Here is a 115343-nt window from a genome sequence, read left to right as displayed (position 1 = left end):
CCATCTCGAACCCGCGCTGCGCCTGGCGGATCAGGCCGAGGTAGGCGTTGTTCACCAGGATGTGGAGGTAGGGCAGCTTGAACTGCGCACCCACGGCCAACTCCTCGATCATGAACTGGAAGTCGTAGTCGCCCGAAAGCGCCACCACCTTGCGCGTCGGGTCCGCGGCGACCACACCCAGCGCGGCCGGAATGGTCCAGCCGAGCGGGCCGGCCTGGCCGCAATTGATCCAGTGGCGCGGCTTGTAGACATGCAGGAACTGCGCGGCGGCGATCTGCGACAGGCCGATGGTGCTGACGTAGCAGGCGTCGCGGCCAAAGGCGTTGTTCATGCATTGGTACACGCGCTGCGGCTTCATCGGCACCGAGTCGAAGTGCGTCTTGCGCAGCATCGTGCGCTTACGCTCCAGGCAGTCGGCGGCCCATGCAGTACGGTCCGGCAGTTGGCCGGCGGCCTTGCGCGCCTTGGCAACCTCGACGAACAGCTCTAGCGCGGCCCCGGCATCGGAGGTGATGCCGAAGTCCGGCGAGAACACCCGGCCGATCTGGGTCGGTTCGATATCCACGTGCACGAAGATGCGGTCCTTGGTGTAGACGTCGACCGAGCCGGTGTGGCGGTTGGCCCAGCGGTTGCCGATACCGAGCACGAAGTCAGAGGCCAGCATGTTGGCGTTGCCATAGCGATGGCTGGTCTGCAGCCCGCACATGCCGGCCATCAGCGGATGGTCATCGGGGATCGAACCCCAGCCCATCAAGGTGGGGATCACCGGCACGCCAACGGTTTCGGCGAACTCCAACAGCAAGGCTTCGGCTCCGGCGTTGTAGATACCGCCACCGGCGACGATCAGCGGGCGCTCGGCGGCGCAGAGCATGTCGATGGCTTTCTCGACCTGTTTGCGCGTGGCGGCCGGCTTGTAAACGGAGAGCGGTTCGTAGGTGTCGACGTCGAATTCGATCTCGGCCATCTGCACGTCGAACGGCAGGTCGATGAGTACCGGGCCGGGACGACCGGAGCGCATGACGTGGAACGCCTGCTGGAATACGCGCGGCACCAGTGCCGGCTCACGCACGGTCACGGCCCACTTGGTGACCGGCTTGGCGATGGATTCGATGTCCACAGCCTGAAAGTCTTCCTTGTAGAGGCGAGCACGTGGCGCCTGGCCGGTGATGCAGAGGATCGGTATCGAGTCGGCCCAGGCCGAGTAGAGGCCGGTGATCATGTCGGTACCGGCCGGGCCCGAGGTGCCGATGCACACGCCGATGTTGCCGGCCTTGGTGCGGGTGTATCCCTCGGCCATGTGCGAAGCGCCTTCGACGTGGCGAGCCAGAATGTGACGGATGCTGCCGTCGGCACGCATGGCGGAATACAGCGGATTGATCGCGGCGCCGGGGATGCCGAAGGCGGTATCAATCCCTTCCTTGCGTAACACCGCTACGGCGGCATCGATTGCTCTCATTCGGGCCATGGGTCGTTTCCTCTTCGGTAACTCGATAGTTTTTATACGTGGCTCAAGCATGAAGGGCTGGCCGGAACGAGGGAATTGGCCGAAACTTCAGTTCTGTCGATATCAGGAGTATCGAATGGATCGCTATACAACCTTGCACAGCTTTGTGCTGGTCGCTGAAAACGGCAGCTTCGCCGCTGCGGCGCTGAAGGAGGGCGTGACGCCGGTGGTCATGGGGCGCCGGCTCGATGCGCTGGAGCGGCACCTGGGCGTCAAGTTGATGCACCGCTCGACGCGCGGGCTGGCGCTGACCGACCTGGGCGAGCAATACCTTGAGCGTGCCCGCGGTTTGCTCAAGGACTTCGATGAAGCGGACGCCAGCATTAGCCACGACCGCACTTCGGTACGTGGGCACTTGGTAGTCTCGGCGCCGGCGGCGTTCGGCCGGCGGCATATCGGCCCGCACGCGCCGGCCTTTCAGGCGCGCTACCCGGACCTGCAGCTGTCGTTCAACTTCACCGACAGCGTGGTCGATCTGGTGCGGCACGGTTACGACATGGGCATCCGCATCGGCGAGGTGACCGATCCCAACTATGTCGCCATCAAGCTGTTTCCCAACCGCCGTGTGGTCTGTGGCTCGCCTGACTACTTCGAGCGCCAGGGCGTACCGCGCACGCTGGAAGATCTGGCGCGACACAATTGTCTGGCGTTCAACCTGCAAGGCGGACAGCAGCGCGGCTGGACCTTTTTGCGTGACGGCAAACAGGTGGCGGTGCGGGTGGCGGGGAATCTCGACTGCAATGACGGTGAGCTCTTGTTTGGTTGGGTCAAACAAGGACTGGGGATTGGTTGGCGCTCGACCTGGGAGATTCAGGCCGAGCTCAAGCGCGGTGAACTGGTCACGGTGCTCGACGAATTCGCCTTGCCGGCCTACGACATTCAAGCGGTGTACCCGCAGCAGCGCTATCTGCCGGCCAAGGTCCGCTTCTTCATCGATTACCTGAAGCAGATTTACAACGCGCCGGGTTACTGGGAGGTCCGCTGAGTCGAACCACGCCGGTCTGCGTCTGGTCGTAGGGTGGATGTCGCGAAGCACATCCACGCGCTGCGGCCGTCAAACCATTGCAGCCTATCGTCAAGAGGTGCCCAGTGGATCAACTGAAAATCGCCACCTTCAACATCAACGGAATCCGTGCCCGTCGGAGCAACCTGCTCGAATGGCTGGAGCGCGAACAGCCGGACGTGGTGTGCTTGCAGGAGCTCAAAGCGCAGGACGCCGACTTCCCCATTGATGACATTCGTGCCGCCGGTTACGGCGCTATCTGGCAGGGGCAGAAATCGTGGAATGGAGTGGCGATCCTGGCCAAGGGCGACGACCCGCTGGAGATCCGCCGAGGTTTGCCGGGCGATCCGGACGATACCCACAGTCGTTATCTCGAAGCCGCCGCCCATGGGGTGATCGTCGCCTGCCTCTATTTGCCCAACGGTAATCCGCAGCCGGGACCGAAGTTCGACTACAAGCTGAGCTGGTTCGAGCGCTTCATCGAGCATGCGGCTGGGTTGTTCGCTAACGGGCACCCGGTGGTGCTGGCGGGCGACTACAACGTGGTGCCCACCGACGAGGACATCTACAATCCGCGCTCCTGGGCCAAGGATGCGTTGCTGCAACCGGAAAGCCGTGAGTGCTTCCAGCGCCTGCTGGATCAGGGCTGGACCGATGCGTTGCGCGCCAAGTACCCGGACGAACGCCTCTATACCTTCTGGGACTATTTCCGCCAGCACTGGCAGAAGAATTCAGGGCTGCGCATCGATCACCTGCTGCTGAGTGCCGACCTGGCGCCACGGCTGGTCGACGCCGGGGTGGATCGCTGGGTGCGTGACCAGGAACATGCCAGCGACCATGCGCCGACCTGGATAACCCTTCGCGCAGAAGTCGGGCAGGATAAACAACCGCCCACCCGCCGCAAGGCCAAGGGCACGGCCAAGTAATGCACAGGTGTCGGACTCTGGGTTCGGCGCCATTCCCTTCCACTGGAGCCGCTAGCCATATGCAACGCCCGCGTCGTGCTCCCGTCTGGATAGCGGCCTTCGCCGTCTTGCTGCATCTGTGCTCGATGCCGCTGATGGCTGCCCATATGCGGGCCATGGCTATGGCCGGTGGGCATGATGCGATGGGCCAGTCGGGCCAGCACCATGTGGTGAAGGTAGACCAGCATCACGGTCATGCCAGCGAGCCCGCGCCGGCGCAGAGTCATCATCAGGGTATGCCTTGCTGCTGTGCCGCGGGGTCGGCCTCGCTGGCAGCTATTCCAGCCGGCTCGCCAGTATTGCTTCATCCTCGGCTGGTGCCGCTCGGCAACTTGCCTTCGGTCATCGCATCGCTGTTATCGCCGCGATATCGCTGGCCGAGCCTGAACCCCCGGGCCTCTCCTTTCGCTTGATCGATCAAGTCTTGTTTGTCCGGTAGCCGCGGGTGGTTGCGTTCGCGCCGCTGTTGGTTGCTGGCCCTTGCTGCAGGCCTGTTTTCCGGCCGGCAGCGCGAAAATACGGCCCCGCCTTTGTAGGCGCGAGCTTGCTCGCGATCTGATCCATTGCTGCGCTATTGATCGCAGCAAACTGGCTCTTACAGAGAAGCTGCTGCCGTTTCGATCGAGTAAGTAGTCATGACTTCAAGTACCGCTGGCGCCCACCATGAGGCGCCACTCCTGGCTTCCCGAACACAGCACCCACTGCTGGCGTTATTGATTCGTTTGCATCTGTACGTCGGGCTGCTGGTCGGCCCGTTCATCTTCGTTGCTGCCTTGAGCGGCCTGGTCTATGCGTTGACACCGCAGCTAGAGGACCGGCTGTACGCCGAGCAGCTCTACAGCGACAGCACCGGTTCGCCGCAGCCACTGGCTCGGCTGATCGAGGCGGCCCAGACCTATATCGGCGAAGCGGCGACCCTGTCGGCGGTACGTCCGGCACCGCAACCGGGCACGACTACGCGCGTAATGTTTCAGGCGCCAAGCCTTGGCGCGTCGGAAAGTCGCGCCATATTCATCGACCCGGTTACAGCTGAGATTCGGGGCGACCTGCTCGTCTACGGCACGAGTGGCGTGCTGCCGTTGCGCACATGGCTCGATCAGTTTCACCGCAGCCTGCTGTTGGGCGAGCCAGGGCGGTTGTACAGCGAGCTGGCAGCGTCCTGGCTGTGGGTCGCAGCACTGGGTGGCTTTGCGTTGTGGTACATCCGGCGGCGGCACAGCGGAGGTCCGGTGCGCTCAAAAGGGCTGCGACGTTGGCACGCCTCGCTCGGTTTGTGCCTGCTGGCCGGGCTGCTGTTCTTCTCCGCGACCGGGCTGACCTGGTCGCGCTGGGCCGGCGGCAACATCGGTGTTGCGCGAGCCGCATTGGGCATGTCGACCCCGAGTGTCTCGACCGCACTGGATGGCGAAACGCCCGCACCTGCGGGCGAACATGCACACCACACCGGAATGGCCATGTCGGCGCCCCGAGTGGCAGCACCGGAGATGTTTGATCAAGTCCTTAGCGCGGCCAGAGCGAGCGGAATAGACGCTGGCAAGGTCGAGATCGTCCCGGCTGCCGGACCAGATCGCGCCTGGACGGTGACTGAAATCGACCGCAGCTGGCCCACTCAGGTCGATGCCGTCGCGGTCGACCCGCGCACGCTGCGCATTACCGATCGCACGGATTTTTCCACCTTCCCGCTGGCAGCCAAACTGACACGCTGGGGCATCGATGCGCACATGGGCTCGCTGTTCGGCCTCGCCAACCAGCTGTTGCTTGCTGCGACAGCGCTGGGATTGGCGGTTCTGGTGGGCGTTGGCTATCTGATGTGGTGGCGGCGTCGCAGGCTGCACCGGGCGGGCCGCCAGGGCATGGTCGATGTGCTGCGACAGCTTTCGCCCCGAGCCAAATGGGCAACCGGTGCGGTCGCGCTGGGTGTTGGCTACTGCCTGCCGGTACTGGGTGGCAGCCTGCTGTTGTTCCTTGTTGGGGACGTGCTGCTGGCGCTCCCGAGGGGTGCCAGGTCCGGCGAGGTTCGGCGCACCGAAGAAGCCTGACCGGATGCTGATAGTTCGACCCTGAACCTCCGATGAGCCGACTGTCGGCAGGAACACCGCGTCTGAGTTGCTACAGTAGTATCGGAGCAACTGTTCAGAGGCCGCTCTGGGAAGGCGCGGCTATCTGACGCTGTTGGTATTCACACGGCAAAGCATGGCTGCCGTGGTAGAGGAGGGAGACCATGTCTGATGATCTGAAGCCGAACCATATCGATCGCTTTACGGTAATCGACGATCCGGTATCGATCCTACTTCGGCTAGAGGCCGCTAACCTTTCGGTCAGCGAAATGCTCACCGAAGCGCTTCATGCGGTGCGCATGCATCTGGGTATGGAGGTAGCGTTCATCAGCGAGTTTCGCGGTGGAAGCCGTGTGTTCCGCTACCTTGATGGCAACTTCGTGCCACTGCAACTCACCATCGGCGGCTCAGATCCGCTGGAAGACAGTTACTGTCAGCGTGTTTTGGACGGTCGCCTGCCCGAGTTGATCCAGGACGCGGCGCTCCTGCCCGAAGCCCTAGCCATGCCAGTGACCAAGGCCCTGCCGGTTGGCGCGCATCTCAGCGTGCCGCTGCGTTTCAGCGATGGTCGCCTTTACGGGACCTTCTGCTGTTTCAGCACGACCGCTGACGGCACCCTCAACGAGCGTGATCTCAATACGTTGAGGTTGTTTGCCGCTTTTGCCGGGCGGTTGCTCGAACGGCATGCGCTCAGCGAGATGCGCTGCGCTGAAATCCATAGCCGCATCCAGTCAGTGCTGGAGGGACGGGCGTACTCGGTGATCTATCAACCGATCATTCATCTGCTCGAAAACCGGATCGTTGGTTACGAAGCTTTGGCGCGTTTCAGTGCAACGCCGGCACGAACCCCCGATCTGTGGTTCGCCGAGGCGGCATCGGTCGGCCTGCAAGCGGAACTGGAAATCGCCTTGATCGAGGAGGCGCTCAAGGGGCTCACTTTTCTGCCGGAACAGACCTACATGTCCCTGAACGTTTCGCCGGCTACGGTGCTAACTGGGGGTCTCGCTGCAACGCTTGCGCGTCAGCCGCTGGACCGGTTGATCCTTGAAATAACCGAGCATGTGTCCATCGGCGATTACGAGACTGTCGCTAATGTCCTCGAACCACTTCGAGAGCAGGGCCTGAGACTGGCAGTGGACGATGCGGGAGCGGGTTTTGCCAGCTTTCGCCACATTCTCAAGCTCAAGCCGGACGTAATAAAGCTCGACGGTAGCCTGATCCGCGACATCGACAGGGACATCGAGTGCCGGGCGCTGGCGGCCGCATTGATTCGCTTCGCGGAGGAAACGGGCAGCAAGGTCGTGGCCGAGTGCATCGAGACTGAAGCGGAGTTGGCGGTACTGCGCGAGCTCAAGGTCAACAAGGCGCAGGGCTTCTTGCTCGGTCGCCCAGCCCCCATTACCGGTCCGGTTTCTGCGGCGGTCGATGGATCATTCGTCGCTCGCTGAGCCGGTCAGTCAACTTACCAGGACTCGCTTTGCCAACCGCTAGCACCTGGTACGCACGGTGCGCCGACAGCTGTGTAAACGAGCAATGGCGGCGCTGATCTACGCCCGATGAGGCTCAAAGGCTTTAGTGCCGGGTAAACCGACGGCGGAGCGACGTAACCAGAGACCGATCATCCGGAATACTCAGCAAGACGTCCGAAACAAACCACACTGGCGACAAGTCTTAACCGTGCAGCGGGGGCCAAGCGTTAACCTCGTTGCGGATAAGGTCATCTACTCAAGCCGTCGAAGCGAAACGCCTAATTCACCGGAGGTGTGAATGCTGCAGAACGTTCGGTTGGGCCCTGAAGTTTTCGAAAACAGGGGTGACGCGGCCTTCATGCTGCGGGACATAGAAGCAGCGGGCCACTCGGTGGGCGACATGCTCTGTGAGGCGCTGCGCTCGGTGCGTTCGCATCTGGGGATGGATGTCGCGTTCGTTGCCGAGATGGTGCAGGGCTTGCGGGTGTTTCGTCATGTGAGCGGTCGGGACGACCCGCCACCGATATGTGTCGGAGGCTCTGATCCTCTCTCCGACAGTTACTGCCAGCGGGTCGTTGACGGCCGATTGCCGCAGTTGATCCCGGACACCAGCAAGCTGCCCGAAGCGGTGGCCCTGCCAATCACTGCCATCCTCGGCATCGGCTCCTATATCGGCGTGCCGATCCGCTTCAGCGATGGCCGGCTATACGGCACCTTCTGTTGCTTCAGTTCCAAGCCTGACGGCACGTTGAACGAGCGTGACCTGGACACCCTGCGGTTGTTCGCCGATTTCGCCGGCCGGCTGCTCGAAACGCAGGCTAGCGAGCAACGAGAGCAGGAGGAGCGGCTCGCACGGATCAATGGCGTACTGAGTGAGCAGGCCTACAACGTGGTGTACCAGCCTATCTTCAACGTACTACGGAACAGCGTGGTCGGCTACGAAGCGCTGGCGCGTTTCTCTGGCGAACCGCAACGTACCCCCGATCTCTGGTTTGACGAGGCCGAGCAAGTCGGTCTGCAGTGCGAGCTTGAGATGGCGTTGGTTAAGGAAGCATTGAAGGGGCTGGGTAACATTCGCGCAGACTGCTACCTGTCCATCAACGTCTCGCCGGAAACCATTCTGGCCGGCGCAGTCGGAACAGTGTTGCAAGGCCAGCCGCTGGACCGACTGATGCTCGAGGTGACCGAGCATGCTTCGGTTCGTGACTATGACCAGATTGCCGAAGCGCTCGCGCCGATGCGAGCCAAAGGCCTGTTATTGGCTGTTGACGATGCAGGTGCTGGCTATGCGAGCTTTCGCCACATCCTCAAGCTCAGGCCGGACGTGATCAAACTCGACGGCAGCCTGATCCGTAACATCGACAGCAACCGCGACTGCCGAGCACTCGCCTCGGCACTGATTCGTTTCGGCCAGGAAACTGAGTGCAAGATCGTCGCCGAGTGCGTCGAGACCGAGGCCGAACTGGCCATTCTGCGGGAACTGCAGGTCAGTAAGGCGCAGGGCTATCTGCTTGGCTGCCCGCTGCCGTTGGGTGGCGGGCAAATGATCTAGACGAGCCGTGGCGGGTAGCTGCAGCCTGTCTGGCTGCAACTATCAGTGAGTCAGGTTCTAAGGGCTCAGTTACCCCGGTAGGTCGAGAAACCGTATGGGCTGAGCAACAACGGAATGTGGTAGTGCGGCACCGTGCCGTCCACTTCGAAGATCACCGGGACTTCCGGGAAAAAGCTCGTGGCGTCGTGCGCCTCGAACCAGTCACCCGTCTTGAACGTGACACGGTAGGTGCCTTTTTCCAGCGGTTTGTCTTCTGGGTACAGCGCGGTAATGCGGCCCTGCTGGTTGGTCACTCCATCATTCAGGGCAGTCCACTGCTTACCGTTCTGCTTTTCCAGCGTGACTTTCACATCAGGCGAGGGCAAGCCATCGTTGAGGTTGAGCACATGCACGCTGAGCGGGTTGTCGGCAGCCATGGCAAGGCTGGAAAGGCTGGCAAGAACGAGGCTGGCGCAAAGGGTTTTCAAAGAGTTCATGGTTGTTCTCCGATCAGGATTTGGAAGGCATTAGTTGAGCGATCGCCTGGGTGGCGCAGGCTTCGTCGGTTTCGGCGCCGCCGGCACCGGCTACGCCGATTGCACCAATCACCTCGTCGCCGACCCGCAGCGGAACGCCGCCGCCAAGCAGCAGCAGTTCATCGAAGGTGTTGAGATTGACGGCGTCCGGGTTGTGACGCGCACGCTCACCGAACAGACGGGTCGGCGTCTTGCTCGACAGCGCGGTGTAGGCCTTGCGCTGTGCTGCGATGGTGTTGTGCGGACCGACATTGTCATCACGCTGCAGCGCGACGAGGTTGCCGCCGCGATCGACCACTGCCACAGCGGCAGTACGGCCGTCGGCATGGCAGGCGGCCATGGTCGAGTCGAGCAGGGCGTTGGCCAGTTGCAGCGACACGTTCTGCTGGCTGACAGGTTGCGGTGTGGCGGCCAGAGCCTGGGCACTGGCAAGCGCCAGGCCGAGCAGCGACAGGGGAACAATGCGCATCGGTTTTTCCTCAATGGGCTCCGTGGAGCAGGTGGCGCCATCCTGTGCTGGCGGCCCCGTCAAACCCATTGCCGGCGGATTACGTATTTGTAATGGGATAAACGCTCTGGCCGGCCTAGCCTATGCGCCTCGTCCGGGAGGTACAGATGCGCATACTGGTGGTGGAAGACGAATTCAAGACAGCCGATTACCTGCGCAAGGGCTTGAGCGAATCCGGCTATCTGGTGGAGGTCGCGCTCAATGGTCTGGACGGCCAGCACCTGATTCAGGAGAGCGAGTTCGACCTGATCATCCTCGACGTCATGCTGCCCGGCATCGACGGCTGGCAGCTGTTGCAAATCGTGCGGCGCAAGGCGCAGACGCCGGTCCTTTTCCTCACCGCACGCGATGCCGTGGAGGATCGGGTCAAGGGCCTCGAACTCGGCGCTGATGACTACCTGGTGAAGCCGTTTTCCTATGCCGAGCTGCTGGCGCGGGTGCGCACCTTGTTGCGTCGCGGGCCGCCGCGCGAGGTCGAGCATTTCAGGGTGGCAGATCTGGAGCTGGACCTGCTACGCCGTCGCGTCAGCCGCAACGGCGAGCGGCTGACGCTGACCAACAAGGAATTCGCGCTGCTGCACCTGCTGCTCAGCCGTGAAGGCGAGGTGCTGTCGCGAGCGCAGATCGCTTCGCAGGTCTGGCAGATGAATTTCGACAGCGACACCAATGTCGTCGACGTCGCGATACGCCGGCTACGGGCGAAGGTGGACGACCCTTACCAGCCCAAGCTGATCCATACCGTACGGGGCATGGGCTACCTGTTGGAAGTGCCGGAATGAAGCTGCTGCCACGCTCGCTGAGCCTGCGTCTGGCGTTGATGTTTGCGCTGGTCGGCACGGCGCTGCTGGGGGCCATCGGTTTTTATCTGTACCAGTCACTGGAGCGCGAGATCGCCTGGCGCGACGATCAGGCCCTGCTTGGGCGATTGGAGCGAATGCGTGCTCTGCTCGATGACAGCGATAGCATCGAAGCGTTGCGTCAGCGGCCTCAGCTCTACGCCAATATGCTCGGTAACCGGGACAATTTGCTCTGGGTGCTGGGAGAAGGCGGCCGAGCGCTGATCGAGATCAATCCGGTGCAGTTGGCGATCCCGCAGCTGCCTCTCGAGGCGCAGCCGCAACTCGATGACCTTGGCGCCAAGGCGCGCCTGGCCTGGGTGCACATTGAGCGGGCGGAGGGCGGCCTGACGCTGATTGCCGGCAAATTGCTGGCCGAGCGTCAGCAGATGCTTGCGGCGTACCGCCTGAAACTCTGGTTCGCGCTGGCTGCCGGCGCGCTGCTGGCTTTTCTGTTGGGCTGGCTGGTGAGCGAGCGGGGGCTGCGACCAGTGCGTCAGCTGACCCGCCGCGCATTGGCTATCGACGTCCAGCACCTGCACCTGCGAATCGACGATTGCGCCGAGTTCAGTGAGCTCCGGGCCTTGAGCGATGCACTGAACCAGATGCTCGCGCGGCTGGAGGCGGGCTTCACCCAGCTGTCGCGGTTCTCCGAAGATTTGGCGCACGAGATGCGCACCCCGCTCAGCAACCTGATGGGCCAGACCCAACAGGCGCTGCGCCGGGTTCGTTCGCTGGAGGATTACCAGAGCCTACTGGCGTCAAATCAGGAGGAGTACGAGCGTCTGGCGCGCATGATCAACAACATGTTGTTTTTAGCCCGCACAGAGCAGGTCGATGTTTCAATTCACCGGCAGGACATCGACCTGGCCGAAACCGTGGAACAGCTCGGTGATTATTTCGAGGGCGTTGCCGAAGAGCACCAGATGTGGGTAGTGAACGAGGCGAACGGCAGCCTGCACGCCGATCCGGATCTGCTGCGCAGGGCGCTGGCCAACCTCATCGCCAATGCGCTGCGCTATGGCGCGACGGGAACGGGGGTCTGCGTGAGCTGCGAGCGTACGGCTGACAACGTGGTGATCACTGTAGAAAACAGCGGCGAGCCGATTGCAGCCGAACACCTGCCGCGGTTGTTCGACCGCTTTTATCGCTGCGATCCGTCCCGTGCCGAGCCGGGCGACTCCGGCGGGCTGGGGCTGGCAATCGTACGATCGATCATGCAGTTGCATGGCGGTGAGGTGCGGGTGACAAGCGACGCATCAGGCACCTGCTTCAGCCTGTCCTTTCCTCGTTGAGCGCGGCTTCCACCGGGCGGCTCGGCTGAACCTTTGTCGAAACGGCACAGTCGACTCAACAGGTTGGCCGTGTTTGTTCCGGCCTGTTCACAAGCCATTAGGAGGACTTTTCATGGATACCCAAGACACCATTTCCGTACTCAATGATCTCATCGAAACCTGCAAGGACGGTGAGAAGGGTTTTCGCGAATGCGCGGAGGACCTGAAGAATCCGCAGCTCAAGACCACCATGAACGAGCGTGCCCAGGGTTGCGCGACTGCAGCCGCCGAGCTGCAGCAGTTGGTACGCGCCATGGGCGGCGATCCGGAAACCTCCACCAGTACTGCCGGTGATATGCACCGTCGTTGGGTCGACCTCAAGACCAAGATCACCGGCAACGATGATCAATCCATTCTCAACGAGTGTGAGCGTGGCGAGGACGTCGCCCTCAAAAGTTACCGCAAAGCGCTGGAAAAAGACCTGCCCATGGATGCGCGTTCAGTCGTGGAGCGCCAGATGCAGGGTGTACAGCGCAACCATGATCAGGTTAAAGCACTGCGCGACGCCGAGCGCGCCCGTAGCTGATCGATCGATATAGTGAGTGAAGAACGCCGGTCCTAGTGCCGGCTTTTTTTGTCGCGCACGGAACACCAGTCACGTGAGCTAGTGCTTCACGCCAGCACAGCTTCCGCCGTGCTGATGAACGGTTCGTACTGGTAGAGCTGCTCAGCGGACATCGGCCGGCTGAAGTGATAACCCTGCGCGATGTCGCAACCGGCCAGCTTCAGGTAAACAAGCTGATCACGCGTTTCGACCCCCTCGGCCACCACGGTCAAACCCAGACGTTTCGCCAGGGTGATGGTGGAGGAGACGATGGGGTTGTCGTCGTAGCTGTTGGACAGCGGGGCGATCAGCGCACGGTCTATCTTCAGCGTGCTGAGCGGCATCGAGTGCAGGTGGGCGAAGCCCGCATAGCCTCTGCCAAAGTCGTCAAGGCTGATGTGCAGCCCGGCTACCCGCAGCCGTTCGAGATGCTCGACCGCCATTCCTTCATCATCCAATACCACCGTTTCGGTAATCTCCAGCTCGAATTGCCAGGCTTCGATCCCACGCTGCGCCAGCTCGCTTAGCAGGCGCTCGCTGAAATCCGCCTGGCGCAGCTGCATCGCCGAGACGTTGACCGCCAACCGTGAACGGCGCCCTTGCGCCCGCCAGTGCTTGAGCTCTTCGAGTGCCAGGCGAATCACTTCCCAGCCGAGCGCAACGATGAAGCCGCTGCGCTCGGCCAGCGAGATGAAGCGATCCGGGTAGAGCAGGCCGAACTGCGGGTGTTCCCAGCGCACCAGCGCTTCGTAGCCGGTGACCTGCATCGAATCCAGCTGGATCTGCGGTTGGTAATGCAGGACGAACTGTCGTTCGCTGAGCGCCGCGACCAGCGACTGCTCCAGTGAGAACTCGTTGATGTCCGACAGGTTCAGCGAGGGGTCGAAGAATCGATACTGACCACGGCCGCACTGCTTGGCCGAATACATCGCCGCGTCAGCGCAGCGGATCAAACCGTCGACCTCCTGACCGTCCCGAGGGCAGATGCTGACACCGATGCTCGGGCTGGTGTTGACCTCATGTTCATCGAGGGCATAGACAGCGGTGAGCTTGTTCACCAGATCGCGCACCCAGGTATCAATCTGTTCTTCGCTGCGGTCACCCGCGAGCAGTACGACGAATTCATCACCGCCAAAGCGCGCCGCCTGGTCGCCCGGCTCCAGCGCGCGGCTGATCCGCCCCGCCACGGCCTGCAGCAGCAGATCTCCGACCTTGTGCCCCAGCGAATCGTTGATCGATTTGAATCGATCCATGTCGATGAAGAGTATCGCCATCAGACGACGCTGGCTGCGCTGGCGAGCCAGGGTTTCAGCGCAGATATCCATGAACTGCCGGCGATTGTGCAGGCCGCTCAGGTGGTCGGTAGCGGCTGCATGGGTGCTGCGCCGATGCTCGTCCTCCAACCGGCTGATCAACTCCTGGTTTATTCGATGCGCCTGCTCAAGTGCGCAAAACGCCTCATGGCGTTTGTGCAGCAGCCGGATCGTCCAGAACATTCCGCCGAGGATAACCAGCGTCATGCCCAGGTTGATCCAGAGCTGACGGCTGAAGCTGCGCTGTTGCGCATCGAGGATCTCATTCACCTGCTGGCTGACGACCACGCTGAAACCGCTGTCACGAACGCGGCGGTAAAGGCTTTGATATTCGTCCCCAGCGCCATACTGAGTGACCCTGCCTGCATCCTTCCCTGCGGGCAGTCCGGGCGTCAGACGTTTGCCCGTTATGACAATTCCGTCGTTGCTCAGGTACAGCCGCTCCTCGTCGGTGCTATCCAGCAAATGCAGCAGCCCGGTATCGCCAAGTTCACTGTTGTGCAGCAGCGCGGAGAGGTAGCCGACGTCCAGCTCCACCAGCAAGATGCGCTCAAGCTCCAGCGAGCGGGGGTTCGCCAGTGGCAACAGAAACGGCAGCCGCCCGTTCGTCGCCACTGGCTCCTGTTGCGAGTCGGTACGTCGGGGCAGGTAGGGTTTGTTGCCGTATTGCGCGGTGTGGGCACGGAATTCCCCGAGCCATTGCTCCGGCAGTGGCAGAGTGTCGGTCGAGTGGGTGGAGGCGAGTGGTTGGCCGTTCAGGTCGTAGAGGCTTGCATGCTCAAGCATCGGGTCAGTGGCCAGCAGCTGAGTGATGCCTTGGCTATCAGGCGTCTGGTCATGCGCAGCGCCGAATGAGAGCGAGCCGACTATCTGTGCATGGTCGACGAGTTGCCGCAGATGCTCCGCCGCCATACTGGCCAAACTGAGATGCTCGGCGGCCTTGGCTTGCAACGCCCCCTTTCTAGAGGACTGCTCCTGATGCCAGCAAAGTCCCCACAAGAAAACCAGCGTCACGATACAGAGCGAAAGCAACAGGAGCTGAGGAAACTTGGGAGATGACAGAAACCGTCGAATCACGGTAGGGCACTCGATTGCGTGGTGATATCAAAATATCATCACTGCATGTCATGAAGATGACGGTATGCGGAGGCACATCGGCGGCCGTTGCTTGCTCCGCGAGTCGCTGACAGAAACACTTTCCGCATACCTCCCGCCCTCACTCTGGCAACAGCAGCGAGCTGCTAAGCTGACTTACCGTTTTTTCAGAACCCGCTGCCCATGAATTCCTTCATTTCTCCATCGAGTGACGAAATCGCCGCCCAGCGCGCCGAATTGGCGCGGCTGGTCTTTGATGCTGTCAGCAGCGATGGCATGCACCCGACCGCCATTGAACCGCTGCATCTGATCCGTTGCGCAAAACCCGGCGAGATGACCTACGGACTGCAAAAGCCGGCGCTGTGCGTCATCGTGCAGGGCGGAAAGGAAGTGCGCCTGGCGGACGAACTGTATCGCTACGACCCACTGCACTATCTGGTGGTGTCCGTGACGTTGCCCGTGTCGGGCTGTGTCATTCGGGCGTCCAGCGATGAGCCTTACCTCTGCATCCGTCTGGACATCGATCCGTCGTTGATTGCCGGGCTGGTCGCTGAGGCCAACCTGCAGCCAGGGCCGAAAGAAACCGCGGGGCGCGGCCTCTATCTGGACCGTATCGACGCGCCGCTGCTGGATGCCACGCTGCGCCTGGTGCGCCTGCTGAAAGACCCTCGGGACATACCGGTGCTTGCGCCACTGGCGTTACGGGAGATTTTTTACCGGTTGCTCCGTGGGCCGCAGGGCCATCATCTTCAGGCGGTAGCGTTGCAAGGCAGCCAGTCGCACCGGGTCAACGATGCTATCGAATGGCTCAACCGCAACTACGTCGAACCGCTGCGCATCGAGGAGCTGGCGCGACGAGTCAACCTCAGCAGCTCCAGCCTGCACCACCGTTTCAAGGCGCTGACCGCCATGAGCCCGCTGCAGTACCAGAAGCAGCTTCGCCTGCAGGAAGCCCGCCGCTTGCTGATGGCTGAAGGCTTGGACGTGTCGGCGGCGGGCTATCGGGTCGGTTATGAAAGTCCTTCGCAATTCAGCCGGGAATACAGCCGCTTGTTCGGCGCCTCCCCGGTCAAGGACCTGGCCCGCCTGCGCAGCAGTGCGTGATTTCAGCGCACCGAGTCGTGGCCTTGGGTGGGCTTGATCTCGAAAGCAATCGACCAGTTGTAGAGCGGGTAGGGCTTGCCCACCAGCGCGGCGATGTTTGCTTCGTCCGGCATGCCTTCGTCGGGCAGGTATTGGTAGTGGGCGTCCGCTACGGTCGGGTCGCTGTCATGCAGTTCACCGGCGCCGCCTGTCGCATGGCTGGCGTAGCGGATCGTCGGGACGCCCACCAGATCGCGGCCAACCACCAGGCGCAACACGGTATCAGCGGCGGCTTCGATGTTTTCCACCGGTACCTTGCCCTTGTCATCGGTGATGACGAAACCGTAGTTCTCGATCATTTGCGCCTTGTGCCCAAGATAGGGCTCGCTGAAGGCCAGCGGCGGATGAGGCACGTGGAAGTCCATCAGGATTTCACGGCCTTCGACCGTCGCGTGCAGAGGTGATAACGGTTGCCAGCCGCGCTGCTCGACCACCACTTGATGGAACACCTTGCCGAGCATCTGGCCGAACCAGCGGTAGCCATTGGCCGACAGATGCGTGCCTTTGTCGACGTAGGGATAGACGGGGCCGGCCAGGTACCAGTTGGGCTCTTCCTTCGCCAGTTCCCATTGTGCGAGGCCGATGTCCAGGCTGCCGTCGACGACTGAAGTCTTGGCGTCGGTCTGGTAGCTGATGAACGCGGGCATCCGCTCCTGGCCGATGGCCTTGGCCGTGTCCTCGTTCAGGTCGTTGCGCAATTGACGCAGCCTCTTCTTGTAGGTGGCCTTGTCGTTGACGCCGCCTTGTACCTCGGCATAGTCGTATTCACCTTGCAGCCAGAACAGTGCGCTGAGGTTGTAGCTGGCGTCATCGGCCTGCGCGACCTGCCGGGCCTGATCCACCGCTTGAGGCACGCGCTTGTATTCGTGAGTGCCGCCGACCTTGGACAGCTGAGCAATGGAGCGGCCCGACGTCGCAGCGTTGCTGGCGACGAGCAAATGCTGCGGGTCGGCCTCGATGCCTTTGCTGTCGAGGTAGAGCCGCCGGGCCATGTTCAAGGCGCCAACCTCCACCGACTCGCCTTCTTCCTGGGCCTTTTCTTCCAGCTTCGCGACGCCCTCGGCATCGAGCAGAACCTTCGGGTCGCGTTTGAGCTGCACCACCGCCTGGAGCGGCTTGAACGCGGCGCCGCCGACCGGGACGAAGCGATCGCCGCTAAAGGTGGCCGAGCGTGTCGAGTCGCCCAGCATGAGGTTGTCATAGCCTGGCTGCTTCGATAGCGCAGGCCAGCCCTCGGCAGCCGATGCCAGCGACTGGCCGAAGGTGATGACGTGGTTGTACTTCGCGTCGAGGGCCGGTGCCTGATGCTCGGGTTGCTCGATCATTTCCTGGCTCCATTGCTTGTTCCGCGCATCGCGCGCCGCGATGGCCGATTCCTCGGCATGGGCTAACAATGCAGCGTTCGATAGCAGGAGGCCGGTGAAGGCGGCATAAACGATCGGGTTTCTATGGGGCAGGATGGCTTGGCGGAACTGATTGGAAGCAAAGGGCATCGATCGGGTCCTGATGATTGAAGCGCAAACGAGCGCGATGCAAGGGAAGACGGGAGGTTGCGGCGTACCGTAAAGGCAGGGCAGGCGTTTCGACGACCTGGAAGGCGCTTAGTTCTAACCGACTGCGCGCCGAGCGCGAGCAGTAAGGAGAGTGCGTGCCGCCAGCTTGCTGCCGGTGTGCAGAGTTCAAGATATTTGCGGCGGGAAAACCAGACGAGAAGCGAAGTGCGCTAAAGATCGCTATAGCGCACTTCGCGAACACGCTCGCTCCTGCATCAAGCAGGCTGCCGTTGACCGGGCAACGGCGTTCATCAACACCTTGCGCCAAGGCTGAACGATCAGGCCTCGATGACTTCGACTGCGCTCTTGAGCGCCGCAGCCAGCTCTTCCAGCCGATAGGGTTTGGCCAACACCTGCACACCTTCGGCTTCGGCCGATTGTTTGATCGCTTCGGCGTAACCACTGGTGAGCAGCACTGGCACGCCGAATTGGCGCGCCCGGATTTCGCGGGCCAGGTCCAGGCCGTTCATGCCGCCGGGCATCATCACATCCGAGAACACCACATCGATCTCGCGCTCGTTGGCGAGGGCACCCAGCGCTGCCGCGGCGCTGGCGGCGTAGGTCACTTCGTAGCCGAGGTGTTCGAGCATCTCGCCGACCAGCGCCGCGACCTCGTCATCGTCATCCACCAGCAGTACGTTGCCGGCCGAACGCCGGACGGGTTCGTCCACTGGCGGCTGATCTTTGATCGGGCTCGGCAGGTTCACCGAGCGCGGCAGCAGCATCACTATGCTGGTGCCCTGGCCGTATTCGGAATCGATCCAGACCGTGCCGCCGGATTGACGTGCGAAACCATAGACCTGCGCCAATCCAAGGCCCGAACCCTTGCCAATTTCCTTGGTGGTGAAAAACGGGTCGAAGACCCGGTTGCGAACGTCATCTGGTATGCCGACGCCCGAATCGATGACCGCCAGGCGGACAAAATCGCCCCTGCGACCGAGCACTTGCTGATCGGGCGCGTTGCAGGCCTGCAGAAGAATCGAGCCGCCCTCAGGCATGGCGTCACGTGCGTTGACCGCGAGGTTGAGAATGACCAGCTCCAGCTCTCCTGGATCGACTTCCACGGGCCAGAGATCGGGCGCGAATTCTTCCCTGACGTGCACATCGCCGCGCAGGCTGCGGTCGAGTAGCTCGCGCATCTGGCTGATCCGCTGAGCCAGGTCGACAGCCTCGGGCGCCAGGGATTGACGGCGGGAAAAGGCCAGCAATTGGCGGGTCAGCGCGGAGCCACGCTGGGCGGCTTGGCGCATGCCGTCCATGAGGCGCTTGCGGCGCTCCATGTCGTCGCGGCGGTCGAGCATGTCGAGCCCGCCGGAGATGACCATCAACAGGTTGTTGAAGTCATGTGCGATGCCGCCGGTAAGCTGGCCGATGGCTTCGATCTTCTGCGTTTGCCGCAGGGTTTCTTCGATGTGCGCGCGCTCGACTATCTGCGTGCGCAATTCGAGGTTGGTGCGTTCCAGCTCGCTGGTGCGTTCGACCACCAGTGCTTCGAGCTTTTGGGACGCCTGTTCCCGCGCTTCGATCAAGGCGCGCACCTGGTACTGGCGCAGGCGTCCGCGTACGGCCGCCTGCACGGCACTGGTCAGGGTAATGCTCTGCACCGGACGTTCGAGCAGCGAAACATTGCGCAGCGCTACCACCATGCGCTTCCGCCAGGCGGCAACGGCGGGTTGTTGGTGCTTGCTGGTGAGGACCACGAACGGAAAATCCGACCAGGGCGGTTGCCGATCGACCCAGTCCGATAGCGCTTGAAGGTCATGACCGAACAGGCCTTCCTCAGCGATGAACACGGCAGACGCATCGGTTTCGGCGCGTTGCAGCACTTCATCGACGCCGTGACAGACCGTCGCATCCATGCCGCTACGGCGTAGCAGCTCGGCTGTGGCCGGGCCATCCCGGCCGATGGGGGCGTAAACGACGACCAACGGCTGCTCGGATTTAATGGGCGTCTTCATGCTCGTCTGTCAGTAGCTGAGTCGCATCACCGGTGTATTCCGGTGTGCCCGATAGAATGCCGCTGAAGTGACTCAGTGGTGGCCCGACCTGCACGCCGCTGGCGCTGAGGCGGTACTCGCGAACGGTGTTCTCATGCCGTCCGCTGCGCTTTTTGACGACAGACAAGGCCCTGCGAACGATGCCAGCGTGCTCGAAGTAGCGCAGCATGATAACCGCATCGCTGAGGTAGCTGATATCGATGGGCGTATCCATCAGGCCCACCAGGCCATGCTGGGCCAGCACCATGATGCTGATCACACCTTTCTGTCCCAGGTAGCTCAGCAGCTCGTGCATTTGCAGGATCAGAAAACGGCCGTCCGGCATGGCATGCAGGTAGCCGTTGAGGCTGTCCAGAATCACCAGCCGCGAGCCTTGCTCTTCCACACCGCGCCTCACGGCTGCGGTGAATTCGCCGGGCGACAACTCGGCGGGATCGACCTGTTGCAGATGCAGCAGGCCTTGTTCGATCCAGGGCTCTAAGGCAAGCCCCAGCGAGCGGCCGCGCGCCATCAGCGTGCCGATGTTTTCATCGAAGATAAAGAAAGATACCTGCTCGCCGCGTTTGCACGCAGCTAATGCGAAACTCAACGCCAAGGAAGACTTGCCGACACCCGCCGCACCGACGAATAGCGCATTGGTGCCGCGCTCCAGACCGCCGCCGAGCATGATGTCCAGCGCGGAATTGCCCGATGAGGCCACCTCGCCGATGTAGCGTGAGTGATGCTCTGAGGCGATCAGCCGAGGGAAGATTTGCAACCCGCCCTTGCGTATGACGAAGTCGTGATAGCCACCGCGAAACTGAATGCCGCGCATCTTCACCACGCGCAGGCGACGGCGCTCCGCTCCGTAGTCGATGGCCAACTGTTCCAGCATGACCACGCCATGGGAGATTGAATGCAGCTGGATGTCGCCGCGTTCGGAGGTTTGATCGTCCAGCAGGATCACGGTGCAGCGGCGCGTGGTGAAAAAATGCTTGAGCGCCAGTACCTGACGCCGATAGCGCAGAGGGCTCTGCGCCAGCAGGCGCATTTCCGACAGGCTGTCGAAGATCACTCGAGTGGGGTTGGTTTGTCGCACGCGGTCGAACACTTGCTGAGTGGTTTCGCTCAACTCCATTTCGGCGGGGTGCAGGACCGTCAGTTCGAGTTCAGGGTCAAGGCTGGCTTCAGGCGTTACCAGCTCGAACACGTCAATGCCCTCGAGCGACCAGCCATGGCGCTTGGCAACCAGCTCCAGTTCTTGCTTTGTCTCCGACAGGGTCACGTAGAGCACACGCTCGCCTTGTCGAACACCCTCTAGCAAAAATTGCATGGCGATGGTGGTTTTGCCAGCCCCCGGGCTGCCTTCGTACAGGTACATGCGATTGGGGTCCAGGCCGCCGCCTAAAATGTCATCCAGGCCTTCGCTGCCGGTGGATATGCGAGGGATGTCTTCGTCCGGGTTGAAGGAAGGATCAATGCGATCGGTCATTCCGTACTCCTTACGCGGGCTTCTGTATGAATGAAGCCGCGTTGGTTGTTCCTGCCGGCCGAGTCCATGCATTCAGGACAAGGGCCGTGCGGAACACGCCCGTAAAGTGCCTAATCGGCGGGTCGGGCTAAAACCCTCTCGAGCAATCGTCAGGCGCATACCGAGCGAGCTTATTTAAAGGTGTTCGGCAGACGATACCCGAGGGGCGCAGTCAGACAATCCGACTCGTTTTTCCCCGGCCCGTTCCGTTTCAGCCTTTTTGCCTGGCGCGCTCAGCCGGCTTTAAGGCGGGCTTGATAGCCCGCCAGGCCAGATTTTTCGACGTTTTTCTTGTTGCGCCGAACTGACTACCGACGAGATGACGACGCAACAGGTTGCAACCATTGCCCCTTGGTTCACCCGTGCCGCTGTTCCATGATCAGGCTTTACCTGTCGCGGGTCGCTTGCATGTCTCGTTTCTCTCGCCCATCGACGTCAGCGCTGGGGCGCTTCCTCAACCTTGGTGGAACTGGCGCCCGGATAGCAGGCAATCTGCTGGTGCAGCGCATCACACCTGGCAAGGCGCGTATCGACTGGGAGCCGGTTGGCTCATTGCTCGGCGAGACGCTAGGGCAGATGAAGGGCCCGGTACTCAAGCTCGGCCAACAGGCTTCGCAATGGCAAGACGTGTTGCCCCAGCCGATAAGCGCCGCGCTGTCACGCCTGCAGAATCAGGTGCCTTCACTGCCGTTCGCTTCGCTCGAATCACACCTGCAGCGTCTCTACGACGGGCAGCTGTACGAGCTATTCGAAACCATCGAACCCCAACCCACTGCGGCGGCGTCACTGGGGCAGGTTCACCGCGCACGTGATCGGCAGGGGCGGGCGCTGATCATGAAAGTCCAGTATCCAGGCATTCGCGGCATTTGCGACGCTGACCTCCGACAGTTGCGTCGCTTGATGCCCCTGGGGCGGCTGTTCGGCACGCCCTCGGCGCGGCTCGAATCCGTCTACCGTGAGCTGCAGCGCGCCATCGACCAGGAGCTCGACTACGAGGCCGAGCGCAACAACCTCGAGCGCTTTCGCCAGCATTTCAGCGACTGGCTTGGCCTGCGCATCCCGTATGCCGTCCCAGCATTGTGCCGCCCGGGCGTGCTGGTGTTGGAGGAAGTGCCGGGGCGCTCAATGAACGAGGTCGACCAGGCGGCCCTCGAGGTCCGGCAACAGCTGGCCGAAGCGCTGTGCGACTGGCTTGCCGAGCAGGCGTTCGGCCTGGGACTGCTGCACGCGGACCCGCACCCAGGCAATCTTGCCTGGACCGAGACCGGGGAACTGGTGGTCTACGACTTCGGCAGCGTCGTGCCGCTGCCGCAGCATCTGCTGCGCGCATATGTACAGATCTTCGACGCCCTGCGAGGTCCCTCCAGCGAGGCGTTGGAGGCGGGTTTCCAGGCACTCGGAGGGCGCCAGCCCGGCAGCGCGCCGCCGCATAGCCTGTATCGACGCATCCATCTGCTGCTGCATCCGCTGCTGCAACCGGGCGCGGAATGGGATTTCCTCGGCGCGTCCCTGCATCAGCAGCTGGTCGAGCTCTCGCCTTTGCTGATGTCCGCACTCGGCAGTCTGCAACCGGCGTCCGGTACGCTACTGGTCAATCGAACGCTGGAAGGGCATTACTGGAACCTCTACCGGCTTGGTGCCTGCCTACCGGTGGCCGACCTGCTGGCACATCACATCGAGCAATGGCGCACAGGTGTGCTGCCCAATAAACCAGGCTAGGCGCTCAACCCTATAGTCGGCCCCGACCATTCCAATCAGGCCTGATCGCGGCCAGAGGTAAACAGTATGCAGATGAGTTCTTTACCCGAGGGATATCGCGCCCTGATCATCGGCGCGTCTGGCGGCATCGGAGCGGCGCTGGTCGACGTATTACGGGGGGACTCACGTTGCGCCTCGATAACCGAATTGGCGCGCTCGACCACACCGTCGCTGGACCTGGCCGACCCGGGCAGCATCGGACACTGCGCGACGGAGGTAGCCGGGCAGGGCCCGTTCCACCTCATCATCAATGCGGCGGGCGTGCTGCACAGCGACACGTTCATGCCGGAAAAGCGCCTCGCCGACCTCGATCACCAGCAGCTGCTCGACACCTTCCAGGTCAACACTTTCGGCCCCGCACTGCTGCTGCGACACTTCTGCCCGCTGCTCGACCGCCAGCGCGGTGTATTGGCCATGCTCTCGGCCAAGGTCGGCAGCATCGGCGACAACCGCCTCGGCGGTTGGTACAGCTACCGGGCCTCGAAGGCCGCGCTGAACATGCTGATCAAGACGGCCGCCATTGAGGTAAAACGTAGCCAGCCGAATGCCGTGTTGCTGGCGCTGCATCCGGGCACGGTCAGTTCGAATCTATCCCAGCCCTTCCGTGGCGCCGAGATTGGCCGGCCAGCTGCCGATGCTGCTCATGATCTGTTGCGCGTTATCGACGGGTTGGGACCCGAGGCGAGCGGTGGGTTTTACGCCTATAGCGGTGACGCGTTGCCCTGGTAGGGGAACCTGAACAGGCAGCTCTCGCAGCATGTCGCCTTTTATCGATGGGGCACGCGTATACCTGCTTTGTCTGTCTGCGGGCGGCTGTTACAGGCCACACTCAGGCCAGAGTCTTGAGACCTACATCTGTTCGCGCCCTAACCCTTTCTCTTGCGGGAACATCCGTTAGCCGACAGGCGGCGATATGTTGGCGCTATTTAATTGACTTGAGTCATGGGTGGCTGAGGCTTAAGCCGAAAAAATACCGCCGTCAAAAATGGAGTCCACGCGGCCTTTTCGGCATGCGTCGGCCTCCTATTGGGTATCCACGAAAAGCTTCTGATCCTCCACGAAAAGCTTCGATTGCCCAAACAGACATAAAGAACTGCTCCACGCATCGGCTGTATCGCATCGCGCTGCACCGGGGCTGGAACTGCCATGCCTGCGTCACTCCGTGCAAACGGAGCATTGAGGTCCCTATGCTGAAAAATATTCCCCTGAGCGCAAAGCTCGTTCTCATTCTCGCGTGCCCGGTACTGGGTTTCCTTTGGTTGGCCAGCCTGTACATCGCTAACAGCTACAGCACGCTGAAACAGATGGAAGACACCGTAGAGGCCAGCGTGGCCGCGCAGACCGTCAGCCGCCTGATCACTGAATTGCAGCGTGAGCGCGGTGCCAGTGGGGTCTACCTGGGGAGCCAGGGACGCACCATGGCGAAGCGACTCCCCGGCATGCGCCAAGCTACCGACGACGCGTTGAATGCCGTGAGGGCACTGGCCGCACGTGATGGCTCGCACATAGGCCCTGTTCTGAAGGGCCTTGATGAACTGACGGCAACACGTTCGCAGGTCGACACGTTTGCGATCACCAACGTCGAGTCCGGTGCGCGCTTTACCGCCCACATCAGATCCTTGATCGGCTTCACACATGCGGTGGAGCGCGGGGTGCAGGACGCCACGCTCGCTCGAGCACTCGGCAGCCTCAACCAGTTCATTGAAATGAAGGAGCGGGCAGGTCGCGAGCGCGCAATGCTGGGGGTTGTCTTCGCCAAGGATCGCTTCGACGCGTCACTGCTTGCCTCTTTCAGCCGAAACCTCGGTGAATTCTCTGCCTATATGGAAGGCTTCCGTCGTGCGGCGGCGGAGGGTTTTACCCGTGCATTGGACGAAAAACTGCAGCAGCCGAGTGCACTCGAAGTGGCGCGGCTGCAACGCTTGGCGTTTGAGGTGCCGATTGGCCAAAGCCTGGGCGTTAACAGTGAAAAGTGGTTCGAGACAGCCACCAACCGGATCGATCTCATGGGTGAGCTGGAGCAGGCGCTGGCTCAGGACGTCGGGACCCTGGCCGCTCGGGCGCGCGACGAGGCACAGAGCGCCTTGTGGATGACCGTCTCGGCGGTGGTCCTCGCGCTGTTGGTCGTGGTTGGCCTGTCCCTTCTGATCATTCGCAACATCAAACTGGCCGTTCGGGAGGTCAATCAGGCGCTGCTGGCGCTGTCGGCGCGAGACTTGACGGCCCAGGCGCGCTACGAGGGCAAGGACGAGTTCGGCGAGATCTCACGCAACCTCAACCTCATGGCAGTAGAGCTGCAGCAGGTCGTTCAAGAGATCAGTAACGCAACGGCGCAGGTCGCAATCGCCGCCGAAGAGTCATCCGCAGTCACCGTACAGACCAGCGAAAGCATAGAGCGGCAGCGCCAGGGAACCGAGCTGGTGGTGACCGCCATCAACGAGATGAGTGCGACCGTTCGTGACGTTGCACGGAGCACGAACGATGCGGCCGAACTGTCGCAACAGCTCAACGCCAATACTGCTCAAGGGCGCGCCGAGGTCGAAAGCACCATTGGTCTCATTCGCCAGCTGTCTGACCAAGCTGACCAGACAGCAAGCATCATCACGGACCTGAAGCGCGAGAGCGATTCCATCTCGTCCGTGCTGGATGTGATCCGTGGGATTGCTGATCAGACGAACCTGCTGGCGCTCAACGCCGCCATCGAAGCCGCCCGAGCGGGCGAGCATGGGCGTGGGTTTGCCGTCGTTGCGTCGGAGGTACGGACGCTAGCGCAGAAGACTCAGGAGTCCACAGGCAGTATCCAAGACATGATCGCCAACCTCCAGGGCGGGGCGGACCGGGCGGCTCGCTCGATGCAGGAAACACTGGTCAAAGCGCAGAGCGGCTCCAGCAACATTGGCCGGGCCGGTGAGTTGCTCGCAGAGATCGCCGAAGGTGTGTCGGCGATCAGTGATCGCAACCTGCAAATCGCCACGGCCGCGGAGGAGCAGAGTGCAGTGGCCGAAGACATCAATCGCAACATCGTCGAAATCAACGACGTTGCGATACAGGTGAGCGCCGGTGCTGAACAGACGGCCATGACCAGCCTGGAACTCGCCCGCCTGGCTGAGCAACAGCAACAGCTGGTTGGGCGGTTCAAGGTTGCTTGAGCCGCGAGGTTCCGGCGTGGCTCCACGTCGCTTGGAAGCCGCCGTTACGTTAGTGGAGTTTGAAATTTGCTATTTCCAGAGTTTGGAGAGCGTCTAGGAAAGCCGGGGCGATTCAAACCATGCATAGCGACGGTCTTAGTCAAATCGTCGCTAGCCAACCAGACCAGTGATTCCTAGTTCACACGTTGAGGACTACCAAACTTCATGCCCCCCTGTAGCCTCTGAGCATGATGAATACAAAGACGCCCGTAGTGCCGATCATTACCGAGGCCGCTATCAGCAACATTGCATGCGTTGCTGAGAACGCTTCTTTTGCTGCCTCGATCAGCGCAGCGCTCTGGGGCTGGCCCAGACTGTAGGCGACGACATAGCTATCGCCAATCGAGCGCGCCGCACGCTCGGCCAGGGGGCTCGCAAGATCCACCGGCAGAGAGAACGTGCGACTGAATAAACTGGACATGAACATGCCGAAGAAGGTGACCCCGAGGCCTGTACCCAGTTCATAAGCGGTAGCTTCAAGGGATCCTGCGGCGGCCCCCTCGCAGGCCTCCACTGCGCCCATGATGGCAATGGACGATGTCGTCAGGCCGATGCTCAGTGTCAGCCCCAGCAATGCCAGCAGCACTAATACGACGAAACCGGGCTGATGGAAGTCAGCCATGGCCAGGAAAGCCAGCGCCACGGGGGACACAGCCAAGGACGTGCTGGCTACCAGGCGCAAGCCATAGAGGTTGGAAAAGTAACCGGCAACCGGGCCACCGACGGCAGCGGCGGCCATGATCGGAATCATGAAGATACCGGCCTCAAGCGGCGTCTTGCCCAGCACGTATTGCAGTTCCTGCGCCAGCGTCAGCTCCACGCCGGCCAACGCGCCGATGGAAACCAGCGCCATGATAATGCCGGCCAGGATTGCCGGGCGAGAGAACAGCGCCAAGTCGAGCATGGGCGTCTTCGAACGCAGTTGCACGCGCGCGAACAGGCTCAGCAGCGCCAATCCCAGCAGGGCGACCAGCACCGCTACGCCCAACGGCTGGGTCCCACCGACGGCCGCTTTGATGCCATACACCAGCGACAGCATGCCTACGATCAGCAACAGCGCCTGACGCGGCCCCCAGTTGCCAGGCGTGGTGGCTTCGCTGCGCGGTAACAGGATAAACACCAGCGGTGCGATCACCAGCATGATCGGCACGTTGATCAGGAAAGCAGAGCCCCACCAGAGGTGCTCCAGCAGCGCTCCGCCGATCAGCGGCCCAAGCGCCGCCCCAGCGGCACCGACCATGCCCCAAAGCCCCAGGGCCATGGCGCGCTCGTCTTCATCCTCGAAGATGCGGCGAATGATGCCCAGCACACACGGCATGATCATTGAACCGCCGAGGGCCAACAGCACACGTGCGCCGATGAGCAGGGCCGGGGTCGGTGCGAAGGCGGCCAGCAGCGAGGCGAGGCCAAACACTACCAGGCCGGTGAGCAGCATGCGGCGGTTGCCGATCCCGTCGGCCAGAGTGCCCATCGGCACCAGCAGGCCTGCCATCAGCAGCGGGTAGATGTCGATGATCCACAGCACCTCGGTGGCCGAAGCGCTGAGCGCCAGGGTCAGCGACGGCATGGCGATATGCAGGATGGTCATGTCGATGACCACCGGCAGGAAGGCCAGCATGACGGCCAAAAGGATCAGCCAGCGACGGGGAACCACAGCCAACATGGAGCAACTCCTAAATAACTGGATGGACGCTACTGAGCAGTCGTAGCAGCGGCAATTGCCGCTCTATCGCGCTCATGCAGGCCACCGCCGAGCGACTTGTACAGCGCCACCCGGTTGGCGATTTCGGCGCGGCGCAGCTCCAGCAGCGCCTGGCGTGTGGACTGCAGCTGGCGCTGGGCGTCGAGCAATTCCAGGCGCCCATCGGTGCCGGCACGGTAGCGCAGCTCGGATAGCGTCCGTCGCCTCTCGGCCGCGTTCACGGCACGCAGTTGCGCTTCGATCTGGCGGTCATAGGTGGCCGTGCCGGCCAGTGCGTCGGCCACCTCACGGAAGGCGGTCTGGATGGTGCGTTCGTACTGAGCGACCGCCTCGGATTTGCGCACCTCGGCCAGGTGTAGCTCGCCACGCAGACGTCCACCGTGGAACAGCGGCTGAGAGATCTGTGGAACAAAGCGCCAGACCTGCTGCGCCGGGTCGAACAGGCCGCCGAGCGAGGTGCTGGCGTGACCGAAGGAGGCGGTCAGGGAAATCTGCGGGAAGAACGCCGCCCGCGCCGCGCCGATATCGGCATTGGCGGCGACCAACGTCTGCTCGGCCTGGCGCAAGTCCGGCCGGTTCAGCAGCAGGTCGGCCGGCAGCCCAGCCGGTAGTTGCGCGATCAAGGGCTGACGCTCCAGCGGCAAGGCGGCGGGCAGATCGTCCGGCAGTTCGCTGCCCACCAGTAACTGCAGCGCGTTGTCCGCTTGCGCCAGGGCGCGGCGGCGCGCCTCCAGGTCGGCTTCGGCCAGAGCCACCTGGCCTTCGGCCTGGGCCACGTCCAGGCTGCTGTTCTGCTCGGCCTGCTTGAGCAGGCGCGCCAGCTCCAACGACTGTTGCCAGTCGGCCAGGGTGCGTTCGGTCAGTTGCAATTGCTCGTCGGCCAGGCGCTGGGCGAAGTAGGCCTCGGCCACCGCGCCAACCAGGGCGATCTGCGCCGCGTCGCGGCCCTGCTCGCTGGCCAGGTAGCGCGCGAACGCCGCGTCGGAGAGTGCGCGCACGCGGCCAAACAGATCCAGCTCGAAGGCGCTGAGGGCGACGCCCACCCCGGTCTGCTGGTTCACCTCGCGGTTCGTCTGGCCGGTGGCATCGGTGCTCAGGGTGCGCTCCCGCGTACGCGCGCCCTCCAGCCCCACGGCTGGCAAGCGTGCGGCGCGCTGAATGTTTGCCTGAGCCTGCGCCGCCTGCACGTTAAGCGTGGCCAAACGCAGGTCGCGGTTATTGACCAGTGCCAGGTCGATCAACCGCTGCAAGCGCGGATCACCGAACATCGCACGCCAGCCCACTGCGCTGGCTGGCAGGGTCGAAGCCGTTGCATTGCTCGCCATGGGAAAGCTCGCCGGCACCGGCGCCGCCGGGCGCTCAAGGGTCGGCGTCAGCGAGCAGGCGCTCAGGCTGCCGAGTAGGGACAGGGTCAGTAACAGACGCATCACGGGTTCTCCTGAGTCAGCGCAGCAGTGCCACGCCGAGCACGCCAGGCGCTCAAACGCTCCTGGGTGCCGATGACGAAGATGAAGAAGGCCGGCACGAAGAACACTGCCAGCAGGGTGCCGCTGAGCATGCCGCCGAACACCCCGGTGCCGATGGCGTGCTGGGTTTCGGCGCTGGCGCCAGAAGCGAGCATCAGCGGCACCACGCCGAGAGTGAACGCCAGCGAGGTCATCAGGATCGGTCGCAGGCGCAGGCGTGCGGCAGTCACTGCGGCATCGACCAGCGAGCGTCCTTCTGCGTGCAACTGGCGAGCGAACTCGACGATAAGGATGGCGTTCTTCGCCGACAGACCGATGATGGTGATCATCCCCACCTTGAAGAACACGTCATTGGGCATGCCACGCAGCATCACCGCCGCCACCGCACCGAGCAGGCCCAGCGGCACCACCAGCATCACCGACAGCGGGATCGACCAGCTCTCGTAGAGCGCCGCCAGTACCAGAAACACCACCAGGGCCGAGAGCAGCATCAGCAGCGGTGCCTGCGCCGCCGACTGGCGCTCCTGCAATGATGCACCCGTCCAGGCTACGGCATAGCCTTTTGGCAACTGCGCTACCAGGCGCTCCATTTCGGCCATCGCTGCACCACTGGAAACACCGGGCGCTGCGCCACCGGCAATGCGCACGGCGGGGAAACCCTGGAAGCGCATCATCTGCTGCGGCGACTCGCTCCACACTGGCGCCACCACTTCGCGCAGCGCCACCATGCCGCCACTGGCATTGCGCACGCGCAGGCCGAGCACGTCGTCCAGTTGCATGCGCGCCGGGGCGTCGGCCTGCAGGATGACCTGCTGCATGCGCCCGGCATTGGGGAAGTCGTTGACGTACAGCGAGCCCATGGCCGCCGACAGCGTGCTGCTCACGGCGGCGAAGGACAGGCCCATGGCCTCGGCCTTCTGCCGGTCGATCTCCAGGCGGATGCTCTCGCCAGGCGGCAGACCATCAGGGTAGACGTCGCTGACCACCTTGCTCTGTGCCGCCAGCTCCAGCAATTGCGCTTGGGCGGCCAGCAACGCGACCTCGCCACGGTTGGCGCGATCCTGCAGGAACAGGGTGAAACCGGAGGACGTACCCAGCTCGTCGATGGCCGGCGGCATCAGGCTCATCACCGTGCCTTCAACGTTGCCCGCCATGGCCTGCTGCGCCAGCGCAGCTTCCTCGTCGGCCCTGGCGCCCTGACGCTGATCCCAGTCCTTGAGCATGGTGAAGGCCATGGCCGCGTTGGGGCCGGAGCCGGCGAAGCTGAAGCCCAGCACCACCATGTTCGCATCCAGCCCCGGGCGCGTGGCCACGTGCGCCTCGTAGGCCTTGACCACGTCCAGCGTGCGTTCGCTGGTGGCACCGGTGGGCAACTGGATGGAGGTCATGAAGTAGCCCTGATCCTCTTCCGGCAGGAAGGACGACGGCAACTGCGCGGCGGCGATGGCCAGCACCACGCAGAGCGCGGCGAAGGCTGCCATCATCCGCCCGCTGCGCCCGACCAGGCGCGCCACACGCGCGCCATAACTCGTCGTCATTCGCTCGAAGGCGCGGTTGAAAGCACCGAAGAAGCCGCGCTTGGCATGATGATCGGCACTGACCGGGCGCAGCAGCGTGGCGCACAGCGCCGGCGTCAGGCTCAGGGCGAGGATGGCCGAGAAGAGGATCGACACCGCCATCGACAGGGTGAACTGCTGATAGATCACCCCCACCGAGCCGCTGCCGAAGGCCATGGGTATGAACACGGCAGTGAGCACCAGGGTGATGCCGATGATCGCCCCGGTGATTTCCTGCATCGCCCGCAGGGTCGCCTGCTTCGGCGACAAGCCTTCGGTGGCCATCAGCCGCTCGACGTTCTCCACCACCACGATGGCGTCGTCGACGATGATGCCGATGGCCAGGACCATGCCGAACATGGTCAGCGAGTTGATCGAAAAGCCTGCCAGCAGCATCACCGCGAAGGTGCCGAGCAGCGCTATGGGCGCAACGATGGCCGGAATAAGCGTGTAGCGCAGGTTCTGCAGGAACAGCAGCATGACCAGGAACACCAGCACCATGGCCTCGAACAGGGTGTAGATCACCTTCTCGATGGACACCTTGACGAAGGGCGCGGTGTCGAACGGCACCGAGTAGGCCATGCCCGCCGGCATGCTCGGCGCCAGCTCGGCCAGGCGCTCGCGCACGGCCGACGCGGTCCGTACGGCGTTGGCGCCCGGTGACAACTGGATGGCGGCACTGGTCGCGGCCACGCCGTTCTCGCGGTTGGAGAAGCCATAGGACTGCGCGCCGAGCTCGACCCGCGCTACGTCGCCGAGCACCACCTTGGCGCCGTCGACACCAGCGCGCAGCACGACGGCTGCGAACTGCTCCGGCGTGGTCAGTTGCCCCTGCACGGTCAGCGGCACGGTCAGGCGCTGGCCGGGTACGGCAGGCTCGTCACCGACCCGACCGGGGGCGATCTGCGCGTTCTGCTGCTCGATGGCCTGGGCCAGTTCGTTCATGGTCAGGCCGTAAGCGGTGAGCTTGTTCGGGTCGACCCAGACACGCATGGCCTGCTCGGTACCGAACAGTTGCACACGCCCCACCCCGTCGATGCGGCGCAGTTCCTGGACGATATTACGCGCCAGGTAATCGTTCAGCGCCACTTCGTCGTACTGGCCGTTGGGCGAGGTCATGCCGACCATCATCAGAAAGCTCGAAGCGGCGGATTCCACCTGCAGGCCGCTCTGCCGCACGGCCTGGGGCAGGCGCGGCTCCACCGCCTTGATGCGGTTCTGTACGTCCACCTGGGCCAGCTCCGCATCGGTGCCCGGCTTGAAGGTGGCGGTGATCTGCGCGGTGCCCGAGGTGTCCACCGAGGACTCGAAGTACAGCAGGTTCTTCACCCCCGACAGCTCACGCTCGACCAGGCTTACCACCGAGTCGTTGAGGGTCTGCGGGGTGGCGCCCGGATAGGTGGCGTAGAGGGTCACCGAGGGCGGCGCCACCGAGGGGTAGCGGGCGATGGGCAATTGCGGGATGGCGATGACGCCGACCAGCACGATGAACAGGGCGATCACCCAGGCGAACACCGGGCGGTTGATGAAAAACTGGGGCATGACAGATTCTCCAAGCTCAGCGCGCGACGGCGCTGAGGCGTTCGCCGTTGGCGGCTGGCTGCCAAGGGCGCGTGGCAACCTGGGCAGCCGGGCTCAGGCGCTCGATGCCTTCGATCACTACCTGCTGCCCGGCACTGAGCCCGGACACGACGCGATAACTGCGCGCCACCAGCTCACCGAGTTCGACGGGCACCGGCTGCGCCTGGCCCTGAGCATCCACCACCCACACGCTGGCCTGGCCCGCCGTGCGGGTCACCGCCTGCTGCGGCACGCTCAGCGCTGCGGGGTAATGAGCACGGGGAATCCGCGCCTGCACGTAGAGGCCGGGCAGCAGACGGCGCTGTGGGTTGTCCACCAGCACGCGCAGCAGCACGTCGCCGGTCCCAGCATCTACCTCGATGCCTGAAAACAGGATGCGCCCGCGCATGCCCAGGGGCTTGCCGTCGCTACCAAGGATTTCCACGCTCAGCTCCGGCGTCGCAGATCCGACCTGCTGACGCAGCACCTCCAGCACCGAGGCGGACTGGCGCACGTCGACGTACACCTGATCGATCTGCTGGATGCGCGCCATGGGTGTGGCATCGGTGGGCGACACCAGGGCTCCTTCGCTGACCAGCGCCTGGTCGATGCGCCCGGCAATCGGCGCCTCGACACTGGCGAACTGCAAGTCCAGCTTGCGCCGTGCCAGCGTCGCCTTGGCTTGGGCCACATCGGCCGCGGCCTGATCGCGCTGCGCCACGGCATCGTCATACACCTGGCGGCTGACCGCTTCGGCCGCTACTAAAGGTTTCAGCCGCTCGGCCTGCACGCGCGCCCGTGCCCGTGTCGCCTCGGCGCGTTGCAGAACGGCAGCAGCGCTGTCGACCTCAGCCTTGAAGGGAGCCGGGTTGATCTGGAACAGCACGGCACCGGACTTGATCTCGGTGCCCTGCTCGAACAGGCGGCGCTGCACGATGCCGCCGATCTGCGCGCGAATCTCGGCGCTGCGCACGGCGGACACGCGTGCGGGCAGATCCTCGCTGATCGCCAGGTCGTGCGTCTGCAGTGTCAGCACCGACACTTGCAGCGGCGCGACTGCTTCGGTTTGCTCTGGCGCCGCATCGCACCCGGCCAATGCCAATACGGCAAGCCCTGCGAGCACAAGGCCCAGATGCCGCTGTTTGCTGCCCATAACCCACTCCTTGCTGAACACTGCGCCCCGGCGAACTGTTGGCGACCGGGAGCTGATCGAGGCTGCAGTCTGGAACAGCGCTATTGCGAATGAGTCGAGGCTTTGTGGAGAAAGCATGGAGGGCGCTATAAGATTCAGCGCTTCCGTCTGCGAGGCTGCTCATGTCCGATCTCAACGCGCGTACTAGCCCCACCTCCTCAGCGTTGGTGCTCATCGCCGAGGACGAAGCCGAGATCGCCGACATCCTCATCGCCTACCTGCAGCGCAGCGGCCTGCGCACCGAGCATGCCAGCGACGGCCAGCAGGCCTTGGCCCTGCACCAGGCGCTCAAACCCGATCTGTTGTTGCTCGACGTGCAGATGCCGGTGTTTGATGGCTGGAAGGTGCTCAGCGAAATTCGCTCCCGCGGCGATACCCCGGTGATCATGCTCACCGCGCTCGATCAGGACATCGACAAGCTGATGGGGCTGCGCCTGGGCGCCGACGACTACGTGGTCAAACCTTTCAACCCGGCAGAGGTAGTGGCGCGGGTGCAAGCGGTGTTGCGGCGCACAAGGACAAGCGCCCCAGCGACCACGCAGATGCTGCGCGTCGGCCCTTTCCAGGTCGATCTGGACAGCCACGAGGCCAGTGTTTTTCATGATGGCCAGGCGCAACCGCTAGAGCTGACGCTGACCGAGTTCAAGCTGTTGGCCTGCCTGATGCGTGCGCCGAAACGGGCCTTCAGCCGCGCCGAACTGCTGGAGGACTGCCTGCCGGAAGGCGACACGCAGGAGCGCACCGTGGACAGCCATGTGAGCAAGCTGCGCAAGAAACTCGAAGCCCTCGATATTCAGGGCGTGCCCGCCAGCGTCTGGGGCGTGGGCTATCGCTTCGGTGTCGAGCCATGAAGCCGACACCGGGCCTGCGCCGGCAATTCATCCAGTCACTGGCGGTGATGGCATTGGGCATCATCTTCATTGCCGTGTTTGGCTCTTACGCGTTCTATGCCATCGCCGTGGCCTATCTGCCGGGCAGCATCTCCGAGACCTGGATGCCCTCACGGGTGGAGATGATCTGGATCGGCTGCACCATAATCGTTGCCCTCGGCATGGCGGTCGTCGTCGCCGTACGGCTGTCGCGACGGCTGATCACACCGCTGAACTCCGTGGCGCACAGCCTACGCGAGGTGGCCGAGGGTAACCTCACCGCCCGCGCCCCGCTGGACGACCAGGCCATGGGCGAAACCGCGCAACTGGTGCGCGACTTCAATGCCATGGCCGAGCGCCTGCAGAGCATGACGCGCGAGCGTGAGTTCTGGAACGCCGCCATCGCCCACGAGCTGCGCACGCCTGTGACCATCCTGCGCGGCCGTCTACAAGGCCTCGCCGAGGGCGTGTTCGACCCTAGCAACGAGCTGTTCGAGGGGCTGCTGCGCCAGGTGGAAGGCCTCAACCGCCTGATCGAAGACCTGCGCGTGCTGAGTCTCAGCGAAAGCGGCCACTTAGAGGTGCAACGGGTTGAGGTCAGGCTGGCCGACGAGCTGAGCACCGTGCTGCACGCCTTCGCCACGCCCCTGGCCGCCAAAGGTTTTCACCTGCATGCTGAACTGGACGCCAACATGCTGGTGGAGTGCGATGCGGTTCGCATCCGCCAGGCCCTGATGGCGCTTCTGGAAAATGCCCTGCGCCATGCCGACCCAGGCAACCTGCGGGTGCGCCTGGAGCAGGTCGACAATGACTGCCAGTTGAGCGTGGAGGACGACGGCCCCGGTATCGACAGTGCCCTGGCCGCCGAGATATTCGAAGCCTTTCGTCGTGGCGATCCTTCGCGCTCACGCAAGAGCGGTGGTAGTGGCCTGGGGCTCGCCGTTGTCAAGGCTATCGCGGAAGGCCATGGTGGGCACGCGATGTGCCGTGCCTCTGAGAGGGGAAGTTTATTCATCATCTCCTGGCCAGTCAGCACGCAGGTTGCTCAGCGATAGCCAGTTAATACCCTGTTCGCAATTGCGCCGGAAAGCGGACCTTCGTCACTCCAATTCGCGCTGGATGTCACCGTCATCAGCAGTCCTGGTCTGTATATCCATACAGATAATTCTTGCCTGACGGGTCTTCGCTGCGCATGCTAGCCGGCATGGCAAACGACCCAGTGACATCGTGATGCGGCTGTTTCTCTGCGAAAAACCTTCTCAGGCCAAAGATATCGCTCAGGTGCTTGGCGCCACGCGGCGTGGCGATGGCTGCTGGATTGGCGCGAGCGTCACCGTCACCTGGTGCATCGGCCATCTGCTGGAAACCGCGCCTCCGGACAGTTACGACGCGCGTTACAAGCGTTGGGTGCTGGCTGATCTGCCGATCATGCCCGAGCGCTGGAAGATGCTGGTCAAGCCCAAGACCGCCAGCCAGTACAAGGCGGTGAAACGGCTGCTGGGCGAAGCCAGTGAACTGGTGATCGCCACCGACGCTGATCGCGAAGGCGAGATGATCGCCCGCGAGTTGGTCGAGCACTGCCGTTACCGCGGACCAATTCAGCGGCTATGGCTGTCGGCGCTGGATGACGCTTCGATTCGCAAGTCGCTCGGCGCATTGCGCGCAGGTGCTGACACCTTCAACCTCTATCAATCGGCGCTAGGGCGCTCTCGGGCGGACTGGCTGATCGGTATGAATATGAGCCGGTTGTTCACCTTGCTCGGGCGGCAGGCCGGCTATCAGGGGGTGCTGCCGGTGGGTCGCGTGCAGACGCCGACGCTGCGCCTGGTGGTTGACCGTGATCGCAGCATCGCCGACTTCGTACCTCTGCCGTTCTGGGCCATTGAGGTTCAACTGCTGGGAGAGGGCGTGCCGTTCGCTGCGCAATGGCGAGCAGCGCAAGACTGCTGTGATGATCAGGGCCGCTGCCTCGACCAGAATCTCGCGAAGCGGGCGGCAGAGGCGATGCGGCAAGCGGGGGAGGCGAGGCTGCAGTCGCTCAAGACCGAACGCATGCGCGAAGCGGCACCGCTGCCCTTTGATCTAGGTACGTTGCAGGAACTCTGCTCGAAAAAGCTCGGGCTGGGCGCTCAGGAAACGCTCGATATCGCCCAGTCGCTTTACGAAACCCACAAGCTGATTACCTATCCGCGCAGCGACTGCGGCTATCTGCCGTTGAGCCAGCACAGCGAGGCGTCGGGCATTTTGGCCGCGTTGGCGCAGGCCGATCCATCGCTCGGCGAGCTCGCACCGCACCTCGAACCCCGGCGTAAGTCGCGCGCGTGGAACGACGCCAAGGTCGGTGCGCACCACGGAATCATTCCCACGGCCGCAGCTCGCGCCTTCGCACGGCTGTCGGGCAAGCCGCTGGCTGTCTATACGCTGATTCGTGCGCGTTATCTGGCGCAGTTTCTGCCCGCGCATGAATACGATCGCACCCAGGCGGATTTTGACTGTGCTGGCCAGGCCCTGCGGGCCGTCGGCAAACAGATCGTCGAGCCGGGCTGGAGGCGCGCCTTGCCCGAGGCGCTGGCGTCCAATCGCGGCCATGAGGCGCCAGGGCCGCAGACACTTCCCTCGTTGCGTGAGGGGCAGATATGCCCGATCCACGACCTGACCTTCAAGGACCTCTGGACCCAGCCGCCCAAGCCCTTCACCGAAGGTGATCTGATCAAGGCGATGAAGAACGTGGCCAAGCTGGTGGACGATCCCAAGCTGAAGCAGAAGCTCAAGGACACCACCGGCATTGGTACCGAGGCGACCCGCGCTGGGATCATTCAGGGGTTGCTCGACCGCGGCTACCTGACCAAGCAGGGTAAGGCATTGGCGGCAACACCGGCGGCCTTCAGCCTGATCGATGCAGTGCCGCGTGCCATTGCCGACCCCGGCACCACGGCGATCTGGGAGCAGGCGTTGGACATGGTGCAGAACGGTGAGATGAGCCTGGATGAGTTCGTCAGCAAACAGTCTGCATGGATGAGCAAGCAGGTCGAACGGTGCAAAAACGTTCGCCTGACCATCAGCGGACCGGCCGTGCCAGCCGGTCGCGGCGCACCCTGGAAAAAGCGCAAGGGCGCGGGCCGCAAAGCCGCCCCCAGGAAGCACCGCGCTGCGAAGTCACCCAGCCCCGCCTGACGGTCCGCTAACCGGCAAACCAGATCTGCATGAGGTAATAGCAGGCGCTACCCAGCGCCGCCGTGAAGATCAGCCCCAGCCGTGTCGCCACAGCGATGCCCGCCACCAGCGCCAATGCAACGGTGGCGGCGAGTGGTGCCTTGGCGGCCTCGCTGTAGAGGATGTACACCGCGAAGTTGACGAACACGGCGGTTGGCAGCACGCGCTCAAGGATGCGACGGGTCGCGTCGCTCAGGTCGAGCGTGACGAACACCGGCAGGATGCGAACCAGGCAACTGGTGGCGAACAGCGCCGCAACGGCCAGCAGCACGGACGTGTTCACGAGCGCACCCGCGCCAGTACGAAGGTGGCGAGCAGCACGCTTGGAATCCAGAAATACAGCGGCCCGAGCAGCATGATCAGCGCCACGGCGATCAGCATGCAGAGCGCGACGGCCAGCAACAAACGAACCTTGCTGACGCTAAGTTGGGGCAGGCGCGAGTGGAGCTGGCTGGCAGAGAGGAACATCAACACGACGCTTGCCGGGAAGCCAAGGTTCAGGTCGGCGGCGAGCCAGTTCGCCGGGATCAGGTTGCCGATGAGCGCACCGGCCACGCCGGCAACCACCCAGGTGAGGAACAGCGTGGCGCGGATCACGGTCAGCGATGACCAGTTGTCCTGTTCACTTTCGGTGGCATAGGCCTCGTCACCCAACATGTGCGCGAGGACTGCGCGTAGGCTCCAGGTTCGCGGCAGCCGTGAGGCCGATGCATAGGCGATTGGCAAGTAGCGACTGTTGATCGAAGCGGTGAGCAGTAGCATGGTGATGAAGTCGGCGCCGGAATCGGCCAGCGGCAGCACCGCAAACTGACCGCTGCCGGTGAACCCCAACAGGCCTATCAGGGCGACTTCCAGCGCGCTCCAGTCCGAGCGGCCGGCCAGCACGCCAAACAAGAGGCTGACCGGGATGATCGCCAGCGCTGCGGGCGCGACCCGGCGCAAGGCGTCAAAGGGTCGGTATGCGGTGGCTTCCATCTGTCGCTGTCCTTGATGGCTCGAAGGGTGCGCTCATCGCACCGGGCCGAACAGTCTAGCACCGGGTGCTTCGTTGCTTTCTTGGCTGTGGTTGCCAGCAAGCGGGAGTCCGCCTGGTTGTCCATCGCTCGAGCAGGTGTGCCCATTCGCGTTTAGAATGCGCGCGCCTTTTTCGAGACGATTGAACATGCAGCCAGATGCCCTCGCGACCCTCCAGCAGCACCTCAGCCAAGCCTTGTCCCAGGTGCCGGACGAAACCCGCCGGCTCTTTCATGGGCGCGGGCGCTGCTGGGCTGGGCTCGAGCACATCACGGTGGATTGGCTGCAGGGCGTTGTGCTGGTTTCACTGTTCCGAGAGCCAGCTGCCGAAGAACTGGAGGCGCTGATCGGGATGCTGTCGGCGTTGACCGAGGCAGAACCTTGGCAGTCGAGTGGAGCGCATACGCTGTTGCTGCAGCACCGCTACCTGGCCGACAGCCGTATGCAGCCGCTGCTTGGAGAGCCGCCCGAGGAGTGGGTGATCACCGAGGATGGCCTCCGCTACAAGCTCGATCTGGGCATCAAACAGAACAATGGGCTGTTTCTCGACATGCGCTACGGCCGACGCTGGGTCCGCCAGCAGGCGGGCGGCAAGCGTGTGCTGAACCTGTTTGCTTACACCTGCGGGTTCTCCGTGGCGGCTATCGCTGGTGGCGCCGAGCAGGTGGTCAATCTGGACATGGCGCGCGCGGCGCTGAGCCGCGGGCGCGACAACCATCGGCTCAATGAGCATGACCTGAGTCGGGTCAGTTTTCTTGGCCACGAGCTGTTCAAATCGTGGGGAAAGGTGAAAAAGATCGGCCCTTACGATCTGGTCATCATCGACCCGCCGTCTTTCCAGAAGGGCAGCTTTGCGCTGAACCGCGATTACCAGAAGATCCTCAGACGTCTTCCTGAGTTACTGACCGAAAGCGGGACGGTGCTGGCCTGCATCAATGACCCGGACACTGGACCAGATTTTCTTGTCCAGGGGATGGCGGCCGAAGCGCCGGAATTGGTGTTTCAGGCGCGCCTGGAGAACCCGCCGGAGTTCCCCGACATCAGCCCCGACAGTGGTCTCAAGGCTTTGGTTTTCACTCGCGGCCAGTCCTAGGCAGCGGTTCAAACCTGGGGGCGCGCAAGTGATCAGGGTATCCCTGAACCTATCTCTCTGCGAACTGCAGGCTTTGCACTGGTTGAACCTGTGCTCGCATTGCCACTGCTGCTTTGCGTCGAGATGAATCAGGACATGAAGAGGGGATATTTTGCCGTCCATCCGTCGGGGCGGCAGTTGGTCCGCTGTGTCGAGGATCGGTAACCGGCTCAAAAACGCCAGATTGAAACGAAACTGCCGGGCCAAGGCCGGCAGTTTCGCGTGTAGCGGTATTAGTGTTGCGTGACGATTGCCATGTTGTGGAAGCCTGTCTGGCTGATCAGTGCGTTGTTGCCCACACCACTCTGAATGGCCAATGCCTCGTTTCCTACGCCATTCTGCGCAACCGTAGCCTGAAGGTTGTCGCCATGCTGGGAGACGATGGCATCGTTGCCGTAACCGAACTGGTTGACGTCGGCCAGGTTGTATTCGCCGTCCTGGACGAGATCGACGTCATTGTTGGCGACGCTGCTGGAGCCGGTGACGCGGTTCCCGGTCCCATTCTGGACGGCGACAAGCGTGTTGCCGACACCCGACTGATCGAAATCTAGCGAGTTGCTCCTGCCGTGCTGATCGACAGTGGCGTCGTTATAGCCACCGTGCTGATCGACGGTGGCGATTTGGTTGCGGCCATCCTGATCGATTACGGCAGCGTTGCCGACCCCGTACTGGCTGGCATTTGCCGTGTTGCCGTTGTTCTTCTGAGCTACATCGGCATGGTTCTCGTTGCCTTGCTGGTAGACGAATGCGTTCTGATTGTTGCCGCTTTGGTAGACAGTCAGGTCGTTGTAGTCACCGCTCGAATAGGTATAGGCCTCCTGGCTTAAACCTGTTTGATTTACATGGGCATCGTTGCCGGTGCCGACCTGCTCGACTTCGGCGACCGAGCCAACACTCCATTTCTGGACAACCTTGGCGTCGTTCTGTCCACCCCGCTGATCAATCAGGGCGCGGTCGCCGGAGCTGAAGGACTGGCTGACGGTCGCGTCGTTGGAATCGCCGTTTTGGTACAGAGCGGTTTTGCTGCCACTGGCTGCGAACTGGTAGCTGGCCCCAGCGTTGCCGTGACCTTTTTGCTTGATGAAGGCTTCAACGTCATAGGTGCCGTTCTGTTCGGTAATGGCAACGTTGTGGCTTCCCTCCTGACGCTGTTCGGCGCTGCTGTACACCACGCTACGCTGGCTGACACTGGCGTCGTTGCGATGCCCATTCTGCACTTGCTCAGAGGTGCCGTTCACAACCAGGCTCTGGTCGACGTCCGCCTTGTTGAAGTTGCCGGCCTGGGCTTGCATGGCTGAGGAGTAAGAGGACTGGGTCTGCTCGACCATCGCGTCGTTGCCCCAGCCGCTCTGCACCTGCTTGGCCATGTTGGAACTGCCGAAGCTTTGGGTTACCTCGGCAATATTGCTTACTCCATTCTGGCGTTGTTCGGACGTGTGGTCGGCTGCCATAGCCTGAGCGGCGGCAACGGTCAGCAGGGCAGCTACAAGGGGTTTGATCTTGAACATTGTTGTATCTCCATGGAATGTTTTCAGCGGTACTTCCTGGTGGTGCTTTTTTAGCGGTACTGGCGGACCAGTGCGCTCAGACCTTGGCCATGCTGCGTGACGCTGCTGCAATGCCCAGTGCCGGTCTGTTCGATCTGCGCGTCGTTATACGCGCCGTACTGTTCAATGCGGGCCTTGTTGTAGCTGCCCGATTGAACAATCAATCCCTGATTGTGGCTGCCGTACTGCTCGATGGACGCTTCGAGCGCATAGCCGCTCTGGAGGATGAAGGCTTCCAGTGCGTTGCCGGTCTGTGTGATGTCCGCGCTCAGGCTGTCGCCGGTCTGAGCGACGAGCGCCAGATTGCGGCCGGAGATGCCGGTTTCTGTTTGTGGCAGTGCGATCGCTTGGGATCGGCTGGAGGCGATTTCGTCAGGCGCCAGATCGAGCGAGGTCGGAAGGCTGGCGGCCAGAAGGGCGGGGCTGGCTAGTGCTGCGAAGAGCAGCGGCAGCAGCGCTTTGCAGGCAATCCTTTGCGCGTTAAACATCAGTCATCCCTGGTTAAGTCGCGGTAAGTCATCCTGACCTAAACCGCGACGTTGCAAATCCATCGAATGGCTGAAACCGTTTCGTTTGCTAGGGATTGACGGAGGTGCTGAGGTATTTCGCCAATTGAGCCTCGACTGCTGGTGTGCTGTCGGCGGTTTGCCACAGGCGCCGATCGACCCCTTGCGCGATGAGGTGGGCGACGGCCGCCTCGATGGCTGACAGCACACAAAGCTGCGCCGGTTCGTTGGTGGTGTAGCCGGCCTCGGCTTCGAGGAGTTCTTTGAATTCGATGAACTTGTAGACGTTGGCGCTGCGTCCGATGGAATAGATCGTCTTGGTGGTCATCACGTTGGACAGCACCTGGCCGCTGCGTACGTCGATGGCGCGCAGGTTGACCGTGACCTGATCGACCCGATATTCCTGCGATACCCCAATGCCCAGATAGCGAGCACCTTGCCCGCCACTGCGCACGTTGGTTTCGTAGGCGACAATGGCGCCTTCCATGATGATGTTGGCGGCGAGCAGCGATGGCAGTTCGGATTGAATATTTGGCGCCACGTCCGGTTTGGCTTGCGAAGCCCGAATGATCTTGCGCTCGGTCAGCACGTTCTGCAGGCCTTCACGCTCAAGCACGATGAACCAGCCGCTGGCCTGCATGGCATCGACCAGCATGCTTGCTGCGCCCTGGGTTACTGCTGTTGAGAAGGAGGAGGCCGGGCTGGGCTTGTACTGCCCGGTCTGGTCGCGAAAGCCGTAGACCGCTGCCACGAGTGGGCCTCGCGGGCGGGGCAGCTCAAGTAGATCTTGATAGGTCGAGGTACGCGGCGTGAGTGTTGGGGTTTCCTGGTCTGCCGACATTGGCTCGCGTACGGCGCAGCCTTGTAGAACAGCCATCATCCCGATGGCTATAAATAGGCTTCTCATGGCCTTTCTCTCCCTGGTTATTGCCCAATGATGATTTCTGAGATTTCACCGGTCACTCGATCGGTAATTTCGACGATCAGTAAGCCAGCATCGCCGTTGTAGGCCCGAACGAAGAAGTCCGTGGTCGTGAGCGAACCGGTTTCGCCTGCTTGCGCATCCCTAAGCAGCTCACTCAGCAGGCTTGATTCGAGCTGACTGGTAAGGCGCTCCAGATCTGAAGGCCGCTCATAAATGGAGCGGTCGATCGCATCTGGATCCTTCTTGTCGTTCTGCGCCTGGGCGCTGCCCAGCAGCCACGCACCGTTGAGGGGGCTGCCGCCAAACGATGGATTGACGGGGGTATAGACCAGTTCGGTGGCACTGAGGCCGGAGCTAAGCAGCAATCCGGCCAGGAAGACGCCGGTGATTTTTTGTTGTGGCCGGTTCATAACTCATCCTTCGCGAGGTCAATGGTGTCTTCGAATAGTGCTTCGACTTTCCTACGGTTTATCTCTTGCAGCACGAAATCCGCCGCTTCATAGGCGGTTTGCTCCATGTCACTGACGTTTGGTTGCAAAAAGCGGCGATACAGCGGCTGATTGTTCTGCTCCACCCAGACGAGAATTCCCCAGCGCGCCGAGGGGCGTTCCTTGACGGCCAGGTTGAAATCCAGCGCGCTGGTGTCGTTCAGACGTTCACAGAATTTGCGGTAGAACTCCTGTCCGGATCGGGAAACCGTGTTGTTGGTGATGAATCCCTTCAGTTCGGCTTCATCGGCACAGGCCTGGATGCTGAACAGCAGCAGCAGGCCTAGGCACGCCGCCCTCATATACCGGACTCGCCGACGTGCCCCAGCACGAGCGACGCGCCCTGCGCGCGGTTGGACGCGCCCAGCTTGCCCAAGGCGTTATGGATATGACTCTTGATCGTATGGGTGCTCAGATGGAGGGATTCGGCGATTTCAGAGTTCGAAAGGCCTTTTCCGGCAAGCGCCAGGATTTGTTTCTCCCGTACCGACAAGTCGTCGATGGCGCGCGAAGCGTGGGTCAGCTGACGGTAGCGGCCCAATAGCTTCTCCATCAACGCTCGGGGTAACCAGTCGCCGCCCTCAAGGATGACGCCGACGCCGCGGCTGAAGTTGGTGCGACTGGCGTTCGGGTAGAACACACCTTTGATCCACGGGTGCTGAACCAGCAAGCGACGCGCCTGATCGACCGGGGCATTGACCAGCGCCGTCGGCGTATCCCGCAATTGACGAAGCAGGCGCAGGCATTCCTCGTGTGCAAAGCTGCAGACATCGAGTAGAACCAGATCGGCATCGGTAATCCCTGAACGGAACATGTTGCTGCGAGTGAGGCGAGCCTGTGGGCAGCCCTGTAAATGCTGATGGAGCAGGGCGTCCAGTTCCTCGCTGTCAGACAGCAGGGCAAGACGAGTGGACGAGGCGAGCACCGCAGTGGCTTCATCGAACATACGCATATCCTTTGCAATGAGATCTATCTAGGAGCGCCCGTGATCCTCGCGGGACTGGCGCTTTGACATTGTGTGAAGAAAGGTAGTTCAGAGTGGTGACAAAAAAAAGTCGTAAACGAGAAGTGGTGCCTGTTTTCCGACGAGCCGCATTTGATAAACGCGCGTGGCCGATTGGCTTTCGAGAACAGACTGAACTAGATTCAATCTCCTTTTTTCAAATCGAGCAGAGCAGGTAAATGCCAGAGCCGACGTTTTGGTTAGTGTTCTTTTCGGCTGCGCTGGCGCTGAATGTGTCGCCTGGCCCCGACTTGCTGTTCGTTCTGTCGCGCACGCTGTCCGGCGGCAGGCGGGTCGGGGTGGCCTCGGTATGTGGCGTCTGTAGCGGAGCGTTGGTGCACGTCGCGGCCGCTGCTCTGGGGATCTCAGCCATCATGGCCACCTCGGCGTTGGCCTTTGCTGTGGTCAAGTACGTGGGGGCAGCCTATCTGCTTTACCTCGGTGTTCAGGCGTTGCGCTCTGCCGGAGCCACCGCATCGTTCAACCTCGAAGCGGCGCCGAAAGTCAGCGTTTGGCAGGCTTATCGTCAAGGCATCCTCGTGGATGTCCTCAACCCGAAAGCGGCCATTTTCTTCATGGCATTTCTGCCACAGTTCGTTCGACCCGACCATGGTGCTGTGGCGCTGCAATTGTTGATATTGGGTGTGCTGGTGGTGCTAGTGGCGGTCGTCGTGGAATGCGCCATGGTGTTCCTGGCGGCTCGGGCAAGTTTGGCACTGCGCACTAACCATCGTTTGAGTCTGTGGCTCGACCGCGTGCTCGGCTCGGTGTTAATCGCGCTGGGTATCCGTCTCGGCTTGGCTGAGCGGGCGTAAGCAACAAGCCACTGCATGGGAACGTCAGCGCCTGTTTCGGTCTGAAGAGTATGCGGTGCGCTTTTATAGACGCAGCCGCAGCAACCGTAAAGGAGCGCTCATGTCTCGGTACAGCAAGAACACCACGTCCAATCTGATTCCCTGTCTGCGCTATCGGGATGTGCCCGCGGCGCTGAAATGGCTTTGCCAGGTCTTCGATTTCGAGCAGCAACGTGTGATCGAGGATGCGCAGGTCGGCGTCATTCATGCCCAGCTCAGTTTCGGCAGCGGCATGTTGATGGTCGGGCCGGTAGCGGATTCGGAATACGGCCGCCAAGTGAAACAGCCGGATGAGGTGGGAGGCCTCTCTACTCAGAGCATCTACGTGATCGTCAACAGTGCCGACGCCCTTTATACCAAGGCCAAGGCGGCCGGCGCCGAGATTGTCATCGAGCTCAAAGACCAGGATTACGGCGGGCGTGGTTTCAGCTGCCGCGACCTTGAGGGCCATTTGTGGAACTTCGGCACCTATGATCCCTGGGCCGAGCCGGTTGCCGAGCAAAACGCCCCACAAGGAGACTGCTGATGCGTAGCCTCAAGCTAGCCGATGGCGCCAGCGTTCCCCTGGTTGGGCAGGGCACCTGGCACATGGGCGAGAATCCCGCAGAGCGTGGCAATGAGATCGCTGCGTTGCGGCGGGGTATCGAGCTGGGCATGACTCTGATTGATACCGCAGAGATGTACGCTGAAGGCGGTGCCGAAGAGGTGGTCGGCGAGGCGATCCGCAGCTGCCGCGACCAGGTGTTTCTGGTCAGCAAGGTCTACCCCCATAACGCCAGCCGCAAGGGTGTTCCTGAGGCCTGCGAGCGCAGCCTGCGTCGTCTCGGTACAGACTGCCTCGATCTCTACCTGTTGCACTGGCGCGGCCAATACCCGCTGGCGGAAACGGTTGAGGCGTTCGAGCGTTTGAAAGAGGCGGGCAAGATTCGCCGTTGGGGCGTATCGAACCTGGATCTGGATGACATGCGCGAGCTGGATGCGCCGGACTGTGCGGTCAATCAGGTGCTCTACAATCCTCAGGAGCGTGGCATCGAGTTTGATCTGTTGCCCTGGTGCCAGGCGCAGGGCATGCCGGTCATGGCTTACTGTCCGCTGGGGCAGGGCGGAGGCCTATTGCGTCATCAGGCCATACTCGACATTGCCCGGCGGCATGGTGCGGAACCTGCCCAGATTGCGCTGGCATGGTCGCTGCGCCAGCCGGGGGTGCTGGTGATTCCCAAGTCATCAAACCCAGCTCATGTGCGGCTAAACGCCAGCGCAGCGGAGCTGACATTGAGCGCCGACGACCTGGCGCTTCTCGACAAGGCTTTCCCGCCGCCCTCCCGATCCCAGCCTTTGCAGATGGTCTGAAACTTAGCGTCGCGCGTGGCGCGGGGGAATGTTTGCCTCGCCGTGGGTGTCAGCTTATGACTGACAGCAAACCGGAGAAGCGAACATGAGCGAATCCAGACTCGACGGCGTGGTGGTGGTCATCACTGGCGCCTCCAGCGGTATTGGCCGTGCCACAGCGCAAGCCTTTGCGCGGGAGCAGGCCCGAGTCGTCCTGGCTGCGCGTGACGAGGAGGCGTTGCACGAAGTGGCTAATGAGTGCCGAGCCCTGGGCGCCGAGGCACTGGTGGTGCCGACGGATGTGACGCGCAGCGATTCGGTCGAACAGCTCGCCAGCGCGGCGGCCGAGTTCGGTCGAGGCCGTATCGATATCTGGATAAACAACGCCGGGGTTGGTGCAGTCGGTGCTTTCGACGAGACGCCGCTGGATGCCCACGAACAGGTCGTGCAGACGGATCTGATCGGCTATCTGCGCGGTGCCCATGTTGTTCTACCGTATTTCAAACAACAGAACGGCGGCGTGCTGATCAACACGCAGTCGGTGGGCAGCTGGGTGCCGCAGCCGTACGCAGTGGCCTATTCAGCCAGCAAGTTCGGACTGCGCGGGTTTTCCCATGCGCTGCGGGGTGAGCTGGCGCGGTGGCCGGGAATTCATATCTGCGATGTGTACCCCTCGATGGTGGATACCCCCGGTTTCCGGGACGGTGGCAACTTCGCAGGCCGCTCGCTGCAGCCACCGCCACCGCTTTGTGATCCGCGCCAGGTGGCCGATGCGATGGTCAGTCTCGCCCTGCATCCGCGGCACACGACATCGGTGGGGCTGACCGCGACGTTGCTTCGCTTTGCGCATTTCATCACGCCGGGTTTCGATCGGTTGTCGGGGCTGCTTACAGGCGCGGCGCTGGGGCGTGCCGAGCGTGTCGCGCCGTCTTCCGGCAACCTCTTCCACCCGGCGCTGGGCGAGCGTCGTATCGATGGTGGCTGGCGCAGCGACGAGAAAGGTCAGCACGGTTTGCTCCTGGCGAGTGGCATTGCCGTCGCGGGTGTGGTCGGGCTGCTGTTGGCACGCCGACGCCGTTAGCACTGCTTCGTGCCGGCGGCGGCTAGTCTGCCGTTGCCGGTAAGCAGTCCAGAGAACCAAGATCGCGCCTCATGTCCTGCAGGCGCTGATCGATATGACGACGCTGGGTCGCGTCGGCCGTCGCGTACAGGTCGACAATCAGGTCGATTGTGGCCTGTTCCACAGTCGGAAAGGCGGCACGATAGGGCGCGGTCCAGTAGACCTCGCGATCTTGGAGCAGCCGAGCAATACGTTCGTCAAAATTTGCCTGGTCCCGATTGCGAACGGCGTCGACCATCGAACGCTGCCACTGCGCACGATTATCGAGCCAGAGCTGATTCTGCTCGTTGAGCGCCTCAGCCCACTCATGGATGCGTTGGCGCTGAGCCGCAGTGACCTTGCCTAGCCATTGCTCGACGCGCTCTTGCATGCGGCTGGTGCGCTTATCGATTTGCTGGTCCAGCGGCGGTTTCAGGTACTTGTCCTCGCGCTCCTGGCGATCTCTCTCGAACTGTTCGTCCAGCTCCTCTACCTGCCTGTCATCAAGGTCGCGCAGCAGTTGAACGGTGGTCGGTGTGATTTCCAGCGCGATCGTCTGAATGGCCTTCTGGACGGTCTCGTAGTGCTCTCTGAGTGCGGGTTCATCCAGCGAACCCTGGCGAACCTGTGCCTGTAACTGCTCGATGAGATCCAGATAGCCAGGCAGCTGAGTACGGCAGTGCCAGCTGATGTGCTCGCGCAGCTGCTCACGAAAGCGCGTCCGCTGGTCACGGTTCATGTCCAGGTAATCGTTGAGCGACCAGGGAATCAGCAGGTCCAGATTTCGGTAAGCCAGATTCATGCGGCTGCAGCCGGACAGTACGACGGCACACGCCAGCAGGATCAGAATCGTTTGTCGTACAAGCGTCTGACTGATCTGCATCGCAGCCCTCGTCTGGTTGTGTCGAGATGTCTGAACGGGTTTTGGTTGCGCTGTTCAATAGAGCCGCAAGCGCCTCGTCAGTTCGAGGCGAAACAGCAACGGCTTGTTTTTCTGCGAGAAAATCCGCGCGGTTGTGGTCTTAGATCAAGAGAGCAGCGCAAGCGCGACGCTCAAACGCTGACAGTTACTCGCGGAGGTGGATATGCAACGCAGGATCAAGCATCTGACCGGAGACGATGTACCTCAGGGCTGGCGTCCAACCTGGGTCACCTGTTGGGTGGTCGAGATCGATGGCCAGACGATTGCCGGGCCGTACGCCACCGAAGCGGAAGCGCAGGCGGTGCTGGATGGTGAACAGGACCCCAAGATTTCGCAGACGCCTACGCCACAGTGATGTTCGTCAGAGGCACCGACTAGCGCACGGGTCGTCTCTCTCCGGGATTGGCGGAGGCGGCTCGACGAGCTGGGAAACCAGCTCCAAGGCTTTGTCGAACGAAGGATAGCCACTCTGCGCAACGTCCAGCCCGGCGTAGGCTTGGCGATATTGTTCCGCTTTGACGGCGTTGCGCTCATTCAGCAGGTAGGGATCTTGATAAATCTTGTAAAGCAGCGCCACCGCGTGCGGATGACCCTTGGCGCGGGCCTGTTCCAGCAAGCGCAGGACCTGCTCGGCTTGCGGGCCCTGACGGATCAGCAGGAGGGCCTGGTAGAACTCGGTCTCGCCACGATCATCAAGCCGAGCGCTGCGCTCAAGTAGCGCCTCGGCGAGTTCATAGCCATTTTCATCGCCGATGGAAATCAGAATCTTGGCCTGCAGCAGGTCGTTCTGGTAGAGCAACCGCTCAGCGCGGCAAGCGCTATCGCTTCCAGGTTGATCACATGGCTGTGAGGCGCAGCCGCCCAGGACAACGAGCAGTCCGATCACCAGTGCGTTCTTCATTGCTGCCTTGTTCTCTCGATTGTTTAGTGGGTCAGCGCGTGTTCTGACCTGTGTGTGTCGTTTCTGTTCAGCCTGTTTCAATGCGCGGCGGCAATGGGCTGCAGTCCGTAACGGAACAGCAGGATCTGCCACTCGGGGTTCTCTGGCAAGGTTTCTAGGAAGCGGTCGAGGTACCCGATGGCCGACTGGTCAAGGGTGTCGGCGATCCACACGCGGCGATTGAACTGATACAGCGGCGTGTTCGAGACGTATAAATCCCGAAGTTTTCTTTCTTTACGGTAGTAGAGCAGGGTGGAGCGCGGGATCAGCAAGGTGCTGATACGGCCCGACATCAGTTTTTCGAGGTTTTGCAGATCGCCCTGGGCGTCTTGGCGCTTGATTGCACCGCTGGCGATTTCTGCCTCGAGCCCTTCGTATCGGTGACCAAGCACCCCACCCAAGACCAAGTTATCTAGCGATGCGGGGTTCTCATACTCAACCGGGGCGTCAGGTAACGAGACGAAGTCCTGCTGATCCGTCAGCAGCGGCTCCGACCAGGTTCCGTGAGCTGTCTGCGCGGCTGTGAACAAGCTCGGAGTGGCCCAAAGCAGAATGCCGGGCCGCTTCCGCTCCAAGCGCTTATCCAGACGCTTGCGCGGCAATTTGACCAGCTCGAAGCGAAAACGGTGGTCATTGGCGGAATCATTGTTGAGCAGTTCGACGAACGCCTGCGACAGCCCCTTGGCATCGTCGAGAACGAACGGCGGCGAAACATGATACGTCCACACCTCGATTCGTTGCTGGGCTCCGCAGACCGAGGGCAACAGGACGAGCGTCAGCAAAATGACGAGTCTGTGCATGGTGAACCTTTATCGCGCGATGGCGAGGGGCGGCGATCAGGGCCTGTGACGACGGCCTGCAGCTGGCTTTATTTTCGTTGCCATCGACATCAGCATAGCCCAGCGGCCGCAACGCGTGAGCAGTCAGGGTTATGCAAGAGACGGCTTTAGGCTAGAAGCGTTCATGTTCGCCGAGAAAACGCCACTCGCCTACCGGTAGCTTGGCCATTGACAGGCGGCCGATCCGGATTCGCTTGCAGCTGATCATCTGCAAGCCGATGGCTTCGCACAGCTGACGCAGATCGCCGGCTTGTGGCGACTTGAGCACGATGCGCAGGCGGGTCTCGTTCTGCCAGCTGGCCTTGGCTTTGGGCAGGACCTTGCCACGATGGCCGATGCCCTTGCTCAGCAACGCCAGGCCGCCTTCCTCGGGCTCGCCAGCAACTTCGACGATGTACTCCTGCTCCAGCGTGTCGCGTGGATCGGCCAGTTTGCGGAGCACCTCGCGTTGCTGGCTGAATACGACCAACCCACTGATGTCTTGCTCCAGCGGCAGAACGGAGGTCTGACGTGCAAAATGGCGTTCGCGAGGTGTCAGGCGTGAGCCGTCGCCGCTCCAGTGGCCGGCTTCGGCAAGTTGCTTCATCGCCTCGGCCGGTTCCGCTGCGGTGGGCTGGCCGGCAGGCTTGTGCAGCAGCAGCGTGACCGGTGGCAATTCGGTCGCGGTGGCGCCGGGCAGCAGCTCGATGCGCTGCTCGCCTACTTTGAAATAGGGGGTTTCGATGACGTGCCCGTCGACACTGACCCAGCCTCCCTCGATATACAGCTCGGCCTCGCGCCGGGAACAGCCGATCTGCTCGGCAAGGCGTTTGGACAAGCGTATCGGGTCAGTCATTGTGGGCTCGGGTGCTTCGGAAGGAGAAACCTGGCGAGCCACTGCAAACGGCTAAAAGCAGTGGGGGCTCGCTTAGTAGGTCGGGTGTTGCGGAGATTACTTCTTGCTGATGGTGATCTGGCGCGACGGGCCCTGAGTCTGGCCGCTGACCCCGTTAGGAATCTTTTGTACTTCGCCGCCGGCCTTCAGAAAGGCTGCCATCTGGCTAGCCAGTGATTCGCTGGTTTCGCTGGCGGGTTCGGGTTTGCGCTTGGCGGTGGTGGTCTTGGAGGCCATCGTCATCTGGTTCCTTTGGTCAGTCGAACCGGACATTATACAGATCTGACTAAATTTTGTTCGATTTTTCGCTTGAGTCGATTTTCTTCTACCCGCTTCCTGCCTGGCTCAGGTTCGCCTGGCTCGTTGCCGTAGCCTGTGTTCGGCTGCAGAACGAATGATGGCGGATGCGTTAGCAGGCTTGGGTCCCCAGCACACATGCGTCTTCGATTTTTCCCCTCCCCCGGGAGCATTCTCGTTCACATCCGGTCCACACACTATCGGGTCTGGCGAAGCGGCGGTCTGCCACGACACGAAGACAAGGCAGGGGACGCTCACGGCAAAGTTATTTGTTTCGTCATCTCCGGCCCCATCAATGGAATAAGGAGCGGAGAGTGGCGGTCGTCATCAGTGCAATCCTGTGCATCATCCTGGGCCTGGCGCTTGCCGTTGGTGGTTGGAAAATCATCGCGCTCGGCGGTACCGGGTATTTCGCGATCCTCGCAGTCGGCTTTCTGCTCACGGGCGGATTGCTGTGGGTTCGGCGTCGCGCGGCGCTTTGGGTTTATGCGCTGGTCATGCTCGGGGCGCTGGGATGGGCTATCTATGAAGTAGGCTTCGACTGGTGGCAACTGGCCCCTCGCGCCAGCATCATCGGCCCGCTTGGGTTGTGGTTCCTGACCCCCTGGATCGCGCAGCGGCTGGGTTGGCAGCACTTCGGTGCGCGTGCCTGGGGCGGTAGCGCAATCCCGCTGATGATCGCCGTGGCGCTATGGGGCGCGACGGCTCTGCACGCCTTGACCTCCGACAGCAGTGACATCAAAGGCATGCTGCCGCCACCTCTTGCTGCGGCGCCTGCAGCCGAGGTGGACTCGGCCGACGATGTGCCAGCCAGCGATTGGCACGCTTACGGTCGCACTCAGCACGGCATGCGCTATTCACCGCTCGCGCAAATCACGCCAAGCAATGTCGAGCGGTTGGAAAAGGTCTGGCATTACCACACCGGCGATATGCGACGTCCTAGCGATCCCAACGAGACCACCTACGAAGTCACGCCGCTCAAGATCGATGACAGCCTCTTCATCTGCACGCCGCACAACTTCGTGATCGCGTTGGATGCCGAGACCGGGGAAGAGCGCTGGCGCTTCGATCCGGAGGTTCCGGATTCGACCAATCGGCAGCATCTGACATGCCGTGGGTTGTCCTATCACGCCAGCCAGACCCCGGTTGAGGGGCAGGCCTGCCAGCGACGTCTCTTCATGCCCACAGCGGATGCGCGCCTGATCGCATTGGACCCAGAGACCGGCAAGGTCTGCGAATCATTTGGCGAAAACGGCGCGGTGAATTTGTGGAAGAACATGCCGAACGTCACGGAGGGTTTCTACTACTCCACCTCGCCACCGGTTGTAGCTAACGATCTGGTCATCGTCGGCGGGGCGGTCAATGACAACGTCTCGACCACCGAACCATCTGGCGTTATCCGCGCGTATGACGCGATTACCGGTGAGTTGAAGTGGAACTGGGACCCGGGCAATCCGGAGCAGACTGCACCCATCGCGCCGGGCGAAACCTACAGCGAGAGCACGCCGAACAGCTGGAGCATTTCCAGTGCCGATGAGGAATTGGGGCTGGTGTTCGTGCCGATGGGCAATCAGGTTCCGGATCAGTGGGGCGGCAACCGCAGCGAGAACAGTGAGCGCTTCTCGTCTTCCATCGTCGCGCTGGATCTGGAAACAGGGCAGCTGCGCTGGGTGTTCCAGACCGTGCACCATGATCTCTGGGACATGGACGTGCCGGCGCAGCCAAGCCTTGTCGATATCCAGACCGAGTCGGGTATGGTCCCGGCCCTGGTACAGCCGACCAAGCAGGGCGACATCTATGTGCTGGATCGTCGTACGGGTGAGCCCGTGCTGCCGGTGCGGGAGGTTCCGGCGCCGCAGGGCGCGGCTGAGGGTGACTATGCTGCCGCGACGCAGCCTGTGTCGGCACTGTCGTACGAGCCGCCGAAGCTAAAGGATTCCGATTTGTGGGGCGCGACCTTCATTGATCAGATGATGTGCCACATCCAATTCAACTCGTTGCGTTACGAAGGGCGTTACACGCCGCCTACGACGCAGGGGTCGCTGGTCTATCCCGGTAACTTCGGCGTTTTCAACTGGGGCGGCGTGGCGGTTGATCCGGTTCGGCAGATGGTGTTCAGCGCACCGTCCTATCTGGCCTTCATCTCAACGCTGATTCCACGCGAGAACGACGAGAAGAACTATGTCTCAGATAGCGAACCGCATCTGAACGAAAATTTCGGCGCGCCTTTCGCGGTGGACCTCAAGCCCTTCGTGTCGCCGATCGGTCTGCCATGCACGGCGCCACCATGGGGTTATGTCGCGGGCGCCGACCTGCGCACGGGTAAAACCCACTGGCTGCGCAAGAACGGTACGGTGCGTGACCGGGCACCGGTGCCGCTGCCATTCGAAATGGGTGTGCCGAGTCTGGGCGGGCCGGTGATGACCGCTGGCGGGGTGGCGTTCCTCTCCAGTACGCTGGATTACTACGTGCGTGCCTATGACGTCACCACCGGTAAGCAGCTTTGGCGGGCACGGTTGCCTGCGGGTGGCCAGGCGACGCCGATGACCTATCAGAGCCGTTCGGGGCGCCAGATGGTCGTGGTCGTTGCTGGCGGTCACGGGTCGCTCGGCACCAAGGCCGGGGATTCGGTCATCGCCTACGCACTGCCGCGATAACGGCGCTGCCGCGTGCGCGCCGCAGCGGTGCGCACGCGACAAGCGGGTGGCCTGCTAGAATCGCCGCCACAGACACAGAGGAATTGTTACATGGCCGCAATCGGGCGCTTCAACAGCCTGCAAATCGTCAAGCACACCGGTTTCGGCCTTTATCTGGATGGCGGTCCGGATGGCGAAATCCTGCTGCCCAACCGCTACATTCCGAAAAACACGCCTACCGAGGTCGATGACTGGCTGAACGTCTTCATCTACCTCGACAGTGAAGACAAGCTCATCGCAACGACCGAGAAACCCAAGGTGCAAGTCGGCGAATTCGCAAGCCTCAAGGTCGCCGAGATCAACCGGATCGGGCTGTTTCTCGACTGGGGGCTGCCTAAGGATCTGCTGCTGCCTCACTCTGAAGAAAAGCGGCCGCTCAACGAGGGCGATTATTGTGTCGTTCACGTCTACCTCGATAAGCACACCCGTCGTATTACCGCCACGGCGCGCCTCGACCGTTATCTGGACAAGATGCCTGCGCGTTACAAGGTCGGCGAAGCCGTTGATCTGCTGGTGGTCGAGCCCACCGATCTCGGCCACAAGGCAATCATTAACGGCAAGCACTGGGGGCTGATCCACAAGAACGAGGCCTTCAAGTTCCTGCGTGGCGGCATCCGCGAGAAGGGCTACATCAAGGAAGTTCGTGCGGATGGCAAGATCAGCCTGAGCCTTCAACCGGTGGGCAGCGAGGCGGCTGATGCATTGCAGGCGCTGATTCTGCAAAAGCTGCAGGAAAACCAGGGCAGCCTGCCCGTCAGCGACAAGACCGCCGCAGATGAAATCGCGCGGCTGTTCGGCGTCAGTAAGGGCAACTTCAAGAAAGCCATCGGTGGCCTGTACAAGCAGGGGCGCATCATTATCCATCCCGACCGTATCGAGCGAGCCTGAGGTGTGCGGGCGGCCCAGTGGGTCGCCCGTGCCAGTTACTTTGGCATTCCTTTCCCCCCTGTTTTGCCCTGCGCCCAATCATGAATCGACGTATCGATTTGCCGACCCATCTAGCGCGGGTTTTTGAGCACCTCGCTCATCTGCCAGGTTTTGGCCTGTCTCGTCTGATCAAACACTAGCCGCTGCCACTCATCCCCGTCGCACTCGTCCGAGTTCCCATATGGAACTCGTTCATATCAGGCTGGGTCCAGAAAGGGTCGCTGGTGCTTTACAACGTGCGTTGAGACGGTCGACTGGATGTGCCCGCGAGACCTTGAGCGGCGCAACGAGACATGGCAGGCGTCTGAACGGTGCTGTTCCGAGTAGAGGCTTGGCCTGTTTCTTATTCCCCGTTGCAGTACAGCTCATGTGCGCCTGAATGCTGAGTCTTAATTCAACGGCGTGATGACAAGCTGGGCCAGCGCCGCACGGCTACACGTTGCCGCGCCAACAATAAAATCCAAGCCAAGGTCAGATTAAGCCGTCGTTCGACCGTGAATCGCACGCTTGGCGGGGCTTGCGTGCGGATGTTGACAAGATGTTTCGCCACGGGCGCACGTTCCCGGGCGGTAGCGTGCAGTAACCAGCCGGATTAGAGCCAGTGCTAGATAAAAGCTGTTGGCGCCTGGAAGGTGCCCTGCTGAGTGAATGTGCAACTGTCTAGGATATTTGCGGTCTGTTGCGTGTCTATGCCTCCTCACAGCAGCCAGGCGACGCAGCCAGAAGGTAGGTATGCACCACAATTTATCTCCGAGAAGGGATTCTATATGAGGAAGATCACGCTTCCATGCTTATCGCTGCTGTGCTTAGCGGCTACCCAGAGCTGGGCACAGAGCGAGCGCGAGCCCCGATACATTCAGCTGGGCGGGTTCGAGTTCACCCCGACGCTGGTGGTGCGAGAAAGTTACGACGACAACTATCGCGGCCTGTCGGACAACGAACAGGCATCCTGGGTCACCGGCATTAATCCAACCTTCGTGCTGGGGACTGGTAATCGCAACAGCGAATACGAACTCGAATACTCGTTCAACAGCGACATCTTCCATTCGGATTCCGAAGCCAGCAACACCGACCACCATTTGCGGCTCAGAAGCGCCATGGAGTTCACCTCCCGGCATCGCCTGACCTGGGGCCTCGCCTACCACCGCGTGGAAGAGACCGCCGACACCGAGATCAACACCGAAAACGATAAGTACAGCACCGCCGTTGCCCAGGCTGCTTATCGCTTCGGTGCCCGCACGGCTCGCAATCAGCTGGAATTCGGTACGCACTACGAGCAGCGGCGCTACCACAACAGCGGCAACATCAACGCGTCCGAAGAACGCAACAGCCTGATGTTCAACTCAGTCTGGTTCCATCGTCTGGGTTCCAAGACGCGCTCGCTCATTGAGATACGCCATACCGATCACGACTACAAGCTAAGCAGTGCGCTGCGTGACAGCACCAACGTGGCGTTGCTTGGCGGTGCGACCTGGGATGCCGGCGCGAAGACCTCCGGCATGTTCAAGCTTGGCGCCGAGCGCAAGGACTTCGATAGCGATCAGCGTGAAGACTCCACCAGCCCCATGTGGGAAATCGGCGTCACCTATAAACCCCGTAGTTACTCGGCGTTCACGCTCAATTCCCGTCGCGCCTTCGACGAGGGTGACAACGGTGCCAGCACCATTAATGACTGGACGACGCTCGCCACCTGGGATCACGAGTGGACCTCGCGTGTATCGACCGAGCTGCTCTACCGCTTTTCCGATCGCGAGTACAAAGGTATCAATCGAGACGATGAGCGCAGCGGCTACGGTGCCGGCGTGACCTGGTCGCCAGACCGCTGGGCCGACGTGACCCTGTCATATCTCAGAACGGAAAACGACTCCAGCCTGAGCTCGAGGACCTTCGACCGAAACGTTTACTTGCTGAGTTTCGACCTGAGCCTTTGAGGCCGGGTAGGACGTTAACCAGTGCCTAAGGAGGAGCCGACCATGCGCATCCCGAACATTTTCAAATTCTTTTCCGTGCTGCTGTTGCTGGCGCTAAGTGCCGGCGCCAGTGCTGCGCAATACCAGCTGGGCTCGGGGGACGTCATTCGCATCAATGTGCATGGTGAACCGGACCTGACCTTCGAAGAGATTCGTCTGACAGACGCTGGCACTTTCACCTTTCCCTTCATTGGTGAGGTGGACGCCAACGGCAAAACCCCAGGTGAAGTGCGCAACATCTTGGTCGAGAAGCTGAAGGATGGCTATCTGGTCGATCCGCGCGTATCGGTATCGGTCGCCAACTACCGCGAGTTCTACATCGCCGGTGAGGTAAAGCTTCCAGGTGGCTATCCGTTTCAGCCCGGCCTCACGCTTGACCGCGCCATCGCGCTTGCTGGCGGGCTGACCGAGCGTGCCTCGACCAAACGCATGACCATCGTGCGCGGCTCGCAAGGCAGCCGCGCGGAAGAGAAAGCCACCATGAATACCCTGGTTCGCCCTGGCGACACGATCAACATCGATGAAGGATTCTTCTGATGAATAGCCCAGTTCGCCCGGATCGACCATGGCAGCGCCCCGCTGGGCCCGCGGCTGATAGTGATTTCATAGATCTGAAAAAAATCTGGCATGCAATCTGGTCGCGCAAGTGGGGGATCATACTCCTCGTGGCGGTCGTCGCGGTGCTGACCGTTTTCCTGCTGTCGCGCATGACGCCGATCTACAAGGCTGTCGCCACGGTGCTCATCGAGAGCAAGGGCACGCCGGTGTTGTCGTTCCAGCCGGCAGCCGATACCCCGGTTGAGCTCAGCGAGTATCTGCAGACACAGCTCAGCCTGATGCAGAGCCGGGGCGTTGCCGAGCGCGTCGTCCGCGATCTGAATCTGACCGAACACCCCGAGTTCGATCTGCGACAGCAGCCGGGCCCGCTGGTCGATGTTGGCGCTCTGATCGATATGGTCACAGGCGAAGAGCCAGAGCCGATCACCGAAGCGCAGGTCATGGATTACGCCACCCAGCAGTTCATGGAGCGTACGTCAGTGTGGGTCGAGGGCAAGAGTCAGCTGGTTTATCTGTCCGTATCCATGGCGGATAACCTGACTGCCGCTCAGGCCACCAACCGGTTGGCGCAGGCCTATATCGAGGCGCAGCTGGAAGCGAAGGTCGACATGTCGATGACGGCTGCGAGCTGGATGAATGAACGCCTGGTTTCGCTGCGTGAGAACCTGCAGGCTTCGGAAGATCGCCTTCAGGCCTATCTCGATGCGGAAGGGCTGGTCGACCTCGATGGTGTAGGCACTATCAGCGCCAACGAGCTGTCGCTTACTGGTGATCGCATGATCGATGCGCGTCGTCAGCGTGCCGAAGCCGAAAGCCAGTACCGCCAGGTCGAGTCCATGCGCAGCCAGGGCTGGGAGCGTCTGGCCAGCGTGCCGGCCGTTCTGGGTCATCCGCTGATCCAGCAGTTCAAAGCTGACCAGGCCCATGCCCGTTCGCGTGTCGAAGATCTTTCGCGTCGCTACGGCAACCGCCACCCGGCAATGGTTTCTGCTCGGTCAGACCTCAATGCGGCCACCGCCAGCCTGAAACAGCAGGTCGAGCAGGTCGTCGCGAGCATCGAGCGTAACTATCAGCTGGCCGTCGCCAACGAGAACTCCTTGAAGGCTTCCTTCGACGAGAACAAGGGCCGGATTCAGGATATTTCCCGCAAAGAGTTTAAGGTGCGTGACCTGCAGCGTGAGGTCGAAAGTGATCGTGCGCTCTACGACACCTTCATGACCCGCCTGCAGGAAACCACCGCAACCTCGGATCTCAGCTCTACAAATGCTCGGGTAGTCGATGCAGCCATCCCGCCAACCGAGGCCAGCGCGCCAAACAAGAAGCTGATCTTGGTGGTGGCGTTGTTCCTGGCACTGGTGCTGGGTATCGCCCAAGCGATCATCCGCGAAATTCTCGACAACACCTTCAAGAGCTCTGAAGAGGTCGAGTCCAAGCTGGGTCTGCCTGTCATGGGTATCGTCCCGCAGGTGCCACGCAAGCTGCGCAAGGAAGTCAGCCATCTGTTCGAGCGCAGCGGTGACAAGCGGTTCTGCGAAGCGGTACGGACCATCCGCACCAACCTGCTACTGACTGAGGCAAGCCAGCCTCGTCAGGTACTGGTGATCACCTCGACCGCACCGGGCGAAGGTAAGAGTTCGGTATCGGCCAACCTCGCGTTCGCCATGGGCCAGCTGCATCGCGTGCTGTTGATCGACGCCGACTTGCGTCGTGCGACCCTCGACAAGGCGTTCGACTTCAAGCCGGGCACGCCGGGCCTGGTGAACCTGATCGGCGGCAACGCCAAGCTTGAGGAGTGCATTCAGACCGTTGGCAACGTCGACATGATCGCTGCCGGTGCGGTGCCCTCCAATCCGCTGGAGCTGCTGTCTTCACCGCGTTTCGCCAAGCTGCTTGAAGTGGTCAAGGGTCGCTACGACCGCATCATCATCGACTCGCCGCCGAGCCAGGCGGTCAGTGATGCGGCTGTGCTGTCCACGCTCGCTGATGCGGTGATCTACGTCGTCAAGTCCGATAGCACGCTGATCCCTCACGTGCAGAAAGGGGTGAGCCAGCTGCAGAACAGCAACGCGCCGGTCACCGGCGTGGTGCTCAACTACGTCGATATCGAGAAAGCCAAGAAGAACGGTCAGTTCCGTGGCTACTACGACCATTACGGATACAGCGAGCCACAAACGGTCTGACGACCGGCTCGTCAATCCTTTACCGGGGTGTGTCCAACCATGCGATGGACACACCCCGGATTGACTATCTGCCCAAGCGAAAAAATTGCGCCACGGCCACCGAAAAGGGTCGCGCCGAGGCACGCCTGTATCAATGTATGAATCGAGGATCCTGCTATGAATATCACCGTCGTTGGAAGCGGCTACGTCGGACTGGTTACCGGAGCCTGTATCGCGGAGATGGGCAACACGGTTTACTGCGTCGACGTTGACAAGGCCAAAATCGATAACCTGAAGCAGGGCATTCTGCCGATCTATGAGCCGGGCCTCGAAGAGATAGTCACCGAGAACCATCAGTCCGGCCGCTTGCTCTTCACCACGTCGCTCTCCGAGGCAGTCGAGCAGTCCGAAGTGTTTTTCATCGCTGTCGGAACTCCGCCGGGCGAAGATGGCTCCGCCGATTTACGCTATGTGCTGGAGGTCGCCAAGCAGATTGGTGACACGCTGACTGCTCCTGCAATCGTGGTGAACAAATCGACAGTGCCGGTCGGCACGGCGGACCTCGTGCGCGCAGCGATCACCGAGCGGCTTGAGGCGCGTGGCGTCGACATCGAATTCTCGGTCGTCTCCAACCCGGAATTTCTCAAGGAAGGTGCAGCGGTCAACGACTTCATGCACCCGGACCGCATCGTTATCGGTGCTGACAACGAGCACGCTCGCCAAGTGATGAGCGCGCTCTACGCACCCTTCATTCGCAATCGGCCGCGCACCATGTTCATGGGCATTCGCGATGCGGAAATGACCAAGTACGCAGCCAACGCGATGCTGGCAACGAAAATTTCCTTCATGAACGAGATCGCCAGCCTCTGCGAGCGCCTCGATGTGGATGTCGAGAATGTGCGCCTGGGTATCGGCTCTGACGAGCGCATTGGCTACCACTTCATCTATGCCGGCTGTGGCTATGGCGGCTCCTGCTTCCCGAAAGACGTCAAGGCGCTGATCAACATCGCCCATCAGAACGACTTCGAGCCCAAGCTGCTGCAGGCAGTGGAATCGCGCAACGATCAGCAGAAGCATTCGCTGTTCAACAAGCTGTCCACCCACTTCAATGGCGACCTGAGCGGCCGCACCTTCGCGGTCTGGGGGCTGGCGTTCAAGCCCGGCACCGACGACATGCGCGAGGCGCCCAGCGTGGTGCTGATCAATAGCCTGATCAATGCCGGTGCCAAGGTCCGCGCGTTCGATCCGGTTGCTCGTGAAACTGCCCGCCGCGAGTTCCCTGAGAGCTGGTTCACCGACGGCCGTTTGCAGATCGTCGAAGGCCAATACGAAGCCGCTATAGATGCCGATGCACTGTGCCTCGTCACCGAATGGAAGCCGTTCCGTCGCCCGGATTTCCGTGCGCTCAAGCGCCTGCTGAACACACCGCTGATCATCGACGGACGTAACCAGTACGACCGCGAGCAGGTCAAGCGCGAAGGCTTCAGCTACTACGGCATTGGCCGTCAGCCAGTCCAGGCCTGAGCGAGGGGCAGCGAGTGAGCGCCATCGATCAGTCCAGTATGCGGCGCGCTTCGTCTCCGGTGAGAGAGCGTCTGGCCGCACTGCTGCAGGCAAGCATGCGCAGCAAGTTGCTGCGCAATATCCTGACCGTGGTGACTGGCACCGCCGGTGCGCAGGCGATCACCCTGGCGTTCATGCCAGTGATCACCCGCATTTATGGTCCGGAAGCGTATGGGGTACTCGGCACCTTTCTCAGCGTCACGATGATGCTGATTCCGGTAGCGGCGCTGACCTATCCCATTGCCATCGTGCTGCCCAAGCGCGATGGCGATGCGCGAGGTCTGGTGCGATTGGCTCTGGCTACTGCGTTGTCGCTGGCGACAGTGGTCGCTCTGGCGCTGTACTTCTTTGGCGATCAGCTCTCCCGAACGCTCGAGATCGAGATCATTCAGCCGTACCTGATGCTCATCCCGTTCGTGATGTTCTGCGGCGCGGCGCTTGAGATTTGCCAGCAGTGGCTTTTTCGCACCCAGCGTTTCCGTATTACCGCAAGTGTGGCGGTGGGGCATTCGTTGTTCTTCAACTCGATGCGGACCGTCGCGGGTCTGGTGCAGTCCTCTGCTCTGGTGTTGGTCTGCACCACCGCCCTGCAACAAGCGTTGCATGCGGCAATGCTCGCGTTGGCCATGCTGCGCGCCAAACCCCATGCGGATAACCATGCGGAAGACCCCGAGCAGAGCAGCCCCGGCATGCTCGAACTGGCTCGCAGGCATAGCGACTTCCCGAGGTTTCGTGCGCCGGTGATGCTGATCAACGCCGTGTCGCAGCATTTGCCGACGTTGGTGCTTGCTGCCTATTTCGGACCGGCTGCCGCGGGCTTCTTCGCTCTGTGCAAGCAGGCGCTGACCATGCCGACCAACCTGATCGGCAAATCGGTGGCCGACGTCTACTACCCGCGTATCAGCCGTGCCATCCATGACCGCGAGCCGGTCGCGGCGATGCTGCTGAAAGCGACCGCCGCGCTGGGTCTGGTCGGTCTGGTTCCGTTTTCCGTTGTGGCCGTTTTCGGCCCCTGGCTGTTTGCGCTGGTGTTCGGTGAGCAATGGCATGTGGCTGGCGAATACGCCCGCTGGCTGGCCCTGGCCGAGTACGTAATCTTTGTTTCGCGCCCGTGCGTGGTGGCGGTACCGGCGCTGTCGCTGCAAGCCCGTTTCCTGTTGTTCGAAGTGTTCAGCACCAGCTTGCGCGTGCTGTCGCTGTTCGGCGGTGCGCTGTTGATCGGCACCGCACTGGCCACCGTGCAGGCATTCGCCGTCGCCAGCATCGTCATCTATTCGTCTCTGATAGTGATCGTGCTGATCGCTTCGCGCAGGTGGTACGCGGCTCAGCAGCCGAACGTCCAGCACCCGAAAGAGAGTTTCGATTGATATGAAAGTATTACATTTGGTCGCTGGCGAATTGACCGGCGGCGCCGCGCGCGGCGCGTACTGGTTGCACCAAGGGTTGAGGTCGCTGGGTGTCGACTCGCTCGTCTACACCAACAGCCAGCAAACCCATGGTGACACCTCGGTGGTGTCCGTCAGCCGCAGCAAGAAAGACAAGATCATCAGTATCGCCAGGAGCCAGGCCGACCAGGCGTTTGCCAGTGTTTACCGTAAGCGCAAGCCCGGGATGTTCAGCGCCGGTGTGATGGGCGCCGACTTCACTGACAGTGCCGAGTGCCGCGAGGCGGACGTGGTGCACTTGCACTGGGTCAACGGTGGTTTCGTCGACATGAAACACCTGGCCAAGCTGCGCAAGCCGCTGGTCTGGACCATGCGCGACATGTGGCCGATGACCGGCGGCTGCCACTACGCCATGGGCTGTGAAAAATTCACCACCGGCTGTGGCAGTTGCAATCAGCTTGGCAGCAACTCCGACCGAGACCTGTCGCGTTTCGTACTCAACCGCAAGCGCAAGTACCTGCCCGAGTCGATGAAGATGATCGGCATCAGCGACTGGGTGTCCGAGCAGGCCAGGCAGAGTCTCCTGTTCCGCGACTTCGACGTGCGCACCATCCACAACAACGTCGATGCCAGTGAGTTCTTTCCACTGGACAAACAGCTGGCGCGGCAACTGCTTGGTATCGAGACCGAGAAGAAGATCATCCTGACCGGCTGCACCAGTGCCAAAGACACCTACAAGGGTTTCGGCAAATATCTGGAGATGCTCACGCACCTCGACCCGGCCAAGTATCACCTGTGCTTTTTCGGCAAGCTGGACCAGTCCGTCGCTGACGGTTTGGGCTTCGATTACACCTCGTTCGGCTACCTGCATGACAGCATCTCGCTGCGCCTGCTTTATTCGGCGGCAGATGTCTTCATCGCGCCGAGCCTGATGGAGGCGTTCGGCAAGACCTTGGCCGAAGCCATGGGCTGCGGAACCCCCGTGGTGTGCTTCGATGCCACAGGGCCGAAGGACATCGTGACGCACAAGCACGACGGCTACAAGGCTGCCCCCTTCGACGCTCAGGGTTTAGCCGAAGGCGTCGAATGGGTCGCCGGCGAGGCGGACTATCCGCAGCTCGTGCTCAACGCGCGCGAGAAGATCGTCAGCACCTTCGATAGCCCCGTCATAGCCCGTCAGTACCAGGCGCTGTACGAGGAGATGCTCGCGTGAGCGGACCGTCTGTCCGCCCCGGGCAGGGCGGTAACGCCTCGTTAACGTCGTCAGCCAACCATCGATTAAATCAGCTGCATGACAGAGCAGGGCGCTTGGGCGCCGCTGCGCTGCCGTCCCAGCATCAACTCAACACCCCTCTCGTCATCTGGAACCTACAGGTACTCTGAAATGGAAAAGAAACGCGCGCTGATCACCGGAATTACTGGCCAGGACGGTTCCTATCTCGCTGAGTTTCTGCTGGAAAAGGGCTACGAGGTACATGGCATCAAGCGCCGTGCCTCGTCGTTCAATACGCAGCGGGTTGACCACATCTATCAGGATCGCCACGTCGAAGATCAGAATTTCGTCCTGCATTACGGCGACCTGACCGACTCCTCGAACCTGACCCGCATCATCCAGGAAGTCCAGCCGGACGAGGTGTACAACCTCGGCGCGCAATCCCACGTCGCGGTCAGCTTCGAGTCGCCGGAGTACACGGCCGATGTCGATGGTATGGGCGCTTTGCGCATCCTCGAAGCCATTCGCCTGCTGGGTCTGGAAAAGAAGACGCGCTTCTATCAAGCCTCCACGTCAGAGCTCTATGGCCTGGTTCAGGAGATTCCGCAGAAGGAAACCACGCCGTTCTACCCGCGTTCCCCTTATGCAGTCGCCAAGCTCTACGCCTACTGGATCACGGTGAACTACCGCGAAGCCTACGGCATGTATGCCTGCAACGGGATTCTCTTCAACCACGAATCCCCACGCCGTGGCGAAACCTTCGTGACCCGCAAAATCACCCGTGGCCTGGCAAATATCGCTCAGGGGCTGGAGAGCTGCCTGCACATGGGCAACCTCGATGCACTGCGCGACTGGGGCCATGCCAAAGACTACGTGCGCATGCAGTGGATGATGCTGCAGCAGGATCAGGCCGAAGACTTCGTCATCGCTACCGGCGTGCAGTATTCGGTGCGTGAGTTCATCAAGTGGTCTGCCGCCGAGCTAGGCATCGAGTTGCGCTTCGAAGGCAGCGGTATCGACGAACGCGCCATCGTTGCTGGTATCGAAGGGAACAAGGCGCCGGCATTGAAGGTCGGTGACGTCGTTGTCCGCATCGATCCGCGCTACTTCCGCCCGGCAGAAGTGGAAACATTGCTCGGCGACCCGAGCAACGCCAAGAACAAGCTGGGCTGGACGCCAGAGATCAGCGTGCAGGAAATGTGCGCCGAAATGGTTCGCGAGGACCTGAAAGTTGCCCAGCGCCATGCCCTGCTCAAAGAGCACGGCTTCGAAATCCCAGTGAGTGTGGAGAATTGAATATGAATCGTGACGCACGTGTTTTTGTTGCGGGACATCGCGGCATGGTGGGTTCTGCAATCGTCCGCCGATTGCAGGCGCTGGGATACACCAACCTCATCACGCGCGGTCGTGAAGAGCTGGATCTGGTCGATCAGGCGGCCGTCAATGCCTTCTTTGCTGAAAACAAAATCGATCAGGTCTACATGGCCTCGGCCAAGGTGGGCGGCATCCACGCCAACAACACCTATCCGGCCGAGTTCATCTACCAGAACCTGATGGTCGAGGCGAACATCATTCATGCGGCCCACTGCAACGATGTGAACAAGTTGCTGTTCCTCGGCTCGTCGTGCATCTATCCGAAGTTCGCCGAGCAACCGATGAAGGAAGAAGCGCTGGTGACCGGTGTGCTCGAGCCGACCAACGAGCCGTATGCAGTTGCCAAAATTGCCGGTATCAAGCTCTGTGAAAGCTACAACCGCCAGTACGGGCGTGACTACCGCAGCGTAATGCCGACCAACCTTTATGGTCCCAACGACAACTTCCACCCGGAAAACAGCCACGTCGTGCCTGCTCTGCTCAAGCGCTTCCACGAGGCGACCCAGCGTGGCGACGATGAGGTAGTGATCTGGGGCAGCGGCAAGCCGCAGCGCGAATTCCTGCACGTCGACGATATGGCCGCTGCCAGCGTGCACGTGATGGAGCTGGATGATGAAACCTACCAGGCCCATACCCAGCCGATGCTTTCGCACATCAATGTGGGTACCGGTGTTGACTGCAGCATTCGTGAACTGGCTGAAACCATCGCCCGGGTCACCGAATACCAGGGTGAACTGAAGTTCGACAGCAGCAAGCCGGATGGCACACCGCGCAAGCTAATGGACGTTTCCCGCCTCAAGGCGCTGGGCTGGCAGTCCAGCATCAGCCTGGAAGACGGCTTGCGCGACGCCTATCGCTGGTTCGTGGAAAACCAGCATCAGGCACGCCACTGACCGAAATAGTGACTGGCATGGATGCATTTGACGGCAGCGGACCTTTCTACCGCTGCTGTTGTCCATCCATGGCGCATGTTTCTTCGCCGCAGTGTGCTGCCTCATCCAAGTCATCAGGATGGGCTGCTCGGTTCTATGTTTCGCCACGTCAATCGGATACTGGAGAGAGCGCTTGTTAAGGAAAGTTCTGGCGTACAAGAATCTGTTGTTCATCCTGTTACTGCTGAACTCGACCTGCTTCTTCCTGACGGATGACAAGCGAGCCGGGATCGCATACTTCCAAGAGGTGTTCCTGCTATTGGTGGTGGCGGCGACTGCCTGTCTGTTCGTGGCGTGGAAGTGGGTCTACCAATCGAAGACCAGCCTGTGGATCATCTTCATGGGCTGCCTGTTGCCGGTTATTTCTGCGGTACTCGCCAACCTGAACTTCGGCCAACCGCTGCCGTACGGCTTGCTGGAAGAGCGGCGCTTCTTTCAGTACCTGGTGTTCTTCCCGACGCTGTTCCTGTTGATCAAGGCTTCTCCCACCCAAGAAGAGCTGGCGAAATACTTTCTATATATCGCGCTGTTTTGCGCGACGCTGGGCTTTGCGTATTACCTGGGCATCATTCCGCAGAACCAGATTGCCTCCTTTACCGTCGATGACTGGACGCAGTACGAGGATCTGCTGCGACCGAACCGCTTCCGCATTGGCTCGCCGTTCGTGACCATTGCCGTGTTCATGGTGATGTACAGCATGAAGGACCGCGTCACCCTCGGCCGGCTGGCAATCCTTCTCTACTTCGTCGCCTATCTGTGGTTGGTCATGCAAACGCGCCAGACCATGCTGGTCTGGGCGCTGGCCGGAGTATGGATTTTCCGCAAGCGCATCGACTCACTGTTGAAGCTGAGTGCGCTTGGCCTGGCTGTTCTGGTGGTGTCGTATCTTCTGGTTCCTGAGTTCTACCAGGAGCAGTTCGCACGATTCGATGCCTTGTTGTTCGATGCGACATCCGGACCTGGGGTACGGGACACAACTGTCTCAGTGATTCTCGACGCTATCAGCAGCAACAATTACTTCGGTATGGGCGCGCTGTCCCTGCAATGGAATGGGGGCTTTTCAAGGGTCTATAACTCGCACTTCTACCTCGCCGACGTCGGGATATTCGGGGTCTATCACCGCTATGGGTTCCTGACTCCGGTTGTCGTCCTTATGTTCTATGGCGGCTTCATCTGGGTAATGCGCCAGTGCACGGACAAAGGCAACCTTCTTGCCGCATTACAGCTTTCATTCGTGGTCAGCATGCTGAATATCACGTTGTCCAACGCACTGACGTTCTCGGGCGATGTGTATGGAATGGCTGCTGCGTTCTTCCTTTATTACGCCAAGTTGCAGACGGCGGATGCTCCTTTAAATGCAAATCTAGAACAGGTGAATTATGGTCAGTTTCAGTATCGTAACTATAAACTGGAATAATTTTGATGGCCTGAAGGAAACCTATCAGAGCTTGGCCAGCCAGACTTACCGAAACTTCCGCTGGATTGTCATCGACGGTGCGTCCAAAGACGGCAGCGGCGAGTGGTTGAGGAATTTGCAGGACAGCCAAGCTGAAATAACCATAGAGCCGGACAAAGGCATCTATGACGCAATGGAAAAGGGGCGGCAGCGGGCTGTTGAAACGCCTGGCTTTACACTGTTCCTTAACAGTGGCGATTCATTTGCCGATCCGACGGTACTAGAGCGGATCAACGAAGAATTAACGGATGCCAACGTAAAACCAAAATTTGTGTATGGCGACTTCTATCGCAAGGAAGCCAGTGGTGAATTGAAGCGTACTGCCGCGCGCCCCATTGAGCGAGCACCGCTTGGTCTACCGGCGAGCCATCAAACGATGTACTTCGAAAATGAGCGGCTGCGGCAGTTCAAATTCCGCTTGGATTACAAGCTGTCAGCCGACTATTGCCTGCTGCTTGAGTTTCTACAGGGCTTGGATTTGCAGGCCGAGGTTCTCCAGCTGTCTTTTCCACTCTGTATATTCGATACCACGGGTGTCTCGCATAAACGCCGCTTTGAAGCGATCCGTGAAGACATGGATATCAGAAAGCGGTTCCTGAAATTTTCCAAACCCAATGCGTTGGCGCTTTACATGTTGCATTACGTCCATACGCATTCCAAACAATTGCGTTCGTCGTTGGGGCGCTGAACACAGGTAAACGATCCAATAAAAATGGACTGTCAAAAGAACAGGGCGCAGGAGAGAGTTCGATGAATTACCGAAGCCTGAATGATCTGTCGCGGTTGAGCACGGAATGTGCCAGCAAAATTCCCAACGATGTCGATCTGGTCGTCGGCATACCGAGAAGTGGGATGCTGGTCGCCAGCATCATTGCGCTGAAACAGAATCTGCCGCTGACGGATCTCTACTCTTTCCTGCGCAACGACGACCTGAAGAAGGGTAATACTCGCACCTACAAGCATGCCGAACTGGTAAAGCCGAGGGATGCGAAAAAGATTCTGCTGGTCGATGACAGTATCTCTTCGGCCAAGTCGATGCGTGCCGCGGATGAACAAGTTCGCGCTATTTATGACGGCCAGGTTCTGACCATGGCGGTGTTTGCCGAGAAGCACAATCGGCACCATGTCGACCTGTATCTGGATCTGGTGGAGCAGCCTCGGGTGTTCGAGTGGAACATCATGCACCATCCCTTCTTGGCTCAGGCGTGCCTGGATATCGACGGCGTGCTCTGTGTCGATCCGACCAACGAAGAAAATGATGACGGGCCGAACTATCGGGATTTCCTCAGCTGCACGCGCCCTTTGTTCATTCCTTCGGTCAAGGTCGCGCATTTAGTGACCAGTCGATTGGAGAGGTATCGAGCCGAAACGGAGGAGTGGTTGGAGCGCAACGGCGTGCAATACGGAACGTTGCACATGCTGGATCTCCCGACTGCGGAAGAGCGCCGGCGTTTGAACATTCACCACAAGTTCAAGGCGGAAGTCTATGCCAAGCAGCCGCTGACACGGTTGTTCGTCGAGAGCGAAGTCAGACAGGCTGTCGAGATCATGAAGCTCAGCCGCAAGCCGGTGTACTGCATCGAGACGAACGAGATGTATGTGCCCGGGCAGGTCTATAACCTCAAAGCCAACACACTACGGAAAACTCACAGCCTAAAGGCGAAGCTGCTCGGCAAGGCCAAGTCGTTTTTGAGCAAATGGGCGCCAGTAGCGTCATCATCGAAGAGTTGAACGGGCAGTTGGTTGTACCGAAAAGGTGCAACCAACCACCGGGTCAGTGATTCAATCAGCGATTAGGTCCGATGCGACTGCAGTCACCCTGGCCGACGTATTTGCTGAGCACTTCCCACTGGGGGCGGTCTCGGCCGTCCTTGGTGGGTTCAATGGATAGTTTGTATTTGCCCCACGAGGAGCCTGCTGCCCAATAGGTAATAGGGATGCAGTGTTCCTGAAGATAAGCCAGCAAGTTATCCATGGCTTCAAGGTAACGAGGTTCGTCGGCGGGAATGCCAAATTCACCGATATGGCCTTGTTTTTCATGCTTGATCAGCCAGTCGATGAAGGGCTTGACGCGTTTGACGCCTAGCATGGTGTCGAAGTTTTTCTCCAGCGGCTCTTTGTAGTGTCCGCTCCCATGTTTATCGATGTACAGGTGAGCAGAAAAAATTAACTTGTCGGAGGGGTCTTTCAGTTGCAGCAACGGATCATTGAACTTAGGCCAGCGATAACTGCTGGACCAGAAGTTACCTTCGATGAGCAGGGGCCGCTTCTGGTCATGTTTTCTAATGGCATCAATACCGGCCTGAGCGGCTGCCGGCCAGTATTCATCGGCGCCATGTGGCTCATTCATGATGTCGTAGGCATAAAGGCCTTTTTCATTTTTCCAGCGTTTGGCAACGCGTTCGAGCAGGTCGGCGTAAGCCGATATCGGCACGGCCTCGGTGCCGATGATTTGCTTTCGATATCGGGCATAGTTGTGGATGTCGAGGATGATGCGCATGTCGTATTGGGCGGCCTGCTGCAAGGTCTGGTCGATCAGTTCTGCATAGTCCTCATCCAGTTCGGCATTCAATGCTGGCTGCAAACGCTCCCACATGATGGGGAAGCGGAGGGTCTCGATACCCTTGGCTTTCCACTTGGCAAAGTAGCCGGGCGCGGGGAAGAAATAATTTGTTTTATATTCTCCGGGGATGACATTGCCGGAAAACGCTGCTCCGCCAATGTTCAAGCCAACCAGATCGATATTTTCCGCATGGCTGGCGGCACTCCAGAGCATAACCGTGAGTCCGAGGAGTATTCCTTTTGATCGGTTCGAAGCGCTGCGTGTCCTTAACATCTCACTACCTCTTTCTGCTCTTGTGGACGATGCCGCGGCTGCGGCTGCTTCGTTTGTCCGGCGACAGAAGGCAATGTTCATTTTTGTCAGGCGAATCTTTCTGCTTGGCGGCGCACGACGACCAAGATGGGAATCGGGTGCCAACAACTTTCATGGGTTACAGACAGAGAATCTATTTATGAAAAATCCCCTCGCCAAAAGGATGGATCCTTTGATAGGGAAGCTGAAACTGCTGGAAGAATCGGATACCGGCCCCTTCATTTCTGAATTGAAAAAGCGCGAAGCGCCGACGATTCTTGGCTTTCTCAATCAGCACGGCTACAACATTGCACAACGCCAGCCGGCGGTGTTGGATAGCTTTATGCAGGTCAACTACCTGCTGCGCGACGGGATTGGGATCAAGATGGCCTGCTCATTCAATGGCCGCGATCCCAAGGCCAATCTCAACGGGTCCGACTTCATCCCTGAGCTGATCGAAGATCTGGTGGGTGAATCCCATGATCGTTATGAGCTGTTTGCCATGGGTACGCGAGAGCCCTGGTTAAGCGAAGGTGCGCGCAACCTGTTCGGAGACAGGCGTTTCTACGCCATTGATGGCTTCAAGGCGCCTGAGGAGTACCTGGAGTTCTATCAGAAGCACCATGTGCCAGGCCGTTATCCAATCATCGTGCTGGCGATGGGGATGCCCAAGCAGGAGCGCGTTGCACTGCATCTGCAAAAGGCAATGGATACCCGTGCGCTGCTGATCTGTGGCGGTGCGATTCTGGACTTTTCAGCGCAGCGTTTTCCGCGCGCGCCCGTGGTCTTTCGCCGTCTTGGGCTGGAATGGGCGTTCCGCATGCTCATTGAGCCGCGCCGGCTATTCAAGCGATATGCCATCGGTATACCGGTGTTCTTCTTCTACCTGTCGCGTAATGCCTTATCCAGCGCCCGGCGTGTAGGCGGCTGGAATGAACTGAAGCGCGAGCCCTGATACGGTCCCGCTGCGGCCGCATCGCCATGGATGGCCGCGGCAGCAGGGGCGGGCGGCGCCGACGACTATCGAGGAATCACCCGTAGCGTCATCGCCAGGCTGAACAGGTAGTGGGCCGAGAGCGTGACCGCGTAGATCAACACAACCGAAGTGATCGGTAGCTCGAGCAGGTGCCCGCTGGCAAAGCAAGCAGCGGTAAGCACTGCGCGTTGCACGTTCAGCATCAAAAGCAGCCGCTGGCCCTGGAAGATCGACAACAGATGCGAAGCGGGCGCGTGCATGAACTGAAACAACAGATAGATGGCCAATATCGACGCCATCTCGCCGGCCACGGCCCATTCTGCGCCGAACGCCACCGCAAATAATCGCTCGCCGAACAGCAAAAGCAGCAGCGTCGGTGCGAGTGCGAGTAACAGCAACCTTTTGATCACCGAATAGGTCAGCGTGCGGATTTCTGCAGGGCGCTTGCGTCCTATCGTGGCGATTTCAGCGTAGTACGCCTTGCTGGTCGAGTGGCCGAGCAGATTCATAGGCAAAGCCAGAGTCATCATCGCCAGCCCAAGTTGTCCGGTCGTGGCCGGGTCATAGAGGGCTGCAGTCAGTAGCAGGGGCGCCTGGCTGGAAAAGATCTGTAACAGCTGTGACGGCAGCCGGTAGATTGGAAAACTCCGGTAATGCCGGAACAGCCACCACGCCCGCAGCAAGGTGACCTGCCGCCAGTAGCGCTTCACATCCGCGCTGAACAACCGCACCAGCTTGAACGTCCCCGCGCCAGCCCCGAGCACCTGGCCAGCCAGGAGCCCGAGGGGCTTCATTCCCAGCAATCCCAACACCACCTTGGCAATCGAACCCACAGCGCTCTGCTGCAGTTGTGTGCGAGCGATAGCTGCGTAGGCGCGCCGGCGAATCGCCCAGATCAACAAGACTTCGTAGAAGCCAGCGCTCGCCAATGCCACTACCAGCATCCAGCGATACGGAATCAACGCCTCTATCGAGACCTGGGTCAACAAGACGGGGCCCGCAAGCCACAGAACATTACTCACCAGCACCGTTGTTACGGCAACGAAGGCTGCGGCCAGTGCCATCAGCGTCATGGCAGTGCCATCCCTGCGAGGCAGCGGAACCGCGAGTTCGTAGCGCAGCGTCATCAGCGGCGTGAGAATCAGCAGCAAGGCGGTGAAGACCGACAGGAGACCGAAATGCTCCGGGCTGTAGATTCGAGTGAGGATCGGGATGGAGGCGAGGCCAACTATCCTGGCCAAACCGTTGCCGACGGCAAGGGTCGCCATACCCTTGAACACTTTGGCGGAGGCGTCGCCCGCCAGTCGTTGCCGGATTGCGAGCAGTTTGCCCGTACGGAGACTATGCACCTGAACTCCTTTCCCGTGAGCGAGCTACGCGCAGCTTGTGCAGTTTCGTACTGCGCGTCATGGGCCGAGTTGGCCGTTCGACATGACGCTTGGAGTGCATCCGGCCATAAGAAGTCGCTCGAAAGGAAAAGTTCTGGTGCGCGAGGGCTGTTTAGTAGCAGGCACACATCGACTTGCGCCGCCGGTTTCAATTGCCGTTTTGACCCTAAGCCTGCTGATGCACCGCTGTGCATGTGCTAGCCAGTCATGCTGGCTCGATGTGGTTTACACGCTCAGTCGATGCCTGGCCCCGACGTCTTGAGTGGCTGGCCAGCGCCCTCGTCATAGACCAGCTTGCCGTCGCTGAGTCTTGCTGGCGATGTATAGGGGTGCACTGTCAGACGTTGCTCGTCCTGGATGTGCAGCACTTCGACTCCGCGCAGCTTCAACACGTCGGACACCATTGACCGGTGGCATCGCCACCAGAGTAGTTCGGCACACATCATCGCCGTGGGTTGCTCGGCAGCCAGGCGTAAAAGCTGTTCTAGTCCGCTTGCGAACTCGTCGGTTTGCAGGTGTTCGGCGTAGCCGCGAAAAGAGCTGTTGCGCCAAGCGCTCACGCTAGGGCCCGGTGAAGCGCGTCGGCGACCGCCCAGCGCTTCAATCCACTCATAGGCAATCCCATTCTCGGCGAGCGTGCCTTGCAGGTTTGCCGACGTGTATTGGGGTAACCGCCGGGAGCCGGGGAAACGTCGGACATCGGCTATCGCGCGTATGCCGTAGTGCTGCAGCAAGGCGACAAAGGCCGCCGGTGTGTGTGTTGAGTGGCCAATGGTCCAGATTTGCTGTGGCTTAGGCGGACTCATTTCGCCCTGCTCAGCGCGCTGCCCTTGTGCATCGCCACGTGGTCGGTCTTGTCGCTTGCGATCTCGAATTGAGGTTCATCTGGACTGGCGTGTCGCTTGTGGCCTTTGTATTCGGTATCGCGGGTGTGCACTTTTACGATGCGCCCGGTTACATGCCCCGCTTCCGAATTCCAGCGGACGTGGTCGCCCACTGCAAACTGTTCTCGACTCATAGATGGCTCCTGATGCCCGAAAAGGTGGCGAGCACCGTTTGTGTTCGCTGGAAACGTTGCTTCCTCTCTCTATCAGCGACCGGAAACTGGGCTTCCTTACGCCTACCGTTCGTCGGCTAAACTGATAGCGGTTAACATTGATGCTGATAGATAAAATTCAAAAAAATGACGCTGGTAGGACCATAAACGAAACGTTCTAAAGCGGATTAAACCCTATTTGATATGATGGCACTAAGCCACAAAATAATAGCGGATTAATGGCCGGTCAAAATTGTGACGTAGAGTTGGCGCTCTAAAGCCGCCAAATAAATTTTGAATCGTTTTGGAAACCTATTATAAAGACGCCACGCAACGGATTGCCGGGTTCCACTACTGGTGATCCGGCACTCGTTGCAACGCGGTTCGTCCGGTTGCGCAAGTGATGCATCTGCCCCAAGCGCCTGTACGACTTAATTACAACTCCCGCCACTTTTTTAAAGGCTTAGGCCTTTTGAAGTATTAAGTTTCGGAGAGACTGCATGTCTACCAATGTATTTATGGGCGCCCCCAAGGCACTCGTTCGTTCCATCGCGCTCGCTGCAGTATTCAGTGCTGTTACTTTCACCGGCCAAGTGGCTGCTGCAACAACAGCCAGCACGGCTACCTCGGTTGCTTTCACGTCTTCAATCAACAAGTTCACCAGTACCGATTTCCTCAACGGCGTTTGGCGCCGTACCGCAGGGCTTTCTGTTCCAGCGACCTCTGCCGCAATCGCCGCGCTCAAGCCCGGTGTACAGATCAAGTTTGCCGATGGTCAGATCCGCAAGATCAGTAAGGTCTATGTCGTTGGTAAAAACATCAGTGTCTACGTCCATGGCGGCCTGCTCGACGGTGGTAAAGTTGGCGCGCCGCGCACCGTCACTACGGTAGTTGCTAGCCCTACGGCCCCGACCACCACAGCCCCGACCACGACGGCTCCCGTTACTACGGCTCCGGCACCCAGCACCAGCTATTCAGCAACGCTGAACAACTTCACCAACTCCGACTGGGAAAACGGCATCTATCGCAAGGCCGCCGGCTTCTCAATCCCAGACACCAGCGCCAACAAGGCTGCGTTCGTGGTGGGCTCTTCGGTCAAGTTGGCTGATGGTCAAGTGCGTACCGTCGCTGCGGTGTATGACGTAGGCGCTCATCTCTCCGTCATGCTCAAAGGCACCACGCTGTCGGCCAGCGCCGTCGGTTATCCGAAGACCATCGGCGTAGCGTCAGCTAGCACGGGTACCACCACGCCGCCGACAACCGTTGCGCCTACTCCCGTACCGACCCCGACTCCAGCGCCGGATCCGGCCCCGGTTGTCAGCGATGGCAGCGGCATTAATCTCGTAGGTGTGAACTTCGGTTCCGGCGTGTTCGATCCAGGCACTGTCCCCGGTATCTACAACAAGGGCTACACCTATGCGGACGAGTCCTACTACAAGCGTCACGCAGGGCTCGGCTTCAAACTGATCCGCCTGGGCTTCCTCTGGGAACGTATTCAGCCCAAGCTGGGCACCGAGCTTGACGCAGCAGAACTGAGCCGCATCAAGCAGTCGTTGGATTACGCGCAGAAGTACGGCATCAAGGTCGTCCTTGATATGCATAACTACTACCGCTACTACGGCAAGGTCATTAACTCGCCCGAGGTTCCGCGCGCTCAGTTCGCCGAGACCTGGCGCAAGATCGCGGTAGCGGTGTCCAAGCATCCTGCGCTGTATGGCTACGGTCTGATGAACGAGCCCTACAACACCGGTAACAACCTGTGGCCGCAGACTGCACAGGCCGCCGGCCAGGCGATTCGCAAGGTTGATCCAAGCAAGTGGATCATGATCGCCGGTGACCGTTACTCCAGCGCCTTTCATTGGCAGAAGTACAACACCTCGCTGATCAACGATCCGTGGATGCGTGATCCGAAGAACAACCTGGTCTACGAAGCGCATCAGTATCTGGATTACAACTACTCAGGCACGTACACCAACCGTGCTGAAACCTTCGCGCCGATGCTGGGTGTCGAGCGGGTCAAGCCTTGGGTCGAGTGGCTGAAAGCCAACAAATTGCGCGGTTTCCTTGGTGAGCACGGCATTCCGGACTTCTCTCCATCTGCTGTGGTCGCTACTGACAACCTGCTGGCGTACCTGAACGCGAACTGCATCCCGAGCACCTACTGGGCTGCTGGTCCTCGCTGGGGTGAGAACATCATGGCGCTGGACGTAACGAGCGGTAAGCATCGTCCTCAGTTGGCTCCGCTGCAAAAGCACGCTGCTGCAAAGAGAACATGCTCCACCATCGGTCCGCTGTAATAGCGACTGATATAACGAACGGGCCTTCGGGCCCGTTTTTTATTGTCCAGAGATTCTCCTCAATCGAATCACCATGCAGCTCGTCGGCTGCGGTTTCGCTGCTAAAAGAGTTAAAACTGATTTTACCAATCAACGATACATACAGTCTTTTCCAGCATTACCGTTTCGTTTGTTTTTCTACCGTTTCGCTTTAGCTCAATGCTGGTGAGGAGTGGCGCGAAATGGTGGGCGAAGTGCTATCACTACGCTCCCGGTTAATCCAAATTGCGTTGAATCTTTATTAGCTTGAGTAGGGTGCTTGTCGCGTTCCTGAAAGTATGGAACTCAAAAATTTACCCCCGGTCACCATATATGTGCGCACCGAAAACTACACAGTTCGCGGCCCACCGCTCTTGCTGTGTTCCTACGGACCGTGGTCTTGCGGCCAAGCCATATAAAAGGTGAATCAAATGACTACACCCGACGACGAAATTACTGGTTACGGTGGCCAACCCAAGACCGGCCCCGATTCCACAACCGGCACCACCGGCTCTAGCTCAACCAACTCGACAAGTTCGGGATTGGGGTCCAGTGGAAGTCATAGCTCCAGTGCATCCCAAAACACCGGCTCCGGCACGGCCAGTCACGTCACTGACGACGCGAAAGAGAAAGCGCGTCAGGCAGCCGATCAGGTGAAGGCGCAGGGTAAATCTCAGTTGGAAGGCTATCGGGAAACCGCAGCTGATGAAATTGAGAAGGTGGCCCAGAGCGCTAAAGCTGCCGCTCAAGAGCTTGAGGGTGAGGACCTTCTTGGACTGTCCAGTTATGTCTCCGACATGGCGCAAAACATGGTGCAGTTCTCTGACAGCCTGCGCGGCAAGAGTGTCGATGAGCTATTCCAGGATGTGAATCGCATAGCGCGAAACAATCCAGCGCTGTTCATTACCGGCAGTATCGCGCTTGGCTTCGGGCTGACCCGTTTTGCTCGAGCTTCCGGCAAGCGTGCTTCCCAGGGTGATCACGGCTATCAGGGAAGCTCCAGTTCCGTTGACGGTTCCAGTAGTCATCACAGTTCCGACCAGCATGATCTGAATGATCGCCTGAGCACAGGTGAGTCAGGCTCCATCGGCAGTGTGAGCAATGCGGGTGTTTCGTCTGCCAGCAGCACTTCTCGATCAACGACCTCCAGCTCCACGGGTTTGGGAGATAGATCGGCTACCGGCGCAGGCACAGGCCTGGGTGCTGGTTCCAGCGGGACGGGCACCGGTACGGGTGCCAATACCAGTAGTGGGTTGGGCGTAGGGTCAAATGCGGGCTCCAGCAACACAGGCTCCACCACCAGCCGCGACGGCAAGGGTACCGACGGAGGACTTTTCCCATGAGCGAACCACGTAAGACAACGACCACAACCCCTACCTCAAATGCGACTTTGGAGCCTGGCCATCGCCCAGAAAACGACACCTCAGTAGGTGGGCTGCTTCGGCAGCTGACTCATGAAGTACCGTCCTTGATTACCAAGGAGCTGGCGCTGGCAAAAGCCGAGATGAGCGAATCGATCCGCGCTACAAAGGCGGGAGCTGGCAGCGTCGCTACAGGCGGTGCAGTGCTTCTCGGTGGGTTTATCGTTTTATTGATGTCGGCCGTCTTTGCGCTGAGTAACGTGGTCGAGCCTTGGCTCGCCGCGCTCATCGTCGGGGCTGTTGTGGTGGTTATCGGGATGATCATGGTCTCGTCCGGCAAGAAGAAGTTTCAGGCTTCCTCGTTCAAGCCGGAGCGCACCATCCATTCGGTCAACAAGGATAAAGAAGCTGTGAAGGGGCACACATCATGAGCACACGTAATCAAATTGATGCCGAAGCGCAGAAGGATCCAGACGAGCTTGAGCGCGAGATTGATCAAACGCGTACCGAGATCGGCAACATTGTTCACGCGCTTGAAAACAAACTGTCTCCCGGCGAGTTGATTGACACCGCCCTGGGCTATGTCAAAGGTGGCGGTGGCGAGTTCTTCGGTAACTTGAGCAATACGGTAAAGGCCAATCCGGTTCCTACCGTTCTGACCTCGATCGGACTGATCTGGATGATGGCAGGGCAGAATCGCCAGCCTCATTCCAATGTGACCACGACGGCTTACAGCACGGGGTCGGACGGTCCTTCCATGGGCGACAAGCTTCACGCCAAAACTGCTGGTATCAAGCAACAAGGTGCCAACATGAAGGAGAAGGCCAGCCAAATGAGTCATAGCGTATCCGAGTCGCTGGGTAGCGCACGTACGCGTGCAAATGACTCAGGGCGCCAGGCATCGGCTCGAATCCGTGGCGGGGCAGACCGAGCACGCGGTGGATTCAACCAGCTGCTGCAGGAGCAACCCCTGGCCCTCGGTGCGATCGGTATCGCATTAGGTGCTCTGATTGCTGCCGCAGTGCCGCCGTCTCGCCGCGAAGACGAAATGCTCGGTGAGGCCAGCGACCGCATGACCGACCAGCTTCGTCATAAGGCGGAAGAGGGTTACCAGAAGGCCTCGGCCAAAGGCGAGGAGGTCGCGAATCGCATGAAGCACGAGGTCAGCAACAGCGACAGTAATCGCTCAACCGGTTCGACCAGCTCGACTGGCACAACTGGTAGTACCTCGACAGGTATCTAACGCAGCGCCACGCCGATTCGACCTCGCTTGATGACAGCGCTTGTTTCGCCGGTGCGGGCTTGAGTCCGCATCGGCGAAATTCGATAATGCGCCGCTCGGCGCCGGTGTAGCTCAGTAGGTAGAGCAGCGCATTCGTAATGCGAAGGTCGGGGGTTCGACTCCTCTCACCGGCACCAATGAAATTAAGGCTCGCAGCGATGCGGGCCTTTTTCAATTGCGAAAGGTGATTGCGCGGCGCACTACGCTTGGGTTGTTGTTTCAGGCGCGAAAAAAGCAGCTGATTGCCGAGCACCTATTCGGAAAAGGATAAGACTTCTCGTCTGGAAGCCGGATAATAGCGATCAAATGTATCGCTCTGGTAATCCCGCATGGAAATCAAGGTTAATTTTCTCGACAACCTCAGGCTCGAAGCCAGGTTTGATGATTTCACGGTGGTCGCCGATCAACCGATTCGTTACAAGGGCGATGGTTCTGCACCGGGGCCATTCGATTATTTTCTGGCATCGTCGGCGCTATGCGCAGCGTACTTCGTGAAGTTGTATTGCCAGACCCGCAGTATTCCGACCGAGAACATTCGGTTGTCGCAGAATAATATTGTCGATCCGGATAATCGCTACAACCAGATATTCAAAATTCAGGTCGAGTTGCCGGCGGATATTTCCGATAAGGACCGCCAAGGCATCTTGCGTTCGATCGAGCGCTGTACTGTGAAGAAGGTGGTGCAGACTGGGCCGGAATTCGTTATCGAAGAAGTCGAGAGTCTGGACGCCGACGCTCAGGCGTTGCTGCTACCCGGCACGGGATCAGAAACCAGCACCTATATTGCCGGCAAAGACCTGCCGCTTGAGCAAACTATCGCCAATATGTCCGGGCTATTGGCTGATCTGGGCATGAAGATCGAAATAGCCTCATGGCGCAATATCGTGCCGAACGTCTGGTCGCTGCATATCCGCGATGCACATTCGCCAATGTGTTTTACCAACGGTAAGGGCGCCACGAAAGAAAGTGCATTAGCGTCGGCGCTTGGCGAATTCATCGAGCGACTTAATTGCAACTTTTTCTACAACGACCAATTTTGGGGGGAGGACATTGCCAATGCAGAGTTTGTCCATTACCCCAACGAGCGTTGGTTCAAGCCTGGCCGTAAGGACGCATTGCCAAAAGAAATACTCGATGAGTACTGCCTGGACATCTATAACGCTGACGGAGATCTGCGCGGCTCGCACCTGTACGACACTAACTCTGGCAACGTGGAACGAGGCATTTGCGCCTTGCCGTTCGTACGCCAATCGGACGGCGAAACAGTTTATTTCCCATCCAACCTGATCGAGAACCTGTTTCTCAGCAACGGTATGAGTGCCGGCAACACGCTCGCTGAAGCTCAAGTGCAATGCTTGTCGGAAATCTTCGAGCGCGCCGTGAAGCGTGAGATCCTCGAAGGGGAAATGGCGCTGCCAGATGTTCCTCAAAACGTGCTGGTTAAATTCCCTGGCATCGTTGCAGGTATTCAGGGGCTTGAAGAGCAGGGCTTCCCGGTGCTGGTCAAGGATGCCTCGCTGGGTGGGCAGTTTCCGGTGATGTGCGTAACCTTGATGAACCCGCGAACCGGCGGCGTATTCGCCTCATTCGGCGCTCACCCCAGTTTCGAAGTTGCGTTGGAACGCAGCCTTACAGAGTTGCTGCAGGGGCGCAGTTTCGAAGGTCTGAACGACTTGCCTCAACCGACCTTTGAAAGCAACGCAGTGACCGAACCGAACAATTTCGTCGAGCACTTCATCGATTCGAGCGGTGTGGTCTCATGGCGTTTCTTCAGTTCCAAGGCAGATTTTGACTTTGTTGAATGGGACTTCACGGCAGAAGGCGCCGATGCCAACGCCAAGGAGGCCGCGACCTTGTTCGGCATCCTTGAGGAGATGGGGAAGGAGGCGTACATGGCGATCTACGAGGACCTTGGCGCAAAGGCCTGCCGCATCCTGGTGCCCGGCTACTCCGAGATCTACCCGGTGGAAGATCTGATCTGGGATAACACCAACAAAGCGCTGCTGTTCCGAGCCGATATTCTGAATCTCCACAGCCTGGACGATGCCGGCTTGGAGGCACTTGTCGAGCGGCTGGAAGAAAGCGAGCTGGATGACTACACCGACATCACGACGCTGATCGGGATCGAGTTCGATGACAACACGGCTTGGGGGCAACTCACCATTCTCGAGCTTAAATTGTTGATATGTCTTGCTCTGCAGCGCTTCGAAGACGCCAAAGAGCTGGTTGAAGCCTTCCTTCAGTTCAACGACAACACCGTCGAGCGTGGCCTGTTTTACCAGGCGGTGAACGCCGTATTGGAAGTGGAACTGGACGAGGATCTGCAGCTGGTCGATTTCGAAATGAACTTCCGCAGGATGTTTGGCGATACTCGGATAGACGCGGTGATCGGCTCGCTCGACGGCCGCGTGCGCTTTTTTGGCTTGACGCCTACGAGCATGAAACTCGAAGGGCTTGATCGCCACCTGCGGCTGATCGACAGCTACAAGAAGCTCCACACGGCTCGAGCCGGGGCGCTGTCCAAGGCCCGCTAGTTGGGCTGTTGATCAAGCCTAATGGCTACAAAAAAGCCCGCACTGCTGCGGGCTTTTTCGTTCATGTAACGCAGCTGATTGATCAGCTTGCAGCTACAGCTTCCTGCTTGCGCTGTTGGTTACTGCTCGTCTCACCCCGGGCGGGCGCTGCGTCATAGAGATTGACCATGTGATCGAGGTTAGCCCGCACGCGGCCTTTCATGGCCTCAACGACTGCGCGTAGTTCGGCTCGTTGACTGTCACCGAAGACGTTGATCAGGTTGGTACCGATCTGGCTGATCTGCGGGACTTCTGCAAAGCCGCACGACTGCTTTGGCACCCAGGTCTCCAGAAAGCTCGACAGCTTCACCACGCGCTGCGGCAGCAATGCGATTTGCGGAACGGCGTAGGCAAGCGCGGTGATCGCGCCGTGCAGGCTGGTGCCGCAATAGAGCTTGCTGGTAGCAATGCAGTGGATGATGTCATTGATGTTTCCGCTATCGACACGGTACGCGCGCTCGTCTCCGAGCAGGCTGTGCAGCTTGTCGAGGGGATCGTCATCCGAGTGGCCGGGCGCTTTGCCTATGGTCAGCAGTGCGATCTTGAGGCCGGTGTTGACGTTGAGCTCGGTCAGCTGTTGAGCGATCGCCTCGATGCGCCGCTTGGCGTGATGATCGGAGATATGGAAGACGATATGACCGGGCTGGGCCGTGTCGACCTGTTGCGGATAGATGTCGGATATAAGGATGGCGCTGTCTGGCACCAGGTTGTGTTCGACCCCAAGCTTGTCCAGTTCGGCCGATGTTTCCCGGTCACGAACGGACACGTAGGTGCAGTCATTGAGGTTGCGTTTGATGGCGTCATGGATCAGCGGCTTCTTCGCGCTGATCTCGTTGCCACCCACGCTGTTGTACATCACCTTGTAGCCGGGCAGCTCGCGCTCACTCAGTACCAGCGGGATGTCAGAAGGAATCGAGGTGAAGAGGCGGCTCAGACGGATGAACGCCTTGTGGCCGATCAAATAGGGGCTGGCCTTGATCGGGTAGTAGATTGCTTGCGGTGCTAGGTAGCCGATGATGCTTTCCCATTGCGCTGTGAGGCACTCGCCGCCCGCCACGATGAGCATCGTTTTCGGCTGCTGGCGGGTGGCCTCCAGCGCTTTTTTCAGCGGAACGGTGGGCAACGCCCCGTAGCTCGAGAGGTTGGATTTCTTGGTCGCGGCCACTATTACCGAGAAGCGACCATCCGCTTCCAGGTAACGCTTGAGGACGATTGCGAAGAGCAGATCGCCATAGTTGTGCCGGTCATAGGCTCCGTAAGCAATTACGTTTACCCGGTCAGTCATGGCGTCGGACTCCTTTCGATGTTCTTGAACTGCACGTAGAGCAGCGTGTTTTTGATCGCCAGCGCCACAGCGGTTGCGAAGCAGGCACCGTTGACGCCGTAGCGTGGGATGAGGATCAGGTTGAGCACTACGTTGATCACGCAGGCCGCAATGTTGTTGTGAAGGTATCGACGGTGATTGCCCGTCATCGTCATGAAGATACCCAGTGGACCTGCGGCCAGGACAAAGAAGTAGCCGACAGCAAGGACCAGCAATGGATAGATGCCTTGCTCGCGGTATTCGGGGCCGAACACGGCCAGGATGTATTCGCGTAGCAAGCCGATGGCGAGCAGGATCACCAATGCCAGCGCCAGCATGAAGCGCGAATACTTGCGGACGATGGCGAACGCACCGGCGCGGTCGTCTAATGCCCAGCGCTTGGAGATGTCTGGGGCGATGGTGCCGTTGATGATGAACAGGAGGGTGGTCGAGAGCGCTGCAATCTTGGCAGCAATGTAATAGATGCTGACTTCGCTGGCCGAGCGCAGCACGCCGAGCAACAGGGTGTCGGACAGCTCGATGATGCTGTTCATGACGGCGATCAGCATCAACGGAATGCAAAGAATGAGCATTGCTCGCCAGCCCAGCGCAGCCTCAGATCCTGAGGGGGGCAGGCTCGCGCGGGCGCGCCAGATCGACCCGAGAATGGCCAGCGTGAAACTGAACGCGAAGCAGCCCACGACCGTCGTCAGGTCATTGCCGGTGATCGCCACCAGTAGAAGGGTCAGTGCAGGCTGAAACGCCGTCTGCCAGAACAGGCCTTCGCTGGTTTTGTGCTTGGCTTTCAAGGTCTCGCTGGCGATGCTCAGCAGTGACAGACCAAGCGCGGTGACGGCAAACAGGACGGCGGCGTGGATGAAATAGGCCTGCGTGGTTTCCGAGAAATACACCACCGCCAGGCCGATCATAAACGCGGGGATGTTTGTCAGTGCCGCGAGCATCAAGGCCCGGTCGAAGTACCTTCGCTGCTGGCCCTCGTGCAAGGATGAAATATTCTTCAGGCAGGCAATGTCGAGGCCCAGCCGGGCGAGCAGGGACAGAAAGATGCCCAAAGCCACGCAAAAGAACACGGTACCCGCCAGTTCTGGTACGAGAAACCGGGCCAGGAGGATATTCAGGCCGAGCGTAGCGCCGGCGCCGCTGCCTTTGGTCACTATGAGTCGAGCGTATTTGACGAGGTCGGCTTTCATTCCAGGCTGGGCTGCGTCCGTGGCATAGGCCGATTTCATTCAATGCTCCTGCTGTCGTTAATCTCGACAAAAGCCATGGCTGGCGTTCGGGTTGCTACTCCTGTCCAAGCCAAATGCGCGGATTAAGCAATCTGTACCTGGAAGCTGTGCATGCGCTTTCAGTCAGCGTTGGACCGAATTGGCGACTCCATCAAGAGCGCCGAGAGCGAAGAAAGTTCCTCCGCCACGCCTTAGTCGTGCTTAAGCCGGCGGGGTGTGTACGGAGTGAGGGGCCCTTCATTGCGTCGCCTGTCACGCGGGGCCGAACTCTTGAAGTTCAGGGTCGTCCCACGATTAGCGGCTTCGTCTTTAATTTCAGTGAACGGGGGAATGGCAATGCTGGATACGCGTGGCATCGGCAGCTTCGAGCTGTTGAAGCGCACCTTCAAGGAGTTCAGCAACGACGACATGACCACCTACGCTTCGGCTCTGGCGTATCGTGCGATCTTTTCGTTGTTTCCCTTTTTGCTGTTTTTGATCGCGCTGCTGGGTCTGCTCGACCTGCAGGAATTCTTCACTTGGCTCCGTCAACAGGCTTCGCTGGTGTTGCCGCCCGATGCGCTGGATCTGGTCAATCCTGTGATTGACGAGATGCAACAGGAAAAAGGCGGCTTCGTTTCCTTCGGTATCCTCGTGGCGTTGTGGTCGGCCTCGGTCGGGGTTCGCTCCTTGATGAACGCCATGAACAAGGCGTATGACGTCGAAGAAGGGCGGCCAGCCTGGAAGCTGATTTTGCTCTCGGTCGTATACACCATCGGTCTGGCGCTGATACTGCTGGCTACAGCAGCACTGATGATCGTTGGCCCGCAAGTCATCGAGTGGTTGGCCAGTCAGGTTGGCCTGAAGGAAATCGTTGTAACCCTCTGGACCTGGCTGCGTTGGCCCGTTGTGGTGGTGCTGATGATGCTTGTGGTGGCAGTGCTCTACTACGTCACGCCCGATGTAGAGCAAGAGTTCCGCTTCATCACGCCCGGCTCGGTAGTGGCTGTAATTGTCTGGATTGCCGCCTCCATTGCCTTCGGCTTGTATGTGCAGAACTTCGGTAATTACGACGCAACCTACGGCAGTATCGGCGCGGTCATCGTGCTGTTGTTCTACTTCTACATTTCAGCGGCGGTTCTGCTCTTGGGCGCGGAGCTGAACGCAGTGATCGAACATGCCTCAGCAGAGGGGAAGGACGAGGGGGACAAGCGTGTCGACGGCTAGCGGCGGATAACACTGATGCGACGGCGAACAACTGTCAGGGTCGGTGGTCCATTGATTTTATTGCAGAATCTTTCGAGTGGCGGTCGCGCTGCGCACCGCCAAAGGGCGGCAGATTACGGATGACAGGCCCGGTTCCGAAGGTTTTGCATCGAGACCTAATGGAGACGCTCCGCTTTGCACATCGCCGACATGACCATGTTCTATGCCCCCGCCAGTGGCGGCGTGCGCACTTATCTCGAGGCTAAGCACCGCCGGCTGCAGCAGTATGCGGGAGTCCGCCACAGCGTGCTCGTGCCGGGTGAGCGCTATAGCCATAATGGCGGCATCTATCAGATACCGGCTCCCGCACTGCCTTTTGGAAGGGGCTATCGGTTCCCGGTACGGCGTGCTCCATGGCGTAATCAACTGCGCTCTCTTCGTCCCGACGTGATCGAAGTCGGGGACCCCTATATGACTGCTTGGGCGGCTCTGGACGCTGGGCGGCGCCTGGACGTGCCGGTGATCGGCTTTTACCACTCTGATCTTCCTTTGCTGGTGAGTAACCGTATTGGCGGGTGGCTGGGCACCAACATGAATGGCTATGTGTCGCGGCTGTACAACAGCTTCGACCGGGTGCTGGCTCCAAGCCAGGTAATGGCGCAAAAGCTGATGTCGCTCGGGGTCGAGAACGTCTATGTACAGCCGCTGGGCGTGGATCTGGACACCTTTCGGCCAAGTCTGCGCGATCCGCAGGTGCGCCGCGAGCTGGGTCTTGCCGACGATACTCGGTTGATGATCTTCGCCGGGCGCGGGTCGCGCGAAAAGAACCTCGGTGTTCTGCTGGAGACCGCACGGCGGCTGGGTGAGCCCTACCATCTGCTGCTGGTCGGTTCCGGCATGCCCCATCGCGTGCCGTCCAATGTGTCGGTGATCGACCGCTTTTGTCCGGCGGCGGATGTGGCGCGCTACATGGCTAGCAGTGACGTGCTGCTTCACGCCGGAAATCAGGAGACCTTCGGTCTGGTGGCGCTCGAAGCCATGGCCAGTGGGATACCGGTGATTGCGGCACGCGCCGGCGCATTGCCAGAACTGGTGCCGTTCCACACCGGTCGGTTATGTCGCCCTTTGGACGCTCCAGCGATGGCACAGACCGTCCGAGAGTTATTCGAGGACGATCCGCGTCTGCTGGGGATGCAAGCCCGTCAACATGTCGAGGCTCATCACGCATGGGATGCGGTGGTTGCCGGATTGCTGGCGCACTATCACGCCGTGTTGGGCACCGCTGAACTGCCGGTTGCCGTGCATGGCTGAGCGAAACCTGATACTGGTGCTGCATGACGTGGCGCCCGAGACCTGGCCCGATTACCGGCCCTTTGTACAAGCGGTCGACGCGTTGGGCGAGATACCGATCTGCTGGCTTGTGGTGCCGGATTTCCACCGCCGCAACCGGCTTGAGGATCATGTCGATTTTCGGCGCATGCTGGATGGGCGGCTTGCGCGTGGCGATGAGCTCATCCTGCATGGGTTCTACCACGCAGATGAAGCGCCTTCGCCACGTACGCCGCGTGACTGGTTCATACGCCGCGTCTTTACCCATGAAGGCGAGTTCTACCCGCTCAGTCGCGAGGAATCCGCCTGGCGTTTGCAGCGTGGTATCGAGGTGTTCCAGCGCCACCAATGGCCCCTCCATGGTTTCGTGGCGCCTGCCTGGCTATTGGGGCCGGGTGCTCGGCAAGCCTTGGCCTTGACCGGCCTGACCTATACCAGCGACCCAGGTCACTTCTACTTGTTGCCCGACTATCAAACCGTAGATGCGCCGGGGCTGGTCTGGAGTGCTCGAAGCGCTTGGCGTCGCGGCATGTCACGGCTGGTCAGCGAGCGGATGCTCAAGCGGCACCCGCAATCGCCGGTGTTGCGGCTCGGGTTGCATCCAGTGGACATGCGGCATGGGTTCTCGCGGCAATACTGGCTGGACCTGCTGACTCGGCTTTTGGCGGACGGACGCAAGCCGGTGACAAAGATTGACTGGCTTGATCGACACATACTGGCCTCGAGCGCCGCGGCATGAATCGCCGCTGGTGGTTGCTTGCTGGCGCTTTGATGGTGGCGGCACTGGTGCCGATGCTGCTCGGCGGCAGCGGTTTGCTCGAGCGGTTGCGCAGCTTTCCACCTGGGTTGCTAGTGCTAATGCTGGGCATGATCGTGGTTGGCTGGTATTTGAACGCGCTACGGCTGCGGTTGCTCGTCGGCCGTCGACGCCTGGGCCAGCACCGAGCGGTGGGCATCGTGATCGCCACGGAGTTTGCCATCTGTGCCACGCCTGGCGGCGCGGGTGGCCCGTTGACGATGATGGCGCTGCTGCTGCGCCATGGCGTGCCGCCCGCCAAGGGCACTGCGACATATGCCGTCGAGCAGCTCACCGATCTGCTGTTTTTTGCCTGTGCGCTGGTGGGTGTGCTCATTTATGCGGTCACCCATTCGCTCAATACCTATATCGCCAGTCTATTGGGCGTCAGTGCGGCATTGCTGATCGGCCTGATGGTGCTGCTGGCGTTGCTAGGGCGCTTTCACCGGCAAGTGTTTCTGCTCAACGGCTGGTTGATCGGCCGGCTCGGTGTGAAGGGCGCCCGACAGCGCAGCTGGGCTAAGAAGGCGCTGAGTTTTCGCAATGCTCTGCTCGAGTGTTTCAGGTTGCCGTTGTCGGTCCTGCTGAGTGTATTCGTCCTGACGACGCTGCATTGGTTGCTGCGCTATAGCGTGCTCTATCTCACCTTGCTGGGCCTGGGCAAATCGCTGGCCTGGGCCTGGACGTTCATTGTGCAGATGCTGGCCTTGACGGCTGGGCAGCTGAGCCTGCTACCGGGCGGCGCGGGCAGCGCCGAACTCGCTTCCGCGGCCTTGCTTGCACCGTTCGTGGGGAAATCGACGGCCGCAGCTGCCATCCTGATCTGGCGCTTCGTGACCTACTACTTCTATCTGATCGCTGGCGCGCCGCTGTTTCTGCACCTGGCGGGTCGGCCGTTATTTGATCGCCTGGCCAGAGCACGCAATGTCTGAGGGCGCTGCCTGAACCGTTCCTCGGAAAAACGAAACTATTGTCGGAGCGGTTCTGTCCATTGAACGTACCCAAGCAGAGAGGAACGCGCCATGAGCAGTACCGGAGATAAAATGAAAGGCAACCTCAACGAAGCCGCGGGCAAGGCCAAACAGGGTCTGGGCGAGGCGACTGATAACGAGCGCATGAAAGGCGAAGGCCAGCGTCAGGAAGTCAAAGGCGAGGCTCAGCAAGTCAAGGGCGAAGCCAAAGACACAGTGAAGAAGGGCGTTGATCGCGCCTGACCGCTGCGCTAAGAAAAAAGCCCGCATCGCGCGGGCTTTTTTCGTTTCTGGCGCTTAGCGCTCCAGATACTGCAGCTTGTCCTTCACGCCGTCCCACTCTTCGGCATCGGGCAGCGAGTCTTTCTTCTCGGTAATGTTCGGCCAGACCTCCGCCAGATCGGCGTTCAGCTGAATGTATTCCTGCTGATCATCGGGCACTTCATCTTCGGAGAAGATCGCCTGGGCAGGGCACTCCGGCTCGCAAAGCGCGCAATCGATGCACTCGTCGGGATGAATGACCAGGAAGTTCGGGCCTTCGTAGAAGCAGTCCACCGGACAGACTTCCACACAGTCGGTGTATTTGCACTTGATGCAGTTGTCGGTGACGACGAAGGTCATTTCTAGCTATCTCCTCGGGCGTGTCAGGTGGCGTTGCAATGACGCCCCCGTTCGGCAGGACTAATGGCGACACCAGGCAAATGCCGCCCATATCCAAAAAATGCGCGCGATTCTATCAGCTTTTAGCAGCCGTCAAATACGCGCTTTCAGGTTGTATAGCAGGTCCAGCGCTTGGCGCGGGCTCATATCATCGGGATTGATCCGCCCCAATTCTTCAACGACCGGGTGGGGCAGGCTGGCGAAGAGGTCATTCTGCATGGGTGGTGCAGGCTGGCCGGGCGTCATTTTCGGCGTTTCGTGAGGCAGACTGGTAGTTTCGAGCCGCGACAGATGGTCACGTGCGCGCTGGATCACTTCGTCTGGCACGCCGGCCAGTTGCGCCACGGCCAAGCCATAGCTCTGGCTAGCAGGACCCGGCAGGACGTGGTGAAGGAAGACGATGCGATCATTGTGCTCGGTGGCTGACAGGTGCACGTTCGCCACCGTTGGCTGGCTTTCCGGCAGCACGGTGAGCTCGAAGTAATGCGTCGCGAACAAGGTGTAGGCGCGCAGCTTGGCCAGGTGTTCGGCAGCCGCCCAAGCCAGCGACAAGCCATCGAATGTGCTGGTGCCGCGACCGACTTCGTCCATCAGCACCAGGCTACGGTCGCTGGCATTGTGCAGAATATTGGCGGTCTCGCTCATTTCAACCATGAAGGTCGAGCGGCCGCCGGCCAGGTCGTCCGAAGAGCCGATGCGGGTGAAGATGCGGTCGACCAGTGACAGCTCGCAGGTCTTGGCTGGAACGAAACTGCCGATCTGCGCCAGCAGGACGATCAGCGCGGTCTGGCGCATATAGGTCGACTTACCGCCCATGTTTGGGCCGGTGATGACCAGCATGCGGGTGTCGTCGTCAAGGCTAAGGTCGTTGGCGACGAAAGGTGTCTGCAGGACCTGCTCGACCACCGGATGACGGCCTTGCTCGATCTGCAGGCAGGGGGGCTCGACGAAACGTGGACGGTTTAGATCAAGCGTCAGCGCCCGTTCGGCCAGGTTGCTGAGCACGTCGAGTTCGGCCAGCGCTGCAGCACTGTCCTGGAGCGGTGCGAGATGACCAATGAGGCGTTCCAGCAGTTCTTCGTAGAGCAGCTTTTCCCGAGCCAATGCTCGGCTCTTGGCCGACAGCGCCTTGTCTTCAAATTCTTTCAGCTCAGGCGTGATGAAGCGTTCGGCCCCCTTGAGCGTCTGCCGACGAATGTAATCGACAGGGGCCGACTCGGCCTGCTTGCTCGGCAGTTCGATGAAATACCCGTGCACGCGGTTATAGCCGACCTTCAGATTGGCCAGCCCGGTACGGGCCTTCTCGCGGGTTTCCAGATCCATCAGGTACTGGCCGGCGTTCTCCGACAGCGATTGCAACTCGTCCAGTTCGGCGTCATAGCCGGTTTTCAGGACGCCGCCCTCACGGATCACGGCCGGTGGATTATCGATAATGGCTTTAGCCAGCAAGGCAGCCAGTTCGGGATAGGTCCGGATGGTGGCTGCTAGCTCGATCAGGTGCGGCGCCACCAGCTCGTGCATGCCTTCCTGCAGCTGGGGCAGTGCCGCGAGCGCGTCGCGAAGGCGCGCCAGATCGCGGGGACGCGCGTTGCGTAGGCCGATCCGCGCCAGGATGCGCTCGAGGTCGCCAATCTCCTTCAGCTGCGGCTGGATCTGTTCGAAACGATAGTGCTCGAGCAGGCAGGTGATCGAGTCCTGGCGCGCCTCAAGCACGCTTCGGTCGCGCAGGGGGCGATTCAGCCAGCGGCTGAGCAGGCGGCTGCCCATGGCGGTCTGGCAGCGGTCGACCACCGATTGCAGGGTGTTTTCCCGTCCGCCGCCAAGGTTGATGTCCAGTTCCAGGTTGCGCCGGGTTGCACCGTCGAGGATGACTGTCTCGTCGAGACGCTCATGACGTAGGCTGCGCAGATGGTGCAGTGCGGTACGCTGGGTTTCCTTGGCGTAGGTCAGAAGGCAGCCCGCGGCGCCGATGGCCAGTGTCAGCTGTTCGCAGCCGAAGCCTTTCAGGTCCTGAGTGCCGAACTGCTGGCAGAGGCCCTTGAAGCCGCTGTCGCGGTCGAAGTCCCAGGGCGCACGACGGCGCACGCCGCGACGTTTTTCCACCGGCAGATTCGCCGGCCAATCGTCCGGGATCATCAACTCGGCCGGGTTGAGGCGTTCGACTTCCGCCAGCAACGTTTCCCAGCCGCCGAACTCCTGCACGCTGAATCGACCGCTGGTGATGTCCAGCACCGACAGGCCGAACAGCTTCTCATCGCCGACCACCGCCGCGAGCAGGTTGTCACGGTGCTCATCGAGCAGCGCTTCATCACTCACGGTGCCGGGGGTGATGATCCGCACCACCTGTCGCTCCACCGGACCCTTGCTGGTGGCCGGGTCGCCGATCTGTTCGCAGATCACCACGGACTCGCCAAGCTTCACCAAGCGGCTGAGATAGCCCTCGGCGGAGTGAAACGGAATGCCCGCCATGGGGATTGCATTACCGCCGGACTGGCCACGCGCGGTCAGGGTAATGTCCAACAGCTTGGCCGCTTTCTTGGCGTCGTCGTAAAACAGTTCGTAAAAGTCGCCCATGCGGTAGAACATCAGTTGATCAGGATGCTCGCGTTTGAGCTTCCAGTACTGCTGCATCATGGGCGTGTGATGGGACAGGTCTTGTGACATATAACTCGACTTGGGGCGATGTGCAGGTAACAGCGCGGGCGCGGCTCGATCCCGTTCAGGTAACGGCCATCGCTGGCACTGCGCGCAGGATCAAATAAACCGGGAAGGTTATCATGGCCCGCGCAGGTGCGACGGGCCAACCTGCCGAGCAGGTACTAGGGATGCCACGCATGGGTTTGATTGCTTTGGAAGTGCTATGTCCGCTCTAGAACAGGCGTCGAACGCATCGGCGAATCTGCTTCTCGTTACGTTGGTCAACGTCATCGTCGTTGCGGTAGCCGTGGCGATTCACTACGAGTTTCTGTCGCGCCTGTCTGCAAGCAGGCCGAGCCCCCATTTCCATCATCGCGTCGGGATAGTGTTTGGTGTGTTCGGCGCATTGACCGCGCACGCGGTGGAGGTCTGGGTGTTCGCCTTTGCCTACTACCTCATGCACCACGCGACTGGCTGGGGGACGCTGGCGGGCGAGTTTAGCGGCAGCCTGCTGGACTGTGCCTATTTCTCCTTCACGACCTTCACGACGGTCGGTTTCGGGGATATCCACCCCGTCGGCGCCATTCGCTTTCTGACGGGCATCGAGGCGTTGACGGGCCTGGTTTTGATCACCTGGACCGCCTCGTTTCTGTTTCTAGAAATGCAGCGCCACTGGACGGTCCGTTGATCGCATTCATCATGCAATGTCTGGCCACGCGCGCTAACCCTAAGAAACGTGCGCTGCTAAGGTAGCGCTTGATATCGGCATCAGGAGCCTTCATGTCCACCTTGACCGAACTCGCAGCCCAGCTAGGCCATGAGCTCCAGCAAAAATCGGCGCAAGTAACCACCGCCGAGTCCTGCACGGGGGGAGGTATTGCCGAGGCCATTACCCGCACTGCTGGCAGCTCGGCCTGGTTCGAGGCTGGTTTTGTCACCTACTCGAACCGTCAGAAAACGCGACAGCTGCAGGTGCCGGAACATTTGTTTTCCGAAGTGGGTGCGGTGAGTCGTGAGGTTGTAGAAGCGATGGTCTGCGGCGCCCAGGTCGCCAGCGGAGCGCGCTACGCCGTTGCCGTCAGCGGCGTAGCGGGGCCCGGTGGTGGATCTCCGGATAAGCCGGTCGGTACGGTTTGGTTGGCCTGGGGATGCGAGCGTGAGCGGTTTGCTAGGCGCTTCCAGTTCCACGGCGACCGACAGTCCGTTCGTGAGCAGAGTGTGAAGGCTGCGCTCGTCGGATTGATCCGCCTAGTGGCCGGAGAAAATCCGATTGAGGGCTAGGCGCTCGTTTTTGCCTATGCTCTAATACTGTCTACTTATACAGTTGTTGTGGCCTCTGGCCCTCTTGATCAAGTGAGGATTGTAATGGACGAGAACAAGAAGCGCGCCTTGGCTGCTGCCTTGGGCCAGATCGAAAAGCAGTTCGGTAAAGGCGCGGTCATGCGCATGGGCGATCATGATCGCCAGGCGATACCCTCCATTTCCACCGGCTCTTTGGGCCTGGATATCGCGCTAGGCATAGGTGGCCTGCCAAAAGGGCGGATCGTTGAAATCTATGGCCCAGAGTCCTCGGGTAAGACCACTCTAACCCTGTCCGTTATCGCGGAAGCACAAAAGATGGGCGCTACCTGCGCCTTCGTCGACGCCGAGCACGCGCTTGATCCCGATTACGCTGGCAAGCTCGGCGTCAATGTCGACGACCTGCTGGTGTCCCAGCCCGATACTGGTGAACAAGCGCTGGAAATCACCGACATGCTAGTGCGCTCCAACGCAGTCGACGTAATCATCGTCGACTCCGTGGCCGCGCTGGTGCCCAAGGCCGAGATCGAAGGCGAGATGGGCGATACCCACGTCGGCCTGCAAGCACGTCTAATGTCTCAGGCGCTGCGCAAGATCACCGGTAACATCAAGAACGCCAATTGCCTGGTTATCTTCATCAACCAGATCCGCATGAAGATCGGCGTGATGTTCGGCAGCCCGGAAACCACCACCGGCGGTAACGCACTGAAGTTCTATGCATCGGTTCGTCTCGATATCCGCCGTACTGGCGCGGTGAAGGAAGGCGACGAAGTCGTCGGCAGCGAAACGCGGGTCAAGGTCGTCAAAAACAAGGTGGCCCCGCCGTTCCGCCAGGCTGAGTTCCAGATCCTTTATGGCAAGGGTATCTACCGCAACGGCGAGGTCATCGACCTTGGCGTTCAGCAGGGTCTGGTCGAGAAGTCCGGTGCTTGGTATGCCTACAAGGGCAACAAGATCGGCCAGGGCAAGGCCAACGCGGCCAAGTACCTGGAAGAGAACCAAGAGATCGGTCGCGAAATCGAGCAGCTGATTCGCGACAAGTTGTTGGTGGTTTCGCCGAGCACCAAGGCCAGTCCGGTCGTTGAAGACCTGGCCGAAGCTGACCTCTAAGCGGCATGCCGGTCGTGCTCGACAGCCCTGCCGCAGTGCGGCGGGCTGCCATGGATCTACTGGCCCGGCGCGAGCATGGGCGTATCGAGCTGAGTCGCAAATTGCGCTTACGCGGTGCGCCAGCTGAACTCATCGAAACTGCGCTGGAAAGGTTGGCCGATGAGGGATTGCTTAGCGAAGCTCGTTATCTGGAGAGTTTCGTGCGCATGCGCGCCAACGCTGGGTACGGCCCATTACGTATACGTGAAGAGCTGACCCAGCGAGGGCTGGCTCGAGAGGATATCGAGCAGGCATTACGCGATAGTGGCTTCGATTGGAATGTGCAACTGCACGAAGTCTGGTTGCGCAAGTTCGGTGAGTTGCCGGGCGATCAGCGGGAAAAGGCTCGTCAGGGCCGGTTTCTCAGCTACCGTGGCTATCCGCTGGACTTGATCGGGCGCCTCCTGCGAGGCGCTTCGCTCGACTGATCCGGATTCGATAGGGGCCGTTCTGTTGCTGGCCAAGATCGCCTCACGAACTCAGCTTGTCCCGCGTCAATCTTCGGAGCTCAGCGGCGAAGCCCAGTGTTCCTTTGCATTGATAAAGTCGGTCAGCTCCCGCAGCCGGCCGTGATCCCTTCCGTTGAATACGAAGCTCAGCCTGGGTAACGGCTGCAGTTCCGGCTCGTCCAGTTCCATTTCACAACACGCTTGCTGCTCGAAGTGGCCTTTGAGGCAAAGGTCGGCAAAATGTTCGTTCATATAGGACACTGCAGCATCGGTCAGCACATGGTTCATGCGCATGACGAAGCGGTCTTGCAGCCATCGGCTCGAGTGAAAGTTGCTGTAGAAGTGATCGATCTCAGCAGCAGCGTCTTCTGCATTGTCTACCAAGCGCATCAGTCGCATGTCGGTTGGCAGGATGTAACGGTTGCCTTCAAGCTGTCGGCGCATGAAGTTCAGCACGTCTTTCCAGAACGTGCCGCCGGGCTCATCCAGCAGTACGATCGGCACCAGCGGGCTTTTGCCCGTCTGGACCAGAGTGAGTACTTCCAGGGTTTCGTCCAGCGTGCCGAAACCACCGGGACAAAGAACCAACGCATCGGCCTCTTTGATAAAAAACAGCTTGCGCACGAAGAAGAAGTGAAAAGACAGCAGGTGGTCGGTGCCGTCTACCGTCGGATTGGCATGCTGTTCGAAGGGTAGGGTGATGTTCAGCCCGAGGCTGTTATCCATCCCTGCGCCTTCATGGGCTGCCGACATGATGCCGCCACCGGCGCCGGTAATAACCATCAAATCGTAGCGTGCAAGCGTCTCGCCGAGCTCGCGGGCGAGTGCGTACAGCGGGTGTTCGATGGGAGTTCTCGCCGAGCCGAAAACGGTCACCTTGCGGCGACGCTTGAACTGATCGAGGCGGCTGAAGGCGTGCTCCATTTCGCGCATGGTCTGTAGCAGAATCTTGGCATCCCAGCGACTTCGGTCGGCTTGAGCCATGCGCATGACGGTAACCAGCATTTCCCGATACAGGGGCAGGTTCTGGCTGCTGGAAGGAACGACCAGTGCAACCAGTTCATCGATTTTCTTCGACAGCTCGGCACCACTGGTTTTGAAATGTCGCGACAGGTAATCGTCCGATTCGAAAGGCATACAAGGTCTCCCTGAGGAAGCTGGCGCGCCGCTCAGCCGCCACGCGCGAGACCCGAATCTCGCACTGTGGCCTGAGTAGGTGCCGACGCCGCCTAAAACAATTTGGGTGATGGTATGTCGGCACTCGGCGTTCGTGGGGCACTTGTTTCATGCCTAACAGTAGCTCAGCGCTATGATGTCGATGCCAGTTCAATCGCTCGGTAAGCCGTCACGATCATCGCCCGTACAGCTTATGCCTGAGCCATCGGTATCCGGCCATCAAAGTGCGATGCGATCCCCCGGTTCCGGAATGCGAGCTTGCCAATCGAGGCGAACGCGCAGCGCGTCCTGCAAAGTGCGCATCTTGTCCAACTCCCCGTGGACCAGATACAGCTCCGGGCGCGACTTGAAGTGGCTAGCCCACTCGATCAGCTGCGATTGCCCTGCGTGCGCGGAGAAACCGCCCAACGTATGGACCTGAGCGTTCACCGCTATGCGCTGATGCATCAGTTTGACGGTCTTTGCGCCATCGACGATGGCGCGACCAAGTGTGCCGCTCGCCTGGAAGCCTGGAATGACCAGGTGGCATTCCTCTCGCCAGAGGTTGTGCTTGAAGTGATGAAGAATGCGCCCGCCATTGCACATGCCGCTGCCGGCGATAATGATCGCGCCACTTTTGAAACGGTTGATGGCCATCGACTCTTCAGGGGTTGGCGTCGCCCTGAATATCGGCAGCCATGTCTCGATACGCTGCCGATTACTATCGGGTGCTGCGCCTGGTTCTATGTCCAATTGCTCCTGGAACAGCGAGTAAATTGCGTTCGCGCCGATGGCCATCGGGCTGTCCAGAAAGACTACTTGCTGGGGCACTCGGCCTTGGTGGTACAGAAGGCCGAGGTAGTAGATAAGGTCTTGGGTGCGGCCAACAGCGAAGGACGGCATGAGTACGTTGCCACCATCACGGTGGGCTTGCTGAAGGATCTCGGCCAGTTCTTCGATGGTTGCCTGATGATCGCGGTGGTCGCGATCACCATAGGTGGATTCCATCAGCACCACGTCGGCCTCGCGCAGTGGCGTCGGCGCATGCATCAGGGGGGAGCAGGCGTTGCCGAGGTCCCCGGAAAATACCAGGCGGCGGGTGGCGCCAAAGTCGGTGACGTCGACTTGAACGATGGCTGAGCCAAGGATGTGTCCCGCATCGAAGAAGGTCACGGAAACCCCCGGCGCGGCTTCGAATACTTCGCCATAGGCATGAGGCTGTCGTTGCGCCAGCATGCGCTCGGTGTCAATCCGTGTGTAGAGCGGCTTGATGGCCGGCTTGCCCATACGCGCGCGCCAGCGGTTCTCCCACTCGGCGTCCTTTTCCTGGATGTTCGCCGAGTCGAGCAGCATCAGCTCGACCAGCTTGCCGGTAGCTTCGGTGACGTGAATCGACCCCTTAAATCCTGCTGCCACCAGCTTTGGTAACAAGCCGCTGTGGTCGATGTGTGCATGTGACAGCACCACGGCATCAAGGGTCTGCGGGTCGAAACTAAAGCCTGCACGGTTGCCGGCTTCCTCTTCGCGCCGACCTTGGCGCATGCCGCAGTCGAGAAGCACGCGGACGCCATCATGGGTTTCGATCAGATAACAGGATCCGGTGACCTGTTGAATGGCGCCAAGAAAGCTGAGCAAAGCCATGAGAATCTCCTGTTTGGACTGTTGCGCCCAGCATGCCCGCTATGCCGGCAACTCATCTTGATGCATATCAGAGAGAGCCCGCTAGACGCTGACTAGACTATCGCCAATGCCCACCAACGGAGTGCCTCATGAATCAGCTACTGCCCAGTCTTGACGAGCTGGACCATCATGCGGAGATCCAGCCGGAGTTCGCCAGCTGGCGAACCGGGTACGGACCCTTTGAACATGCTTTGGAAACCCAGGCTGCCGTATTTCGCCTGGCCCATCAGCTGGTACAGGCCAAGCTGCAGCCGGATTTGGCAAGTGTGTACCGACTGTTGCAGGCCATCGACCGGATCGGTTCGGCTGGACTGTGGCTGGTTGTACACATGACCTATGCGCGTCGCGTTCGGCTGGACGGCTCTGAACTCAGCGCCGAGGACTTCAAGGCTGCGCCAGAAGGGCATACCGGCGGCTCTCTAAATATGGTGCCTGCCTACGCTGGGTATCTTGGACTGAACGCCCTGACCGGCAGTACGCGTGCATGGTTGATGGGGCAGGGCCACTGCGTTGCAGCGATCGAAGCGCTGAATCTGCTGACCGACAATCTGCACCCTGAGCAGAAGCAAGCTTATGGCGGTGGCGAAGCGGGTATCAATCGGCTCCTCGAGGACTTCTACGGCTACCATCAGGCGGCCGATGGCGGCCCCTCAGCGCCCCTCGGCAGCCATGTCAATGCGCACACGGGAGGCGGTATTGCAGAAGGCGGATACCTAGGCTTCGCCGAGCTGCAATATGCCCACATGCCACTGCCTGGCGAGACGCTGGTGGCCTTTCTATCCGATGGTGCAGCAGAGGAGCAGCGCGGCAGCGACTGGATCCCGCGCTGGTGGCGTGCCGAGGATAGCGGTGCAGCGTTACCCATCATGATCGCCAACGGTCGTCGTATCGAGCAACGCACCCAGCTTGGCACCCATGAGGGGCTTGAGGGGTTTCGCCAGCATCTTAGCCGCTGTGGCTTTGACCCCGTCCCCTTCGATGGGCGTGATCCGGCCGCTTTCGTTTGTGCCCTATGGGAGATGGAGCAGCGCCTGGCTCGGCGCGTCGAAGAAAAAACACGCGGCCTGCTGCGCTACCCACTGCCGATTCCCTACGGAATAGCCGAGACGATCAAAGGGTTCGGCTTCTATGGCGCCGGTAGCAATGCAGCGCATAATTTGCCGCTGCCGGGCAACCCGCACGTCGATGACGCTTCGCGTGATTTGTTCAATACCCATGTCGCTCCGCTTTTCGTTCCCTGGGATGAGCTTGAGCAAGCTCGCCAGCGGGTTGCACAGTCCCGCCATGCGCGTCCCGCCGAGCGCGACAATGTCCTGGCGACCAGGCGGCCTACTGCGCCGGTCATGCCGCCGCTCAAGTATCACGATCAAGCCTGTTCGCCGATGGCAGCGGTAGATGATTTCTTTGTCGAACTCACTCGTGCCAATCCGTCGCTGCGCCCCCGTGTGGGTAACCCCGATGAACTGGCCAGCAATCGCCTGAGCGGGGTACTCCGAGCGCTGAAGCACCGCGTGGTCGATCCTGAAGGAGAGCTGGAGGCGGTGGACGGAAAGATCATCACGGCACTGAATGAAGAGGCCGTGGTTTCCGCCTGTCTCGCCAACCAGGGCGGACTGAACCTGGTTGCCAGCTATGAGGCGTTCTGCGTGAAGATGCTCGGCGCGGTGCGCCAAACCCTGATTTTCTCCCGTCAGCAGAAGGAGGTGGGGCGGCCAGCCGGTTGGCTTGGCTGGCCCATCATCGCCACCTCGCACACCTGGGAAAACGGCAAGAACCAGCAGTCGCACCAGGACACCACCTTTTGCGAGGCCTTGCTGAGCGAAATGAGCGACATGGCGAGAGTATTGTTTCCGGCGGATCACAACAGCGCCTTGGCACTGCTGCCTTCCATCTACCAGACCCGCGGTGCGCTGGCTTGCCTGGTCATGCCCAAGCGTGAGCGGCCAGCTATTTTCAATCAGGCGCAGGCCGAGCAGCTTGCTCGTGATGGCGCGATTATCGTCGACGAGCAGAAGGGCGATAACCCCATTCTTCTGATTGCCAATGGCAGCTATCAACTGGCTGAAATGCAGCGCGCCACTCAGCGACTCAAAGAAGCGGGTGTCAGCTATCGTCTGGTGTATCTGCAGGAGCCGGGTCGCTTCCGCGCACCGCGAGATCGTTGGGAGATCGAGGCGCTCGCGGCCGAGGGGGTGACCGATCACCTGTTTCCCGAACGGATGGAGATGAGGGTGCTGCTCACTCACATGCGGCCTGAAGTGGCGCGTGGTCATCTCTGGCCGATACTGCCGGACGTGCGACGAAATTCGGTTCTGGGCTATCGCAATCGTGGGGGCACGCTGGACGAAGGCGGTATGCAATTCGCCAACCGGGCGAGCTGGGCAAATGTATTGGCCGCCTGCGCACGTTTGCTCGACGTGCCGCGAACAGCACTGCTCAAGCCAGATGAGGCGGCGGCGGTCGCGGGCAAGGGCGATCCGCGCGTGCTGCGTTAGTCGGCCCTGTCAAAGGGCAGCGCAGATGCTGCCCTTGGCGTGTTGATGGCTTTAGCAATCGCTGGCGCGGTAGCGTTCCGTGGTAATCGGTTTCTTGCTTTGGTATTCACTGAACTCGAAGCGCAACACGGCGCCTTGATTCATCAGTTGACGCAGGCCCTCGTTATTGCAGACGCTCGCGGCCAGCTGTGTGCGGACCTGCTTGGGGTTGTCTCGCATTTGTGCGGCGTGGCGTGGCTGAACGCTCAAATGGTTGACCAGTTCGTTTCCGTCGACGCTGTAGCCCTCGTCGAGCAGGTCAGAGTTGATTGCACGTGGAGTGCCTACACTGCTTTCGCGGGCGACTTTTTCGAGCAATTGGCCGAGCGCCTGGTCTTGTGCGGACGCAGTGTGGGCGAAGGGCAGGGCGAGGCAGAGCGTTAAAAGTGTGGTCAGACGGCGCATGGTGATCTCCTGATGACTGCCGTCATTCGACCGGTGTCGGCCCCCACGGTTCAGCGCTGCCATGGGTAGGGGCTGCTGTTAAACTGCCGCTCCGCCCTGGTCGATCGAGCAATCATGTCTCACGCCGTAGTCCGCCTTCGCGATGCGCGCCTGGCGCGTAGCGCCAAACCGTTCATTGCACGCGGGTCGCGTACCCCTCGGTGTGCCCGCTGCCGAGTTGCCTCCAGCCATTGCCTGTGTGACTGGCTGCCATCCGTAACGACCAATAGCGCGGTCTGCCTGATTATGCACGATATCGAACCGCTGAAACCGAGCAACACCGGTTGGCTGATTGCCGATATCGTGGCTGAAACCTATGCCTTTACCTGGCAACGAACAGGTGTAGAGCCTGAGTTGCTTGAGTTACTGGCCGATGCCCGCTATCAGCCTCTGGTGGTCTTTCCGGGTGAGTACGCGCAACCTGATCGGGTCGTTACGGAACTCAGGGTTACGCCGGGGAAGCGCCCGCTGTTCATCCTGCTGGATGCAACCTGGACCGAAGCGCGCAAGATGTTTCGTAAAAGCCACTATCTGAATCATCTGCCGGTGCTGAGTTTGCAGGCCGACGTACTGTCACGTTATCGCCTGCGCCGCTCGACCCGCAGCGAACACTTGTGCACGGCGGAGGTTGCCGCCTTGTGCTTGGGCTTGGCTGGAGATGAGCAAGGTTCTGCGGCGCTGGATACCTGGCTCGATGCGTTCACGGATCATTATCTAGGTGCCAAATATCACCGCGCACCAGACCCTGAGGATGCCACTCATCGGGCGCTGGCTGCACTTGGCCAGCGCTGATATTGCCAAGTGGGTCAGTGCCTGGCTACCTGTGGGATCTCGGTAGCAGCCGGCACGGGTACATCCTTGCGCGGCCAGAGTTGTGCAGCGAGCATGCCAACGAACATCAGCGCACAACCAAAATAACCGCGCGGACTTAGGCTTTCATCGAGCAAAAATGCTCCAGCAAGCGCGGCGAACACCGCTTCGAGCGAGAGGATGATGGCCGCGTGCGAGGCGATCGCGTGCTTCTGCGCCACGACTTGCAAGGTATAACCCACGCCAACTGCGAACATTCCGCCATAGACCAGGGCCGGCGCGGCAAGCCAGATGCTGTTCAGGCTGGCTTCTTCGAAGACTGCTGCCAGCAGGAGACTGACGACTGCGCAGGTCACGAACTGCAAAAAGGCCAGGCGAATGGCGTCATGACGACCTACGAAGAAGCTCACCAGCAACACATGAATGCCCCATACGAACGCGCCAGCCAACTGTATCCAGTCGCCGGAAGCGATCTGAAAGTTCTCGTCGATGCTGAGCAGCGCCATGCCAACCACGGCGAGCACGGCGCCTAGCCAGGTACCCATGCCGGTCCTCTGGCCAATCACCAAACCCAGCAAGGGCACTACGATGACGTAAAGGCCAGTGATGAATCCGGAGTTGGTCACGCTGGTGAAAAGCAGGCCAACCTGTTGCAGGTTGATGCCTATAGTCAGTGCGAGGCCCATGCTGAGGCCTCCGAGCAGCAATCCGCGCTGCAAGAATGGCTCGTGGCGAGCAGCACCTCGGCCCTGGTGCAGTAACAAGGGCAGCAATACGATTGCGCCCAATGCGAAGCGCAGGCCGGTGAACAGGAAAGGCCCGATGTTATCCATGCCGACCCGCTGTGCGACAAAGGCGCTTCCCCATATCATGGCCGTAATGAGCATTAATAAATCGGCGCGGAGGGCTTGTTTGCGCATGTCTGAACTCGTGCGGAAAAACCGCGAACTTTGCATCAAACCGATGGGCTTTGCCACCGCTTCGCCGTTCGGCGCGGCAATCGGCTCATTAAATGCGGAACGATGATCGAATTTCGCGTGGTGGCGCGATATCATCACCGCGGTCACCCTCGAGCATATTGCGGGTTCTTGCCGTCCTGATTGTCAGCACCCGGCTCAGGCAGGTGAAGCGCCAATAAAAACTATAGGTCCGCCATGGCTGCTTACGAAATCCTTATCGCCGATGATCATCCGCTGTTTCGCAGTGCCCTCCAGCAAGCTTTGACGCTTGGCCTGGGCGATGACGTTCGGCTTTCCGAGGCGGCTAGCATTGCCGAACTCGAAGCTCAACTGACCCGAACCTCGGACTGGGATCTGGTACTGCTGGACCTCAATATGCCAGGCGCTTATGGATTCTCCGGGCTGGTGCTGCTGCGAGGCCAGTATCCCCAGCTGCCTGTTGTGATGATCTCTGCACAAGAAGACGCTGCGGTTGTTGCTCGCTCGCGCGAGTTTGGCGCTAGCGGTTTCATACCCAAATCCAGTTCACTCGAAACGATCCAGCAGGCTGTGCGGGTCGTGCTTGATGGCGACGTCTGGTGGCCTAGCAATATCGAGGATGTGGCGCATGTCAGTCCCGAAGCCAAGGCTGCTAGCGAAGGGCTCGCGAGCCTCACGCCCCAGCAGTTTCGCGTACTCACCATGGTGTGCGACGGTTTGCTAAACAAGCAGATTGCCTATGAACTCAGTGTTTCCGAGGCGACCATCAAGGCGCATGTGACCGCAATTTTTCGCAAGTTGGGCGTTCGCACCCGAACCCAGGCTGCTCTACTGTTGCAGCAGATGGGCTCAATCCCCAGCAGCTGAAACACGTTCTTGCCTGTAGGTGCCTCGCTAATCGCGTTGGCTCAGTGTTAGGCAATCGTCGGCAGCACAATCTCATCACTACGGCGTACGCCTGCTGTCAGCGCTCGGCACTGTTCGATGAATTCACGCATCGCGGCAGTCTGATATTTCATCGAGTGCCAGATGAAATAGAACTGCCGGGCGAGGTCTAGTTCGGGTGTTTCCAGGGCGACCAGGCTGCCCCGGCGAAATGCATCGCGTAGCGCCAATCTTGAAATGCAGCCGATCCCGAGGCCGGATTCGACGGCCCGTTTTATCGCTTCGGTATGCTCCAGTTCGAGCCGAATGTTCAATTTGGCCGGATGATGGCGCATGGCATGGTCGAAGGTCAGGCGAGTACCAGAGCCTTGTTCGCGGAGAATCCAGGCTTCGCGGGAGAGTTGATCCAGGGTCACCGCCGTGTGAGCGGCCAACACATGCTGGGGCGCGCAAAACACCACCAGTTCGTCCTCGACCCAGGGTAATACTTCAATCTCTGGATGCTGGCAGTCGCCCTCAATCAGACCTAAATCAAGTTCATGTTGTGCAACCTGCTGGACAATATGCGCGGTGTTCTGCACATGAAGTTTCACTCGGCATTCAGGGTGACGCTGCATAAAGCTGCCGATGAGCAAGGTGGCGAGGTAGTTGCCGATCGTCAGGGTGGCGCCCACGCTCAGCGAGCCGAATCCCGTTTTGCCAGCGAGCAGATCCTCGATCGCTTTGGCCTGGTCGAGCAAGCCTACCGCCTGCGGCAATAGCTGGTGGCCTAATGCGTTCAACCACAAACGTTTACCCGCACGGTCGAACAGCTGGCATCCAGACTGGCGCTCCAGTTCGGCCAGTGAGGTGCTGGTCGCCGACTGTGAAAGGGCAAGGCTTTCAGCCGCACGAGAGACACTTTCATGCCGCGCGAACGCGACGAACACCTGCAGCTGGCGAAGCGTGAAATGCATATCTATATAACCGATAAGATATATCGTTAATATTCGTTTAGCGGATATTAGACGGCCCGGTAAACTGACAGCAAATATGGATGCGCCGTTGCGCGCAAGAAGGGGAGCACTACATGAGCAACCTGAACGTTGAGCGAGTCCTCAGTGTGCACCACTGGAACGACACGCTGTTCAGTTTCAAAACCACCCGCAATCCGGGGCTGCGATTTGAAAATGGCCAGTTCGTGATGATCGGGCTCGAAGTAGAAGGGCGACCCCTCATGCGTGCTTACAGCATTGCGAGTCCCAATTATGAGGAGCATCTGGAGTTCTTCAGTATCAAGGTGCCAGATGGTCCGCTTACCTCACGCCTGCAGCATCTGAAAGAGGGTGATTCGCTGATGGTCAGTCGCAAGCCGACTGGGACGCTGGTGCTGGACGACCTGTTGCCTGCCAAGCACCTTTACCTTCTGAGTACGGGAACCGGCCTGGCGCCCTTCATGAGCGTGATCCAGGATCCGGAAACTTACGAGCGTTTCGAGAAAGTTATCTTGGTGCACGGTGTTCGTTACGTAAACGAAGTTGCTTACCGCGAGTTCATTACCGAGCATTTGCCGCAGAACGAATTCTTCGGTGAAGCGCTGAAAGAGAAACTGATCTACTACCCCACTGTGACGCGCGAGGCGTACGAAAACCAGGGTCGTCTGACTGACTTGATGCGCAGCGGCAAGCTGTTTGCGGATATCGGCCTGCCGCCGATCAATCCGGAAGACGACCGCGCGATGATCTGCGGTAGCCCTAGCATGCTGGCCGAAACCAGCGAAGTGCTCGACAGTTTTGGCCTGAAAGCATCGCCGCGGATGGGCGATCCTGGGCACTACCTGATCGAGCGCGCATTCGTCGAGAAGTGATCAGACGATGAGGGCAATGACCGGCTGAGCAACACATCAGCCGGTTTTTTTGCTAGCTGCTTAGAAGTAAGTGGCACAGCATTTCTTGTATTTCTGACCACTGCCGCACGGGCACGGGTCGTTTCGGCCGGCCTTCAGCGGGATAGTGGGATCTATGAAATACCAGCGTCCGTCGTGCTGAACAAACGCTGAGCGCTCATGTTGAGCGTGCTCTCCAGCGCCGTCGTGCCATCGTGCAGTAAAACTGACTAGCGCATGTTCTGGTTGTCCGCCAAGCACGTGGCTCTGTTCGACTTCAAGGCCCAGCCAGGTGCTATTGGCGCTCCACTCCTTCATGGACTGCAGATCCAGAGCTTGTTGCTGTGCCGGCAGCGTGGTGGCCTGAAGGTAGCCAATGGCCCCGACAACGTAAGCGCTATATCGCGAGCGCATCAGTTGTTCAGCGCTAGGCGCTGGCAAACCTTGATGGTAGCGACCGCAACATTCGCCGTACGGGTCGCCGGTGCCGCAGGGGCAATTTGCGTTTGTCCGTTGACCATCAGACATCGTCGATCACCACCAATATTTGCCGAACATTTGCGGATTGGCCCAGTACTTTGCATTGAGCCAGTCTGGAACCTGCTTGTAATCCAGTAGGTCGTAGGTGAAGAGGGTCACCGTTTGGCCGCCTCGTTCGAAGCATCCGCTGAGCTGTAAGGCCAGCGAGTAAAAATCGGTTGCCTGCCAGTTCGACGCATTCAGATCGACCAAAACCGCCATGCGGCTGGTGTTGAGATTGCGAATGCCGCCGAGCAACTGCAGGCCGTCGCGCTTCGGAAGGTGTTCTAGGCAGTCAGCGACCAGGGCGAGATCGTATCGGCGGGCCGCGAGGTCTGCAGGCAGTGGGCCGGCCAGTGCGCGATCAATCTGGCAGTGGTCATGGCTGTGGCTGTATGCGTCGATTGCGGGCAGTTCGCTACGGCCAACATACAGCAATCGGGCCGGACGGTGTTGTTCCAACAGAGCGGCCAGCGCTTGCTGAGGCGTCTGCGATGAGCGGGATGCGGTCAAGCCGGGATTCCTCGATATCAGGCGTAGCGGAATGCAGAAATTGCAGTTCGCACGGTCTGTCAAAGTATAAAGACTAGCGCGCTGGCGCCTGCCGTCCTAGTCTCGATATAACTGGAGCCGCTTATGCTATGGCGCATAAAGCTCTGGCCGATCCCACATTAGGAGGCTTTAACGATGAGTAGCTTACGGACAGCAGTACCCGTGATTGTGATGACCACCTTTCTGGCCGGCTGCGCAGGGGTGCAGAAGCAAGATTGGCCCAGTTGTGCGGCTGTTGGCGGCGTAACCGGCGCTGCGCTGGGAGCGATAGAAAGCAGCACCTATGCAGGTTATGGCGCATTGATTGGCGGCGGCATGGCTGCGGCCTACTGCTGGGCCAATGGAACCGAGCAGGAGACTGTCGCCGTGGTTGAAACGGTTGAGCCTGCTCCAATGACTGAGCCCGAGCCCGAGCCTGTGATGGAAGCAGTACGGGTTGAGCTGGACGTAAAATTCGACTTCGACAAAGCCACGATCCGTCAGGACGCATATGACGACATCGAAGTGCTTGCTGACTTCATGAAACAGTACGACCAGACCTCGACCACTGTAGAGGGTCACACCGACTCCATCGGTACAGATGCTTATAACCAGCGTCTGTCCATGCAGCGCGCCGAGTCCGTTCGCGATGCACTGGTCAATCGCTACGGTGTTGAAGCCAACCGTCTTGAAGCGGTGGGCTATGGTGAGTCGCGTCCGGTCGCGGATAATTCGACTGAGCTGGGTCGCGCCATTAACCGTCGCGTCGAGGCTTCGGTCGAAGCGCGTCCGTAACACTGGCTATGCAAAAAACCGGGTTATATAACCCGGTTTTTTGTTCCTTCTCCAATTGGCGGACTCAGAACAGTGGTCGCGCGCTCGCCAACGCCACCACAGCCAGACCCAACAGTAGATTAATGCCGACAAGTGTGCGGATCTGGCCAAGTGTCGCGCCACCTTCCGGCCAGTTCTGTTCGGTGATCGCGCGGTTGAGTTGGGGCAGCTGCAGCAGCTGTATGCGCAAGAACAGGGCGAGCATCACCAAGAACATCCCGGCCATGATGTGGACGTAGCGAGGCGCAGCCTCCAGCCCGTCGAAGCGCATGTGCCACATACCGATACCACTTATCGGAAGCACCAGCACCGTAACCCAGACCCATCGAAAGAAACGGCGAAACACATCGGCCCAAAGTTTCAGCCGTTGCGGTGCCTGTAGCGCGGAAACAGCCGCAGGGCGCACGACCATCCAGGCGAAGAACATGCCTCCCACCCAGATCACTGCGGCCAGTACATGAAGTGAATAGAGCGCGGCGAATGCGGTCATGGGAAATCTCCGGTGGCGGTTGAGGAAACGCGCGTTATCATAGCCACCCTCCAGAAATACTGAAAATATATACAGCATCCGCGCCCATGCTCAGCACTGAACTCAAGTCCCAGATCCAGGGCGCCTACTCCCAGTTTCTCGAAGCCAAGGGCCTCAAGCCCCGTTATGGCCAGCGTCTGATGATCGCCGAAGTGGCGAAAGTGCTCGGTGCGATCAAGGCCGACGATGAGGGGCGGCGCGATGGGGAACCCGCTATCGTCGCAGTCGAGGCTGGCACTGGCACCGGCAAGACTGTCGCCTATAGCCTGGCTGCCATTCCGACGGCCAAAGCGGCGGGCAAGCGCTTGGTGATCGCAACGGCTACGGTCGCGTTGCAAGAACAGATTGTGCACAAGGATCTGCCGGACCTGATGCGCAATAGCGGCCTGAGCTTTTCCTTTGCTCTGGCCAAGGGCCGCGGTCGTTATCTTTGCCTGTCCAAGCTCGACGCACTGCTGCAGGAAGGCCAGGCGCAGAGTGCAACTGCTCAATTGTTCGAAGAAGAGGGCTTTCGCATTGATGTGGACGAGCGGAGCGAGAAGCTGTTCGCAAGCATGATCGAGAAGCTCGCGGGCAACCGCTGGGATGGTGATCGCGACAGTTGGCCTGAAGAGTTGGCGGATCCTGACTGGGCGCGCCTGACCACCGATCACAGTCAATGCACCGGACGTCACTGCCCCAACTTCCAGCAATGCGCCTTCTACAAAGCGCGCGAAGGCATGACCAAGGTTGACGTCATCGTGACCAATCACGACATGGTGCTTGCAGACCTCGCGTTGGGCGGAGGGGCGGTGCTGCCAGATCCGCGCGACACACTCTATGTCTTTGACGAAGGCCATCATCTGCCGGACAAGGCGATCGGGCATTTCGCTCATTTCACTCGTTTGCGTTCCACCGCCGACTGGCTGGCCCAGGTCGAAAAGAATCTGACCAAGCTGCTTGCCCAACATCCGCTGCCGGGCGATCTCGGCCGGCTGATCGAGGCGGTTCCCGAACTCGCCCGAGACCTTCGCAGCCAACAGCAATTCATGTTCAGTGCCTGCGAACAGCTGGCTGACTTCCGAGCCGGCGAAGACATGGAGGGCCGCGAGCGGCCTCGTCATCGGTTCGTGGGTGGTGTGGTTCCGGAGCATCTGATCGAGCTGGGTATCGAGCTGAAAAAGGGCTTCGCCAAGCTGAACGATCTGTTCACTCGGCTGACCGAGTTGCTCAAAGAGGCGATGGATGGCGAAAATGGTGTGGGCATCGCCAGCCATCAAGCCGAGGAATGGTATCCATTATTCGGCAGTCTGCTCACTCGGGCCCAAGGCAACTGGGAGCTATGGACGGCCTTCACTGTCGACGATCCAGAAGACAGCCCACCCATGGCGCGCTGGCTGACACTGGCCGACGGTGGCGCTCTGTTCGATATCGAAGTCAACGCCAGTCCGATCCTGGCGGCCGAGACGTTGCGCCGCAATCTGTGGAACGTCTGCTACGGCGCGCTGGTGACTTCGGCCACGCTCACCGCACTGAACAGTTTTGACCGCTACCGCATGCGCGCCGGGTTGCCACGTTGCGCCGTCACTGCAGTGGTGCCGAGTCCGTTCCATCATGCCGACGCTGGTGTGCTGAGGGTGCCTGATCTCAAGGTCGACCCGCGGGATGCTGCTGCGCATACGGCGGCAATCGTGCGGGATCTGCCGCAGCTGGTGGAAGCTTCACGCGGCACGCTGGTACTTTTTTCGTCGCGCAAACAGATGCAGGACGTTTTCGACGGGCTGGAGCGGGACTGGCGAAGGCGGGTACTCATTCAGGGCAATCTGTCCAAACAGGAGACGCTTAACAAGCACAAGGCGCGCGTGGACGATGGCGAAAAGAGCGTGCTGTTCGGGCTCGCCAGCTTTGCTGAGGGCGTCGACCTCCCGGGTGCTTACTGCGAACACGTGGTGATTGCCAAGATTCCGTTTGCAGTACCCGATGACCCGGTCGAAGCAGCGTTGGCCGAGTGGATCGAGGCGAGAGGCGGTAATCCCTTCATGGAAATCGCCGTGCCTGATGCCTCGTTGCGTCTTGTCCAGGCCTGCGGCAGATTGCTGCGTACCGAAGAGGACCGCGGCACCATCACGCTACTGGATCGCCGGGTCGTCACGCAGCGCTACGGAAAGGCCATTCTTAATGCGTTACCGCCCTTCCGCCGCGAGATCGGATAGGGGCTTGTTGGCCTAGCGAGCAACATGCGCCGTTATTCAAGTGAATGATTGTCTCTTCAGCGAACTCGAATTTGTTTGCCAGATTCGGTCTGGCTGGAACAATGCGCTGAACCCAACAGCCTGGTAAGGAGCACAAGCGTGCAGATTCAGGGGTATTTCGACCTTCGTTTCGAAGCGGTCAGGGACGCATTCAGCGAGCTCTTCGTGCGGACTCAGCAACGTGGCGCCGCGGTTTGTGTGAAGGTTGGTGGCGAAACCGTCGTCGATCTGTGGGCTGGCGTTGCAGATAATGCCGGTGAGCAGGCTTGGCAGAGCGACACCCTGGTCAATCTGTTTTCTTGCACCAAGACGTTCACTGCGGTGGCTGCCCTGCAGTTAGTCGCGGAGGGCAAGCTGCAGCTGGATGAGCCGGTTGCCCGTGTGTGGCCGGAATTTGGTGTCAACGGCAAACAGGACATCACGCTACGGCAACTGCTCAGTCACCAGGCCGGGCTGCCGGCGGTTCGCCAGCCACTACCGCCCGAAGCTCTGTACGACTGGGAGGCGATGACTGCCGCGCTCGCAGCCGAGACACCCTGGTGGACGCCCGGTGAAGGTCACGGCTATGCCGCAATCACCTACGGTTGGTTGCTAGGCGAACTGATCCGTCGCGCCGACGGCCGTGAACCGGGTGAAGCGATTGTTGCGCGCACCGCTCGGCCTTTGGGCCTCGATTTCCATATCGGTCTGGCCGATAGCGAATTTGACCGAGTCAGCTATCTGACGCGGGAGAAAAACAACTTTGGCGATGCGGCCGCCCAGCGGGTAATCAAAGCGTTGATGAGTGACCCGCAATCGCTCACGGCTCTTGCCTTTACCAATCCACCGTCGATCATGAACAGCGCGAATAAGCCCGAGTGGCGTCGAATGGCACAGCCGGCTGCCAACGGGCATGGTAATGCGAGATCGTTGGCGGGCTTTTATGACGGCCTGTTGCGTGAGGGGCTGCTTGATAACCAGCTGCTGGACGAGATGACGCGAGAACACTCCATCGGCGAGGATCGTACGCTGCTTACCCGGACTCGTTTCGCACTGGGCTGCTGGCTAGACCAGCCGGACGTTGAGAACGCCACCTTCGGGATGGGGCCGGACGCCTTCGGCCACCCAGGGGCAGGCGGTTGCATCGGTTTCGCCGATCCTCAGCGCGATGTGGCCTTCGGCTTTGTCACCAACACGATGGGGCCTTATGTCTTGATGGACCCTCGCGCGCAGACGCTCGCTCGTCTAGTGAAGGCATGTGTAGGTTGAACCACTCGTCTGGTTGGCCGGCCGAGACTTTGCAGAACAAGGACCTGCGTCCACAATTTGAGACAAATCCTTGCTTAAGCTGCGTGCTAAACGCACGCGGTTTGTTTTCGCAACTCACTTTCACGGAAATTGGCTCATGAACCTGCTGAAAAGCACCTCCCTGATACTCTGTATGGTCATCGCCGGCTGCAGCTCCAACGATGAAAAGCCGGTCGAGGTGGTTGCTGCGCCGAGTCCGGTGATTGATGCGGCCTGGTTGGACGGATACGAGCCGCGGCTTCGTGATGCGTTGAAAGACAGTCACTTCGAACTTGAGCGCCGCGAAGGTGTGTTGGTGGTTACGGCTCCAGTCGATGGCTCCTTCAATCCCGACCGCCCCGGCATGCTGTTGCCGGTGACGCTTGGTCCCCTCAGTCGAGTGGCGAAACTGGTGGAAGGAGACGAGAAGACCGCTGTGGTCGTGCTTGGCCATGCTGACAGCACCGGGCCAAACGATGTCAACCGTGACATCAGCCGCCAGCGTGCGGGCGCCGTCGCCGCAATTTTTCGGCTCAGTGGTTTGAAGCACGACCGGCTGCGTATTCGCGGGCTCGGATCGGACATGCCGCGGGCCTCCAATGAGAAGGAAGAAGGACGCGCTCTGAACCGGCGTGTAGAGATGGTCTTGGCTCCTCAGCCAACCTTGCTGGCACTGATTGCGCAGTACAGTGAGGCGCCCGCCAAGCCAACCCAAGTCGCTGCCGCAGAAGTAAACAAAGCCAAATAACACCGACGCTCTCGTCATCGACTCTCTGCCCGTTCGGCCTACTTTTGCGTTGAATCAAGCGGGGTAAGGCATAGAGCCGTTAAGCTTTGGCTTCAACTGTCTTCCAGGAAACACAGCGATGACCCAATCCTTGGCCGATATGCGCCGCGATTACACGCGGGACGGACTCAGCGAAGCGAACGCGCCGGAAGAGCCGTTCGGACTCTTTCGGCAGTGGTTTCAGGATGCGGTGCAAACTGAGCAGCCACCGGTCGAGCCGAATGCCATGACCTTGGCGACGGTAGACGCCGAGGGTCGCCCTCATTGCCGAGTGCTTCTGCTCAAAGCGTTGGATGAACGTGGTTTCACCTTTTTCAGCAACTATGACAGTGCCAAGGCCGAGCAGTTGGAGGCATGTCCGTTCGCTGCGATGACCTTCTTCTGGCCTAGTCTGGAGCGCCAGGTACGTATCGAGGGACGGGTCGAGAAGGTCAGCGCTGCCGAGTCCGATGCTTATTATCAGGTGCGCCCCTTGGGTAGTCGCCTTGGCGCCTGGGCTTCCCCCCAAAGCCACGTAATCCGCGATCGCTCCGAGCTGGAACGGCTTCTCGCCGAGACTGAGCAACGCTTTCTAGACCAGGCGCCGCATTGCCCGCCTCATTGGGGCGGCTATCGTTTGCTGCCGGAACGAATAGAGTTCTGGCAGGGACGCCCCAGCCGTCTGCATGACCGGCTCAACTATCGACGCCTTGCCAGCAACTGGCAGCGCGAACGTCTGGCGCCCTGAACCGCGGGCTCAGCTTGGATCAGAGGCCCGCTGCGGCCTCTGTTAATGTCAGCGCTCGTTGTAGTGCGCCAACTCGCCTTCCAGCCAAATTTGCAAATCCTTGCGTTTGACGCGGGCATCTTTCGCAGCTGAAAGGCGCTGCAAGACCCACGCTCGCTTCTGTGGGTCGTCTCCTGCCAACGATAGCGCAAGGTCCCGATCCGCCCAGCGTCTAAATCGAATGAACAGCCAGGCATGGAATACCAGCCCGGCCAGCGTAACGATGGTCATAATGAAGTAGTCCATGGATAGTCTCGAGTAACAGCTTGAGCGAGCGCACTGCATACGGGGCGGGATCGCCTCGGGTAAAGTACGGTCCTAGTTGAATGAATGCTGAGTCAGGTCGGGGCGGTTGCCAAGTGTTTCATCGCCGCACGGACTGACCACGCGGTCGGGATCAATCTCGTTTCCCAGGAGAGTACCTATGCGCCACTCCATTTTTTTTGCTTCGTTCACCGTCTTGGCGCTTGCCGTCGGCGGGTGTACTTCCAGCCTTACCGGGGATAGCTATTCGCGTGACGAGGCGCGGACCGTCCAGACTGTGCGTTATGGCACTATCGAGTCGCTGCGCCCGGTGAAGCTCGAGGGTACCAAGACCCCGATCGGCGCAGGCGCAGGCGCTGTCGTTGGTGGTATCGCTGGCAGCGGGGTTGGTGGCGGTCGGGGCAGTGCCGTGGCAGCGGTGATAGGCGCGCTGGCCGGCGGTATGCTCGGTTCAGCGGCAGAGGAGGGCATTACGCGTGCTCAGGGAGTTGAAATTACAGTGCGTGAGGACGACGGCAACATGCGTGCCTACGTTCAGGAGGTCGAGCCCAATCAGGTATTTCGGGTTGGCCAGCGCGTACGCATCATGACGGTTAATGGCGCGAGCCGTATAGCACCCTGATACCCTTCGCGTAAGTCGGGCTGGCTTAGCAACGGGCTCGCGGCGGGAGACAAGGGCGCAGCCTGAATGCCGGCTGGTACGGTGTTCAGGGTGCGCCTTTTGTTTTTCGAAATACTTGAGTCCATGACGTTGCTGCGGTCGGTATGGATAATCGGCGCTCACCGCCATGCCCTTCGGAGCTGCGAAAGGGTCGACCAAGGGATATAACTGCCGTGCGCTTGCGCGGCTTAAGGGGTTTTATTCATGGCGCTTGCGCTGATCATCGCGTTGCCATTCCTGGGCATATGCTTGCCGTTGCTATTTGAGCGGTTCGGGCGATCTGCTTGTGCATTCGGTGCCGGCCTGGCTCCATTGCTGGCGCTGGTGTTGCTGCTGTCCAAGCGCGCCGCCGTTTTTGGCGGCGAGACGGAAGTCCAGACCTTGTCCTGGCTTCCCGGAATGGGGTTGAACCTCAGCCTGCGGTTGGATGGTCTGGGATTTCTCTTTGCGCTGCTGATTCTCGGAATCGGCCTGCTCGTCATTCTGTATGCACGCTATTACCTATCGAAGAGCGAGCCAATGGGGCGCTTTTTCGGCTTCTTTCTATTGTTCATGGGCGCCATGCTTGGTGTGGTGCTGGCCGAAAATCTATTATTGATGCTGATGTTCTGGGAGCTGACCAGCCTTTCGTCGTTTCTGTTGATCGGCTTTTGGAATCATCGCTCCGATGCACGCCAGGGCGCGCGCATGGCCCTCGCAATTACAGGAGGTGGCGGGCTGGCGCTGTTGGCGGGTATCTTGCTGATCGGGCATATCGTCGGTAGCTACGAGCTAAGCGCTGTCTTGGCGTCAGGTGATCTGATCCGGGCCAGTGGCCTGTATCCGCTAACCTTGATTCTGATTCTGCTCGGCGTATTTACCAAGTCGGCGCAGTTTCCGTTTCACTTCTGGTTGCCGCAGGCGATGGCAGCGCCCACCCCGGTGTCAGCTTTTCTACACTCCGCGACTATGGTCAAGGCCGGCGTGTTTCTGCTGGCGCGGATGTACCCGGCCCTTTCCGATTCGGAATGGTGGTTCTACCTGGTCAGTTTGACGGGGTTGGCGACCTTGCTGATCGGCGCAGTCATGGCGCTCTTTCAGCATGACCTGAAAGGGCTACTGGCCTATTCAACCATCAGTCATCTGGGGCTGATCACTTTGCTGTTCGGTCTCGACTCGCGCCTCGGGCCGGTGGCTGCGATCTTCCATATCATCAATCACGCAACGTTCAAGGCTTCGTTGTTCATGGCCGCAGGGATCATTGATCACGAGACCGGAACACGCGATATGCGGCGCATCAACGGCATGTTGAAGTACATGCCGCACACGGCGGCGCTGGCAATGGTGGCGTCGCTGGCGATGGCCGGGGTGCCGCTGCTCAACGGCTTCCTCAGCAAGGAGATGTTCTTTGCCGAGACACTCGACCAACACCTGTTGGGTAGCTTCTACTGGACGATTCCGGCTCTGGCGACGCTGGCGAGTGCCTTTTCAGTCGCTTACTCGCTGCGATTCGTGCACGACGTGTTTTTCAACGGCGAACCGATCGACCTGCCCAAATATCCGCCGCATGAGCCGGCGCGGTACATGAAGATTCCTGTCGAGATCCTGGTGTTGCTCTGTCTGCTGGTGGGTACCTTGCCTGCCTACACTGTCGCACCCTTGTTGGCTGCTGCCGTTGCCGGAAGCCTGGGCGGTGACGTCCCCGACTACAGCCTGGCCATATGGCATGGCTTCAACCTTCCCTTGGCGATGAGTTTCGTCGCGCTAGGCGGTGGCCTGTTGATCTATTCGATGCGCAAATGGGCGTTTCGCTGGTATGAAGGGCTGCCGCGTGTCGACTCGCTGCAGGTTTTTTCTCAGGTGGTCAGCGGCATTGCCGCAACGGCGCGCTGGGTGACCGAGCGCATGGAGAACGGCTCGTTGCAGCGGTATCTGGCGCTGATGCTGGTCAGCTCGCTGCTGGTAGTAGTCTATGCCTTGACTCCCCTGCAAGCCTTGCGTGGGGCTGTGCCTTTAACGCCGCTGGACGGCATCACCGTTGTCGGGATGCTGTTACTCGGCCTGGCGTCGGTAATGACCGTGATTTTCCACCGCAAACGCCTCATGGCGCTGATGGTGCTCAGCGTGGTGGGATTGTTGGTAGCCCTGGTGTTCGCCCGCTATTCAGCACCGGACCTGGCCCTGACTCAGATTTCGGTTGAAGTGGTGACGATCATTTTGCTGATCCTGGCCTTGTTTTTCATGCCTGACCGAACGCCGGTCGAGTCGAGCAGCCTGCGCAGTTTCCGCGACCTGATTATTGCGTCGTCCTTCGGCACCATGGTCGCCTTGTTGGCCTACGCGGTACTGAGTCGGCCGTATGACAGCATTGCCTCGTTCTTTCTCGAAAACAGTGTGTCCGGCGGCGGTGGCACTAACGTGGTCAATGTGATTCTGGTCGATTTTCGGG

The 115343-nt window shown here is 60.2% G+C and carries 102 protein-coding genes and 1 tRNA gene (2 of these 103 running past the window's edge); 62 read left to right on the top strand and 41 right to left on the bottom strand.

All coding sequences use genetic code 11. The features are described 5' to 3' along the window. Positions 1–1465: the 5' portion of a glyoxylate carboligase gene (gcl, locus tag AAGW23_RS05265; protein ID WP_342405294.1), read on the bottom strand. 317 nt of this gene lie to the left of the window's left edge; only the first 1465 of its 1782 coding nucleotides appear in the window; the start codon lies at positions 1463–1465; its stop codon lies off the left edge, out of view. Between the two features lie 115 nt (positions 1466–1580). Here gcl and AAGW23_RS05260 point away from each other — a divergent pair, with 115 nt between their 5' ends. The 6 genes from AAGW23_RS05260 (at position 1581) to AAGW23_RS05235 (ending at position 8550) form a co-directional block, all read left to right on the top strand. Further along, positions 1581–2489, top strand: coding sequence for a LysR family transcriptional regulator (locus tag AAGW23_RS05260; RefSeq protein WP_342405293.1), 909 nt, complete (start codon positions 1581–1583; stop codon positions 2487–2489). A 104-nt stretch (positions 2490–2593) separates the two neighbouring features. Beyond that, the gene (gene xth / locus AAGW23_RS05255) at positions 2594–3433 is read left to right on the top strand and encodes an exodeoxyribonuclease III (RefSeq protein ID WP_342405292.1); all 840 of its coding nucleotides are present in this window, start codon (positions 2594–2596) and stop codon (positions 3431–3433) included. Positions 3434–3492: 59 nt separating this feature from the next. Beyond that, positions 3493–3885, top strand: a complete 393-nt coding sequence (locus AAGW23_RS05250; RefSeq protein WP_342405291.1) for a DUF2946 family protein — start codon at positions 3493–3495, stop codon at positions 3883–3885. Between the two features lie 222 nt (positions 3886–4107). Beyond that, entirely contained in the window at positions 4108–5511 is a 1404-nt protein-coding gene (locus AAGW23_RS05245) for a PepSY-associated TM helix domain-containing protein (protein WP_342405290.1), read from the top strand. Between the two features lie 182 nt (positions 5512–5693). Continuing rightward, positions 5694–6977: a sensor domain-containing phosphodiesterase gene (locus AAGW23_RS05240; protein ID WP_342405289.1), complete on the top strand. Its 1284-nt coding sequence runs from the start codon at positions 5694–5696 to the stop codon at positions 6975–6977. 319 nt (positions 6978–7296) lie between these two features. Beyond that, complete coding sequence (locus tag AAGW23_RS05235) at positions 7297–8550, top strand: sensor domain-containing phosphodiesterase (protein ID WP_342405288.1); 1254 nt, start codon at positions 7297–7299, stop codon at positions 8548–8550. A gap of 65 nt (positions 8551–8615) precedes the next feature. On the opposite strand, the gene uraH is transcribed toward AAGW23_RS05235, so the two are convergent. Together uraH and AAGW23_RS05225 are read right to left on the bottom strand one after the other, a co-directional pair. Beyond that, a complete protein-coding gene (uraH, locus tag AAGW23_RS05230; RefSeq protein WP_342405287.1) occupies positions 8616–9026 on the bottom strand; it encodes a hydroxyisourate hydrolase in 411 nt (136 codons plus the stop codon). Between the two features lie 13 nt (positions 9027–9039). Next, complete coding sequence (locus AAGW23_RS05225; protein WP_342405286.1) at positions 9040–9534, bottom strand: heme-binding protein; 495 nt, start codon at positions 9532–9534, stop codon at positions 9040–9042. A 146-nt stretch (positions 9535–9680) separates the two neighbouring features. Here AAGW23_RS05225 and AAGW23_RS05220 point away from each other — a divergent pair, with 146 nt between their 5' ends. The 3 genes from AAGW23_RS05220 to AAGW23_RS05210 all read left to right on the top strand — a co-directional run bounded on the left by AAGW23_RS05220 (position 9681) and on the right by AAGW23_RS05210 (position 12269). Continuing rightward, positions 9681–10352, top strand: a complete 672-nt coding sequence (locus AAGW23_RS05220) for a heavy metal response regulator transcription factor (protein WP_342405285.1) — start codon at positions 9681–9683, stop codon at positions 10350–10352. Further along, a complete protein-coding gene (locus AAGW23_RS05215) occupies positions 10349–11704 on the top strand; it encodes a heavy metal sensor histidine kinase (RefSeq protein ID WP_342405284.1) in 1356 nt (451 codons plus the stop codon). Before AAGW23_RS05220 ends, AAGW23_RS05215 begins: the two co-directional genes overlap by 4 nt. A gap of 112 nt (positions 11705–11816) precedes the next feature. Then, complete coding sequence (locus tag AAGW23_RS05210; protein ID WP_342405283.1) at positions 11817–12269, top strand: PA2169 family four-helix-bundle protein; 453 nt, start codon at positions 11817–11819, stop codon at positions 12267–12269. A gap of 86 nt (positions 12270–12355) precedes the next feature. Here the strand turns inward: AAGW23_RS05210 and AAGW23_RS05205 are convergent, their stop codons facing one another. Then, positions 12356–14677: an EAL domain-containing protein gene (locus AAGW23_RS05205; protein WP_342405282.1), complete on the bottom strand. Its 2322-nt coding sequence runs from the start codon at positions 14675–14677 to the stop codon at positions 12356–12358. Positions 14678–14878: 201 nt separating this feature from the next. Here AAGW23_RS05205 and AAGW23_RS05200 point away from each other — a divergent pair, with 201 nt between their 5' ends. After that, on the top strand, positions 14879–15799 hold the full coding sequence (locus tag AAGW23_RS05200) for an AraC family transcriptional regulator (RefSeq protein WP_342405281.1): 921 nt from the start codon (positions 14879–14881) through the stop codon (positions 15797–15799). A 2-nt stretch (positions 15800–15801) separates the two neighbouring features. Here AAGW23_RS05200 and AAGW23_RS05195 read toward each other — a convergent pair whose 3' ends face one another. The 3 genes from AAGW23_RS05195 to AAGW23_RS05185 form a co-directional block, all read right to left on the bottom strand. Then, positions 15802–17331 (bottom strand): sialate O-acetylesterase, encoded by a 1530-nt coding sequence (locus tag AAGW23_RS05195; RefSeq protein WP_342405280.1) that lies wholly within the window; start codon positions 17329–17331, stop codon positions 15802–15804. Between the two features lie 338 nt (positions 17332–17669). Further along, the gene (locus AAGW23_RS05190; protein WP_342405279.1) at positions 17670–19349 is read right to left on the bottom strand and encodes a response regulator; all 1680 of its coding nucleotides are present in this window, start codon (positions 19347–19349) and stop codon (positions 17670–17672) included. Continuing rightward, positions 19333–20859, bottom strand: a complete 1527-nt coding sequence (locus tag AAGW23_RS05185) for an ATPase domain-containing protein (RefSeq protein WP_342405278.1) — start codon at positions 20857–20859, stop codon at positions 19333–19335. Before AAGW23_RS05185 ends, AAGW23_RS05190 begins: the two co-directional genes overlap by 17 nt. 447 nt (positions 20860–21306) lie before the next feature. Between AAGW23_RS05185 and AAGW23_RS05180 the strand changes: the two genes are divergently transcribed. From AAGW23_RS05180 to AAGW23_RS05170, 3 genes are all read left to right on the top strand, one after another. After that, complete coding sequence (locus AAGW23_RS05180; protein WP_342405277.1) at positions 21307–22617, top strand: AarF/ABC1/UbiB kinase family protein; 1311 nt, start codon at positions 21307–21309, stop codon at positions 22615–22617. Between the two features lie 66 nt (positions 22618–22683). Next, positions 22684–23385 carry an SDR family NAD(P)-dependent oxidoreductase gene (locus AAGW23_RS05175; RefSeq protein WP_342405276.1) on the top strand — a complete coding sequence of 234 codons (702 nt, stop codon included), beginning with the start codon at positions 22684–22686 and terminating at the stop codon, positions 23383–23385. A gap of 458 nt (positions 23386–23843) precedes the next feature. Further along, positions 23844–25805 (top strand): methyl-accepting chemotaxis protein, encoded by a 1962-nt coding sequence (locus AAGW23_RS05170; protein WP_342405275.1) that lies wholly within the window; start codon positions 23844–23846, stop codon positions 25803–25805. 202 nt (positions 25806–26007) lie between these two features. On the opposite strand, the gene AAGW23_RS05165 is transcribed toward AAGW23_RS05170, so the two are convergent. The 4 genes from AAGW23_RS05165 to AAGW23_RS05150 are packed head-to-tail and all read right to left on the bottom strand — an operon-like array spanning position 26008 to position 33281. Continuing rightward, positions 26008–27507, bottom strand: a complete 1500-nt coding sequence (locus AAGW23_RS05165; RefSeq protein ID WP_342405274.1) for an MFS transporter — start codon at positions 27505–27507, stop codon at positions 26008–26010. A 29-nt stretch (positions 27508–27536) separates the two neighbouring features. Next, entirely contained in the window at positions 27537–28973 is a 1437-nt protein-coding gene (locus AAGW23_RS05160) for an efflux transporter outer membrane subunit (protein WP_342405273.1), read from the bottom strand. Further along, positions 28973–32110 (bottom strand): multidrug efflux RND transporter permease subunit, encoded by a 3138-nt coding sequence (locus AAGW23_RS05155; protein WP_342405272.1) that lies wholly within the window; start codon positions 32108–32110, stop codon positions 28973–28975. Before AAGW23_RS05155 ends, AAGW23_RS05160 begins: the two co-directional genes overlap by 1 nt. Positions 32111–32126: 16 nt before the next feature. Beyond that, positions 32127–33281: an efflux RND transporter periplasmic adaptor subunit gene (locus AAGW23_RS05150; protein WP_342405271.1), complete on the bottom strand. Its 1155-nt coding sequence runs from the start codon at positions 33279–33281 to the stop codon at positions 32127–32129. A gap of 161 nt (positions 33282–33442) precedes the next feature. Between AAGW23_RS05150 and AAGW23_RS05145 the strand changes: the two genes are divergently transcribed. From AAGW23_RS05145 to AAGW23_RS05135, 3 genes are all read left to right on the top strand, one after another. Then, entirely contained in the window at positions 33443–34171 is a 729-nt protein-coding gene (locus tag AAGW23_RS05145; protein ID WP_342405270.1) for a response regulator, read from the top strand. Continuing rightward, positions 34168–35244: an ATP-binding protein gene (locus AAGW23_RS05140; protein ID WP_342405269.1), complete on the top strand. Its 1077-nt coding sequence runs from the start codon at positions 34168–34170 to the stop codon at positions 35242–35244. The genes AAGW23_RS05145 and AAGW23_RS05140 overlap by 4 nt, the downstream gene beginning before the upstream one ends. Before the next feature lie 175 nt (positions 35245–35419). Then, positions 35420–37363 (top strand): DNA topoisomerase III, encoded by a 1944-nt coding sequence (locus tag AAGW23_RS05135; RefSeq protein WP_342405268.1) that lies wholly within the window; start codon positions 35420–35422, stop codon positions 37361–37363. A gap of 7 nt (positions 37364–37370) precedes the next feature. Here AAGW23_RS05135 and AAGW23_RS05130 read toward each other — a convergent pair whose 3' ends face one another. Further along, entirely contained in the window at positions 37371–37685 is a 315-nt protein-coding gene (locus tag AAGW23_RS05130) for a hypothetical protein (RefSeq protein ID WP_342405267.1), read from the bottom strand. Next, on the bottom strand, positions 37682–38377 hold the full coding sequence (locus AAGW23_RS05125; protein ID WP_342405266.1) for an AzlC family ABC transporter permease: 696 nt from the start codon (positions 38375–38377) through the stop codon (positions 37682–37684). The genes AAGW23_RS05130 and AAGW23_RS05125 overlap by 4 nt, the downstream gene beginning before the upstream one ends. A gap of 187 nt (positions 38378–38564) precedes the next feature. Here AAGW23_RS05125 and AAGW23_RS05120 point away from each other — a divergent pair, with 187 nt between their 5' ends. Further along, positions 38565–39509 carry a class I SAM-dependent methyltransferase gene (locus AAGW23_RS05120; RefSeq protein ID WP_342405265.1) on the top strand — a complete coding sequence of 315 codons (945 nt, stop codon included), beginning with the start codon at positions 38565–38567 and terminating at the stop codon, positions 39507–39509. A 272-nt stretch (positions 39510–39781) separates the two neighbouring features. Here the strand turns inward: AAGW23_RS05120 and AAGW23_RS05115 are convergent, their stop codons facing one another. The 6 genes from AAGW23_RS05115 to AAGW23_RS05090 all read right to left on the bottom strand — a co-directional run bounded on the left by AAGW23_RS05115 (position 39782) and on the right by AAGW23_RS05090 (position 43960). Beyond that, the gene (locus AAGW23_RS05115) at positions 39782–41056 is read right to left on the bottom strand and encodes a hypothetical protein (protein WP_342405264.1); all 1275 of its coding nucleotides are present in this window, start codon (positions 41054–41056) and stop codon (positions 39782–39784) included. A 50-nt stretch (positions 41057–41106) separates the two neighbouring features. Next, complete coding sequence (locus tag AAGW23_RS05110) at positions 41107–41583, bottom strand: curli production assembly protein CsgB (protein WP_342405263.1); 477 nt, start codon at positions 41581–41583, stop codon at positions 41107–41109. Positions 41584–41671: 88 nt separating this feature from the next. Continuing rightward, positions 41672–42508, bottom strand: a complete 837-nt coding sequence (locus tag AAGW23_RS05105; RefSeq protein WP_342405262.1) for a CsgG/HfaB family protein — start codon at positions 42506–42508, stop codon at positions 41672–41674. A 17-nt stretch (positions 42509–42525) separates the two neighbouring features. Beyond that, positions 42526–42936: a curli assembly protein CsgF gene (locus AAGW23_RS05100; protein ID WP_102835836.1), complete on the bottom strand. Its 411-nt coding sequence runs from the start codon at positions 42934–42936 to the stop codon at positions 42526–42528. Further along, on the bottom strand, positions 42933–43316 hold the full coding sequence (gene csgE / locus AAGW23_RS05095; RefSeq protein ID WP_148926585.1) for a curli production assembly/transport protein CsgE: 384 nt from the start codon (positions 43314–43316) through the stop codon (positions 42933–42935). The genes AAGW23_RS05100 and csgE overlap by 4 nt, the downstream gene beginning before the upstream one ends. Further along, entirely contained in the window at positions 43313–43960 is a 648-nt protein-coding gene (locus AAGW23_RS05090; protein WP_319300332.1) for a response regulator transcription factor, read from the bottom strand. The genes csgE and AAGW23_RS05090 overlap by 4 nt, the downstream gene beginning before the upstream one ends. A 236-nt stretch (positions 43961–44196) precedes the next feature. Here AAGW23_RS05090 and AAGW23_RS05085 point away from each other — a divergent pair, with 236 nt between their 5' ends. The 4 genes from AAGW23_RS05085 to AAGW23_RS05070 all read left to right on the top strand — a co-directional run bounded on the left by AAGW23_RS05085 (position 44197) and on the right by AAGW23_RS05070 (position 47281). Continuing rightward, positions 44197–44832: a LysE family translocator gene (locus AAGW23_RS05085; RefSeq protein ID WP_319300331.1), complete on the top strand. Its 636-nt coding sequence runs from the start codon at positions 44197–44199 to the stop codon at positions 44830–44832. Positions 44833–44932: 100 nt separating this feature from the next. Further along, positions 44933–45397, top strand: a complete 465-nt coding sequence (locus tag AAGW23_RS05080) for a VOC family protein (protein WP_102835840.1) — start codon at positions 44933–44935, stop codon at positions 45395–45397. Further along, positions 45397–46221: an aldo/keto reductase gene (locus AAGW23_RS05075; protein ID WP_342405261.1), complete on the top strand. Its 825-nt coding sequence runs from the start codon at positions 45397–45399 to the stop codon at positions 46219–46221. The genes AAGW23_RS05080 and AAGW23_RS05075 overlap by 1 nt, the downstream gene beginning before the upstream one ends. A gap of 85 nt (positions 46222–46306) precedes the next feature. After that, positions 46307–47281, top strand: a complete 975-nt coding sequence (locus AAGW23_RS05070; protein WP_342405260.1) for an SDR family oxidoreductase — start codon at positions 46307–46309, stop codon at positions 47279–47281. Between the two features lie 22 nt (positions 47282–47303). On the opposite strand, the gene AAGW23_RS05065 is transcribed toward AAGW23_RS05070, so the two are convergent. After that, on the bottom strand, positions 47304–48182 hold the full coding sequence (locus AAGW23_RS05065; RefSeq protein WP_319300329.1) for a DUF6279 family lipoprotein: 879 nt from the start codon (positions 48180–48182) through the stop codon (positions 47304–47306). Between the two features lie 202 nt (positions 48183–48384). On the opposite strand from AAGW23_RS05065, the gene AAGW23_RS05060 reads away from it, so the two are divergent. Continuing rightward, complete coding sequence (locus AAGW23_RS05060; protein ID WP_319300327.1) at positions 48385–48576, top strand: hypothetical protein; 192 nt, start codon at positions 48385–48387, stop codon at positions 48574–48576. A gap of 6 nt (positions 48577–48582) precedes the next feature. On the opposite strand, the gene AAGW23_RS05055 is transcribed toward AAGW23_RS05060, so the two are convergent. From AAGW23_RS05055 to AAGW23_RS05040, 4 genes are all read right to left on the bottom strand, one after another. After that, positions 48583–49122, bottom strand: a complete 540-nt coding sequence (locus AAGW23_RS05055; protein WP_319300326.1) for a hypothetical protein — start codon at positions 49120–49122, stop codon at positions 48583–48585. A gap of 77 nt (positions 49123–49199) precedes the next feature. Next, the gene (locus AAGW23_RS05050) at positions 49200–49961 is read right to left on the bottom strand and encodes a PAAT family amino acid ABC transporter substrate-binding protein (RefSeq protein ID WP_342405259.1); all 762 of its coding nucleotides are present in this window, start codon (positions 49959–49961) and stop codon (positions 49200–49202) included. 151 nt (positions 49962–50112) lie between these two features. Further along, on the bottom strand, positions 50113–50835 hold the full coding sequence (locus AAGW23_RS05045) for an RNA pseudouridine synthase (protein ID WP_319300320.1): 723 nt from the start codon (positions 50833–50835) through the stop codon (positions 50113–50115). A gap of 96 nt (positions 50836–50931) precedes the next feature. Then, positions 50932–51111, bottom strand: coding sequence for a hypothetical protein (locus AAGW23_RS05040; RefSeq protein WP_019342315.1), 180 nt, complete (start codon positions 51109–51111; stop codon positions 50932–50934). A gap of 374 nt (positions 51112–51485) precedes the next feature. On the opposite strand from AAGW23_RS05040, the gene AAGW23_RS05035 reads away from it, so the two are divergent. From AAGW23_RS05035 to AAGW23_RS04975, 13 genes are all read left to right on the top strand, one after another. Beyond that, positions 51486–53828 carry a glucose/quinate/shikimate family membrane-bound PQQ-dependent dehydrogenase gene (locus AAGW23_RS05035; RefSeq protein ID WP_319300318.1) on the top strand — a complete coding sequence of 781 codons (2343 nt, stop codon included), beginning with the start codon at positions 51486–51488 and terminating at the stop codon, positions 53826–53828. A 90-nt stretch (positions 53829–53918) separates the two neighbouring features. Beyond that, positions 53919–54755, top strand: a complete 837-nt coding sequence (locus AAGW23_RS05030) for a CvfB family protein (protein WP_148926574.1) — start codon at positions 53919–53921, stop codon at positions 54753–54755. Between the two features lie 806 nt (positions 54756–55561). After that, positions 55562–56725, top strand: a complete 1164-nt coding sequence (locus AAGW23_RS05025) for an outer membrane beta-barrel protein (protein ID WP_128119522.1) — start codon at positions 55562–55564, stop codon at positions 56723–56725. 42 nt (positions 56726–56767) lie between these two features. Next, complete coding sequence (locus AAGW23_RS05020) at positions 56768–57301, top strand: polysaccharide biosynthesis/export family protein (RefSeq protein ID WP_148926573.1); 534 nt, start codon at positions 56768–56770, stop codon at positions 57299–57301. Further along, positions 57301–59502 carry a GumC family protein gene (locus tag AAGW23_RS05015; RefSeq protein WP_148926572.1) on the top strand — a complete coding sequence of 734 codons (2202 nt, stop codon included), beginning with the start codon at positions 57301–57303 and terminating at the stop codon, positions 59500–59502. The genes AAGW23_RS05020 and AAGW23_RS05015 overlap by 1 nt, the downstream gene beginning before the upstream one ends. A 156-nt stretch (positions 59503–59658) precedes the next feature. Continuing rightward, on the top strand, positions 59659–61005 hold the full coding sequence (locus AAGW23_RS05010; protein WP_148926571.1) for a UDP-glucose dehydrogenase family protein: 1347 nt from the start codon (positions 59659–59661) through the stop codon (positions 61003–61005). Between the two features lie 14 nt (positions 61006–61019). Continuing rightward, entirely contained in the window at positions 61020–62411 is a 1392-nt protein-coding gene (locus tag AAGW23_RS05005; RefSeq protein WP_319300310.1) for a lipopolysaccharide biosynthesis protein, read from the top strand. Position 62412: 1 nt separating this feature from the next. Beyond that, on the top strand, positions 62413–63642 hold the full coding sequence (locus tag AAGW23_RS05000; protein WP_319300309.1) for a glycosyltransferase family 4 protein: 1230 nt from the start codon (positions 62413–62415) through the stop codon (positions 63640–63642). 171 nt (positions 63643–63813) lie between these two features. Continuing rightward, on the top strand, positions 63814–64938 hold the full coding sequence (gene gmd / locus AAGW23_RS04995) for a GDP-mannose 4,6-dehydratase (RefSeq protein ID WP_319300307.1): 1125 nt from the start codon (positions 63814–63816) through the stop codon (positions 64936–64938). A gap of 2 nt (positions 64939–64940) precedes the next feature. Then, positions 64941–65909 (top strand): GDP-L-fucose synthase, encoded by a 969-nt coding sequence (fcl, locus tag AAGW23_RS04990; RefSeq protein ID WP_159968757.1) that lies wholly within the window; start codon positions 64941–64943, stop codon positions 65907–65909. 172 nt (positions 65910–66081) lie between these two features. Next, positions 66082–67365, top strand: coding sequence for a hypothetical protein (locus AAGW23_RS04985; protein WP_319300303.1), 1284 nt, complete (start codon positions 66082–66084; stop codon positions 67363–67365). After that, complete coding sequence (locus tag AAGW23_RS04980; protein ID WP_319300300.1) at positions 67328–68092, top strand: glycosyltransferase; 765 nt, start codon at positions 67328–67330, stop codon at positions 68090–68092. The genes AAGW23_RS04985 and AAGW23_RS04980 overlap by 38 nt, the downstream gene beginning before the upstream one ends. A 62-nt stretch (positions 68093–68154) precedes the next feature. Next, positions 68155–69135 (top strand): phosphoribosyltransferase family protein, encoded by a 981-nt coding sequence (locus AAGW23_RS04975; RefSeq protein ID WP_319300298.1) that lies wholly within the window; start codon positions 68155–68157, stop codon positions 69133–69135. 55 nt (positions 69136–69190) lie between these two features. Here the strand turns inward: AAGW23_RS04975 and AAGW23_RS04970 are convergent, their stop codons facing one another. Then, a complete protein-coding gene (locus AAGW23_RS04970; protein WP_342405258.1) occupies positions 69191–70180 on the bottom strand; it encodes a glycoside hydrolase family 5 protein in 990 nt (329 codons plus the stop codon). Here AAGW23_RS04970 and AAGW23_RS04965 point away from each other — a divergent pair. After that, entirely contained in the window at positions 70125–71213 is a 1089-nt protein-coding gene (locus AAGW23_RS04965; protein ID WP_319300293.1) for a WecB/TagA/CpsF family glycosyltransferase, read from the top strand. The genes AAGW23_RS04970 and AAGW23_RS04965 overlap by 56 nt on opposite strands. Before the next feature lie 65 nt (positions 71214–71278). Here the strand turns inward: AAGW23_RS04965 and AAGW23_RS04960 are convergent, their stop codons facing one another. From AAGW23_RS04960 to AAGW23_RS04950, 3 genes are all read right to left on the bottom strand, one after another. Continuing rightward, positions 71279–72583: a lipopolysaccharide biosynthesis protein gene (locus AAGW23_RS04960; protein WP_319300290.1), complete on the bottom strand. Its 1305-nt coding sequence runs from the start codon at positions 72581–72583 to the stop codon at positions 71279–71281. A gap of 272 nt (positions 72584–72855) precedes the next feature. Further along, complete coding sequence (locus AAGW23_RS04955) at positions 72856–73428, bottom strand: DUF488 domain-containing protein (protein WP_342405256.1); 573 nt, start codon at positions 73426–73428, stop codon at positions 72856–72858. Continuing rightward, a complete protein-coding gene (locus AAGW23_RS04950) occupies positions 73425–73640 on the bottom strand; it encodes a DUF2945 domain-containing protein (protein WP_342405255.1) in 216 nt (71 codons plus the stop codon). Before AAGW23_RS04950 ends, AAGW23_RS04955 begins: the two co-directional genes overlap by 4 nt. A 518-nt stretch (positions 73641–74158) precedes the next feature. Here AAGW23_RS04950 and AAGW23_RS04945 point away from each other — a divergent pair. From AAGW23_RS04945 to AAGW23_RS04920, 6 genes are all read left to right on the top strand, one after another. Next, a complete protein-coding gene (locus AAGW23_RS04945; protein ID WP_342405254.1) occupies positions 74159–75955 on the top strand; it encodes a glycoside hydrolase family 5 protein in 1797 nt (598 codons plus the stop codon). 449 nt (positions 75956–76404) lie between these two features. Continuing rightward, positions 76405–77316, top strand: coding sequence for a hypothetical protein (locus tag AAGW23_RS04940; protein ID WP_342405253.1), 912 nt, complete (start codon positions 76405–76407; stop codon positions 77314–77316). Next, positions 77313–77765 (top strand): phage holin family protein, encoded by a 453-nt coding sequence (locus tag AAGW23_RS04935; protein ID WP_342405252.1) that lies wholly within the window; start codon positions 77313–77315, stop codon positions 77763–77765. Before AAGW23_RS04940 ends, AAGW23_RS04935 begins: the two co-directional genes overlap by 4 nt. Further along, complete coding sequence (locus tag AAGW23_RS04930) at positions 77762–78577, top strand: DUF3618 domain-containing protein (protein WP_342405251.1); 816 nt, start codon at positions 77762–77764, stop codon at positions 78575–78577. Before AAGW23_RS04935 ends, AAGW23_RS04930 begins: the two co-directional genes overlap by 4 nt. Before the next feature lie 100 nt (positions 78578–78677). Continuing rightward, positions 78678–78753 (top strand) — tRNA-Thr (locus AAGW23_RS04925). Between the two features lie 192 nt (positions 78754–78945). Further along, a complete protein-coding gene (locus AAGW23_RS04920) occupies positions 78946–81150 on the top strand; it encodes an OsmC domain/YcaO domain-containing protein (protein ID WP_342405250.1) in 2205 nt (734 codons plus the stop codon). 82 nt (positions 81151–81232) lie between these two features. Here the strand turns inward: AAGW23_RS04920 and AAGW23_RS04915 are convergent, their stop codons facing one another. Both AAGW23_RS04915 and AAGW23_RS04910 read right to left on the bottom strand, forming a co-directional pair. After that, on the bottom strand, positions 81233–82474 hold the full coding sequence (locus AAGW23_RS04915; protein WP_342405248.1) for a polysaccharide pyruvyl transferase family protein: 1242 nt from the start codon (positions 82472–82474) through the stop codon (positions 81233–81235). After that, a complete protein-coding gene (locus AAGW23_RS04910) occupies positions 82471–83742 on the bottom strand; it encodes a polysaccharide biosynthesis C-terminal domain-containing protein (protein ID WP_342405247.1) in 1272 nt (423 codons plus the stop codon). Before AAGW23_RS04910 ends, AAGW23_RS04915 begins: the two co-directional genes overlap by 4 nt. Before the next feature lie 330 nt (positions 83743–84072). Between AAGW23_RS04910 and AAGW23_RS04905 the strand changes: the two genes are divergently transcribed. The 5 genes from AAGW23_RS04905 to AAGW23_RS04885 all read left to right on the top strand — a co-directional run bounded on the left by AAGW23_RS04905 (position 84073) and on the right by AAGW23_RS04885 (position 88266). Continuing rightward, positions 84073–84948 (top strand): YihY/virulence factor BrkB family protein, encoded by an 876-nt coding sequence (locus AAGW23_RS04905; RefSeq protein ID WP_342405246.1) that lies wholly within the window; start codon positions 84073–84075, stop codon positions 84946–84948. A gap of 174 nt (positions 84949–85122) precedes the next feature. Beyond that, the gene (locus AAGW23_RS04900; protein WP_342405245.1) at positions 85123–86238 is read left to right on the top strand and encodes a glycosyltransferase family 1 protein; all 1116 of its coding nucleotides are present in this window, start codon (positions 85123–85125) and stop codon (positions 86236–86238) included. Further along, positions 86231–86995 (top strand): polysaccharide deacetylase family protein, encoded by a 765-nt coding sequence (locus AAGW23_RS04895; RefSeq protein ID WP_342405244.1) that lies wholly within the window; start codon positions 86231–86233, stop codon positions 86993–86995. The genes AAGW23_RS04900 and AAGW23_RS04895 overlap by 8 nt, the downstream gene beginning before the upstream one ends. Next, positions 86992–87984, top strand: coding sequence for a lysylphosphatidylglycerol synthase transmembrane domain-containing protein (locus AAGW23_RS04890; RefSeq protein WP_342405243.1), 993 nt, complete (start codon positions 86992–86994; stop codon positions 87982–87984). Before AAGW23_RS04895 ends, AAGW23_RS04890 begins: the two co-directional genes overlap by 4 nt. A gap of 90 nt (positions 87985–88074) precedes the next feature. Further along, positions 88075–88266, top strand: coding sequence for a CsbD family protein (locus AAGW23_RS04885; protein ID WP_342405242.1), 192 nt, complete (start codon positions 88075–88077; stop codon positions 88264–88266). A 54-nt stretch (positions 88267–88320) separates the two neighbouring features. Here AAGW23_RS04885 and fdxA read toward each other — a convergent pair whose 3' ends face one another. Continuing rightward, positions 88321–88644 carry a ferredoxin FdxA gene (gene fdxA, locus AAGW23_RS04880; protein ID WP_342405241.1) on the bottom strand — a complete coding sequence of 108 codons (324 nt, stop codon included), beginning with the start codon at positions 88642–88644 and terminating at the stop codon, positions 88321–88323. Between the two features lie 132 nt (positions 88645–88776). Then, positions 88777–91347, bottom strand: a complete 2571-nt coding sequence (mutS, locus tag AAGW23_RS04875) for a DNA mismatch repair protein MutS (protein ID WP_342405240.1) — start codon at positions 91345–91347, stop codon at positions 88777–88779. Positions 91348–91582: 235 nt separating this feature from the next. Here mutS and AAGW23_RS04870 point away from each other — a divergent pair, with 235 nt between their 5' ends. The 4 genes from AAGW23_RS04870 (at position 91583) to recX (ending at position 94196) form a co-directional block, all read left to right on the top strand. Further along, positions 91583–92008, top strand: a complete 426-nt coding sequence (locus AAGW23_RS04870; RefSeq protein ID WP_342405506.1) for a potassium channel family protein — start codon at positions 91583–91585, stop codon at positions 92006–92008. Between the two features lie 92 nt (positions 92009–92100). Continuing rightward, positions 92101–92601 (top strand): CinA family protein, encoded by a 501-nt coding sequence (locus tag AAGW23_RS04865; RefSeq protein ID WP_342405239.1) that lies wholly within the window; start codon positions 92101–92103, stop codon positions 92599–92601. Between the two features lie 84 nt (positions 92602–92685). Then, positions 92686–93729 (top strand): recombinase RecA, encoded by a 1044-nt coding sequence (gene recA / locus AAGW23_RS04860; RefSeq protein WP_342405238.1) that lies wholly within the window; start codon positions 92686–92688, stop codon positions 93727–93729. A 5-nt stretch (positions 93730–93734) separates the two neighbouring features. After that, the gene (gene recX / locus AAGW23_RS04855) at positions 93735–94196 is read left to right on the top strand and encodes a recombination regulator RecX (protein WP_342405237.1); all 462 of its coding nucleotides are present in this window, start codon (positions 93735–93737) and stop codon (positions 94194–94196) included. A 66-nt stretch (positions 94197–94262) separates the two neighbouring features. On the opposite strand, the gene AAGW23_RS04850 is transcribed toward recX, so the two are convergent. Together AAGW23_RS04850 and AAGW23_RS04845 are read right to left on the bottom strand one after the other, a co-directional pair. After that, on the bottom strand, positions 94263–95354 hold the full coding sequence (locus tag AAGW23_RS04850; RefSeq protein ID WP_342405235.1) for a TIGR00730 family Rossman fold protein: 1092 nt from the start codon (positions 95352–95354) through the stop codon (positions 94263–94265). A gap of 258 nt (positions 95355–95612) precedes the next feature. After that, complete coding sequence (locus tag AAGW23_RS04845; protein ID WP_342405233.1) at positions 95613–97013, bottom strand: MBL fold metallo-hydrolase; 1401 nt, start codon at positions 97011–97013, stop codon at positions 95613–95615. Positions 97014–97141: 128 nt separating this feature from the next. Here AAGW23_RS04845 and AAGW23_RS04840 point away from each other — a divergent pair, with 128 nt between their 5' ends. Further along, entirely contained in the window at positions 97142–99547 is a 2406-nt protein-coding gene (locus AAGW23_RS04840) for a xylulose 5-phosphate 3-epimerase (protein ID WP_342405232.1), read from the top strand. Positions 99548–99598: 51 nt separating this feature from the next. On the opposite strand, the gene AAGW23_RS04835 is transcribed toward AAGW23_RS04840, so the two are convergent. Continuing rightward, complete coding sequence (locus tag AAGW23_RS04835; RefSeq protein ID WP_342405231.1) at positions 99599–99991, bottom strand: PA3611 family quorum-sensing-regulated virulence factor; 393 nt, start codon at positions 99989–99991, stop codon at positions 99599–99601. A 114-nt stretch (positions 99992–100105) separates the two neighbouring features. Here AAGW23_RS04835 and AAGW23_RS04830 point away from each other — a divergent pair, with 114 nt between their 5' ends. Further along, positions 100106–100822: a tRNA-uridine aminocarboxypropyltransferase gene (locus tag AAGW23_RS04830; RefSeq protein ID WP_342405230.1), complete on the top strand. Its 717-nt coding sequence runs from the start codon at positions 100106–100108 to the stop codon at positions 100820–100822. A 14-nt stretch (positions 100823–100836) separates the two neighbouring features. On the opposite strand, the gene AAGW23_RS04825 is transcribed toward AAGW23_RS04830, so the two are convergent. Next, entirely contained in the window at positions 100837–101760 is a 924-nt protein-coding gene (locus tag AAGW23_RS04825; RefSeq protein WP_342405229.1) for a DMT family transporter, read from the bottom strand. 234 nt (positions 101761–101994) lie between these two features. On the opposite strand from AAGW23_RS04825, the gene erdR reads away from it, so the two are divergent. Next, positions 101995–102645 carry a response regulator transcription factor ErdR gene (erdR, locus tag AAGW23_RS04820; protein ID WP_102834916.1) on the top strand — a complete coding sequence of 217 codons (651 nt, stop codon included), beginning with the start codon at positions 101995–101997 and terminating at the stop codon, positions 102643–102645. A gap of 47 nt (positions 102646–102692) precedes the next feature. Here the strand turns inward: erdR and AAGW23_RS04815 are convergent, their stop codons facing one another. Beyond that, a complete protein-coding gene (locus tag AAGW23_RS04815; protein WP_342405228.1) occupies positions 102693–103619 on the bottom strand; it encodes a LysR family transcriptional regulator in 927 nt (308 codons plus the stop codon). Positions 103620–103732: 113 nt separating this feature from the next. Here AAGW23_RS04815 and fpr point away from each other — a divergent pair, with 113 nt between their 5' ends. Continuing rightward, positions 103733–104509: a ferredoxin-NADP reductase gene (fpr, locus tag AAGW23_RS04810; RefSeq protein WP_342405226.1), complete on the top strand. Its 777-nt coding sequence runs from the start codon at positions 103733–103735 to the stop codon at positions 104507–104509. Positions 104510–104569: 60 nt separating this feature from the next. Here fpr and AAGW23_RS04805 read toward each other — a convergent pair whose 3' ends face one another. Together AAGW23_RS04805 and AAGW23_RS04800 are read right to left on the bottom strand one after the other, a co-directional pair. After that, entirely contained in the window at positions 104570–105055 is a 486-nt protein-coding gene (locus AAGW23_RS04805) for a YchJ family protein (RefSeq protein ID WP_342405225.1), read from the bottom strand. A 6-nt stretch (positions 105056–105061) separates the two neighbouring features. Next, positions 105062–105559, bottom strand: a complete 498-nt coding sequence (locus tag AAGW23_RS04800) for a DUF6231 family protein (protein WP_342405224.1) — start codon at positions 105557–105559, stop codon at positions 105062–105064. A 210-nt stretch (positions 105560–105769) separates the two neighbouring features. On the opposite strand from AAGW23_RS04800, the gene AAGW23_RS04795 reads away from it, so the two are divergent. Beyond that, complete coding sequence (locus AAGW23_RS04795; RefSeq protein ID WP_342405505.1) at positions 105770–106372, top strand: OmpA family protein; 603 nt, start codon at positions 105770–105772, stop codon at positions 106370–106372. Between the two features lie 64 nt (positions 106373–106436). Here the strand turns inward: AAGW23_RS04795 and AAGW23_RS04790 are convergent, their stop codons facing one another. Beyond that, complete coding sequence (locus AAGW23_RS04790) at positions 106437–106901, bottom strand: CopD family protein (protein ID WP_342405223.1); 465 nt, start codon at positions 106899–106901, stop codon at positions 106437–106439. Between the two features lie 86 nt (positions 106902–106987). Between AAGW23_RS04790 and dinG the strand changes: the two genes are divergently transcribed. The 4 genes from dinG (at position 106988) to pdxH (ending at position 111951) form a co-directional block, all read left to right on the top strand. Then, positions 106988–109132, top strand: a complete 2145-nt coding sequence (dinG, locus tag AAGW23_RS04785) for an ATP-dependent DNA helicase DinG (protein WP_342405222.1) — start codon at positions 106988–106990, stop codon at positions 109130–109132. A 138-nt stretch (positions 109133–109270) separates the two neighbouring features. Continuing rightward, on the top strand, positions 109271–110419 hold the full coding sequence (locus AAGW23_RS04780) for a serine hydrolase domain-containing protein (protein ID WP_342405221.1): 1149 nt from the start codon (positions 109271–109273) through the stop codon (positions 110417–110419). A 136-nt stretch (positions 110420–110555) separates the two neighbouring features. Continuing rightward, positions 110556–111185 carry an OmpA family protein gene (locus AAGW23_RS04775; protein WP_342405220.1) on the top strand — a complete coding sequence of 210 codons (630 nt, stop codon included), beginning with the start codon at positions 110556–110558 and terminating at the stop codon, positions 111183–111185. Positions 111186–111303: 118 nt separating this feature from the next. Further along, complete coding sequence (pdxH, locus tag AAGW23_RS04770) at positions 111304–111951, top strand: pyridoxamine 5'-phosphate oxidase (RefSeq protein ID WP_342405219.1); 648 nt, start codon at positions 111304–111306, stop codon at positions 111949–111951. A 48-nt stretch (positions 111952–111999) separates the two neighbouring features. Here the strand turns inward: pdxH and AAGW23_RS04765 are convergent, their stop codons facing one another. Beyond that, the gene (locus tag AAGW23_RS04765) at positions 112000–112236 is read right to left on the bottom strand and encodes a hypothetical protein (protein ID WP_342405218.1); all 237 of its coding nucleotides are present in this window, start codon (positions 112234–112236) and stop codon (positions 112000–112002) included. Between the two features lie 178 nt (positions 112237–112414). Between AAGW23_RS04765 and AAGW23_RS04760 the strand changes: the two genes are divergently transcribed. Together AAGW23_RS04760 and AAGW23_RS04755 are read left to right on the top strand one after the other, a co-directional pair. Continuing rightward, positions 112415–112876 (top strand): glycine zipper domain-containing protein, encoded by a 462-nt coding sequence (locus AAGW23_RS04760; protein WP_342405217.1) that lies wholly within the window; start codon positions 112415–112417, stop codon positions 112874–112876. Between the two features lie 243 nt (positions 112877–113119). Then, positions 113120–115343, top strand: the 5' portion of a protein-coding gene (locus AAGW23_RS04755; protein ID WP_342405216.1) for a monovalent cation/H+ antiporter subunit A. 569 nt of this gene lie beyond the right edge of the window; the window shows 2224 of its 2793 coding nt (coding positions 1–2224); it begins with the start codon at positions 113120–113122; its stop codon lies off the right edge, out of view.

The organism is Stutzerimonas chloritidismutans, assembly GCF_038562055.1.
Taxonomy (GTDB): Bacteria; Pseudomonadota; Gammaproteobacteria; order Pseudomonadales; family Pseudomonadaceae; genus Stutzerimonas; species Stutzerimonas chloritidismutans_A.
The sequence above is the reverse complement of the archived record's forward strand: the minus strand, read 5'-3'. Positions and strand labels throughout refer to the sequence as shown.

Bases quoted from the DNA above. Each gene is read 5' to 3' on its own strand.
- AAGW23_RS05260 (WP_342405293.1), top strand. From the start codon at position 1,581: ATGGATCGCTATACAACCTTGCACAGCTTTGTGCTGGTCGCTGAAAAC.
- AAGW23_RS05250 (WP_342405291.1), top strand. From the start codon at position 3,493: ATGCAACGCCCGCGTCGTGCTCCCGTCTGGATAGCGGCCTTCGCCGTC.
- AAGW23_RS05245 (WP_342405290.1), top strand. From the start codon at position 4,108: ATGACTTCAAGTACCGCTGGCGCCCACCATGAGGCGCCACTCCTGGCT.
- AAGW23_RS05240 (WP_342405289.1), top strand. From the start codon at position 5,694: ATGTCTGATGATCTGAAGCCGAACCATATCGATCGCTTTACGGTAATC.
- AAGW23_RS05235 (WP_342405288.1), top strand. From the start codon at position 7,297: ATGCTGCAGAACGTTCGGTTGGGCCCTGAAGTTTTCGAAAACAGGGGT.
- uraH (WP_342405287.1), bottom strand. From the start codon at position 9,026: ATGAACTCTTTGAAAACCCTTTGCGCCAGCCTCGTTCTTGCCAGCCTT.
- AAGW23_RS05225 (WP_342405286.1), bottom strand. From the start codon at position 9,534: ATGCGCATTGTTCCCCTGTCGCTGCTCGGCCTGGCGCTTGCCAGTGCC.
- AAGW23_RS05220 (WP_342405285.1), top strand. From the start codon at position 9,681: ATGCGCATACTGGTGGTGGAAGACGAATTCAAGACAGCCGATTACCTG.
- AAGW23_RS05215 (WP_342405284.1), top strand. From the start codon at position 10,349: ATGAAGCTGCTGCCACGCTCGCTGAGCCTGCGTCTGGCGTTGATGTTT.
- AAGW23_RS05210 (WP_342405283.1), top strand. From the start codon at position 11,817: ATGGATACCCAAGACACCATTTCCGTACTCAATGATCTCATCGAAACC.
- AAGW23_RS05200 (WP_342405281.1), top strand. From the start codon at position 14,879: ATGAATTCCTTCATTTCTCCATCGAGTGACGAAATCGCCGCCCAGCGC.
- AAGW23_RS05195 (WP_342405280.1), bottom strand. From the start codon at position 17,331: ATGCCCTTTGCTTCCAATCAGTTCCGCCAAGCCATCCTGCCCCATAGA.
- AAGW23_RS05190 (WP_342405279.1), bottom strand. From the start codon at position 19,349: ATGAAGACGCCCATTAAATCCGAGCAGCCGTTGGTCGTCGTTTACGCC.
- AAGW23_RS05185 (WP_342405278.1), bottom strand. From the start codon at position 20,859: ATGACCGATCGCATTGATCCTTCCTTCAACCCGGACGAAGACATCCCT.
- AAGW23_RS05180 (WP_342405277.1), top strand. From the start codon at position 21,307: ATGTCTCGTTTCTCTCGCCCATCGACGTCAGCGCTGGGGCGCTTCCTC.
- AAGW23_RS05175 (WP_342405276.1), top strand. From the start codon at position 22,684: ATGCAGATGAGTTCTTTACCCGAGGGATATCGCGCCCTGATCATCGGC.
- AAGW23_RS05170 (WP_342405275.1), top strand. From the start codon at position 23,844: ATGCTGAAAAATATTCCCCTGAGCGCAAAGCTCGTTCTCATTCTCGCG.
- AAGW23_RS05165 (WP_342405274.1), bottom strand. From the start codon at position 27,507: ATGTTGGCTGTGGTTCCCCGTCGCTGGCTGATCCTTTTGGCCGTCATG.
- AAGW23_RS05160 (WP_342405273.1), bottom strand. From the start codon at position 28,973: ATGCGTCTGTTACTGACCCTGTCCCTACTCGGCAGCCTGAGCGCCTGC.
- AAGW23_RS05155 (WP_342405272.1), bottom strand. From the start codon at position 32,110: ATGCCCCAGTTTTTCATCAACCGCCCGGTGTTCGCCTGGGTGATCGCC.
- AAGW23_RS05150 (WP_342405271.1), bottom strand. From the start codon at position 33,281: ATGGGCAGCAAACAGCGGCATCTGGGCCTTGTGCTCGCAGGGCTTGCC.
- AAGW23_RS05145 (WP_342405270.1), top strand. From the start codon at position 33,443: ATGTCCGATCTCAACGCGCGTACTAGCCCCACCTCCTCAGCGTTGGTG.
- AAGW23_RS05140 (WP_342405269.1), top strand. From the start codon at position 34,168: ATGAAGCCGACACCGGGCCTGCGCCGGCAATTCATCCAGTCACTGGCG.
- AAGW23_RS05135 (WP_342405268.1), top strand. From the start codon at position 35,420: ATGCGGCTGTTTCTCTGCGAAAAACCTTCTCAGGCCAAAGATATCGCT.
- AAGW23_RS05125 (WP_342405266.1), bottom strand. From the start codon at position 38,377: ATGGAAGCCACCGCATACCGACCCTTTGACGCCTTGCGCCGGGTCGCG.
- AAGW23_RS05120 (WP_342405265.1), top strand. From the start codon at position 38,565: ATGCAGCCAGATGCCCTCGCGACCCTCCAGCAGCACCTCAGCCAAGCC.
- AAGW23_RS05115 (WP_342405264.1), bottom strand. From the start codon at position 41,056: ATGTTCAAGATCAAACCCCTTGTAGCTGCCCTGCTGACCGTTGCCGCC.
- AAGW23_RS05110 (WP_342405263.1), bottom strand. From the start codon at position 41,583: ATGTTTAACGCGCAAAGGATTGCCTGCAAAGCGCTGCTGCCGCTGCTC.
- AAGW23_RS05105 (WP_342405262.1), bottom strand. From the start codon at position 42,508: ATGAGAAGCCTATTTATAGCCATCGGGATGATGGCTGTTCTACAAGGC.
- AAGW23_RS05100 (WP_102835836.1), bottom strand. From the start codon at position 42,936: ATGAACCGGCCACAACAAAAAATCACCGGCGTCTTCCTGGCCGGATTG.
- csgE (WP_148926585.1), bottom strand. From the start codon at position 43,316: ATGAGGGCGGCGTGCCTAGGCCTGCTGCTGCTGTTCAGCATCCAGGCC.
- AAGW23_RS05090 (WP_319300332.1), bottom strand. From the start codon at position 43,960: ATGTTCGATGAAGCCACTGCGGTGCTCGCCTCGTCCACTCGTCTTGCC.
- AAGW23_RS05085 (WP_319300331.1), top strand. From the start codon at position 44,197: ATGCCAGAGCCGACGTTTTGGTTAGTGTTCTTTTCGGCTGCGCTGGCG.
- AAGW23_RS05080 (WP_102835840.1), top strand. From the start codon at position 44,933: ATGTCTCGGTACAGCAAGAACACCACGTCCAATCTGATTCCCTGTCTG.
- AAGW23_RS05075 (WP_342405261.1), top strand. From the start codon at position 45,397: ATGCGTAGCCTCAAGCTAGCCGATGGCGCCAGCGTTCCCCTGGTTGGG.
- AAGW23_RS05070 (WP_342405260.1), top strand. From the start codon at position 46,307: ATGAGCGAATCCAGACTCGACGGCGTGGTGGTGGTCATCACTGGCGCC.
- AAGW23_RS05065 (WP_319300329.1), bottom strand. From the start codon at position 48,182: ATGCAGATCAGTCAGACGCTTGTACGACAAACGATTCTGATCCTGCTG.
- AAGW23_RS05060 (WP_319300327.1), top strand. From the start codon at position 48,385: ATGCAACGCAGGATCAAGCATCTGACCGGAGACGATGTACCTCAGGGC.
- AAGW23_RS05055 (WP_319300326.1), bottom strand. From the start codon at position 49,122: ATGAAGAACGCACTGGTGATCGGACTGCTCGTTGTCCTGGGCGGCTGC.
- AAGW23_RS05050 (WP_342405259.1), bottom strand. From the start codon at position 49,961: ATGCACAGACTCGTCATTTTGCTGACGCTCGTCCTGTTGCCCTCGGTC.
- AAGW23_RS05045 (WP_319300320.1), bottom strand. From the start codon at position 50,835: ATGACTGACCCGATACGCTTGTCCAAACGCCTTGCCGAGCAGATCGGC.
- AAGW23_RS05040 (WP_019342315.1), bottom strand. From the start codon at position 51,111: ATGGCCTCCAAGACCACCACCGCCAAGCGCAAACCCGAACCCGCCAGC.
- AAGW23_RS05030 (WP_148926574.1), top strand. From the start codon at position 53,919: ATGGCCGCAATCGGGCGCTTCAACAGCCTGCAAATCGTCAAGCACACC.
- AAGW23_RS05025 (WP_128119522.1), top strand. From the start codon at position 55,562: ATGAGGAAGATCACGCTTCCATGCTTATCGCTGCTGTGCTTAGCGGCT.
- AAGW23_RS05020 (WP_148926573.1), top strand. From the start codon at position 56,768: ATGCGCATCCCGAACATTTTCAAATTCTTTTCCGTGCTGCTGTTGCTG.
- AAGW23_RS05015 (WP_148926572.1), top strand. From the start codon at position 57,301: ATGAATAGCCCAGTTCGCCCGGATCGACCATGGCAGCGCCCCGCTGGG.
- AAGW23_RS05010 (WP_148926571.1), top strand. From the start codon at position 59,659: ATGAATATCACCGTCGTTGGAAGCGGCTACGTCGGACTGGTTACCGGA.
- AAGW23_RS05000 (WP_319300309.1), top strand. From the start codon at position 62,413: ATGAAAGTATTACATTTGGTCGCTGGCGAATTGACCGGCGGCGCCGCG.
- gmd (WP_319300307.1), top strand. From the start codon at position 63,814: ATGGAAAAGAAACGCGCGCTGATCACCGGAATTACTGGCCAGGACGGT.
- fcl (WP_159968757.1), top strand. From the start codon at position 64,941: ATGAATCGTGACGCACGTGTTTTTGTTGCGGGACATCGCGGCATGGTG.
- AAGW23_RS04980 (WP_319300300.1), top strand. From the start codon at position 67,328: ATGGTCAGTTTCAGTATCGTAACTATAAACTGGAATAATTTTGATGGC.
- AAGW23_RS04975 (WP_319300298.1), top strand. From the start codon at position 68,155: ATGAATTACCGAAGCCTGAATGATCTGTCGCGGTTGAGCACGGAATGT.
- AAGW23_RS04965 (WP_319300293.1), top strand. From the start codon at position 70,125: ATGTTCAAGCCAACCAGATCGATATTTTCCGCATGGCTGGCGGCACTC.
- AAGW23_RS04970 (WP_342405258.1), bottom strand. From the start codon at position 70,180: ATGCTCTGGAGTGCCGCCAGCCATGCGGAAAATATCGATCTGGTTGGC.
- AAGW23_RS04955 (WP_342405256.1), bottom strand. From the start codon at position 73,428: ATGAGTCCGCCTAAGCCACAGCAAATCTGGACCATTGGCCACTCAACA.
- AAGW23_RS04950 (WP_342405255.1), bottom strand. From the start codon at position 73,640: ATGAGTCGAGAACAGTTTGCAGTGGGCGACCACGTCCGCTGGAATTCG.
- AAGW23_RS04945 (WP_342405254.1), top strand. From the start codon at position 74,159: ATGTCTACCAATGTATTTATGGGCGCCCCCAAGGCACTCGTTCGTTCC.
- AAGW23_RS04940 (WP_342405253.1), top strand. From the start codon at position 76,405: ATGACTACACCCGACGACGAAATTACTGGTTACGGTGGCCAACCCAAG.
- AAGW23_RS04935 (WP_342405252.1), top strand. From the start codon at position 77,313: ATGAGCGAACCACGTAAGACAACGACCACAACCCCTACCTCAAATGCG.
- AAGW23_RS04930 (WP_342405251.1), top strand. From the start codon at position 77,762: ATGAGCACACGTAATCAAATTGATGCCGAAGCGCAGAAGGATCCAGAC.
- AAGW23_RS04920 (WP_342405250.1), top strand. From the start codon at position 78,946: ATGGAAATCAAGGTTAATTTTCTCGACAACCTCAGGCTCGAAGCCAGG.
- AAGW23_RS04915 (WP_342405248.1), bottom strand. From the start codon at position 82,474: ATGACTGACCGGGTAAACGTAATTGCTTACGGAGCCTATGACCGGCAC.
- AAGW23_RS04910 (WP_342405247.1), bottom strand. From the start codon at position 83,742: ATGAAATCGGCCTATGCCACGGACGCAGCCCAGCCTGGAATGAAAGCC.
- AAGW23_RS04905 (WP_342405246.1), top strand. From the start codon at position 84,073: ATGGCAATGCTGGATACGCGTGGCATCGGCAGCTTCGAGCTGTTGAAG.
- AAGW23_RS04895 (WP_342405244.1), top strand. From the start codon at position 86,231: ATGGCTGAGCGAAACCTGATACTGGTGCTGCATGACGTGGCGCCCGAG.
- AAGW23_RS04890 (WP_342405243.1), top strand. From the start codon at position 86,992: ATGAATCGCCGCTGGTGGTTGCTTGCTGGCGCTTTGATGGTGGCGGCA.
- AAGW23_RS04885 (WP_342405242.1), top strand. From the start codon at position 88,075: ATGAGCAGTACCGGAGATAAAATGAAAGGCAACCTCAACGAAGCCGCG.
- fdxA (WP_342405241.1), bottom strand. From the start codon at position 88,644: ATGACCTTCGTCGTCACCGACAACTGCATCAAGTGCAAATACACCGAC.
- mutS (WP_342405240.1), bottom strand. From the start codon at position 91,347: ATGTCACAAGACCTGTCCCATCACACGCCCATGATGCAGCAGTACTGG.
- AAGW23_RS04865 (WP_342405239.1), top strand. From the start codon at position 92,101: ATGTCCACCTTGACCGAACTCGCAGCCCAGCTAGGCCATGAGCTCCAG.
- recA (WP_342405238.1), top strand. From the start codon at position 92,686: ATGGACGAGAACAAGAAGCGCGCCTTGGCTGCTGCCTTGGGCCAGATC.
- recX (WP_342405237.1), top strand. From the start codon at position 93,735: ATGCCGGTCGTGCTCGACAGCCCTGCCGCAGTGCGGCGGGCTGCCATG.
- AAGW23_RS04850 (WP_342405235.1), bottom strand. From the start codon at position 95,354: ATGCCTTTCGAATCGGACGATTACCTGTCGCGACATTTCAAAACCAGT.
- AAGW23_RS04845 (WP_342405233.1), bottom strand. From the start codon at position 97,013: ATGGCTTTGCTCAGCTTTCTTGGCGCCATTCAACAGGTCACCGGATCC.
- AAGW23_RS04840 (WP_342405232.1), top strand. From the start codon at position 97,142: ATGAATCAGCTACTGCCCAGTCTTGACGAGCTGGACCATCATGCGGAG.
- AAGW23_RS04835 (WP_342405231.1), bottom strand. From the start codon at position 99,991: ATGCGCCGTCTGACCACACTTTTAACGCTCTGCCTCGCCCTGCCCTTC.
- AAGW23_RS04830 (WP_342405230.1), top strand. From the start codon at position 100,106: ATGTCTCACGCCGTAGTCCGCCTTCGCGATGCGCGCCTGGCGCGTAGC.
- AAGW23_RS04825 (WP_342405229.1), bottom strand. From the start codon at position 101,760: ATGCGCAAACAAGCCCTCCGCGCCGATTTATTAATGCTCATTACGGCC.
- erdR (WP_102834916.1), top strand. From the start codon at position 101,995: ATGGCTGCTTACGAAATCCTTATCGCCGATGATCATCCGCTGTTTCGC.
- AAGW23_RS04815 (WP_342405228.1), bottom strand. From the start codon at position 103,619: ATGCATTTCACGCTTCGCCAGCTGCAGGTGTTCGTCGCGTTCGCGCGG.
- fpr (WP_342405226.1), top strand. From the start codon at position 103,733: ATGAGCAACCTGAACGTTGAGCGAGTCCTCAGTGTGCACCACTGGAAC.
- AAGW23_RS04805 (WP_342405225.1), bottom strand. From the start codon at position 105,055: ATGTCTGATGGTCAACGGACAAACGCAAATTGCCCCTGCGGCACCGGC.
- AAGW23_RS04795 (WP_342405505.1), top strand. From the start codon at position 105,770: ATGACCACCTTTCTGGCCGGCTGCGCAGGGGTGCAGAAGCAAGATTGG.
- AAGW23_RS04790 (WP_342405223.1), bottom strand. From the start codon at position 106,901: ATGACCGCATTCGCCGCGCTCTATTCACTTCATGTACTGGCCGCAGTG.
- dinG (WP_342405222.1), top strand. From the start codon at position 106,988: ATGCTCAGCACTGAACTCAAGTCCCAGATCCAGGGCGCCTACTCCCAG.
- AAGW23_RS04775 (WP_342405220.1), top strand. From the start codon at position 110,556: ATGAACCTGCTGAAAAGCACCTCCCTGATACTCTGTATGGTCATCGCC.
- pdxH (WP_342405219.1), top strand. From the start codon at position 111,304: ATGACCCAATCCTTGGCCGATATGCGCCGCGATTACACGCGGGACGGA.
- AAGW23_RS04765 (WP_342405218.1), bottom strand. From the start codon at position 112,236: ATGGACTACTTCATTATGACCATCGTTACGCTGGCCGGGCTGGTATTC.
- AAGW23_RS04760 (WP_342405217.1), top strand. From the start codon at position 112,415: ATGCGCCACTCCATTTTTTTTGCTTCGTTCACCGTCTTGGCGCTTGCC.